Here is a 114,052-nt window from a genome sequence, read left to right on the forward strand (position 1 = left end):
CTTCAAAGAAGACACCTCAACTGGTGATGGCTACGCAAAAGAAATGTCAGATGAGTTCAACAAAGCGGCTGAGCGTTTATACGCAGAGCAAGCGAAAGATGTTGATATCATCATCACGACAGCATTGATCCCGGGTCGTCCTGCACCGAAATTGATCACCAAAGAAATGGTTGATTCAATGAAAGCGGGTAGTGTGATTGTTGACTTGGCTGCGGCCAATGGCGGTAACTGTGCATACACAGAAGCTGACAAAGTGATCACCACTGAAAACGGCGTTAAGATCATCGGTTACACCGATATGGTGGGTCGTCTTCCGACGCAATCATCTCAGCTTTACGGTACCAACCTAGTTAACCTTCTTAAACTGCTTTGCAAAGAGAAAGACGGTAACATCGACATCGATTTTGAAGATGAAGTGTTGCGCGGCCTGACTGTTATCAAAGAAGGTGAAGTAACATGGCCTGCGCCACCTATTAAGGTGTCTGCTGCACCACAGCAACAACCAGAGCCTGAAGTTGCGCCTCAACCTAAAGTTGAAGAACCAACTTCTCCTGTTAAGAAATACGGTCTGATGGCGGCTGGTCTTGCGGCATTTGGTTGGGTTGCGAATTACGCACCAGCTGAATTCCTTTCTCACTTTACGGTATTTGTATTGGCATGTGTGGTGGGTTACTACGTTGTTTGGAACGTAACTCATGCACTACACACACCGCTAATGTCGGTAACCAATGCTATTTCTGGCATCATCATTGTTGGTGCGCTGCTGCAGATTGGTCAAGGTATTGGTATTGTTACCATTTTAGCCTTTATCGCTGTATTAATTGCGAGCATCAACATCTTCGGTGGCTTTACTGTCACCAAGCGTATGCTCGAAATGTTCCGTAAAGATAAGTAAGGAGTAACAAATGTCTGCAGGAATTGTACAAGCAGCTTACATTGTTGCTGCATTGCTATTTATCATGTCTCTTGCTGGTCTTTCTAAACAAGAAACAGCACGAGCGGGTAACTATTACGGTATCGCGGGTATGGCAATCGCGCTTATTGCGACGATTTTTGGCCCTGAATCTCAAGGTACTGTGTGGATCATTATCGCGATGGTGATCGGTGGTGGTATTGGTATCCACTACGCGAAAAAAGTTGAAATGACTGAAATGCCAGAGCTAGTTGCGATTCTTCATAGTTTCGTAGGTCTAGCGGCAGTATTGGTTGGTTTCAATACTTATATCGACCACGGTGAACTGACGGGGGCGCTTCTTAACATCCACTTAGTGGAAGTATTCCTTGGCGTATTCATTGGTGCGGTAACTTTCACGGGTTCTATCGTTGCGTTCGGTAAGCTACGTGGTTTGATTGACTCTAAAGCACTTATGCTTCCTCATCGTCATAAGATGAACCTAGCAGCTTTGGTTGTTTCTTTCCTTCTGATGGTTCAGTTTGTTAATGCTGAAGGCTCAACTTTTGCATTGGTAGCGGTAACTATCATCGCATTAGTATTTGGTTACCACTTGGTTGCTTCAATCGGTGGTGCAGATATGCCTGTTGTTGTTTCAATGCTTAACTCATACTCTGGTTGGGCAGCGGCAGCAGCTGGTTTCATGCTAGCTAATGACCTTCTAATCGTAACAGGTGCTTTGGTTGGTTCTTCTGGTGCAATCCTTTCTTACATCATGTGTAAAGCAATGAACCGTTCGTTCATCAGCGTAATTGCAGGTGGTTTCGGTACTGAAGTTCAAGTATCTGCTGATGGTGAAGAGCAAGGTGAACACCGTGAAGCTTCAGCTGAAGAAGTTGCTGAAATGCTAAAAGATGCGAAGTCAGTGATCATCACTCCGGGATACGGTATGGCGGTTGCTCAAGCTCAGTACCCAGTACATGAGATCACTGAGAAACTTCGTGCGAAAGGCGTTGATGTTCGCTTTGGTATTCACCCTGTAGCGGGTCGTCTGCCTGGTCACATGAACGTACTACTAGCAGAAGCGAAAGTACCATACGATATCGTATTGGAAATGGACGAAATCAACGATGATTTCGAAGAAACTGACGTAGTATTGGTTATCGGTGCGAACGATACGGTTAACCCTGCGGCACTTGAAGATCCAAACAGCCCAATCGCGGGCATGCCTGTACTAGAAGTATGGAATGCAAAACACGTTATCGTGTTCAAGCGTTCAATGAATACAGGTTATGCGGGTGTACAAAACCCACTGTTCTTCAAAGAAAATACGCAAATGCTATTTGGCGATGCGAAAGCAAGTGTGGACGATATTTCTAAACACCTGTAAGCATTAGCTAGACAGTAAAACAAAAGGGAGCTTCGGCTCCCTTTTTGCTTTTCGAGATACTGTCGATATTGAAGAAATACCGCCTTTAGGCAGGAGGTATTAACCCTGCTAGTTTGGCTTTCATGTATGCAGCGATAGTTTTGCCATCTTGTAATTGGTTGGATGCAACCAACTTCTCAAATTCACTGACGGTAAATTCTTTCACTTCAATGATTTCATCATCGTCCAACTCACCATCGCATGGTGATAGCTCCTTTGCGACAAACAGGTGCTGAACTTCATCACAGAACCCTGGAACGGGTAATAGTTGCCCAAGGTTATGCCAAGTTGTTGCCGCTAATTGCACTTCTTCTGCCAGTTCTCGTTGCGCACAAAGCTCAACTTGCTCGCTGTCTTCTAATGTTCCTGCTGGGAACTCTAAAATCCATTGCTTAATGGCTGGACGATATTGATTGACCAGTACTAACTTTCCTTCAGCAGTGATTGGAATAATGATGACAGCCCCAGGATGCTTGAGCCAAGTAAAGCTGATATTGCGTCCATCGGGTAGTTGTTGGTTTTCTTCTTCAACAGAGAAGCATTTCCACTGGTATTGAGTTGTCATAATGATGTTTGAAATCTTATTGGCGGTGACTAATGTCTTGGAATTATATAAAAAAGCGACTCAATTGAGTCGCTTTTGTTTTTAATGCAGTGCCAAAGTTAAAATTTACGCTTCAACTGTGATTTCGTAACTGGTGAATTTACGGATATTAATTACGCCAGTATCAAAGATAAGGTACTGACCTTTAATACCGACAAGGGTACCTTCGACAACAGGTTCTTTATCAAAGTTATGTGAGCTTATTTTGGTTGGATATTCAGTGACAGGGTAACTAATATCAACGACTTCTTCGTTTAGACGTTCAATCGCATCTGAGCCGAAAGAGCCTGTTAGTTCTTCAAGTTTGGCTTGGATTTCAGGGATCAAACGTTGCGCTTCTGTCACTAAGTCGATTTCTTTGTTGTCGCCTTTAAGCATTGCGCGCCAGTTGGTTTTATCGGCAACAAGTTCAGCCAATGCAATTTCAACTAAACCCGATAGCTGACGTGTTTTTACTTTGAAAATCGGTAGGGCTTGAGTAGCCCCTTGATCAATCCAGCGTGTTGGCAGTTGGGTATGGCGTGTAATACCGACTTTTAAACCCGATGTATTCGATAGGTATACAAAATGCGGCACCATACAGAAGTTGTCGCCCCATTCTGGTTCACGACAAGTCCCTGCATCATAATGGCAAGTTTCAGGCTTCATGATACACATGTCGCAACGCGCTAGCTTTTTCATACAAGGGAAACAGTGCCCTTGCGAGTAGCTTTTCTTGGTTTTTTTACCACAGGCATCACAGAAGATGTTACCAGTGAATGTCATCTTGAGTGGCTTACCAATTAGCGGGTTTAAAGCGAGTAGGGATTCGCCAACAGGTAATTGGTAGTTAACGGTATTGGTCTCAGGACACAATGCCGACTTCATTTTACTTAAAGTTCCGTGCATGACTTTGCTCTAGTTTTTATATAGTTATTAAGTCATCAAGTGTAGCTTGGCGATGACTTTTGTTGGGTATTTATTTGATAAAAATAGCTTAATGCTAGCTCGGCTCAATCTGTGGTGCTAATAGGGCAGATCAAAAGCTCACTGTGCGATAAGCGTTAATGATATGGCTAACGTCAGTGGCGTTACCTTGCTGTATTCTTTGGTAGTGACTTAGCGTTTTCGTTAGGTATTGTTGCGCGACCTGTTTTTGATTTTCTGTTGTTGCTTGCCAAATCATGTCACCAACAGGGCTTACAGGCGTATCTTCTTGCGAAAGCCTAGAGTGTGAAGATACTAGGATGATTTCGTAGAAACGTTGGTTGTCTTCCACCAACACTTCCTGTTTAAGACGGTAGTTAAGTTCAATTAGTTTTTGGCGCAAAACGTATTGATGATGGACAGGGCACAGTAGGAAATCGATATCAAGATCTGGGTTTGCTTGTTCAATCGCATCTATAAATTCAATCATTAAATCACCACCAACACCAGCGATGATGATCAAGTGTTTGTCATCTTTGCTAAATTGTGAAAGCGGTAATTCGGCAACATTCATACAGTGTGTATGCCATGCTTTTGAATCAGGAAAGTAACGTACTAGTTTGTTTTCTAACGCTGACATGAGCTCAGGCACAATATCGACAAAATGAATATGGTCGGCAGCTTGTCGATTTAATAGCGCAGCACCAAGAAACCCGTGATCGCAGCAACAGTCCCAAATATGTTTGTACTCTGATGTTACCAGTTGTTCGATCTGTTTAAGTCTTTTGCTGAGTTTCAAGGTAAATACCTGTGTATTGGGTAAAACGGTGGGCATTGTATCGTTTTCTGCACGCCAGCGAAATTTGTTTCCGTAACTGATGATTTTCATGAGCTTAGTGAGCGATGAAGAACGTTAAGCGGCAAAGTGGAAGTGTGGATGTGAACGTTTGGGTGTTAAGTTGTAAATCAATGTAAGTTGTATGTGATAGCTGTTTACTAAATAAAGAAGCTTGGTAAGATCGGTTCATCGAGGCGCATATGCGCTTGGAGTATACTTATCAAAAAGTAAGTGTTCAGATAACTACACATGGAAGAAAGCGATGAAAACAAAAATGATGATGGCAGGCTTTGCGCTGGTTGCCACAACCGTTTCTGCCTCTCCGTTCGAAAAGCCTGAAGACGCGATTCACTACCGCCAGTCTGCATTTTCTATGATTGCTACAAACTTTGGTGATATGGCGGATATGGTCAAAGGTCGTAAAGACTGGGATCAAGCACTCTTTAGTAAACGCGCTCAATATATTTCTACATTGGCTTTGATGCCAGCTGAGGCATTTAGTGTTGATGGCTCAGACAAAGGTGATACCAAAGCTAAACCTGAGATTTGGACGGACTGGGACGGTTTTACCGTTAAGCTTAATAAGTTTCAAACTGACTTAGTGAATCTTGCTGAAGTGGCCTCACAAGGTGACGAGCGAGCAACCAAACGAGCCTTTGGTGTTGCAGCAAAGAACTGTAAATCTTGTCATAGTGACTATAAATTCAAATAAGCCTAGCTCAAGCTTATTTAAAGAGATAAAGAAAACCCGAAGCAATAGGCTTCGGGTTTTTATTTAGCTTGCTAGGACTATTCGAGCCCAAATTCCAGGTGGCGTTGTTACACCTGTAGTGGCTGAAACAACTTTGCCATCGCGTAAAATTACGATGCTGGGCGTAGCCAAAATACCAAAGGTTCGACCAAGTTGACCTGAAGGATCGTTGATCACTGGATAGTGGTAGTCATGATGCTTCATGTAGGCATTAACTCGCGCATTCTCACCAGACGTCATCGCGACAGAATAGAGTGCGTATTGACTTTCATTATCTGGTGTAAGCCAGTTAATGCTAGGGCTCACAAAACGGCAAGCACCACACCAAGTCGCCCAAAAATACAGAACCACTGGCTTATCAAAGCTTTCTGTAATCGGGTTTATGGTTTGACCTTGGGTTGTTTGCAGCGCCATAGGTGAAAACTCGTTCTCGGGTATGGACTGGTTTCGCCACCAATCCATACCGATACTGATCACCAGTATAATCGCACCCATAACAGCAATTTCTTTTAACCCGCGTTTTAGCTTGGCTTGAAAAGTCTTTGCTTTCTGATGTTTGGAAGCAGTGTTCATGTTTTTTACCACCTTCGATGTCTGCTTAGACTCAGGGTGATTAGCCATTATTGCTTCCTTGTGCCTGCTTGATCGCAGTCATGACTTCTTCTGCACTCAAGATCACGGGTAGCTCAATACCTTGTGGGGCGTTAGGGCCATACACGATATTAAATGGAACACCAAAGCGCCCGTGAGACTGCAAGAAACCAGTGACATAATCTGATGGTGTCGTCCAGTCTCCACGCATTAACACTATGTTGTTATCGCTTAGCTGGTCGTAAACTGGGTTTTGCAGTAAAACACCAATTTTGTTTGCTTTACAGGTGATACACCAATCAGCGGTAACATCAACAAATACCGTTTTGCCTTGCGCTACTGCTTGGTCAATTTGCTCTGTTTTGAGTGTTTGCCATGCGTGATCGGCAGGCAGTGGCGTTGACCATTTATCAGCAGTTACGCTACCAACAATTAAGCTTCCCGCACCGCCAAGTAAAATGACCGCTAGTGTCAGGATAACGCTTTTACGACCCTTAACCTGACCTAAACGCCATAGCAGTAGGATACACGCAGTAACAGCAATACCTGCCAATGTACCTGTGCTAACAAAGCTCTGCATTAAGCTGAGTAACCATAGACTGGTGGCAAGCATCATCAAGCCGAACAATGTCTTCACATGGTTCATCCAGTTACCCGGTTTCGGCAGTTTGTTTGCCAGTTGCGGGAATAGGGCGATCAGTAACCATGGTGCAGCCATACCAATTGCTAAGGCTGTGAAGATAGCAAACAAAGTCACTACATCGGCACCAAGCGCATAAGCTACCGCAGTTCCTAAGAACGGAGCACTACAAGGTGTTGCCAATAGCGTTGCAAACATACCTTGTACAAAGTGACCAAGGTACGAATTGTCACCACGAGTTGCTAACCAAGTATTAGCACCGCTTGATAGGCGAATTTCAAACAGCCCCAGCATGTTAGCGGCAAATAGACCTGTGATGATGATCATGGCGCCAATAAAGTACGGGCTTTGGAATTGGATACCCCAACCAAGTGCCTGACCAGATACTTTTAGTAGGGCTAAGAAGCCAGCTAATAGCCAGAATGATGCCAAAATACCAGATGCAGATGCGATGAATTGTGCGCGGATCTGGCGGCGTTCTAGGCCTTGAGTTGAAATGATACTGCTAAGTTTCATACCAAGTACAGGAAGTACACATGGCATGATATTTAGGATTAATCCGCCAATTAAGGCGAACACAATGGTTTGCCAAATACTGGTTTGATCAATATTTGCAGCTAATGGCAGGGTTGATGCGGTAATAGGCTCTTCAACTGCCATGTCTTTATCTGTCACGGTGACATTCAGCGCTTGTTGATCAAGCTCAGGCTTACCAAACCAACTGCTGACTTTGAAGGTCGCGATTAGCTGGTTTGCCGATTGTTTGATTTCCGGAGTGCTGAATGACACGTTTTCAAGTTTGCTGCTAAAGCTATCAACAAACACATCGGGTTTTTGCCAAGCGTGCGTGTTGCTGATCAATACAGATAGCTCTTGCTTGTCACCATTCCAGCTTGCTTGGTCGATAGTGACGTTGTCACTGGTTAGCGGTACCTTGCTCATCCCTTGGTTATAAAGGTGCATAGCATCAGCAAAAGGCGTCAGCTGAGTGGGATTGAAATCCATCACCACTTCATAATCTGTCAATACACAAATACTGGTACAAGACGACATGGTTAGCTTGCCAGAGAAAAAGACAGGTTTGTTAAAGTCTTCTACTGTCAGCGTCATAGGGAAGATGACTTTATGCTTATAGCCTAACGTCTCAACGCCCAAGAACTCGTAGCGTTTGGGCATTGGCCAATGCCACTCAAGATCCTTGAGATTATTGGAAAGCTGCCAGTCAATTTTCGGAGCAACACCACCTTCGCCTGGCGAGCGCCAATATGTTTTCCAGTCACCTTCAAGGTCGACTTCAAGTAAGCCTTCAACGGTATTTTTCGCGGGATCTGATTGACCCGTTAGCATGAATCGCACCTGTACAGGTGGATGCATCGGGTTATGTAGCCAGCCCGTGTTGTATTCTTTTGCCTGTGCCGTAAATGAGAGCAAGCCAAATAGCAAAGTTGCCATTAGTGCAAGCATGGTATTTCGGTAATAAATCATTTTTTTCAACGGTAAAACTCCAATAAACACAAAATTAAAAAACATGTTTTGGTGTTGTGTTTATTCTCTAAATACACACAGGGTTAAATGCCGACGTCGAGTTTCGGGTATGGGCTCTGTTAGCGTAGGGACAAAGGTATGCCCTATATATAACAAGCTTAACAGAATGAAGATGAAAGGAAGGTAGAGTAAGCCTAATTCCAGAGATTGTAGGTGAAGTTGTAACAGGTGATCAGTCATCTCACACTGTTCACTCAAATTGGCAGCTTCATCTTGTGTTAATTCGGTTTTCGCCGCGTTAGATGAATCCACAATGTTAGCGTCGTGTGTGCGAGCACTAGAAATCACTTCTGAGCTGGAACTTGAGGTTACATCAGAGCTGGAAAAGTGACTATTAGGGCAGGTGGTTGACCATCCAGCGCGTTGACTAAGGCATACCAGGATCACCAAGCACACCATCGCTAAGATGAACTTAGCAATGCGAGGTGATGATGATGGATAGCGAATGAATGTCATTGGTGTCCTAATGGAATTACTTACAATTTGGTCAATTTTGAATCTGTATTACGACTCTACGTAGTTTGCAGAGAATAAGGCGAACCGTCAATCTGGCTTTCCTTATCGTTATAAGCCTTGTTTCACTTGGTACGAGTGGCTTATATGACCGACAATGTAGAGAAAAAGTTTCGCATATTTTGATGTATTTATTAAAAAGCGCAAGTTCGTACAATTTTGCATGAAAAACAGGGCAATAAATGTGCATTATGCAGAGTGAAAGCTGTTGTGGCTGTTGGGTGGGCGCTCTTTCTAACTTACGCAGATAGCGAGCTTATTCTTCTCTATCAAAACGAACATCAAAATGAACACCAAAAAGAGCGGCAATCGAAAAGTCGACTGCCGCTGTCAGCAATGCCTAAGCTTGCTTGTTTCGCAAGCACATAGCGTTAAATAAATCCGTTATTCTCTAAAATTTCACATCGCCCCTGAGCTGACAGCGTACCGTCATTATTAGGTATCGCGTTGATGGCGCGATCCCAGTCTTGTACCGGTTTAATACCTGTGCGATCGATCATCCAAACCGTATCTTGCTGATCAGACGTTTGAGTCGGAGTAAACATTTCCGGCTTAAACCATTCACCTGATACAAGGCTCATCATTTGCTTGTCTTTTGGCGATGGTTTTACTGGCGTCGATTGAATGTTCAATGCTTTGTTAAACACAAACGGCAATTCGTCAGCATGACAAACACTGCCAAAACAAGAGAAGAAGGACGGTAAGAAGGTCTTGAGTGACCAAACAGGAAAGTCCGACTTGTAGTTGTAATGGTATAAGCGTGCTTGGTTATTTTTCGCTACCTTGCGGCTTGGGCAAGTAAAGACCATGTCATCTATTAGCATTCTCAGCCGTTTAATGTTTTCAGTCGACTTAAGACTCTCACTTTTTGATGACGGTTTGTAGTGAGGAAGATTCAACAAGGTATCAACTTTCTTAGGGAACAGTAGCGCTGATACCAGAGCAGGATAAGTTGCGTACTTTGGATTAAAAGTAATTTCTTGTTCACTGCCTAGTGCTGGAATGGTGAGAGTAATATCACGATCGATCAGCATCAGCGCTTCAAAGATTGAAGTGAAGGCATTGGCTTCACTATCGTTGAAACTAATCACTGTCGGTGTTGAACTAAAATCAGCAGTATGTGGTTGGCTGAGTAAAACACTATGCTCAGGGTTTTTATAAGGCCAATTTCTCTTTTCACTGTACGGTGCGAAAGCCAACACTCTTGATAGAGCGGGCTTCATGTCACTTAAGTAATCAAATAGGGTACTTGCAAGGAAGTTTGGATTTTTACTGTAGGCGCCAATTTTCATTACTTGTTGTGTTGAGAGACTGTCCCATGAAACGTCATTGTTAGCGTCAGTACCAAATGTTTCGTTTTTATAAGTATTGAGCTTTGTCGCTATATTCTTCGCAGCTCTGAAATTTTTATATTCAATACCATACGGGTTACTTTGCATGATCGCATGATGGAATAGCGGTTCGCCTGTTTCTTCATCATTTGGGTTAAGCTGGTGGATTCCGACTGACATAGCCCCGGCACTTTCGCCGAATAGAGTCACGTTATCTGGGTTACCACCAAAATCGGCAATATGTTCTTTCACCCATTTTAGCGCCATACGTTGATCATGGATGCCGAAATTACCACTAGTGCCGTTATCAAGATTCAAGGCACCAAAAATACCTAATCGATAGTTAAGAGTCACAGCAAGAATGGGCTGATCGTTATGGTTAGCATTGGCAACAATCGCATCACCATGGTTGAGCGGTTTAGAGCCAGAACCTGCCTCAAATGCGCCACCATGAATAAATACATACACAGGAAGAGGGGCATCATAATGCTTGGTTGGTCGCCAAACATTGAGGTAAAGGCAGTCTTCTGACATTTGCTTGCTATCAAACTCGCTAGCTTTACCTTGAGGGCACATTTTGCCAAACGTTAAGGCTTGGGTAAGAAGTGGGTTACTTGGTTGATATGTGTGCGGTAATTCAAAACGGTTAGCTTCAGCATATTTAATGCCTTTGAATACCTCAACTTGATCATCAACATTAGGGCTATTTTTAACCTGCTCGACAAGCCCTTGATATTGCGTGCCGTTTGATTGAGCGTAAGTAAAGACGAGTTGCTCTTGGTCTTGATTGTCATTGCCATTACATCCTGCGAGCAACAGGGCGAATAGGCTTGATGAGATAATTTGAGCTCTGTGCTTAAAGTTAGGCGATTTTAGTAAAATATTATTCAACATGACGAAAGTGTAAATATAAAATTGATTTTGGTTTTATTTTAAATAAAGCGTAATTTGGCTATGCGTCACAATTATAGTTACGCACAGCAACAGCACTTATTTGATTTTAATAGCAAAGAAGTGCGAATTGTTTTAAAACTATTTTGAAAGCTAATTTGAAAATCAGATAAACCACTTGGTAATAATTGAAGGTGGTTGAGCAAGATGATGACAGAGAAAAGGATAAATATAAAGATCTTGTGCGGAGAAGTAGTAAGTAAAGGCGAAATATCGCCTTTACTTACCTGAGTTAATTTGCATTAACTTGAATAAGTGCTGAACAATAACTATTTAATTGAATTCAGCAAAAATTCCATTACTGGATCTGGCTCAATATCCAGACTCAGTGCTTTTGGCATATAAGTTGGTTTTTGAAGAATGTCACGTGCGATTAACTCTTCTAATAATGGCTTAAATTCAAAGCCAGTTTTACCAACAAATAGTGCGGTTAAGTCTTGCTCGTGATAACAGTGTAGGGCGTCTTTTAGACCTCTTAAGTATAAGAAGTCTTTAGTGAAACCGCCGCCACGATAAACGCGTGCGGTAATGGTAAAGGCTTCATCGTCCGACAGTTTGTAATCCTGCTTAAGCGCATGGAAGGTGTCGTTAAAGCTTTCACCGTTTACCATTTTATCGACCGCAATCACACGCAAGGCCAAGGTTTTCAAGCGATGCAGAGGGAAGCTACCAGCAAGGTGCTCACACAGAATCGCTAAGCCTTCTTGTGTATGGGTGTTACCCGGTAATCCAAGTTTGAGTACTTTCAGAGGCTGTGCATCCGCATTGGCTGTGGTTACAAGGTGTACCCCAAGCTCATGGTGGATCAGCGCATCTAAATCACCTTGGGTGAAAGTGCTATTGGCGTTCACTTTAATGCTGCGCCCACTTACCATAGCGCGAGCAATTAATGTTTTTGAGCTAACAACACTACATTTAACACCGTATTCTTCAGCCGCCGCTTTAAATGCGGTAATGGCTTCTTTTGCACTAATGGTTGCTTCGACTTTTTCCTGATATTCGCAAGCGTGCAAAATAAATTTTGCATTTGCAATATCACGATCATCTGGCTGACCATAATAACGTAATGAGTTATATAAAAACTCATCAGTGCCAATACTGGTTAATAGATCAATCCTTACCGCAAGTTGGTCGATAGTTTTGCGATACATTTTTTGAATATCTGCATCGCGAATATCTTCCACAGGTAAACGGTATAACTTTTCACGGAATTTATAAGGATCTAGATCCAGTTGTCGATACGTAAAGGCCGGTTGATAAGTAAACGGCTTATTTAAGAAACGACGTTTTTCCTGTTTTAAGTTAGTCGGGTTGATATAACTTAATGTATTTACACCACGTGCAATACTAAATAACTGACGGTCAAGTTTAATGACTTCACGCGGTAATTTAGATGCCAAAATATGATTGCTGGTTAAGCGTTTTGCTTTTGTTCTTCGGCGAAGTGTGAAAGCAGCATGTTCTGTTACGACAGTTTTCATCGCTTCTTTCATTTTTTCAATCACTAGTGGGAAGCTTTCACCACCCACTTCGTTCATGAAGATCTTTTTCACTTCGATCGGAAGAAGTAAAGTTTTCTTAAAATGTTGCTTTACAAAGCTAGCTTGGTAGCCCATGCCCTTGAAAACATCATTTTCGCTTGCTGTCACATCAATATTTGGCAACTCGATGTCATTCAGTTTTGCTAAGCACTCATCAATTTCTTTGCGCCACTGCTTTTTATTAACTTGGGCAGTGCCTAAGTTAAAGGTCGGCGTTGGGCGGTCTATGCGTTGATAATTGTATGAGTGGATATCATAAATTAAGCAAAGTCCGAACTCTTTTTCTAACGTTTCAACTAAGCACTTTAGAATACGATAGTAACGTTGGTGCTTTTGCTGAGACGTTGCGCGCTCTGTCTCTGTTAGCGGGGTAGACCATACAGATTTACCCCAAGCTTCTTCATAAATACAAGCGTCATTGGCACGGTTTAAATCGTACTCGTAACGTGAATCTTCACCTTGAAGAATAATCGGCAGCGAAGAGATAAAATCACCAGTGAAGGGATCTTCCTCAAAGTATCTTTCTTCTTCGTTCAACTCACACTTCGTGATGAGTTCGGTACGTAAGCGATGTCCATGGTGAATCGCAGTTGCAATGTATGGCTGATATTCGCTGATGCGAATGGTTAAACTGCCGTCGTTAAGCTGCGCTTCAAATGGAGTGAGGTGCTGGATCTTATCCAGCACTTCTTGTTCAGTAAGCTGTAGCATCAGCGATAACCTTACTGAATTCATTTTTACGCGCGATGCTTAGCTTTTTCGCCATCACAACGCTTTCGACAAAGTCGATCACTTCACATTGTAACTTGGTACGGTTTAGGCGGTTGATACGAGTAATGCCACCAGGGCTTAGCACGTTTACTTCAACCAATTTACCGTTGATTACATCAAGGCCCACAAAGTACAAGCCATCACGAACCAGTTTCGGGCCAATGTGCTTACATAGACGCAGCTCTTGTTTCGTTAGCGTATGCTTAACTTCTTTACCACCCGCGTGGATGTTAGAGCGTACATCGCCATTAGCAGGCACGCGGCGCATAGCACCAATTGGCTCGCCGTTCAGCATCATGATGCGAACATCGCCTTGCTCTGCACCTTCGATGTAATCTTGCAAAATCACATAGTTTTTGTCGTCGCCGATGTAGAAATCAAGCAGTGACTTCATGCTAGATTTTGCACTTTTCTCAACCAGAATAACGCCTTTGCCGCCGTAGCCGTTTAATGGCTTCAGGATCATGCGATCATTCGGGCTTTCTTCTAATACTCGCTCTAGGTATTCACGGTTTTTCGATACGTGAGTAACCGGAATAAATTCATTGTTTGGATCTGGTAGCGACGCCGTGTAAAGCTTGTTGTTTGCTACACGTAGACCATCAATATCATTCATGATGAAAGTGTGGTCGCGTACTGAGTCCAAAAAGTTCAACGCCATGGTATCTAGCGGTGGGTTTGCACGCATGAAAATAGCGTCGAAACCAGCAAGCGGCAATTGCGCTTTTTTAAATTCAGCTTTTCGGTAAAAGCTGGGAATATTACTAGATACTTCTTTATTTTTTAGTACGTGACAAAAGCCAATCGCCATACTGTCACGCATTGTTAGGTTATTTGGTGTTGTAATTGCAACGGTGTGACCGCGCAAAGCAGCTTCGTGAATAAGACGTAGCGTTGAATCCGTTTCAGGCTCAACTTTGTCCCACGGGTACATAACAAAACAAATTTTCATAGCAATTTACCGAAATATTAAAGGCTTGTGGAAAGCCCAAAAGCAACCAGCCACCCAAGGAAGTGATTATGGGTGGCTGGCATTAGAACAATTAAAATGACACTGGTTGAAATTAGGGGAGGTCGCTTTTGTGGCTTAGTAGGTACCTAATTCAACCGCTAATTATCAATATTCGAGATCGGAATCCCCGCCCATGTCGTCATCGAAAGACTGACTTTGTCGGCGAACCGAATCACACAGGGTGTACGTTTTTCTTTTCTGGCTAGTACGGGTAACGTATTTCATCCAGCATTTTGCGAAATCTGAACGTAATTCCAGTTGACCATTCATTTCGGCAACAAACTGGCGCTCAACCTCGCTTTCTGGTTCTAGCTCGCCAGAACAGAGTCGAGACATGGTTCGGCCGTAATTCTCTAATAATGAGGATTCACCAATAGTGAATACACCAGAGCGATTAAAGCCACGTGGGAAATTTTTATCGTCGTAAAATTTACCTTCACTTCTCATTTAACAGTTTCCTGATGCGATTTTTCGCAGATATTCGGGCACAGTGACAAACTTGTAAATCAAATAATATTCGTGATGACGATTAAATTTTTTAATCGTCTTTTGACTAGAATTAGGTGTAGTATCTGAGTTTTGTTGATGGCGGTTTGCTATGAGTAAACCTGTTGAAATATCAGCATAATTTTGTCATGTACTAATTTGACTAAGTCACTGGTTGGCTTGGTATTATCCCCCTTGTATGAGAGCAGCTCTGTGGATACCGAATTACTGAAAACCTTTCTTGAAGTCGCAAAAACTCGTCATTTTGGTCGTGCAGCGGACAATTTATATCTGACTCAGTCGGCTGTAAGTTTCCGTATTCGCCAGCTTGAAGGGCAGCTTGGTAACGCACTTTTTTCGCGTCAGCGCGGTAATGTACACCTAACGCCAGCCGGTGAACGCATGCAGCCATATGCCGAAGCCATTTTGCAAACATGGGGACGGGCAAAGCAGGATGTTGCATTATCAGATAGCTTAAATGCGCAGATTTCGATTGGTGCATCGGCTATGTTTTGGGAATTTGATGGTATTTCAGACTGGATTAATCGTTTATATAGCGCGATCCCTGGTTTGGCTTTACGTGTTGAATCGGTTCCTCGGCAGTCAATGGCGAAGCGTTTGTTCGATAAAAGTATCGATGTGTCGTTAACGTGTGAACCACCACGCATTGAAAGTATGCAAGTAAAGAAGGTTCGCGAGTTTCAGCTTCAGCTTGTATGTAATAAGCCGAATTGCACGTTAGCCAATGCGAAAGAAATGCCGCTGGTCTACCTTGATTGGGGTACACGTTTTTCAGTTGAACATGGTCGTATTTCTGAACTGGATAAAACGCCAATTCTTCATGCGCATTCAAGTAAAATGGCACTGGAATACATACTGAATAGTCCAAGTATGGGTTACTTACCGTCACCTGTCGTCGCGCAGAGTGTGGAAGAAGGTAATCTGTTTGTTGTTGAAGGTGCTCCTGTGATGGAGCAGCAGTTATTCCTAGTATGGAGTGAAGATAACGAGAAGGCTGAACTGATCGCAAGTATGGTTGATGTGCCATTTAGCCACTTAATTGAAAGCGTTTAAGCACATTGTTTTCCGATCTGAGTTGATAAATTTTGTTCATCATAACGGCGTAAATTACTTGTTGTACATGATGGCAATAAAGGGATTACTCTCAGGGTGTTGAAGAGGGTTTGAAATGGATTTGAGCCTAAATCAGTAAAGGCGTTGCGAATTGTGAGTAAGGTCAACCCGCAGCGCCAAAAATCGAGGGCAATTTAGTAATTCTGTCATATTCGACTACTAATATGCCCTTGAGTTAGCCATTAACAGCAAAGAATCAAAGCGTTAATGGCATAACTTCAACATTTATCAATTTATTACTCTGGATGTTTTCAGGAAACGAAAATGGCTAAGCTAGATCAAAAATTTTCCAAAGGCTCACGATCTAAGTTCAAGTTTGACGGTGAGAATGATTTTTACGATATGAATTCTCAATCGAAAAAGAAGAGACGTCGTCAGACACGTACGCGTTATGAGAGTCCAGAGTATAGTGACTTCGATTTCTAATCGCGTTGCTGTTTGAACCCCATACCATTGCTTTAACTCGTCGCTCAGGCTCTTGTTTTCTATCCGGCTAGTGTCACGGATTGATGAGCAAAGTATAATCAAAGGCATCCTACGGGTGCCTTTTCTGTATCTATGGCCTGTCTTTTTACTTATATACTTATCAATAACATTCAAGCTCGATGGTTATTGAGAGGCCGCAATGAATCCGTTATCAATGAAAAATGTGGAAAAGCTTATTGGTGAGTCTGTTGATTTGTTTGATGCAAGCGGAACAACAGGGCGGTTTATTGTGCAGGGAGTACAACAACTTGAACGACATGGGATGGATGACTATGGCCGTTTCGTTGAGCACTTTAAAATCCTGTTTGCAGGAGATGGTAGCTCTCACTTTCCTGATGGTCATTACCACTTTAAACACCCTAAGTTAGGGGAGATCGAATTGTTCCTCACTCACACTCATGGTCACGAGTATGAAATCATGGTGGATAGTCAGGTTATTTGTTGAGCGGTAGTTAATTTTTCCTTATTACTAAGGTGAGGGATCAATTCCTATTCGCTTAGATTCAGTTATACTCAAGGCAGAATTTACTTTAGTGAGAAAAATCATGCTTGATATCGATAACCTATCTATCAATCCTGAAGACCTTAAAAAAGAGCCAGAATTGCCAATTCCTTCTGTTGAAGAGCAGAAAGCAATCGTTGCTGAGCTGAAGCGTCTGGAAGAAGCGGGTGAATTAACCCCTGAAATTTTATCCGAATTTATGACAGGAAAACGTAAGCCAGAACAGGCTTAATATCCTTGTAAAGCATAGGTTTATTAACGGTCGCGCTGCGGCCGTTTTTTTTACTTTAGCTGAGTAATGTGTCAAGAGTCATTCCTGTGCTCAAGATCAAAAATTAAAATCATTATCTAGATCCCAATTTTATGTAGCATTAATCATTACGCAATCGGTTTTATAGTAATTTATGCAACGTTTAGAGCAAACGGAAGAGATTATTATGAAATTGCTATTTGACTTTAAGGGGATGAAGACGCGCTATAAAATTATTAAAAAGCGTCAGCGTTATTTTCTCTATGAGCGTAAATTTTTGTGTTTCTGGCTTAGTGATGGTTCTGTGTATCAATCGAAGCAGGAAGCAAGCAGCGCGATTCCATATTAAGTGATGCGGATGAGGCGGCTAATAGAACAACTCAGCAATGGTATCCGGCAAAAAGACGATACATACTTTCATAAACCACAATGCCCTGTATAAACAGGGCATTGTTATTTTATCTACGGCCTAAGTTTAGTGATACGTAAGTAATTAGGCTTCAACTGGTTCGCAGTTTTTACGTTGGCTGATGACAGAACGTAAACTATTAAAAGTAAGTACAAGTAGACAAGGCACTAACCAGCTCGCATGAGCTGAGTAAAGCGGCAAGCTTTCTTGCAATTGGGTATTGAAGTTGCCTGGCATCATATCAAGGATGGCAAGGGCATCTAGAGAACCAAAAGCAAGTGTTACTACTAATACTGAAACATGGCTTGGCTTAAAGCGTTTGTTCAGAGTGCCCACAAACGATGCCATAACCAAGGCGATAGCAACAGGACATAGTAACAAGATAGCAGGCAAGCTTACTTTGATGATTTGTGCTAAACCAAAGTTTGCGATCACACAGGTTAGGCTGACAACAACAACCGAGGTGAGTGCAAAGGGGGCTTTGAAAGACGCACGGTAGTATTCAGCACTTGCGTTGGTCAACCCAACAGTTGTCGTTAAACAAGCCATGATGATGATTGCCGCTAGTAACAGTTGACCGTATTCCCCAAAAATACCGTGAACGTACAGGGTTAAGATTTCGCCACCGTTGGCTGCGCTAGCAGCAACAGTGCTAGAAGTCGCTCCAACATATCCCATCGCTAAATAACATGCGCCCATTAACACCGCGTAGATTGCTGCAACATAGATTGAAACACGCGCAACTTCTTTAGGTTCGGTAACCCCTTTGGCATTGATTGCTTGGATGATCACCCAGCCAAAGCCAACTGCAGCGATGCCATCCATCGTCATATAGCCTTGAATCAAACCGTGTGTTACCGCACTGTTTTGGTAATCAGCGCTTGGTAGTTGTGGCACACCTAATGGCGACATGATTGCTGCAACCGATAACGCGACTAGCATTAGGATGAGCGCAGGCGTCATTACCTTGCCGATGTAATCAACTAATTTACCCGGTGTGAATGCCAGCAGTAGAGTGACACCACAGAAAATGATGGTGAAAAGGAGCAGGTGATCGCCCTCTACAAAAGGTTTAATCCCCATTTCGTACGCAACAGTCACAGCTCGTGGCATACCAAAAGCAGGGCCAATTGAGGTGAAAAGTAGCACCCAAAACACTTTGCCTAACCAGCTTGGTAGCGCTTTGGTAAGGTTGTTGGTCGTGGTAATGCGGCCAAGAACAATAAGTGTGAAAGCGGGTAAACCGACAGCGGTTACCAAAAAGCCCATCATTGCAGGTAGAAGGTTTGTGCCTGCTTCTAGCCCCATTGAAGGTGGAAAGATCAGGTTACCTGCGCCTAGGAAAAGGGCGAATGTCATTAGGCCTATAGCCAGTAGATCTTGTGTTCGTAAACTTGTGTTCATTGACTGTCCTACAATCTGTTTGAGAACCGTCTGCGAACTAATGAAAGGTAGGTATTATGGTAGGTAATCTTACTCTCCATCAGCTCGGCTGACGGAAAGCTATCACCGTCAGCCTATCGAATAATAATAATCGCTAGAATGATAGTGATAATTGATTGAGTTGCACGAACAGCTAACTCTGATTTTTTAGAGTATTGGGCAGTTTGTTTAGCTGTATGTGAAAACATGATGAACCTATATTCAATCTCGGCAACGCATTAACCATAATCTCATTAATAGCGGTTGTAAAGTTGAATTTTAAACGAAGTGAAAAATCATTCAGCGCTCAGTTTTCAATGCGTCATTTTTACAGTGCTACAGCGTGGTATGTAGGGTTATACAAGCTTGTTAGACATCAACCTATTTTAGGTGCCTGAGGTTAATTTTGTTTGTCGATAGGGTTGAACAAAAAAACGCCACTCAAGGTGGCGTTAGATTTTGATGTTGTGTTGTGATGGCTTTTAAGCGTTAGTTGGCTGTCGCTGTTGTCATACGTTTTGGTGTGAAGTGAACTAAACCAAACACAATGCCTACTGGTAATAGCCAGCTTAGGTGGAAATTGAATAGAGGTAGCCATTGGTTGAAAGTTGTTGTCATCGCGCTTGGTAACATATCAAGGACAGCGAAGGCATCGATAGTGCCGAAGCAAGCCGCTACGATCACCACTAGGTATTGATAACCTGCATCAATGATGCGCTTTGGCATAAAGATAATGCTCAGGATCAGCGCAACTGCGATAGGGCATAGAATTAAAATAGCAGGCAGGCTTACAGTGATAATTTGCTCAAGACCTGCATTAGAAATAACGGCGGTTAGAGCAGTAACAACAATGGCGCTGCGCTTAAACGGGATCTGATACGTGTTTTTGTAGTATTCGCCGTTTGCGTTAGTTAAGCCAACAGTGGTGGTTAAACATGCCATTAAAGTAATGCAGGCAAGCAGAACTTGACCTAATTGCCCAAATTCTCCCGCCGCATAGCGAGTTAAGATTTCACCACCGTTTGCTGCATTTGCAGCGATGGTTGAAGAAGTTGCACCTAGGTAACCCATCGCCAAGTAGCACAGTGACATTAATACGATATAAATGAAGGCAATCCACTTAGTGTAGTGGGCAAGTGCTGCTTTACAGGTTACACCTTTGCTACGAATGGTCGTGATGATCACCCAACCAAATGCCACTGCTGCTATAGCATCAAGCGTCATGTAGCCTTGGATAACACCATTCACTGCTGGCGCATCAAGATAATCTTGTGTTGCAGGTAAACTCGTACCCAATGGATTCACTAAGGCTGCGATCACTAAAAGCGATAACATAGCAATAAGTGCTGGGGTCATGATTTTGCCAATGTAATCAAGCAATTTACCCGGCTTGAGTGCTAGTAGTAGCGTGATAGCACAGAAAATCACAGAAAAAGGTAGTAGTAGATTGCTATCTGTGAAAGGTTTGATACCCATTTCGTAAGCGACAGTGACTGCGCGAGGAAGAACGAAAGCGGGACCTAAAGTGGTTAACACTAAGAACCAAAAAGTACGGTCCATCCACTTAGGTAGTGCGTCGGTGAGTTTATCTGCTGAAGATAAACGTCCAAGCACGATAATAGTTAGTGCTGGCAAGCCCACAGCGGTTAACAAGAAACCGCCCATCGCGATTAACCAGTTTTCACCAGCTTGTTGTGCCATCAAAGGTGGAAAAATGAGGTTTCCTGCGCCTAAGAAGAGTGCAAAGGTCATAAAACCTATTGCGGCTAAATCTCTCTTTTTCATGTAATGCCCTATATGTCTGTCTTTATTGTTTTAAGTCAGCAGGGCTTGAGAATATGCGCGTATTGTGTCGTTATTTCATCAGCCATGCTGACGAAATAAGAAATCTGTCAGCGTTAGTGAGTGACTACGACGACGACAGAGACCACGATGTGAGAAGCACTGGCATGGGTGCAACAACAGAGTTTCATATTGTTTGCGCTTTGCTTTAGCATATTTCACACTCGTGATTGAAAGAATGACCACAACATAAAGGGATATGTTGTGGTTGTAAAGAAAATAATTACAGAATGGTATATTGCACCTAAGCCGTATTTACTTGATATGTGGTGCTAATAAGGAATGTAGCTCAGACAGTGAATTGACTTGGTAGCAGGGCTTTACACCATCAGGCACTGTTTCTTGTTTAGCGTTAAGCCAACAAGTGGAGATCCCAGCATTGTTACCACCCAAAATATCTGAGTGCGGGTTATCACCGACCATGAGAATGTCACTTTTATCTGGGTGACCCATTTGCTCAAAGGCATGGTGGAAGATGGCTGGGTCAGGCTTGGCAACACCGACTTGTTCAGAAATAACCAAAGTTGAAAAGTGATCGGCAAAACCGGTGCGTTCTAGGCGAACTTGTTGTAATTCGGTGAAACCATTGGTGATGATGCCAAGTTGAACTTTATCTTTAAGGAAATCTAAAAGTTCTTTTGCACCGGGTAGAGGTTGGCAAATATCTGCCATCGCATTGAGAAAAGCACTGTTTAACGTTTGTGTTGTGACATCCAGCTTTTCTGCCCAAGATTTAAAGCGGGTATGTTGTAAGGTTTGCGCAGAAATTTTCCCGTCCTGATAGTCCACCCATAATGGTTTATTGACCAATTGATACTCGGCAAAATCGTCCTGAGTAAAGTTGACGTCAAAACGGCTGAACATTAACTCTAAGCCTTTAAATGCATCGAAATGAAATAGAGTTTCGTCTGCGTCAAACAGAATCCATTTGAAGTTCATAATTTTCCTATAGTGCTTGTTCAAGCAAATAATTGTTAGTCCTTTACAGGCGGCAGCGATTATATAACTGCTGGTGGCATTGAGCGAATTTACTTACAGAACATTGACTCATATAAGGATTAAATAAAAAACACCAAATGAAACTTGATGTATATAAATCTAGGCTAAACTAAAAATTGTGTTGATACATTAAGGCACTGATGTGAGCAGTAGAAGACATTAGGCACAGTAAAAGAAATACGGCGGCTAGGGATGTAGTTAACTAATGGAGTAACCTAACATGGCGAATGAAATTTTCTTTTATGAACCACAAGAAACATATGGTTTTTTATCTAATTTCGCACTAAGTCCAATTCAGTTAAGTGATGTAGTTTGGCCAACCAGTGAACATTATTATCAGGCGCAGAAATTTACAGATCCTGCGATCCAGCAACAAATATTAGCGGCTGACTCTCCTGAGCAAGCGTTTCAGCTAAGTCGTCAATATGAAGCTCAGGTGAAGACGGATTGGGATAATGTGAAAGATGCAGTGATGCGTTTCATCGTGTTTGAGAAATTTCGTCAAAATAAACACCTTGCTCATTTACTTGTTTCGACAGGAGAGCAAGTTATCAAAGAACATTCCCATAAAGACGCTTACTGGGGAGATGGTGGTGACGGTACAGGGCGTAATGAACTCGGTAAAATTTTAATGGAAGTGCGTGCTCATTTTGCACAAATAGAGCCATTTAACTTGGTACATTTTGTCGATAGTGCCAAATTACCCACTCAGTGGGGTACTTTTCAAATGTATGGTTTTACAGAAACGGCAACAGGCAAAGAGCATTTAGCATTAGTTTATGGTGAACTAGACCCTGAAACCCCGCCGCTTATTCGCTTACATTCGGAATGCTTAACCGGGGATGCATTATTTAGCGCTCGTTGTGATTGTGGTTTTCAACTTTCCCGTGCTATGCAAAATATCGTTGATGCAGGAAGTGGCGTGTTATTTTACTTACGTCAAGAAGGACGTGGAATTGGCTTAATTAATAAAATTAGAGCCTATCATTTACAAGATGATGGTGCTGATACGGTTGAAGCTAATGAGCGTTTGGGTTTTGCTGCAGATATGCGAGATTATAATTTTTGCCGTGGGATGTTGAGTTTTTTAAATATTAAGTCAGTAAGGTTAATGACGAACAACCCACGAAAAGTAAATGCACTAGAAAAAGCAGGAATTAAAATTACAGAAAGAGTCGCGTTACAAGAAGGGAATAACCCTCATAATGAAAATTATTTGAAAACGAAAGCTAACAAGTTAGGGCACATGTTTGATAAGTCATTTGTAGGCTAGTTATCACAACCGAAGCATAATTCACCTTACTTTCCAATTGGTGAATATAATCTAAAAATAAAGCCGAAGTGATTATTGAAATCAGAGCTTCGGCTTTTTTGTGTTTATATATTTTATAAAATAAGGGCGTGCATTTATTAATTCTTGAGGCTTGTCTTGTGTTAAATACACACGCTAAATTAGATAGCTAATATCTATATGTAAGTTTTATGGTAATTGGCTAAATGTATTTATTGATGATTGAATCTAAATCACCCGACGCTCTCAATTTTTCTAAGCGTTGATTGATGAATGTCTGCAATGTTTTATCCATTTTTGGGTCAAAAGCTAAGTAAATTGGATAGTCAGGTATCACCTTGCTAAACGATTGTGTTTTATAGCTTTTGGAGTCAAGTCCTTGTTTATCAAGGTTATATTTAATCCGAGAAGCCATCTCTACAAAACCTGCGTCACCCTGTAACTTTTTAATGATACGAAATGCCGCTTGGTAGTCTTTTACTCGTAACTCTTCAACTTCCCCTTTGCTGATGTAAGGCACTAATTGGGGATAATCAAAGCCGTGCAGCAAGACGACAACTTTATCTTTCATATCATCCATATTCTTAAACTCGATAGCATTTTTATTACTGCTTAATAAAACATGCTTGACGGTATAAATAGGTTCCGCAGAAAGATTTTCGGCTTGTACGCCTCCCCATGAAGGGCTGCCATAAGTGATCCAGTTATGTTCTCCACCAGCCTCTAAAAGGGTTATCATTCGGTTAAATGGGTAAGAGTGATAATTAATGTGATATTCACTATTTTCGAAAACTTTCTTTACTATATCGGTGACAATACCGCTGTGTTGAGTGTTATTTTCTTCGATCTGAAAAGGCGCAGCCTGCTTAGCAATAACATAATAATTGACGTCGGTGGCGAATGCATTAGTAGCGCTGAAAGCTAACATCATTGGTATTGATAAAGTGATTGTTTTATTCATGGCAAATCCTTTGTCATCAACTTCATATAAAAGTCTATTATTACATTAGTAGAATAATATTAAGTTGTGAGTTCAAGGATGAATAAAGCACATCAAGATCACGAAAAGAAACGCTATTTGGGCTTGGCAAAGCAATTATTGATTTATATTTTGCTGGTTACCACAGTGCTTACGCTGATGATGACAGGTGGAAACCTGTATCTGGATTATAAAAGTGATTTAGCAAACATTGAGAGTCGTCTTGAGCAAATCAATCAATCATCGCTGGAAAGCTTGACCTCAAGTTTATGGGTAGAGGATCGTGAACAGCTTCAATTACAAGCTGAAGGTATTTTTCGCTTACCTGAAATTCATTATTTAGTTATCCGCGATCCCGATGGGGTTATCTTGCAACTTGGCGAAGAGTTGCAAAAATACCAGTATGAGCAGTCATGGTCGATGGAGTTCACATCAAATAATCGCTCATATGAACTTGCCACGCTGACGGTGCAATCAGACCTTTACCAAGTCTATCAAGGCTTGATTGATAAGTTTATTGTGTTGTTACTGTACCAAGCAGTACAAACGTTTCTGATTGCGGCTTTTATTCTTTTCATTGTTTATCGCTTGATCGTGCGTCATTTGGTGCAGATGGCGACTGTTGTTAGTGAATTTGATGATAACCAGTTACCTAGCCAAGTCGATATTGAATCCCGTCATTTTGATGATGAGATAACACGCCTCCAAAACAGTTATAACTTTGCAGTAGACCGTATTAAGCATCATTACGAAGAGCTCGAACACGCTCGTGAGCAGGCTGTTGATGCGAATAATAAGAAAAGTGAGTTTCTCGCGAATATGAGCCATGAGATCCGCACTCCGATGAATGGCATTATCGGGTTGTCTTCTTTGCTGCAAGGTATGCCGTTAAAAGAAGATCAAAAAGAGTACGTTGATATGCTGCATTCATCGTCGTTGTCTTTGCTGGACCTGATTAATGACATCCTCGATTTCTCTAAGATTGAATCTGGTCAAATGGAGCTAGAGCATACTCGCCTTAATCTGTTTGAGCTCAATAAAGACGTCGAAACTATTTTCCTAGTTAAAGCGGCCGAGAAAGGCCTGTTGTTCCAATGCGCAATAGATAAGCAAATCCCTCCATTACTATTAGGCGATCCAACGCAACTTCGCCAAGTGTTAGTGAACTTAGTTAGTAACGCGATTAAGTTTACCCACAAAGGGCATGTTCAGTTAAACATGCATTTTGAATCATCAACTGATGACAAAGTGAAGGTGAAGTTTGAAGTCGTTGACAGTGGCATCGGGATCGCAGCGGATAAGCACGCAACTATCTTTGAAAAATTCCAGCAGGCGGATGGCAGTACCACACGTCAGTATGGCGGTACGGGGTTAGGGTTAGCGATTTGCCAACGTGTGGTTGATTTAATGGGCAGTAAACTTGAAGTACAAAGTGAAGAGGGCAAAGGTAGCACTTTTTACTTCTCCGTGAATTTCGAACAATGCCAAGCTCAACCTAGATCAGCATCTAACGGTAAGTCGATGGAAGATATCCGTGTGTTGTTGGTCGATGATCGCATGATGAATATGCGAATTACCTCTGCTCAATTGTGTGGTTTTGGTGCTTATTCGATGTGTTGTGAAGATGCGACCTTGGCTGCGCAATTTATCGATGAATCTATCAAACAAAACACGCCGTTTGATTTGATTTTGCTTGATAAGATCATGCCTGAAATCGATGGTTTTGTGTTAGCGACGCAGTTGCGTCAGCGCTATGGTGACCAGTGTCCTGCGATGGTGATGATTACTGCTGGTCCTGATGCGAGTGATTTGAAAAAGATGAAATCATCGGGGATTAAAGCCATTCTCAGCCGCCCATACCAAGAAGCACAATTGAAGTGGCAAGTTGAGCATGCGTTAGGGCTAGTCTCTGAACAGCAGTCTCAACAAAATGTGTTGGAAGAAAATATTGACGAAACCGATGCGCTTGATGATGCGGTATTAGAGCAACACAACACCAATAACACGATTGATGGTGAGATGAGTGCGAAAGCAAGTACCACTGTACCTATCGTCAATAAAGAGCATAACTCTGATAATCGTCACCTTCAGCAAGAGTCTATTAAAGCACAGCCAGCAAAAGTGCAGAAAACTGAAGCTGTAATGCTGGCTAAAGAAGGCAGTACAAGCGCTATTCCTGCGGGCTCACATGCAGTTAGTAACTTACCGAAGTCGAATTTTGCTGGTGGAACTACTATTGAATCAGCCGAAAGCAAAGCACCTTTTGCTCGTGTTCTTGTGGTTGAAGATACAGTGGTTAATCAGAAAGTTGCCAAAATGATGCTTGAGAAAATGGGGGTAGAAGTAACCATAGCCGCAAATGGTTTGATTGGTGTAGAGATGTTTGATCAGCAGACGTTTGATCTGATTCTAATGGATTGTCAGATGCCTGTGATGGACGGTTTTGAAGCAACACGAAATATTCGCCAACATGAAGAGGCGGGTAAACACATCCCGATCATTGCGCTAACGGCAAATGTCGTAAAAGAAGAAAAAGAAAAATGCTTTGAAGCTGGAATGGATGATTTTCTGGCGAAACCAGTGAATCAAAAACTGTTGAAAGAGACCTTATTCAAACACTTGAACATTTCAGGTTAAGAGACAATTACCTGCTGAGCCTATATGAGAGCCAAAATGTAAAGCAGCCCAGAGTTGATCTTCGGGCTGCTTTATTAATTCAGTGCTTAGGATTAGCGACGGGCTTTGCTTATTAGTTATGTTTATTGGACTGAAGCAAGGCTGCTAGCTTCTTCGTTAGAGTCATATAAATCAACTGAGATCGTCATCGTATTCTGATCTGTGTTTTCAGAAATATCACCGATCACGTAATAATCCGAGTCATTACTTTTTAGCGAATCATCGACTAGGCGCAACAAACTTGCATTGATGTTGCCAGTAATTTCGATGGTATCCACATGAATAAAGTGTCCAAATTTGATCTCAACAGGTGAGATGAGTTCAGGTGCAGCAGAAACGAATGAAGAGGTCAGCGTTAACAGCAAAGGAATGAGGCACTTTTTGATCATAATGGTTCTTTGTATTTCGTAAATATGAGCTGATTCTCCATAATCTATGGTTATGACTTGTCAGAGCTAAGTTAATTTCTCGATTTTTGCACAGCCCACTTGTTAGCTCTAGCTATAGTAATACCCAAGCTTATTGTTTATGAAGATGTCATTGGAGGCACTATGGGTATATTTTCTTGGATTATTTTGGGGCTAATTGCTGGTGCACTGGCAAAATGGCTGATGCCGGGTAAAGACGGTGGCGGTATTGTGATGACCATGATTCTTGGTGTCGCGGGTGCTTTCGTTGGCGGTTGGCTTGGTTCATTTATTGGTATGGGTGGGGCTGATGGCGTCAATATTGGCAGTATAGTGACAGCGACGATTGGTGCCTTTGTGATCTTGTTTGTTTATAACCGATTTATTCGCTGACAAGCCGTAACTTTAATATGCTGAATTGGTTGGATTATACTTACAAGGAATGCGGTAAACTTGCATTCTAACTGCTCTCATTTTTATTGCTAACTGTTTATTTTTAAATGAATTATTTTCCGCTTCGAAATATTTATTTGTTCAAAATAACTGCGTTTTTTAGAGCTGTGATTTTGGAATGCACTCATAAAATCAATGTTGTATTTTACATTTGATTCACAATTGTTCTGATCCAACATCTAACTCCGGTAAGATTTTTTAGATAAAGAAAAAAGTTTGGCTAACACTATCACTGTACTCGCTACGAAGACAGTCAGACGTTGGTTAGCTAGGTTGCGCCATTGTGTTCTTAAGTTTCAGCTTCGAGCGAGTCCATATATTAATAATTTTGGATATGGCTAACACGGAGTTAGAAATGTACAAGGGATTAAACAAAAGTAAAATTGCCTGCACGATTGCAGCGATGCTTATGGTTGGAGCTGTAGGCTCTGTTAACGCAGCACCAACTCATGATAAAAACGTCATTGGCTACATTACACAATGGGAAGCATGGAAAGGGCCAAACGAAGGCTTTAGCGTAAAGGGTGAAGCCACACACCTGAACGTAGATATGGATGTTTACTCTATCTTGAACTTCTCGTTCTTCGGGGTAGCGAAAGATGGTTCTCTTCACAGTGGTGACTTACGTAACAAGAGCATTTATCAACCTAATGCTGTTCAAGAACCTGGTCCACTATTGCACCCAGATGTTTACTCAAGCTGGGATTTCCACATTCTTTGGGGTGAGCTTGAGTACATTCATCAGTACCCAACCGATGAGCCTTGGAATGCTGATCAACTTAAGAAAGTCCAAGACCAAGGCTTTGTGAAACATGGTAACGGTTGGCTACATCAGCCAACAGGCATTACAGGCCAATTCCCAATTCCGCTTAAGAAAGCAGGTGGCGCACCTGGCTTGATCGATCTTGCGCATCAGAAAGGGGTGAAAGTCATGGCATCCATCGGGGGATGGAGTATGTCGAAACACTTCCCTGAAATGGCGGCAGATCCTGTTAAAAAAGAACGCTTCATGAAAGATATTGATAAGATCATGGCACTTGGCTTTGATGGTATCGATATTGACTGGGAATACCCAGGCACAGGTGGTATGAACTTCGAAGGTAACCCTGAAGATTACGCCAACTTCGAGTTACTAATGGAAGACATTCGTACCCGTATTGGACCTAATAAGCTATTGACTGCAGCTTTTGCGGCGTCAACCGCGAAACTAGAAGGTTATGATTGGGCGCGCTTAGCGAAATCAATGGATTACTTCAACATGATGACTTACGACCTTAACGGTGGTTGGTCGAATGTCGCGGGTCATAACGCACCGTTATACCCATATCCTGAAGAAGAATATCCTAACCTTGACCTCGATTACCTACGTACTTGGATGGCAGCGAAAGGTATTCCATCGAAGAAAATCAACTTTGGTGCGGCATTCTACGGTCGTGGTGTCCAAACTACAGAAGCAACTGCTTATGTAGGTGCACCAACAGACAAACGTAAAGTGAACTTCAGCGTCGACGGTCCAACCATGTCATCTGTGGATTTGGATAACTGGAAACAGTTTGAGGGTCAGCCAAACTATAACTTCATTAAGAAACAACCAGGCTGGGAGCACAAGTGGGATGCTTCAGCAGAAGTACCTTATGCCGTCAAAGGTAAGTATTTCTTAAGTTACGATGATGAAGCATCTATTGCTAAGAAAGCGCAATACATTGTCGATCATAACCTTGGCGGTGTGATTGTATGGCAAGTTCACGGTGACGTTGAGTGTGCGGGTAGTTTCGTTAGTTACGGTAGCAAACTGAAACAATGTACTGACTTACGCTCACCACTCGCCGCAGAAATTGACCGTGTATTCAGCGCAGGTGCAGTACCAAACAACGCTCCTGTATTAACTGTTCCAGCGGCACAAAATGCGAACGCGAGTCAGGTTATTAGCTTCGATGTTTCTGCAACCGATGCAGATGGCGATAAGTTAAGCTTTAGTGTTGCCAAAGGTAGCGTAGTTGATAACGGTAATGGAACTGCAACTGTGACTTACCAAGCGCCAAATACAGCAACAGATCTTACTGATGTTGTGACTGTAACTGTGACTGATGGTCGTAAGAAAGTTAGCAAAGATGTCACTGTTAATGTGAAAGGCTCTGGTGCAATTGAAAATACAGCACCTGTATTAACAGCTCCTGCAACTGTTGACGCAACCAGTGGTCAGCCTGTGGTGATTAGCGTTTCTGCAACAGATGCTGATGGTGATGCGCTTATTTATACAGCGTCGAAAGGTGTGGTAACTGAAACCTCAAAAGGGGCTGAAATTACTTTCACAGCGCCAACAGTTACGGCTGATACCGCTGTAAATGTGGTTGTGACTGTTTCTGATGGTAAAGCCGAAGCAAGCAAAACTGTTGTTGTTAATGTTAAAGCAGATGGCAACAACGGTGGTACCACTTGGGATCCAAATAAAGTTTACCTAGCGGGTGACACCGTCACTTATAACGGTGTGAAATATACTGCGAAATGGTGGACTAAAGGTGAACAACCAGGAACTAGCGCGGTATGGGCTAAGTTTGATAATGGCTCATTACAAGAGTGGACAGCTGACAAAGTCTACAACGGTGGCGATAAAGCGACGCTTTCTGGCGTGACTTATGAAGCTCAATGGTGGACTAAAGGTGATAAACCGGGCGCAACATCTGGTCCTTGGAAAACACTTTAACAAGTGAAAGTTCATAATAGCTAAAGCAATTTGATTCTTTGACTTAGCTAAAGTAACTATAAGCCTCATACCTAATTGAGTGGGTATGGGGCTTTTTTACGTCTAGTCAAAGAAGTAAAACAACAGTAATCGTGTTGTGCCTGCCGCTGACATAAAGTGTTCAGGCGTCGGGAGCCGTAGCCAATAGCCTTGGCTAAAGTGCTCTTGTTCATTATTGAGCGCCCCTTCAAGTACAAAGACTTCCGTTCTCTGAATGTGGTGTGCTGCGGTATCTGTATCGGGTGTCGGTTGAAGCAAACAGTCAAAAGGCTGTGTGTTGAATGCTTGAGCTCCTTGTAGTTGGATCAAGTAACAGGCTTGGTTGCTGTGGCGGTGTAGTTCAAATAATGAATTTGGTTCATCAGAGGTAAAAGCTTGAGTGTTTATCCTCACTGGATGGCTGTCATCTGGCGCAAATTGATTGAGTTTGACGAAAATATCGCAGCCTTCTTTACTAAAAGGGCGATGATGAGACGATGGTGGGTTTCTTAGATAAGAGCCTGCTGGGTAATGGCCTGATTCGTCTGAAAAAGTGCCCGTTAAGACGTATATCTCTTCACCCTTTGGATGGTGATGTTCAGGAAATGCTGAATTTGCAGCATAGCGGACGATGCTAGTGGTGTGTCCAGACTCTGCGGCTTCTCTTTCAAGCGGTTTTCTTGTTACGCCCGCGGTCGGGCTTTGTTGCCATTTCATCTCAGTAGTATTGATGCATAATCGCGTAGAAAAATTCATGTTGAGCATGAGCACGTCCTTAGGAAAAAAACACCCAACTTGGCTGTGTGATTGATAGTATAGAAGAGACAAAAATCAGCACTGGGAGGTACGATGTTTATTCGACTGAATGTGTACGGCAAGGCGATGTCGGTTGAGCGAAAGCAAGGTGAGTGGCTGCTGTATTCGGAATCGCCCACTTCAATGCGAGTCAGAGTCTATGACATCGTGATCCCTTCTGATTTACACGAATTTGAATTAGGGCAGTACTTAGCTGATATTTATCACGAACAAGCGAGCGATCAGCACCCAACAGTGGAATATCAGAAATAATTTCACTGGAAATGGAGAAGAAATCGACTGTTCATTCTTAAGGTGCTTGCCTAAAATAGAGTTCGTGGTTATTTTTAAGCACCTTATTTTTTAGGACTATTGACGATGCCAAAGGCAAGTGAAATCAAAAAATTTGCAGCTATTGAACACAATGGCAAAGTGTTTCTTGTAAAAGAGATTAGTAAGCTAACTCCAAGCGGTCGTGCTGGTGCAAGCCTTTACCGTATGCGCCTATACGATGTAGCAACAGGCTTAAAAGCGGATGAGAGCTTCAAAGCGGATGAAATGATCAACCTTGCGGATTTTCGTCGCCATAAAGCGTCATTCTCTTACATCGATGGTGAAGAATATGTGTTTATGGATGATGAAGATTACACACCATACACATTCAACAAAGCACAGATCGAAGAAGAGCTGCTATTCATCACTGAAGACATTCAAGGCCTTCAAGTTCTTACTGTAGACGGTGCTCCAGTTGCTATCGAGCTTCCAGCGACTGTTGATCTAGTGATTGTTGAAACTGATCCATCAATCAAAGGTGCATCTGCAAGTGCACGTACAAAACCAGCGGTAATGACTACAGGTCTAACGGTTCAAGTTCCTGAGTACATTGCGACTGGCGAAAAAGTGAAAATCAACACGACTGAACACAAGTTCATGAGCCGTGCATAATTTAAGATTTTTATCTTAGTAAAGAAGCCAATGATTTCGGTCATTGGCTTTTTTTATGTCTGCATTCAGACCATTAATGACGATTACCAACCATAGATTAAAAACGACTTAGTTAGAGATAAACGGTATTTTTTAATTGCATCAACCTCCTTAGATAATAAGTAAAAGCCTAATAATAAGGGAGCGGGTGATGTATTTATGGGTGAGTGTAAGCGTTGTGATTGCTTTGGTGATTGGTTCTATTTTTACCACTGGGATCGTAAGTGCTGTATTGGATGTTATCGCATTTATGATTTTGGCGTATGTGGCGGTGACGAAAGTGAAACAGAACAAACAACAGGGTGAGCAGGGCGCAGAGAATAAAGTGACGCCATCGAGTTTTGGTGTGAACCCTAATAAGGATAAATTTGATATTACGCCATAGCTCAATGATGAAAGAAAGCGCCCTGAATATCATCAGAGCACTTTACGGAAAGTAGCATTTGAAAAAGAATTGGTGGCTGGATTAGATCTTCACGCAAGCGAAAAGAGCGTTACCGGATCTTCTGTTCCACGGCATGATGGCATCATAATCATGCTCAAAGAGATGCACTTCAAAATACGGCGATAACAAAGCGGTTAATTGCTTAAAGTTTACAGCGACCATTGCATGCTCATCTTGCCAGCATTGAGTCTGCTCTTGTGTGCTTTTTTCAATACTGAGTTTAAGCGCTTGTTTATCACCGTCACCGCTATAGAACCAACCTGATTGGAATGTAAACTCACTATTCTCATATTCAGTGCTGTGACGAACAAAAGAGTTGTTATTGATTAGAGTCTTATCTACGGCGTTAAAACAGAAAATACCACCTTTATTTAAGGCTACATGCACGCTTTTAATGCAGTTTTCCAGCTCTGCTAAGTCATTACTATAGTGTATCGAGTAAAGAAAGCAGGTGATTAAATCTAGCTTACTATCGACACTAAATTGGCACATATTACCCAGCGAAAAATGTGCTTCGGGGCAACGTGTTAGTGCGATATCTAGCATCGGCTGATTAATGTCTAGTCCACTGCTCTGATACCCCAAGTCAATGAAGTGGCGAACGTGTGGACCCGTTCCACAAGCCAGATCTAAATGTTTCTTTCCGCTGTTTCCAAACAGTTGATGTAGGCGATGTATCTGACGACTTTGTGCTTCATAGTTAATATCAGCGCACATCAAATCATAGTAACAAGATAAATCAGTATATAAGGCAGTAGTTGATAACATTAAACTAACTTAGGGCGTGGAATTAATTAGGGCTGCGCATACTAGGTGAAACCCTGCCTGATCCGAAGGAGATTATTTTGATTGTGATAATCAATATTCTTTATGGTCGGAGGTTGGCGTTATATGAGGGAGAAGCAAAGAGCGGTTTAGCGTTTCATTGCCAATAGTCGAGTGTTAGTTCATGCCTATTTTGCTGTGAGATTTTGGGTGTGGTGAATAAAAAACGAGAGCATAGCGCTCTCGTTTCGACGTTTTATGATGGATAAAATTCGATTAACTGAGGATATACAGCAGAGAGCCACCACCAATCGCAAACCACAATAAGCATCCGAGGATCAGTGGTTTTGCACCAGCCGAACGCAGCTTTTGTACCGTAATACCTGAGCCGATTAGGAACAAACATACCACCAGCAAGCGCTTTGAAGCCGTGAACACTAATTGATAGATGCTATCGAACTGAGGTAAGTAGTGGGCAACGGCAATAGCAACACAGTAAAACAAGATGAAATAAGGGATCGTGATCTTCTTGCTGTCACCTTTGAAAAGCAGCGCACTGATAAATGCGATAGGAATGATCCAAAGTGCGCGTGCTAGCTTCAGTGTTGTCGCGGTTTTTAAAGCTTCATCGCCATAAGCACCCGCAGCACCAACGACAGATGATGTATCGTGGATCGCAATTGCAGCCCAGGTACCAAAAGTATGCTGGCTCATGTCTAGCGCATGGCCGATAGCTGGAAAGATAAAGAGGGCGATCGAATTAAGAACAAACACAGTCGCAAGGGCCAGAGAAATTTGTTCGTCTTTAGCATTGATAGCGGGGGAAACGGCAGCAATCGCGCTACCACCACAAATGGCGGTACCAGAAGCAATCAAGTGCCCGGTTTTCGCATCAAGCTTGAATAATCGGGTAAGCAAAGTACCTAGCAGTAAGGTAGCAAAAATAGAGGTAACGATAAGCCCAAGTCCGTGCTGACTTGCTTCAATCGCTTCATTGAGGTTGATGCCAAAGCCTAAGCCGATAATAGAATAGGCCAGTAATTTTTTGGTAAAGCCAGCAAGGTTTAAGTTAGCTGGAATAAGCCCAATACTTGCTAGTGTAAAGCCTAAGATCAGCGCAACAGGAGAGCTGATAAACGGAAATAAGCATAAGATCGCAATAGCGTAGAAAGGGAGATCAGAGCGTTGAAAAGAAAACTGTGGTTTAGCGATTTGCATGATGTTGATGAATTTAAAAACAGATAGCGGCGAGTATACGCGACACTTTTCGTTTAGTAGATTTAAATATATTGATGGTAGGGTTAAGGAAAAATTAACCTCTGACGTACCAAAATGGTTACGACTCAGGCTTGTTTATCAGTAACTGAAAACGCTGTATCTTTCGCTTACGCTATGCGGAATTGATTTCGTGACTCATGAACACTGAAAAAATAACCTAAATTGACTCAAAAAGCTGGCAATTGACTTATAAATGTTGCATTGTTTTTGTGTTAATGAAAATTAGTTATGTATATCAGTTAGTTATTCTGTTTCAGAATGCAGGTTGTTTCATTGGTATGAAGATGCTAAGCGAGAAGGAATACGAATGAATGAGCGACAATTAGAACGCATAGCGTGTGAGACCTACAAGATACTGTTTGGAGTGAGTGCGTCATTTGTTCAAACTGAATTAACCTTTTACGGCTGTGTGGTTTTTTTAGCGTCTGAGCGGCAAAAAGTGGTGATCAAATTTTCTAAAGAGGTTGGGCGCTTAACTAAAGAAATTAATGGCTTAGAGCGCTTGGCGAAAATTGTTGATTGCCCTGTACCTGCGATTCATTTTTATGGCCAACAAGAAGGGTTCGATTACCTTGTTTTAGAGTGGCTTGATGGACAATCAGCGCATGAATTGCCGTTAGATAAAACAGCGACAACAACTTTCAGCGAACATTACACCGATATATTGTTAGCTTTGCATGAGTGTAGCCACGAGCAGGGTTTCGAAACATCTCCTCAGTGCTTTACTCCTAGCTTAAATGAAGCTTTCGAACACTGGATGGAGCCGGTGTACCGTTACTTGATGAGCGCTGCGTCTCCTTTTTCTGCTCAACTTAAAGATGATTATCAAGCCTTATGGGAGCAGCAGACCGACATTTTAGCGCCGATCAATCACGGCTCATCATTGGTCCATGATGATTGTCATATTGGTAATGTGTTATTTGACCCTAAAACCTACAGAGTATCCGCGCTGATAGATCCATGCGATGTGGGGTTTAAACACCGTGAGTTTGATATCTTCCACCTTTACGATGTAAGACCTGATCTTGGGCTTGCTGATGTTTATTTTAGTAAAACCGAGAAAGCAGATGGCTTCGAACAGCGCCGGTGGTTTTTGAGCTTATGGGATGATGCTAAACACAGTCGGAATATTGGCTGGTACGATGAAGCTTGGTTAAACCATAAATTTGATAATTATCGTCAAGAATGTGCTTGAGACATCACTCTTGTATCGCATTGTTGGTGATTAGGGCTATTCACGTATACGATTGAATTGATAAAGAATAACAATGATAGGTGTAGTGGAATGAAAAAAATTGCTGTTGGTCTTTTGGTTATGTTGCTTGCAGGTTGTGCCCAGCAACAAGCCGTAACACCTGTTGAGCCAGAACCTGAGAAAACGCCTGAGGTAAAACCTGTAGAGCCAACTCAACCTGAAGTGACGCCTGAGGTGAAACCAGAAAAGAAACCTGACGTTAAGCCTGAGGTGAAACCAACACCAGAAAAGCCGAAACCAAAGCCTAAGCCAAAACCTGTTACCACTACCAAAGAAGGCAAACTGATTTTAGGGTCGCAAGAATTAATTTGGTTGAGCGCAGCGAAAACCCACGTTAAAGCAAAAGTCGATGGCAACCTGAAGATGTCGACAATTGGTGTGACCGAAATTCAAGAATTTGAACGAGACGGCAAAGATTGGGTAAAAGTAAAAGCGGGTGATGAGCTAGTTGAGTTGCCTGTTGAACGCTGGGTTAAGCATAACAAAGTTCGCCAACCTGTAGTGAAAGTGCGTACTCAACTTGCCGACTTGAATGAGCAAACTGAGTTTGTTTTAGTGCAAGGTGTAAAAGGGGTGACTTTGGGTGAAAACTTCATTCGTGACGTTGCAGTATTAGACGCTAAACGTAAGTTTGTGCAGCCAAAATCCAAATAGTTGTATTGTCAGTACATCTCAAATTTCTTTTATAAAGCGCTTCTTACACGGAGCGCTTTTTTAATGCTTACAAGCGGTTGCTCATGTGACAAATGCTATTTGTGGCACAGTTGTGGTGAGTTAGATTTGCTAATCTGCCGTCATTGTTAATGACAAGATAATCATCATGAAGCTGTCTCAATTAAATGCCTTTCGCGCTATCGTCGAGTGTCAAACTGTAACTGCTGCGGCCGAACGCCTGAATTTAAGTCAACCTGCTGTGAGCAGAGTGCTATCAGGGTTAGAAGAGAGGTTAGGGTTTAAGCTTTTTGTTCGTCAGCGAAACCGATTGGAATTAAGTGATGAAGGCCAAGCATTCTACCTTGAAGTTGCTAAAGTATTTGATGCTGTTTCAGGGTTGGATAATGCTGCGGAATCGATACGCTCTCGCCATTTTGGTACTTTAAATATCGCGGCTATGCCATTGCTGTCGAATGCTTTTTTACCGCGAATTTTGGCGACTTTTCTTAAACAATCTCAGCAGCTCAAAGTCGGTTTTAAAACGTATCGCTCAGAAGATGTGATGCGTCGAGTGCAGAGTCAAACCACAGATATCGGCTTTGCCTTTATTGATGAACCTCTTGCTGGCGTAAAGGCACAGCGAGTTGAGTGTGAATGTGTTTGTTTGTTGCCGAGTGATTCGCCACTGGCAAAACGTAGCAGCATTGATATATACGATATCGCTGATCAGGTCGTGATCCGCCACGAAAAAGACATTACTCAGCGTCGTGTTGATGCTTTGCTCAGGCGTTACGGACTATCGACGATTGAAAATATCGAAGTGTCACTAGCGAGTACCGCTGCAGCTCTTGTTAGAGAAGGGGTTGGGATTGCAATTACCGATCCGTTTACTGCGCACATGGCCAGTGAGCATCCAGCTGTCGTGATGCGTCCATTAATTTTTAGCTTGCCATTTGAATTCGATATTTTATACCCCGCATTAAAACCTATCCATCGTCATGCTGAACACTTTATTGAACAGTTTTTGTTATTAGCGGATGAGATGAGTATATACCTTAAAATCGGTCCGATGCGCGATATTGATGTAGTTGATAATGTCTAACTTCACAGAAAGGTTTCATCTTGCTGCATAGTGAGGTTTGATGTTTATGTTCTTACTATCAATGGCTTAGGTTTTATTTGTTAGTGCGTTATTACATTTTTGCATACCAGTAGTAAAGCCATGCATTGGCGGTAAATCGCTTGTGTTCCTTAATCTGAGTTCAGGAAAAACAACCAGATTAAGGATACAAAAATGACAACAACGGTCTCAATAATTGGTTCAGGTAATGCGGGGTTAACAGCTGCGTATCACTTCTCATTGCAAGGTGCCAAAGTCTGTTTATTTGGCGCGCAAGGATTTGATCAGCCGCTAACAGATATTGAGCAGCGAGGTGGCATTGAAGCGCTTTCCTCATTCAATGATGTACCACTGACATATGCTGGTTTTCAGCCAATAGATAAAGTGACTCGGGAATTAAAAGACGCTATCGAGTACGCAGATTTATTGATTCTACCTGTCCCTTCTTTCGCTCAAGAACCTCTCTTTATTGAAATGTTACCGCATATGCGTGACGGTCAAATCGTAATGCTGATGCCGGGTAACTATGGTTCATTGGTGCTTAATCGCATTAAGCAAGATCAGGGCTACGGCGATTTGGATATCACCTTTGTTGATGCGATCTCTATTCCGTGGGCGACACGCATTGTTGGTCCTGCAGAAATTGCCATTTTGGGTATGAAAGAGTTTCTGCCAGTGGCGGCTTTCCCTGCAAGCAAAACGCAAGATGCAATTAGCCGATTACAACCTGTGATGCCATTACCACTAACGGCGCTTGATAACGTGATTAGTGCAGGTCTTGAAAACATTAACTTCGGTGGACACCCGTTATTGACCACGCTAAACATGGGTTTGCTTGAAAACTTTGACGGACAATTTAACTACTACAAAGATTGTTGCTCTGTTTCAACGGCAAAAGCTGCAGCAGTGATGGAGCAAGAGCGCCAAGCTGTTGGTAAAGCGCTAGGGATTGCTCTAACACCTGAGTTAGACGCCATGAACGCGCTTTATGCCATGGACTGTGAAACCGTGTATGAAGTTAACCGCACCTCTGAAACCCACGGTAAATTAAACAGCGCACCTAATTCGGCAGGTAATCGCTATATCACTGAAGATGCTGCTTATTTGCTGGTGCCATGTTTTGAGTTTGGACAACTCGCTGGGGTGGAAACCACCATGGTGACAGCATGTCTTCATATCGATAACGCCTACAATGACACCAACTACTTTGAGCAAGGCCGTACGCTAAGCAAGATGGGGCTAGCTGGAATGTCGGTACAAGAAATCATGGACTTCGTCGCATAACAAGAAGGTGGAATACCACCCAAAGTGGGGCATATAGCCCCACACAATGAGGACATCATAATGAAAAAACTAAAGTTTCCCTCTGCCTACACTATTTTAATGATTTTGACGGTATTGATGGCGGTGCTGACTTGGGTGATCCCAGCAGGCCAATATCAAATGGAGAAGAATGAAACCCTGGGTCGTATGGTACCGCTAGTGGGTTCTTACCAAACGGTTGATGCAAATCCGCAAGGTGTGATCGATGTATTAATGGCACCTATTCAAGGCTTTTATGATCCTAGCAACTATGCAGCACGCGCTGTGGATGTGGCTTTGTTTGTGCTTGTGATTGGTGGCTTTTTGGCTGTGGTCACACGAACAGGGGCTATTGACGCAGGTATTGCTGGCACCATGAAACGCCTTAACGGTAAAGAAAAGTGGATGATCCCAATTTTAATGGGCTTGTTTGCGCTGGGCGGTACAGTGTATGGCATGGCTGAAGAGACTATCCCGTTTTACGCTTTGTTAATTCCGGTCATGATCGCGGCAGGTTACGACAGCATAGTTGGAGTTGCGATCATCATGGTTGGTGCTGGGATTGGCTGCTTGGGCTCAACGATTAACCCGTTCGCGACTGTAATTGCATCGAATGCCGCTGAAATTAACTTTATGGAAGGTGTTTGGCTACGCGTTGCCATTCTTGTGATTGGTTGGCTTGCTTGTGTGATTTATGTGATGCGCTACGCCGAGAAAGTGAAACGTGATCCTTCTCAATCGATTGTTGCTCATCAAAAAGATGAAAACGAGCGTCACTTTTTACACAGTAAAGAACAAGATGCCCCAGAACTGACTGGCACCCGTAAAGCCGTATTAGCTATTTTCGGTACAACCTTTGCGGTAATGATGTGGGGTGTTTCCGTGGCAGGCTGGTGGATGGCTGAACTATCGGCACTCTTTATTGGCGCCAGTATTATTGCTGGTCTTGTGGGTAAATTATCAGAAACTGAGTTAACGAACAGCTTTGTTGATGGTGCTCGCGATTTGTTAGGTGTGGCGCTGATCATCGCGATTGCTCGTGGCTTAGTGGTGGTGATGGATAACGGTAACATTACACATACCATTTTGAACTATGCCGAAGGTTTGCTTGGTGGCTTACACCAGGTGGCGTTTGTGAATGCTATTTACTGGGTTGAAGCTGTATTGTGTTTGGTTGTGCCATCATCATCTGGCTTAGCTGTACTATCAATGCCCGTATTGGCACCGCTTGCTGATTTTGCAGGGGTAGGTCGAGAGTTGGTAGTCACCGCATTCCAATCAGCATCGGGTTTACCTAACTTGGTTACACCGACATCGGGCGTTGTTATGGGTGGTTTAGCAATTGGACGCGTGGCTTACTCGTCATGGCTACGTTTCATTGGCCCGCTGTTGGTGTTTTTAACCGTAATGGTAATGGCACTGCTGAGTGTTGGTACGGTATTGAGTTAATCATTTTCTAGAAAGTAATAGCCGCGCAAAGTGGATAACTTGCGCGGCTATTTTTTTGTCTGTCTTTGTTTATGCCTTTTACGAGGTAGGTGACGTTTCACCTATCTAAGCGGAGGTTAACCCGCGAGCACATTACCATCAGGGTATTTGAGTTTTGATGGTTTTGGTCTTGCTAGCATATAAGCAAGGGTTAATGGACCAATACGCCCCGTGATCATCACGACCACCATGATCAATTTACCGCCTTCGGTTAATTCTGCCGTTAATCCGCCAGAAACGCCTACCGTGGCAAAGGCCGAAATAGTTTCAAACATGATGGATACAAAACTTGCTTGCTCGGTGATCATAAGTAGAAACATGGCAAGGGTTAGCATCAGTCCGCTGACCACAATAATGGCTAAACACTTGGTCACGGTTTGAGGTTCGATAGTACGCTGAAAAAGTGCGACATGATTACGTTGGCGTAAGAAAGACCAGGTGGCTGTCATGGCAACAACAAAGGTGGAGACTTTAATTCCGCCACCTGTTGAGGTTGAGCCTGCACCGATCAGCATCAGCAAAATCATGATCAAAATAGTCGGGTGGGTGAGCTGTGATAAGTCGACCGTATTAAAACCAGCGGTACGCATGGTTGCGGATTGAAAGAAAGACGCTAACCATTGTTCGCCTGTTGAAAGTGCGCCTAGTGTGGTGACGTTGTCACTTTCAAGCAGCCAAAACATCACGGTACCAAAGGCGAGTAAGCAGGGTGTGGCGACTAACATGATCTTACTGTGCAGTTGTAAATGCTTAATGCCTTTAAACACGCCCTTGGAAAAATTACGGTGAAGATCTGAAACCACAGTAAAGCCAAGACCACCAATAATGAAAAGTCCGGCAATAGTGAATAGCACCCAAGGCTCACTGTTAAATTGCGTTAAGCTATCGGAGAAAAGTGAGAAGCCTGCGTTGTTAAATGCAGACACCGCATGAAAAAGCGCAGTGAACATGCCTTTTTGCCAGCCAAATTCCGGCACCCAACGGATAGCTAATATGAGAGTGCCAATGCATTCGCTGATCAGCGCAAAAATTACGATATGTTTGATTAAGCGGTGCAGATTAACCACTTTGTTTTGCCCTAGCGCCTCTTGCGTTAAGGACTGCTGCCTAAGGCTCATTCGAAGCCCAAACATGTACAGGAGCACTGCGGATAAGGTCATCTGACCCAGCCCACCGATCTGCATCAATATCAGCAGTAATACTTGCCCTGAAAGGGTGAAGTGAGTACCGGTATCGACAACGCCTAATCCTGTTACGCTAATCGCAGACGTTGCTGTAAATAATGCATCGATGAAGCTCAACCCACTGACAGAGAATACGGGTAACGTCATTAAGATCGCCGCTGGTATTAGAATACACAGAAAGCTAACTAAAATGATTTTAGTTTCAGACCAGCGTTCTCCACGCTGGGGTGTTTTCAGTGGAACATAAAGCCCGTGATTGGGTAGGTGCTTCATAATCGTTTCAACTGTTTGATGAGTTGAACTTCAGGGCCTGCCACAATCAAGATGTCCCCCGTTTCTAATGGGGTATCGACGGGCAAATCTTTGAAAATTTCAGGACCTCGTTTGACTGCCAATAGGGTGAGATCTCTACCTTGGCAGCAAGGGTGCTCGCTAATGGCTTTACCTAGGTGGCTATGGGAGACAATCACTTCGGCAATCGCCATGCCGCTCCCTAGATCTAACACATCGAAAATTCGACTATCCAGCATGTTACAAGCGATACGTATGCCCATTTCTCGCTCAGGCATGATAACTTTATCGGCACCTATCTTATGCAGAATTTTAGCGTGGTGCTTGTCTTTGGCTTTTACCCATACAGCCCTGACGCCAGCTTCTTTTAATACCAAGGTCGTGAGGATACTGGCATTAACGTCATCACCAATAGAAACCATCGCGATATCGTAATCATGAAGCTCAAGTTCAGCGACAGTTTGTTCATCTGAACAGTCGGCAACCACTGCTTGAGTGGTGATATCAGCCGCTTTTTTCACACTGGGTTCATGAATATCAATCGCGAGTACCTGTGCACCGTGGCTTGAAAGCTCCTCGCAAAGTGCCATTCCAAATCGACCAAGGCCGATCACTGCAAATTGTTTTTCTTCTGGATTCATTGTTTATCATCAAATCATTAGCCTTATAAGAAAATAGGGGCTTATACACGTTAATGCAATGCTTTATTTGAGAGTGCAGTGGTAATAACTCGTAGAGCAAAGATTGAGCAAAAGTTTGCTCGTTTGACTAATTAATAGTTGAGTCAATATGGTCGCAAAATGTAGCAAGTGCAATTTAAACTTATTGCGTATTAAGTTGTACAAAAAAAATATTTGTACAACAGTGATCCATTTTCTATTCTTAGTTGTACAAATGATAAATCTTGTATAACTCAAGGATTAGTAGCTATGGGTATTCCAGTTGGTGTTAGTGCTTGCGTAATGGGGCAAAAGGTTCGTTTTGATGGCGGACACAAAAGAAATCTGTTTGTTGAAGAGCAATTGGTCGAGTATTTCGATTTTCAGCCAATTTGTCCTGAAGTTGGGATTGGCTTGCCTGTACCTCGTCCAACAATTCGTCTGTTGCAGCGTAGTGATGGTGAAGAACGTCTTGTTGCAACTAAAGATATCACTAAAGATTACACCGATGAAATGATCATCTTTAGTGATAAGAAAATCTCAGGTTTAGATAACCTATGTGGTTATGTTGTGTGTGCGAAATCACCAACTTGCGGGATGGAGCGTGTAAAGCTGTATATCGAAAACGGTAATACTGTACCGGGTGGTAGCGCTGGTGTGTATACCCGTCGTTTGATGGAAACCATGCCTTGGTTACCTGTTGAAGAAGATGGCCGCCTTCAAGATCCGTTCTTACGCGAAAACTTCGTTTTTCGTGTCTTCACCCTTAATGATTTCTATCAAACCATGGGTGGAGAGCCAACACGCGGCAAACTGATCAATTTCCATTCTCGCTATAAATTGGTGTTGATGGCGCATTGCCCTGAAGCATACAAAGCGCTGGGTCGTATGGTTGCTGATATTTCTAATTGGGATATCGACGAGTTTTATCACGAGTATCGTTTGTTATTTATGGAAGCGATTAAAAACCGCGCTAATCGTCGTAATAACACCAATGTATTGATGCACCTTCAAGGTTATTTCAAACGCTATCTCGATAAAGAGCAAAAAGCAGAGCTGGCGGAAATCATTATGGATTATCGCCACGGCAATATGCCATTACTCGCGGCGTTAACCTTGATTAATCACCATTTGAGAATGCATCCAGACGATTACTTGAAAGACCAAGTGTTCTTAAACCCGTATCCACAAGAGTTGAAATTGCGCTATGCCATGTGATGATTTGATGATGACTGAAAAGCAATACGCGATCAGTGAAGTATCTGAATTAACAGGAGTAAATACCGTGACGCTGCGAGCTTGGCAGCGTCGCTATGGGCTCCTTAATCCTAAGCGTACGCCAAAAGGTCATCGGGTATATAACGATGACGATGTTAATCAGATCAAAACCATACTGACGTGGCTCGATAAAGGCGTCTCGATTGGCAAAGTAAAACCTTTATTGTCGCAACCTGTGGTTGAGCTTGCTGATAATGAAACGCTCGAAGGTTTTGATTCTGTGGTGGCGAACATTGAAGCATTTAATAAAGCCAAGTTAGAGAAGCAACTGATTCAGTTATTAAAAGAATACCCATTAACGCTGTTGCACAAGCAATTGCTCACCCCGTTGGATACGCATTTTGAACAACAAGCGTTACCGCTAACGAGCGTGAACTATGCATTTTGGCTAGCAACCTTAAACGAAGTCTTGATTGGGACAACGCATCAAATCAAAGCTAAATCGAATCAACAGGTGTTAGTGCTGGGGTTAGATGAAAAGCCTAATTATGCCGTAGCGTTGCAAGGGTTGAAACATAAGCAGCAGGGTAAGCGAGTTATCGTGCTTGAGCAGTTTTCATTGGATCGTCATGGAATAAGTGCTGTTGATGCCATGGTAAAACAAGCGGGTGTATCTCAAGTGGTTTTAGTCGCTGATACCGCGTTAAAAGCTAAATCAGTGAGTGATCTACAGCATTGGTTGCCTGAGTTTGAGCAAGTTGGTCGTTATGAATTGGTTGGCGCGATTGCCGAAATCCACCCTATGTTGCTTTCATCATCCAGCGAACAGGTAGCTAGCGAGTCTCAATAAGCGGAAGGCAGGGTATGAACAAGTTAGTTTGGCTGAGAAACGATCTGCGAGTTGTCGATAATACTGCCCTTAATCAGGCTTGCGCCCAGTGTCAGAATAATGAAAGCGTGATTGCTTGCTTTATTGCGACTCCAATGCAATGGCATGAGCATCATGAAGCACCGATTAAAATTGATTTTATTCATCGCCGTTTAAACGAGTTACGCCATCATTTTGCTGAACTTAATATTCCTTTGATTGTGAAAGAAGTGGCTGATTTTTCGCAGGTACCTAACAGCATTAGTGAGATCAGCACCGAGCATCAAGTCGATCACGTATTTTGCAATAAGCAATATTTAGTCAATGAAGAGCAGCGTGACTTTGCTGTTGGCCACTTGCTTGCAGAGAAAAGCATTAAGCTAAGTGTGTTTGATGATGATTGTTTGATCCCGCCAGGTCATGTGCTCACCAAGCAAGGTGACCCGTTTAAGGTTTTCACACCATTTCGTAAAGCATGGCTCAATATTTATCGCGACCAATTGGATGTATTAGGGATCAACTTGGCAGTGCAAGCTAAGCCTACGCCATTACCAAACACGATAAACATGGATTTTAATAAACATGAAATTCCTGTTTTTAATTATCCCGCATTTAACTATCCACCTTGCTCAAGCATTGATTGGGCAGTGGATGATGAAGCGATTCATCAGCGCCTTTTAACTTTCTGTTACGAAAAAGCAGCTAACTATCATGAAGATAGAGATTTTCCTGCGATTGATGGAACCAGTTGCCTATCGCCGTATTTAGCGATTGGCGCGTTATCACTCCGCCAGTGCTTTCACGTTTTGATGACGGAGTTTCCTGAATGTTTAGAGCAACCAGAGTCTGGTGCTTTTAGTTGGTTTAATGAACTGGTATGGCGGGAGTTTTATCGTCACTTAATGGTGGCATTTCCCAAGCTATGTTGTGAGCGTCCTTTTCATGAATGGACGCAATTTGTGCAATGGCGACCTGATGATGCTGGTTTAAAAGCATGGCAGCAAGGTAAAACCGGCTTTCCGATTGTAGATGCCGCGATGCGTCAATTAAAAGCAACAGGTTGGATGCATAACCGCCTACGAATGATAGTGGCGAGTTTTCTAACCAAAGATTTATTAATTCATTGGCAGGCAGGTGAGCAGTGGTTCATGTCTCATCTGATTGATGGTGATTTAGCCTCCAATAATGGAGGGTGGCAATGGGCGGCATCAACTGGAACGGATGCACAGCCATACTTTCGGGTATTTAATCCGACAACACAAGGACAACGTTTTGATCCAAAAGGTGAATTTATTCGTAAATGGGTACAAGAACTGAAAGATGTTCCGGATAAATTTATTCATACACCCCATCTGTGGCTAGGGGCTCATAGCGTTAATTACCCCAAACCCATAGTGGATCATAAACAAGCAAGATTGCTCGCAATTGACGTTTTTAAACAAGCCAATGAGTTAGGTAAACAGTCCAGTTTATAACAAGTTTTGATGTCAATAACTGCTGATAAACCAATCTCAAGGTTTGATATGGAAATGAATGGCTGCGAGTAACATGAGGGAAGCACAATGGCAGAGTCAGCAACGGTTCATTCAGAACCTTCGTCGGAAAGAGTCATAGACAACTTTATAAGTGTGTACAGTCAGCTGGGAAAGGAAAACCTCGCTGATTTAGAAGCCATTTATCACCCTAATGTGGTGTTTGAAGATCCTGCGCACCGTATTGAAGGGTGGTATGCGTTGCAAGATTACTTTGGTCAGCTGTATCGCAATATTTTGCATTGTGAGTTCACCATTCACCACTACTTAACTGACGACAATCAGGCTTTTGTGCAATGGACGATGAGTTTTGCTCACCCCGATATTGAGAAAGGCAAAACACGCACTGTTGAAGGTTGTACACGGTTAGAGTTCGATGGAGAGAAGGTCATTCATCACCGTGACTACTTTGATCTTGGTGAAATGGTTTATGAAGGCGTACCGCTACTTGGCAAAGTCATTCGTTTGATTAAAACGAGGTTAGGACAATGAGCGACATTCAACAGCATCAAGCGACCCATGCAACATCTGGTCAGGCTGCACCTACTCAGGGACAAATGAGTGGTGATGTATTAATTACTGGCGCCAGCTCAGGCATTGGCAAACAGCTGGCGTTAGATTATGCCAATGCGGGTTCGACTGTTATCGCCTGCGGGCAAAGTGAAGAACGCTTGGCTGCGCTGTCTCAGCAAAATGACAACATTCGTACGCTTGCTTTTGATGTGACAGATTTAGCAGCGACTCAGTGCGCGTTTGATGCTTTATCGCCATTACCTAAACTCATCATCCTCAATGCTGGTACTTGCGAGTACATAGAGCACGGTCAGATTGATTCTGCGTTGTTCAAGCGCGTATTCGATGTGAATTTGTTTGGTTTATTGCATTGTTTGGAAGCAATGCAAGACAGGTTTGATGATCAAACGCACCTCACTTTTGTTGGCTCAACAGCAAGCTATGTGCCTTTGCCAAGAGCGGAAGCTTACGGTGCTTCAAAAGCAGCGTTAAGCTATTTGGCTCAAACGCTCTCCATTGATTTAGCGCCCCGCGGCGTGACTGTCACCTTAGTGAGTCCGGGGTTCGTAAAAACACCATTGACCGATAAAAACGACTTTCCTATGCCCATGATAGTCACGCCAGAAGTGGCGTCAGAGGCCATACGCACTGGGATCGCGCGCAAAGAAAAAGAAGTTCATTTTCCTAAAAAATTCAGTTTGATACTAAAAACTATCTCATTACTCCCTTTAAGTATTCAGCAATCAGTCATTCGTAAAATGACAGGGAAGGCAGCATGAAAATAGCAATTATAGGTTCAGGGATCTCGGGTTTAACTGCGGCTTGGTATTTGCACAATCAGCACGACATTACGTTATTTGAAGCCAATGATTATGTTGGCGGGCATACCGCGACAGTGGATGTCACTGTCGAGAGTGGTGACTACGCGATAGATACTGGTTTTATTGTTTTTAACGACCGTACCTATCCGAATTTTGAACGTTTGATGGAAGAGGTTGGTGTTGAAGGTCAGCCAACGCAAATGAGTTTTAGCGTACGAAACGACAACACAGGGCTTGAATATAACGGTCATACAATTTCGACTCTGTTTGCTCAAAAACGTAATTTGTTCAAGCCTAGCTTTTATCGCTTTTTAGGCGAAATTGTTCGTTTTAATAAAATGGCAAAAACAGCTGCAGATGATGTAGAGCTGCGTTGGCAAACCCTTGGTGATTTTCTCACTGAACACCAATTTAGCGATGAGTTTTGCGAAAATTACATTCTGCCTATGGGGGCGGCGATATGGTCGTCAACCTTATCGGATATGCGTCGTTTTCCACTCGATTTTTTCCTTCGTTTCTTCTTAAATCACGGCTTGTTAGATATTACTAACCGTCCACAATGGGCTGTGATCCCGGGCGGTTCTCGTGAGTATGTTCGTAAGATGACCCCAGCATTTTCTGACCGTATTAGGCTCAATACGCCTGTTGAAAAAGTCTATCGTCAGCAAGATAAAGTCTTAATTAATAGCGTGGCTGGACGTGAAGAGTTCGACCACGTGATTTTTGCTTGTCATAGTGACCAAGCTCTGGCCTTGTTGGCGGATGCATCAGGTGATGAACGTGACGTCCTATCACCAATGACGTATCAAGATAACGAAGTGGTTTTGCATACCGATACCAATTTGTTACCGAAAGCCGAAGCGGCATGGGCTTCTTGGAATTATCATTTGCCGGCTTCTGACAGCGATAGCGAGCAAGCTGACACTGGGTTAGAACATCGCCCAGCAGCGCTGACGTATAACATGAATATCCTGCAAGGTATTTCATCGCCAGAAACCTTTTGCGTCACCCTAAATCAAACCGATCGTATTGACCCCGATAAAATCTTACGTCGCTTTGTTTATGCTCACCCTGTGTTTACGACCGAATCTATTGCCGCCCAGAAAGAACGTGGTCGAGTTAATGGCGTTCAAAATACTTGGTTCTGTGGTGCGTATTGGTACAACGGGTTTCATGAAGATGGTGTACGTAGTGCTCTTGATGTGGTTAACGGTATTAATCAACTTGATATAGCGCCAAAGCCTAATCAACCAGAGTCGATGTCAAAGCCACATGCAGCGGCATTTTCTGGTATTGAGCCTCAAGGGTGATGGTATGAATACGCAGACTTTGTCTCCTACATCTAGCTCATCATCGTCACTGTGTTTACCTAAGTCGGGTATTTACGTTGGTACGGTTCGCCATCGCCGTTTTACTCCGGTCACGCATGCGTTTGAGTATCCGATGTTTATGCCGTTTATTGATTTGGATGAGCTCGACCAGCTTTGCGATGAGGTTAAAGGATTTGGTTTTGGTCGTTGGAATCCGGCTCGTTTTAGTTTTGCCGACTACTTATCGGGTAGCACCTTAGTAAAACAAGCAGTACAAGAGAAAGTCACAGAATTAACGGGTGAGGTCATTGAAGGTCGAGTCTTCATGCTGTGTCAGTTACGTTATTTTGGTCTTTATTTCAGCCCTTTAAACCTTTACTACGTGTTCGACGAGCACAACCAGTGGCGCTATATGCTAGCGGAGGTGAGTAATACTCCGTGGAATGAACGCCATTATTATGCGGTGCCAGCCAAGTCTGAATGGCAACAACGTCAATGGCATGCACCTAAAGCCTTTCATGTGTCACCGTTTAACCCTATGTCGCAAGAATATCGCTGGCAGCTCAACCAGCCTGATGAACAACTGAAAGTGCATCTCGAAGTTCATGATGATCATACTCAGATCAGTGCAGATGGGACTGTCATAATGGACTCACCTCAAGGTAGTAAAGTGTTCGATGCCACCATGGTGATGAAACACCATCCGTTTACTGCGGCTGAGTTACGAAAACAAATGATGGTTACACCAATCATGACAGTCAAAGTTGTATTCGGTATTTACTGGCAAGCCTTGAAGTTGTGGATAAAAGGCGTGCCATTTCATGATCATCCTGCCACTAAGCCAGCCTCAGAATTAGAAAAATAAGGAATTACCAATGTATAGAAGTGATGTTAATCAACAGGCTACAAAAGTAACTCCGATGCAGAATGCGGCGAGAAAAGTAATTTTTACAGCCTTAAGTCAGCTCCAAGGTTCAGGTTTGACCGTGATAGAACACCAAGGCGATACCCATTTTTTCGGGGATCGCAGTGCTGAATTACAAGCTCAAATCTGTGTTGATAATCCTGCGTTTTATAAACGCTTATTATCTGGTGGCAGTATCGCTGCAGGCGAAGCTTACATCGATGGCTGGTGGGATTCACCAGACCTGACTAAAGTGGTACAAGTGTTGGCGCGTAACTTACCGTCTCTTGATGCTATCGAGGCAAAGACTGGGTGGTTAACCAAACTGAACGAATTGATCAGCCATAAGTTACGACGTAACAACAAGGGAAATGCCAGAGACAATATTTCTGCCCACTACGATTTGGGTAATGCCTTGTACGAAACGTTTCTAGATAAAGAAATGTTGTATTCCAGTGCGATTTACCACAATGAACAAGATACGTTGGCCGAGGCGCAGTTTAATAAGATGGATCGTTTATGTCAGCAATTGAAGCTGAGCAAAGAGGATCACTTATTGGAAATTGGTACTGGGTGGGGTGCATTAGCGATCCATGCTGCGAAACATTACGGGTGCCGAGTAACCACAACCACCATTTCTAAAGAGCAACATCAGTGGGCGAAAGAACGTATTGAACAAGAAGGGCTGGGTGAGCGTATTACCTTGTTGCTTGATGACTATCGAGATCTTACAGGGCAGTACGATAAAGTGGTTTCGGTTGAAATGGTCGAAGCGGTTGGTAAAGAGTACCTCACGACCTATATCAAAAAGTGTCAATCTTTGCTTAAGCCTGAAGGCTTGTTAGCGCTACAAGCGATCACCATTGTTGATCAGCGTTATGAAAGCTATAGCCGTGGGGTCGACTTTATCCAGAAGCACATTTTCCCGGGCGGTTTCTTGCCATCAGTCACTGTACTTTTAGACCAAATGACTCGCCATACTGATTTTGTTGTGCGTGATTTAAAAGATATTGGGTTGGATTATGCGCGTACGTTATCTGACTGGCATTTAGCCTTTAATCAACAAGCCGAACGCTTACAAGAACTCGGCTATGACGAACGTTTTATTCGTATGTGGCGCTATTATTTCTGCTATTGCGAAGGGGGATTTTTAGAGCGCAGTATCAGTACCGTGCAGCTATTGATGAGTCGTCCACAATGGCGTTAAGTGTTGTTTACTTATTGCTACAGGTGACGGCTTAGCAAGGTAAAGCCGATGTTCACGTAACAGGAGTGCTCCCATGACCAATAATTCAGAACCTGACTCGAAACAAGATGCGATTTCTGGCGCTGACAAAAAATCAGCGAAAGATGAAATAGCAAGTCACCAAAAGTTAGTGCGATATAGCAGTAAAATGCAGTTTTTTATGGTGACTTTCGCTTTTAACGTATTTTGGGTGTTTGCGGTATGGGGGCAATATCGCTTTATTTATTTCCTTGTTGCGATGCTACTGGCAACTTGGTGGTTTTTTTCTGTTAATGGTCGTTTTGTCGTATCAGCGAGCTTAGTGGGTATCGCTATGGACTTTGCCCTCAGCGGCTTAGGATTCTACCACTTTCAAGATACCTTGTTCCCGTTATGGCTGGCTTTGTTATGGCTTGGGTTTACAACTTTTGTTTGGATAATCAGAAAAGTAATCCAATCATACTCATCCAACGTACTACTTATTATAGGAAGTGTTGGTGGTATGTTGAGTTACATCGCAGGTAATAGATTACAAGCGGTTGAGTGGCCGCTGGGCTGGGTAAATACGGCTGTAATGGTTGCTTTGTGTTGGCTGGTTTTTTCATACATCTTACTGACGCTTCTGAGTGTGTTTTCAGCATCTCAGAGGTCATCATGAAGCCTTTATTAATAATTAGCCTGCTACTTTCATCAATAACATTTACCGCGAGTGCAAATCCAATAGGGAGCACGCCCAATTGGCTTTCTTGGCAATCAGTTGGTTATGCACAATTGTCTTGGGGTCCGTGGGATATCTATCAGTCTGAGTTACGAACGCCAAATGGACAGTATCTTGGCGACAATCAACCTTTAGCTTTGGTGATTCGCTACCAACGAGATATTGATAAAGACGACTTGCTTGAAGCTACCGATGACCAATGGAAACACCTTGGTGTGAGTCTTGCGCTACGTCAGCAATGGTTAGCAAAGTTAGATGCGATTTGGCCTGACGTGAAAGAAGGAGATCGATTGATCTTCGAACTAAATGGCAACCAAGGAACTTTCTATTTTGATGGGCAAACCCAAATAGGTATTCAGCAATTAGGGCAATTACCTACAGGCAAGATGGCGGCAGCCTTTATTGATATTTGGTTATCGCCTCAAACCGCCTATCCAAAATTAAGAAAGCAGTTAATTGGTCAGTCGTCATAATTACAATAAGTGAATTGCCAAGTGTCAGTGACGCTGTCACTTGGCTTTAAAAGGGAAAGCCAATGCCAACGTCTTCGTCAACGCAAAAAACACAATCCGGGCTAATTTCAAATTTTCAAAAGTCACTGCTAAGAAGCATTCAATTTTCCTTCGCCTCAGCGACACTCTTTGTGATTACCGCTTGCTCTCATTCGATTGCTGATTATCAAGACACAGATCCTGAATTTGCCCTGTTTGAATTTTTTGAAGGAGAGGTGTTGGCATGGGGGATGTTACAAGATCGAAGCGGTCAGCAGACACGTCGATTTGAAGTACAAATCCAAGGGGAAATTCAAGGACAACTTCTGACGCTTACCGAAGACTTTGTCTTTGATGATGGTGAAAAGCAACAGCGGATCTGGAAAATCACTGCTCGTGCTGATGGAACCTATATCGGTGAAGCTGACGATGTCATTGGTGAGGCAAACGGCGTTGTTTCAGGTAATGCGCTTCATTGGCAATATGTGTTACGCGTGCCTGTGGATGATACAACTTACGACATCAGCTTTGATGACTGGATGTTCCGCCAAGACGACAAACGGATGTTTAATGTCGCCACCATGTCTAAGTTTGGAGTTAATGTGGGCAAAGTGACGCTGTTCTTTGAAAAGCAAGAATAAGTGCGACTTAGCCCAACCCTCGAGACATCGCGACGATACGTTTTAAAATCCAGCGGATTAACAAGGGTATTTTTTCTTGTCCGTGTTCATCTGAATACGCCACCATCGCAAGGGCAACATCTGGTTTTGCGTACCGTTTTAATGCGCGGTGAATAATTTTCTTCGGCGGCATTGGTGCGTCATCCGGTACCTTAGCAAGGTGGCGGAATAGAGGCTCGTAGCCATTGTTAAACAGGAAATGCTCTATATCGCGGTCGGGCAATACGGTCAAGCGGTGGCGCTCTGCATCATTCCCCAACATGCTACGCACGGTATCACCGTAGCGGCGCCCAGCCATATCACCATCAGAGACTAAGTGCCATTCAATCCCCATACAGCGTGCGACTTTGATCAAGGGACGCAATCCACTTTGGGCAAACTCTAAAATATGCACGCCTTCTGCTGCAAAGTGGTAACCACATAACTGTGCTAATTCGTTAAATAACCAGACTTCAGTTTCACCTTCGACTAATAACCAAGCGCGGGCAAACAGGGCACTTGGTCGATGAAGACGAATATGAAAAGACACCCGCCGAGTTTCATCTTTCGATAACGTGGTTGGTGTAAGCGAATGAGGTTGGGTTTTATCAGGCTCACGGATCAATTTCTTGATGCTGTGAATCGGCACAATCGAGATCAGTTCAGAACTATTTGTGGTGAGAATTTTCTGCATCGGCATTTTTTCAATGAATGCCCATGCTTGATGCAAAATAGTTGGGTGTAAACGCCCCTCGGGATCTTCCAATACCATAATGGGACGTGAGATTCGCTTCAGTTCAACAGGGCCGCGAGCACGAATATACGAGTTGAGTAACCCCATCAGTACTAAGCGGCTTTGTTTCGTCATTTGTGGGTGGCTTAGTTGTTCTAGCGGGTTCGTGCTGTACTGGCTAAAGCTTGGGAAATGTGCGCGGTTGAATTTTTCACTTCGATTATGGGGGGTGAATGCAAAGTAGTGATCGACCAGTGAACGAAGGGCATTGATACTACTTTTAATCTCACCCGCATTAACATGACCTGGTTTGGTCATTAAGCGGCGGCAAGTGTTATCAAGCCGTTTTTCAATACGCCCATTCGTTGGGCGTAACTCTTTCGTGCTCTCTTTACCGGTGTTTTTGGCTGTGCTTTTGCTGCCATTGGTTTGATTTTTAGCAGCAGGAAGGTCGAGATTCGTGTCGCGTAAGCGTCGCGCATCTCGAATACGAACAACGGGGTGAAGTACCATCAGTTGCTTGACGAGCTTGTCCGTATTGTCGCATTGGATTCTCTCACCTTTGCGATTTAAAAAGTCTCTACTAGTGATGACTTTATCGTCCTGAATCGAACTGGTGATTTGATAATACAGGTGTCGCATTCCATCTTTTTTTACCCAAAGTGGGGCAAAAGCGCGATATCGACGGGCTTTATATTCCGATGGATAGTCTTCATACCAGTGCAACACAATATGCAACTGGTTCATCTTTTCATGACCGGCCGCATAATCGACGTGAAAGTCGGAAAACTTAAAGGTGTAGAGTGATGCATCGGGTGGTAAAGCAATACTGAGTGCGTCTAATAAGGTTGATTTACCCCATGCATTTTCACCAATCAACACTGTGAGTTCGTCAAAGGTTAACGACATGCGTTTGATGCCACGAAAGCCTGAAATTTCAATGCGTTCAAGATGCATAGGCACTCCAACGTTATAGCGTAATTCATCTATAAATAAAGATTACATGACAAAGCAGGAAAAAATGGGCGCAGTAATCACAAATAGAAAAATTAACTGAATCTCAATGGGTTAGCTTTTTAGTTGGGATTGAGCGTAAGGACCACGATTGCTATTATCTGCCAACAAAAATAAAACAATGCATTTGGAGTGTCAGATGGCGAAAATTATTCATAGCATGGTACGTGTGCGCGATTTAGAAAAATCGTTGAGCTTCTATAAGCAAGCGTTAGATTTAGATATCGCTGAACAGCTTGATTTTGAAGGTTTTTCATTGGTTTACTTACGTAACGATGAAAACGACATGGAGCTTGAGCTAACTTGGAACGAAGGTACTGAAGAGCCATATACTCACGGTACTGGCTATGGTCACATTGCTGTAGCAGTAGATGACTTAGAAGCTGAGCATCAAAAATTGACAGAATTCGGTTACGAGCCTGCGGAAATTAAAGAATTTTTCCGTGAAGGTGAATTGCTAGCCAAGTTCTTCTTTGTTCAAGACCCTGATGGTTACAAAATTGAATTCTTGTGGCGTCATGGTCGTTACCAGTAAGCATAAATGTTAAGTTGCTGACATAGCTAGCTTTATACTGAATAGGCAGTGGTTAAAATCACTGCCTATTTTCGTTATGAGGCATATGCGATGAAATCTTATGCTTTAAGCGACGAAGTCCCATCCCGCAGCTAATCCCTACAATAATCATTGCGATGCTTGCAGCACCTGCAGGTGAGAAAGACGGCAATGCTAGTAATAGCTGCGAATCATTTCCTCCAAGTGCCAGCGAAGCACCGATGCCCATGATGAGACCTGCAATCATGTGTTTAGCCAGTTGGCTGGGGCGCAGTTCAAATTTAGTTAGACTAAGGCGTGATTTTGCACCGAGCGCCATGCCAACAATGAGACAAGCAATAACAAGAAAGCGTTGTAGAGATGGAATAAAAGAATTATCTCTGTGCACTAGCGTAGCGGTAAGGTCTTTTAATAGTTGGCTAGGTGACCATTCGGGTAACAACCACGTTAAGATGCTGGCAAGAATGCCGAAGAGAACGATGCCGAGCAAGATCGCTCGTTTTTCTGGTGGAACAATAAAGAAAATGCCGCAAATTAAAATAAACAACATGACGATTACGGCTGCAGATGGTGTGCTTAGTGACGCCAGCGACGTATAGCTAAGGTTATGAGGTGTGGCGGTCAGAATGCACCAGCCAATGATCCAGCCAGCAACGGTTGCCAGCATATAATAATGGCCCTTTGCGAGTTTACTTATGGTTGAGACACTGCATCCTTTATTGATGGCAGCACCTAAGCCAAATAAGAACCCACCAAGAAGAAAAGCAGGGCTGATGGTGAAACGCTGTTGAGTTAGTCCTTCTGGTATTGCTGCGCCTGTCGGCAATATAAGCCAAAACCAAAAGCCACACAGTAAGATGGTCAGCAAAAAGCCAGGGCGTTTTGCCCATAATTCTTGTGTGCCTCGAACCATACAGAGCCCAGTTCTTTGGGCGAGAAATCCAACCATCAATGCCAATAACAAGGTAGCGATGTAAACCACGAGCAGGCCTTTATTACGGTAAATCTAAATTATAGTTATTGGCTGTAAGGTACAGATTAGAGTGAGGTTACTGTGAAAGTCATAAAGGTTGAAGAAGGCTGCTGAAATATGAGTTCGTAGGAAAATAAAGTGAATACGCCACAGCGCTAAATGAGCCCTGTGGCGTGAAAATAACTCACTATGACCTTAAAGCATCACAGTTGGGTTTAGATGGATCGTAAGCGGGTAATTCGGTAATGCCTTCTTTAAGATCGTCAATACGAGTGTCGTGAGAAGGGTGAGTTGAGAGTAACTCTGGTGGTTGCTGACCGTTGGAGGCTTTAGCCATGTTTTTCCATAACTCAACACTTTGGTACGGATCAAATCCGGCTTCTGCCATGAGTTTTAAACCAATAATATCGGACTCAGATTCTTGTGCGCGTCCGTATGGCATTAAGATCCCATATTGAACACCCAGCCCAAGTCCAGCCATTGCCGCGTCTCCGTATTGCTGTCCGCCAAGGGCAATACTCGAAATTTGTAAGCCAGCATTAGCAAGTTGTGACCGAGATAAACGTTCGTTACTGTGCTGTGCTAATACATGTCCGATTTCATGGCCAATCACAGTGGCAAGTTGATCTTGGTTGGTGGCGACATTAAGTAAGCCGGTATAAACCCCGATTTTGCCACCCGGTAGGGCAAAAGCATTGATTTGTTTGCTTTCAAAAACCACCACTTCCCATTTATCAAAGCCTGGTTGCGGACCAACTTTCGCGGTGATCGCATCGGTGACACATTGAACATAACGCTGTTTCTTGGTGTCGGTACTGATTTTTTCTTGCTGTTTTAGTTGTTCAAAAGATTGTGCGCCGAGTTGAGACATGTCTTGCTCGGAAAATAACAAGACCTGCTGGCGTCCTGTTGGTGAGCTAGAGCAACCACTTAACAAAAACACACTGCTAGCAATAATGCTACTGAGCAGTAATTTAGAACAATGACGCATCGCGATACTCCATTCGCAGGTGTGAGAGGTCAGTTTGACCAGATATTACGTATATAGGGTGTTTTCACTTGCTATAAGTATGAAGCATGACAGCCTGAATTGAAAAGTAGGCAAAAAAGGCTTTTCGTCATCATTCGATAGGGATTAAGATCAGTTTCAAAGTTTAAGGAGAAATCATGGCAATTTGGCATAAAAAGATAGACTTAGATGCACTGAATAAAAGCTCTGAAAACACCTTGGTCGAGCACTTAGGCATTCGCTATACCCAGTTTGATGACAACAGTCTGTCAGCAACCATGCCTGTCGATAAACGTACTCATCAACCTTTTGGTATGTTGCATGGCGGCGCATCGGTTGTGTTGGCTGAAACCTTGGGGTCAGTTGCGGCAAACTTATGTGTAGATGAAGGCCGTTATTGTGTTGGCCTTGATATTAACGCCAATCATATACGCCCAATGCGTACTGGTTTCGTTACAGGAACAACTACACCACTTCATATCGGTATGACGACACAAGTGTGGCAAATAGAACTAAAAGACGAACGCGACCGTTTGGTTTGTACCAGTCGTATTACCATGGCGGTAATGGGAAAGAATAAAGGTTAATCGTTCTTTATATTTGTAAGAAGACAAAGTCAGTATTCATCAGTGATCATGAATACTGACTTTTTGATTGAAGCTGGTTAACGCTTAGCTGCGGTTTTACTGTTACGGCGTCGAAAAACGCTAAGTAATCCTAATGTGATTAAACCGAAAAGGGATGTGCTACCACCGCTGTCTTCGTCACCTGATGATGGGATAGGTACCACAGGATCTTTAGGGGCAGTTGAGTAATCGGCTTTAAAAGGATCGATATTGAAAGTCGAAGCTGATGGTAGCTTTTCGCCAATTTGAGTTTCAACCCAAGTAATGTAGTTGCTGACTTGAGTGTAAACAGCAGCTTCGGTGGTGCCACACTCTCGTTTGCCATAACTTACAATACCAATTAGGCGTAAACCTTTATCTGAATCACTGATATGTTGTGGGTCTTGCCATACCAACGGGCCTCCCGAATCACCAAAACATGAGTCAGTCGCAAGGGCAGGATCTGGTGAGTTAGTGCAGATGACTTTTTCATGAGGAAGTGATGACCAATCGCGATCGCAAATATTATCTGGAACCCCAGTTAATAGTGTTTGTTTAAGAATATTGGTCGAGCTGTTATCTGGATCGCGACCATCCGTAGAGCCCCAACCCGAAGTAAGTAAATAGGCATCACGTTTTTGATTCTCAACCCACTTGCTTGCTATTACGTTATCTAATTCCTTTTGTTTGTTGCCTTGCAGCAATTGTATCGCTGTGTTTTCCGGGAATTTGGTATCGTTATTGCCATCAAACTTATCTTTAATTTTAAGCAAGGCAATATCATCGTGACGGTAGTCGGTTAAATAGCCAGGGTGGACAATTACCTTTGATACCGTGTAATTACTTCCTTTGGTGTTATCCATGATATTTTCAGCATGTGCGAAAATGTTCACTTGATCCGGTGTATTGATAACCTTTGTGTCTTTATTAATGACACAGTGAGCAGCCGTTAGTACCCATTGGTTGTTAATGATGGTACCGCCACAAACAAAGTTAACAGAAACCTGCCAAGGCAAACTGTCGGAAGGTGTAGTAATGCCGTTAATAATTTTGGGCATCATGACAGGAATTGTGTCTGTTACGGTGTTGCTGGCTGCTGCGGTTCCAGTGCAAGCAGAAAGTACGAGTGCAAGCGCAATGTTGTGAGAAGCCACAATCTTATTTTTATTCATGATGGAATGCTTAAATGGTATATAAGCAATCAATTATCCGTATAAATTACATGGTGGTGGTCGGATGAGTTTACTTATTAATCCTATTAGTCATGGGGGATGCTCAAAATTGTGCAGAGCATCAAATTGCGTTGCTGTATCAGTTCCTTTTTGATGGCTTAGATGAACATAAAGAACAATGATATCAAAAACGCCAACTGAGATTGGTTAATGTTAGAATGCACGGCATATGGCGCTTTGCGTAGTGCTTAGCAGCGTATTTCTCGTTAGCGCCAAGCTTTAACAGTAGTAATAAGGAAACCATAGTGATCATTAACTTTTCAACTGGAAAAATCATTGCCAATCAGCATGAGATTGTTGTTCGACTTGATGGCGAGGCGCGAGTCACCATGCAGGCGCAGGTTGATGAAGTCACTTTGATTGGTGGTGCTAATGTGATCACCGCAACGGGGAGTGGGCTGCAATGGTCTATTCGCCTCGATAATGCAGAGCAATTAGAAGCACTCGCCACTGAAATTGGTATAGCGATTAAAGCTTAAACACTTCCAACCTTACTGGATTGGTATTACCACTTTGAACCACGTAGAATACCCCTGCTAAAAGTAAGGAGTGTAATACGTGAGTTCTGTCTCTACTAGAAACCAGTTTGAGTTATTGGCGCCAGGTGGCGATCTTGAGTCGATTAAAGCGGCGATTATCGCAGGTGCTGATGCTATCTATTGTGGTCTTGATAATTTTAACGCCCGTAATAGAGCGACCAATCTAACCTTTGATAACTTGAACGGCATCGTTCGGCTTGCTCACGAACATAATTGTAAGATCTTCCTTACGCTGAATATCATTATTCTGGAAAGCGAAATTCCAGCTTTGGTTCGTTTGCTGAATAAATTAGTTAACACCAAGATCGACGGTGTGATCGTCCAAGATCTTGGTCTGTTTTATATTCTCAAGCACCACTTTCCAACACTGGATGTTCATGCATCTACCCAGAATAATACCCACAACGAAGGTCAGATAGCTTTTCTGAGTAAGCTCACAGCTAGCCGCGTGAACTTATCACGTGAATTGAATATTCACGAAATCAAACACCTCGCCACAGTAGGACGCGATGAACACAATGTATTGATGGAAGTCTTTGTACATGGTTCTTACTGTATTGGTTTTTCTGGCTTGTGTTACATTAGCTCAGTGAAAAACGGCAATTCAGGTAACCGTGGTCGTTGTAGTCAGCCTTGTCGTGATAAATATCAAACTACAAATGTGGGTAAAGATTACCCACTGAACCTGAAAGACAACTCTGCTTTTTCTGATATGGAAGCGCTGGCTGATGCTGGTGTGTACTCGCTGAAAGTTGAAGGCCGTATTAAGAAATCACACTATGTGTACACAGTGGTTGATCAATGGAATCAACAGATCCAACGTTACTGCGATAATCAAGCACAGTTAACCGATACCTCGTCACTTTATACGGTATTTAACCGTGACTTCTCAAATGCTTACTTGCAAGGCAATATCAATAAAAACATGTTTATTGATAACCCGCGAGACAATTCTGTTAAGCACTTTAGTGAGGTATATAGCTGTACTAGCGAAGATAAGCTACAAGAGGTTAAGCAGGAACTGTACGATAAAAAGACGACTATTATCGAAACGGTTGACGACAAAATCCGTGATTTGAGCATTGAAAAGCTTCCACTTCATCTTAGCTTCCGAGGGCAAGTCGGTGAGCCGTTAGTTATTGATATTAAAGCAGGTAGCCGACGTCACACTGTCACTTCTAATGAGGTGTTAGTTTATACAGACACGTCTGCTATTGACCATGATGCGTTATTTACCGTCTTTAAAGCCGTCAGTGATTATGATCATGATGTAGCGACGATTGATGATAGTGACCTCGCTGACAATGTGTTCATGCCATTTAGTGTTTTAAAAGAATTACGTGATCAACTTAATGAATGGTTCCGTGATGGGCGAGAGTGGATTGCGCCTATTGATACCCCTCAGCTTGAAAAAACACCACTGCAACAAGAAGCGGCGAAATTATCGGTATTGATTGCGAACCCGAAAGATATCGAGGTGTGTAAAGCGCAAGGTGTTGAGATCCATTACCAGCTACCTGATTCTCTTCATACTGAACTGAAGAAACTCGACAAACTATTTACGGAGTACCGTGAATCTAGTGAAGAAGAGCTTGTACCTTGGTTCCCGGCTATTTTGATTGGTGAACATTTTGAAGCCGCAAAAGCTTTCTTGGCACAAGTGAAACCTAAGCGCATTGTTACCAACAATACAGGTGTCGCTTATGTAGCGTCGCAAATGGGTATTGAGTGGATCGCGGGTCCCTTGCTCAACATGACTAATTCATTTGGTCTGCACTGTATAAAAGAAGAATTTAACGCGGCAGGTGCCTTTGTTTCGAACGAAATCAACAAGAAACAGATTAAGCATATTGTTCGTCCGCAGTCGTTCGATCTTTATTACAGTATCTATCACCCAATTGTGATGCTAATGAGTCGTCAATGCCTATTCCATCAAACTGTTGGTTGTAAGATCAAAGCATTTGATGCGAAGTGTTTGAAAGGTTGTAAGAAATCGACATCCATTCTAACCATGCGTGATGCGGCGTTCATTATTGATAAGCAAAAGGGCGATCACAACGCGCTGTACAGTCAAAATAACTTCTTAAACACAGCTATTATTGATGACTTAGCAGGTAAATTCAGCCATTACTTCATTGATTTACGAGACATCGAAACGCAAACTCACGTCGCGATTGATAAGGCAGGTTTGCTGGCTATTTTCAGTGATTTAGTTGCAGGCAAGGAAGAGGCGAAGCAACAATTACGTGACGCCGTCACATTAACCAGTGATGCACAATATCACAAGGGTTTGTAATTTGTTTCGGCTTGATTACTTCATAAAATCAGCAAGATAACGATAAACAAAAGGGCATCAGTTGATGCCCTTTTTGCTATTCATTCGTGCATTATGCGATTAAGCGCAACACTTCTTGAATTTTTTACCGCTACCGCAAGAACATGGATCGTTACGGTTTGGTGTTTTTTCAAAAGTCGTGGTTTTTGGCTTGTTGATCAGGCCTTCAAGCTCAGTAATGTTTTCGGCTAGGTCGGCATTAATCGTGATATCAGCAAAGAAGCCATGTTCTGCAACAAGCGCTTTGATTTCTTCTTCACGATCTTGTGACTGTACAGACAATGTTAGAGGCAGTTCTTCTGTACCTAGTTTTTTGCTGCGTTTGGTGTTGTAACCATAGCTTTCGTGTTTAGGCTTTTTCTCGATGCGCCCTTTATAGAAGAATTTAGACATTGCCGTCACCTGTAAATTTAAAACTAAGCTGGGCGTTATACAGCAAAATGCAGGTACAAAAAAGGGTTTTGTTTAATAAGCGTAGGGGATTAGCAAAGAGCAGCGAGCGAATGATGTCAGGAATTTGAGGGAAACAGTATCAGTAGCCGAGATGAAATCAGCCGTGAATTACTTTTTTACCCATTTACCTGATGCGTTTTGGTAGTAATTACCTGAGCGTGTTTTTTGGATCGCTTTTTTATAAGCAAGATGACCAACTTCAGCAACACTCAAGCCATGGGAAACTGAGATGCGTTTGTAGCTGGCTTCACGTTGAGTATTAACGTCAGCAACCAGTTTACGAACTTCACTTGAAGGGGAGGAAGCAAGAGGCGCAATAAATCCGCTATTGGTTTCACCCACCAGCCCTTGGTTTTTAGCATTTTGAAGATCCAGCGCGAATGCTTGTGCGGATATCAGAAATGCGAATATGAGAAATACGTATTTTTTCATGGCAATCTCCCTGCCTGATTAGAATACATCGTCATCGCTGAATAAGTCATCTATTTCCTTATCGACTTTGATCCTAATCTCATGTTCGATTTTGACATTCAGGTTAACTTCTATTGGTTTGTCTGAGGCTGCGACTTGTACCGTAGGGGTACAACCAGTTAAGCCAAGGGTTGATGTCACGAAAACCAACGCGAGGAGAGTGAGAGTTAACGAAAATTTAAGTTGTACTATATCCATTGGAAACGACCTTTAACAACAATTAGCGCATAAAATGTTCTACTCATTCAAACCAAGCTGCTTTAAGAACAGACCTTCCAATTGCGACGAGTTTATCGCGTTTATAGTTTTGATTAACGCTGGAATGTCATCTTGCACGTTTAGATTTAAGTGCACCGGTCTTCCTTTTTGAAAACTCGGATTGAAGCCTTTAAATCGAGAACTTGCATTAAGTTGTCCTTCTTTAGAATAGTCTAGATCAACCGCTAGCGAGTGATAGTTATAATTTTTGAGAATTTTGCCTACGACCAATACGCTATTTTGTCCAGCCGCTTCTACATTCTGATCTATGGTCGATCCTTCTAAATACCGTAAGATCCCGCCTGGATAGCGTGAATGTAAATGACCCGATTTTATAATCGCAGATCCATCTTCGATCCCGAGTGGGATCACGCCATCTAAAATTCCCGTCAATTCGATATCCTCTTGATCCAGCATATTGATCAACAAAGCAAGATTGAGACCATGTACGCGAATATCATGGGGCGGCACGTTGACGAGGTTATTGGTTTTTAGACCGTGAAGGCTGATTTTCCCACCGAGTACATTGGCGCTGGCGCGGTGAAGTTGATAGTGGTTGCGGGCGGTATCAAATTCTAAACTGGCTGCGATGTTTTCAAATAACGCGCCTGCGTGGAATAAGCCTGCTTGAATACTAATGGGATAGCGTGATTTTAACCCTTGAGGCGTCAAAGAGGTGGTTATTGAGGTATTGAGGTTACCAAAGCGAAAGCCATAGGCATCACCGCTAAGCTGGTGGGTAAAAATACCTAGGTTCCCAATAATTTGGTTTGGATTGATAGTGAACTGACCATCATAGCTGATACTGCCATGGGTGAAGTCATAATCTAAAGGCAGCTGTGGAAGGTAATATTTCTTTAGTGTTTTTAGTCGGTTAAACGCAATGGTGTGACGCTGTAACTTAAGTTTGGTGGTTTGTGATGGCTGGTGGTGGTGAATGGCGACCTTAGCCAGAGGTGCTGATTTCCAGTTCTTTAATTCGGACTCAAGCTGCCAGCGAGCTAGGGTACCTTTAAAATGGTTATGGGATGAAAAGCGTGGAAAGCGTTGGTCGTTTTGCTTGAAATGGGTAATAAATTCGAACCTGCTATCAAACGTTGGCAGATGGCTTTTTGTTTCGCTGTCTGTCGGGTTAGGTATTCGCATTTGTAGCGAATTGAGCTTGAGTTCGGTTTTACTCTCATATTGCTGTACAGGCAGTAGATGACGTTTAGTGTTATGACTCTGTACTACCGGTTGCCCAAATTCATCTTTAACCACCTGTTGCGCTTTAATGACGGCACTTAGGGTGTCAGAACTCGATCCCGTTATTAGGCTCACAGCTGCTTGTTCTGAGCGTTTATCAAGCGTGATTGATGCAATTTGCGATTCAATTTGCTCAGCAGAGAGCGAGTTAAATGTTTTGGCATGTAATTGAGGTTCAATCTTAATGTTGTCACTTGTGATAGTGGTGTTCGTTAAAGCAAGCTGATAGCTATCCGTTGTCCAGTCAAAGGCAAGCTGACTTTGTGCCTTTACTCTTGAAGCTATGGCTATGCTTTCGAGTGCCAATTGGTTAATGGACAGGGCATAGTTACCCTTTAAGTGACATTGTAACTTAGGGTGTTTGCAAGATAACTTATTGATATTAAAGTTTAGCTTGTCGTTATGCACACTTCTTAGTTTTAGGGATTCTTGTTTGTCTGTCATTCGAATCGAGACACGCTCATTTTTGTAATGAGCAGCAAGATCTAACTCGCCATCGGATGTAAGGTGAATGACTTCGATTGGCGCATCTTGTGCAAAATGTTTACCCGGCAATGAAAAACGATTAAGCCTAACGGTGAGTTCTGGCGGTAGAGTAATTGCGAGTTTGTAATAGGCGTCGATCAGCTTTCTATCGACGACTTGGTTGTATTTTGTATTCTCGACTCGATTGGCCGTGACTCTAAATGGCGCATTGAGCTCTGCTGTTGGGAGGTGTTCTAGTGCAAATCGCTCCATTAAGTCTTTAGTATTCTTAAAATTAGCTTCGCAGTGCAGTGTTTTAGGTAGAGGGTCATCAAACTCAATATTGGCATCACAGTTGAGGGTGTTGCCTTTGGGGCCTTTTACTTTTCCGCTGAAATCTGCGGTATTAGCAGTTTGGTGAATCAACAGCATATCGAGATCGTAAGGGTTGGGCGCTAAAACCTGCCCATTCAATTTAAACTGTGCGTGTCTTTGTTTGGTTTCACTTCGTTTTAGTGGTGTTTTCAGTACGACTTTGGCATTAATGATCAGGTCACCATAGGTAAGCTTATTCACTTTCAGAGTGTTAAAAGGCAAGGTTGCAAGGTTTGCGATAGTTTCGCCTAAGTGCAGTCCTCGCTGCTCATTAGCAGGACGTTGAATGAAAGTCGGCAGTTCTGCTGGCCGGCCTAATGTCATTGATTTTGCATGCAGCTTGATAGATTTCGTGGGCTGGTAAATATCCATTTCAAACTGGACATCTTCGGCATGCTGTTTTGTTATTGGCGGTAGGCTTTGCCACTCAGGGGTAAGTCTTTCTACGCTAATGTGTAGCGGGTTCGTATCTTGCTGCCAAGCGATAGAGAAGTTACCTTTATTTAGCGTGACAGGGTAACGTGGCGAAGGTAAGCGGTTGTCATTTAGAGCTTTTTGCTGGGGTCTTTGTTTACCATGATTGTCACTTTTAGCATTTGCCGCAGCTGTAATGACTTGATCTTGAACACCAAGCTTAGGAACGAATAGATTGATTCTTCCACGCTCAACGGTACCTGTGATAGTTACGTAGGGCTTTGTGGCAATCACGAGATTTATTTGCTGTAACTCTTGAGTTATTGGCTTATGAGCGATTGGTTTATTCGTTATTGATTTAGGCGTATGTTTCTTTGCCGAAAAACTTTGCTGGATTGGTTCATCGTTAATATCGACTGTATTTGGATCGATTAAATGGGCGCGAATACTCTCGGTATGGGCACTAAATACATACGGGTTACCTAAATCGGCAAAGTTTATGGCTGGCTGGTTTAGCTCAAAATACGGAAAGTCCAAGCCTATATCTTTTAATACCTGCTGCGCTTCAAGTGGCAGGGCGACTTCTGCGTGTTGTGCCTGAATACGCCATGACTCTGAAGAGATAGCACTTTGTTCGTTAAAGTATTTATTAATGCTAAGTTGATGGGTGTTGATCTGGGTACCAGCTATAGACACGGACAGGCGATCTATTTTGATCTGCGGATAGATCTTAATACCCGAAATCGCATTAATGATGATCCCTTTGCTAGCAAGCCAGAGTGGCACAATGATCACCGCAGCAATTAATGTGATCATCAAAAGGTAGAAGCTATACCTGAGCCAAGGTATACGAGAGCGCTTGTTGGCAGTTGCTAATTTTGATGGCGTATCGTATCCCTGATCACTCTGACTGAGATCAGCGGTGTTTTGTGGCGCTCTACTTGATGTAGATGTTGACGAAGGCGGGTGCTTGTCCACTTTACTCTCAGAATTACATGCCTGATATAAGCATATACCTTGAGTTAACCAAAAGGAGTAAAGCTTAAGCTAATGAGTTTGATACTGTTTCTTTTATCTCAGCTTTAAGACAGGCCGAAACTGGCTTGCTAATGAGGCTTGTGTAAATAAATTTAGGTTAGTTGAGGCGTGGGGGCTCTGAAGAGCGTTTGAATGTAAATTTCGCGAGGAGAATTGGTGAGAGAACAAAAAAAGTTCTCACCGCCGGCGGTTAGACAGGAAATGCCATTGGTGAGAGATTCCATGTTGGTTACGTTACAAAGTAACTTATTATTAGAATTCAGTAAGCAGTAGCCAAAAGAGCTACTAAAGTGCGTATAAGGGTTAAAAATGTGATTGAAACTGACTTGTGTTTAGCCAGCGAGCATAGGTTCGCAAAGAACTTTGTTTAAAGCTTCTTTGTTTAAAACTTGTGGCTTCGCCAAATCTATATTCACGTGTTTAAGCGCTTCAGCGATCGCAGCTTCAGCCTCTAAATCATCATGTCTTTCAATAGCGTTTAGTGCATTTGTTAACGATTGCTCGATCATATCGAGATGATGTTGTGCACCCGCTAATTGACGTTGCTGTAACTCAATATTGTTTGAGTCGTGATACTGTGCAGGATTTGCATTTGAATCATCGATAAGCTCTACAGAGTGTTTAGCTTGCTCAATGATTTGAGTGAGATCTTTAGGAAACGACTTCATACAACATCCTTTTGTATCTTCGCGGCTGAAACAACTCTTAAGGTAAAACGTGAGAGTAAAAGCTCAAGTTAAACGTTAGTGTTGTTCTAAATTCTACGCAATTTCTATGCGTTCTGATTTACCTTACCGATTGGCCTAGGTAATTGATGTGATTACTCTATCTGATATTCATCATACAAAATTTAACTTAGATCAAATAATTCCATATTCCCTTTGAATGAATATTTAATCAATATTATGCGCAGTGTTGTACTTAACGTTACAGTTCTAACTTATTCACAATTACACATTAAGCATTTTACTGCTACTGATTAATGAATTATTCATCAATAGTGACTGAAAAAGCAGGAGGGTTAAAAAATTCTCGGGGATATACAAAATAAAATGCGTAAATAGGCACTTAAGAGGATAGCGTTCGCCTGTAATCAGGTTATGATAGGTTTAACAATATGTTAGCTAGGAGCGTGTGTGAACAAGTTATTATCGTTTGAAGCATTAATGGTATTAGATGCCATAGATCGACGCGGAAGTTTTGCTGCTGCTTCTGAAGAACTTGGACGAGCACCGTCTTCGTTGAGTTATCAAGTACAGAAACTTGAGCAAGATCTCGATTTGGTTATTTTCGATCGCTCGGGTCACAGGGCGGCATTTACTAAAGCGGGCAAGTTACTGCTAGAGCGTGGTCGCCAAATTTTATCTGCTGCAGATGAAATGGTCGCTGATGCTAGTGCGTTAGCGCATGGTTGGGAGTTAGACCTTACTATTGCTTATGATGGTTTGATCCCTTTGCTTGATATGTTGCCGCTGGTGGATGGGTTATATGAGAAAAGTAAAACCCGACTGCGTTTTCAAGAAGAAATCTTAGCAGGCTGTTGGGAGGCTTTAGCACAAGATAGAGCTGATTTGGTTGTCGCGCCAGCGCCCGTTGTGGCACCGCCTGAAGTTAAAATTGAACCACTTGGAAAGTTGACGGCGCTTTGGGTCGCGCACCCTGAACACCCGATTTTGAGACATGATAATCCGCTCGATCCGAAAGTGCGCCAGCAGTATCGTGGTATAGCTGTGGCGGATACGGCCAGAAACACGCCACCCATCACTTACAATATTTTAGATGATCAGCCATTGCTTACAGTGAGTTCAATGAACGATAAGCTGGTGGCATTAAAAGCCGGAATAGGGATAGGTACGATTTCACTGCCGTTTGCACAACAAGCATTAGATAAAGGGGAACTGGTTGCGATTAAAGGTGAACCTGCCCATGAACTAGATATCGTCCTAGCTTGGAACCGCAATACAATGGGTAAAGCGAAAACCTGGTGTATTCAGCAACTGAAGAAACAGTGGAATCATACTCGCTAACGCAGTAACTCGTTACATTTCCCCATTATTCGCCATATGCGTTTTTAGTAACAGAATCAGCGAAGGCAAGCATGAGCTTGTCTTCATTGTTTGTGCGTCGAGCGTTAGAGGGTAACGTGTCAGTGATTAATTCTGCTCAGTATCGTTTTGTAGTGGCAGCATCATTTCGACGATCCCATCTTCCATTTGAATATCAACATGAAAGCCGACTTTTTGTGCGAGCATGATCATGCCTCGGTTGGTAGGCATTGTCATTCCACTCATTTGATGAATGCCGCGCTGCTTGCAGTAGCGGATGATTTTTTCCATTAGGATTTTGCCCAGCCCAACACCTTTAAGATCTGAGCGAACTAAAATGGCGAACTCCGCATCGTAATTCTCAGGATCTGACAATGCACGAGTTACCCCAATAATGGATTCGTTATCATCTTCTCCATTCGCGGTTGTTTGTGTTTGAGCACCTGTGGCTTTTTCCTGTTTGATTGTCGCAACAAAGGCCATTTCTCGGTCGTAATCAATCTGCGTGAAATTGGCGAGTGCTTCGTGGTTAAATTCACCCACGTCCGAGAAGAAGCGTTTATACAAATCATCAACAGATACTTTTGCGATAAAGGCGGCATGTTTGGGCTCATCTTCCGGCAGAATAGGACGCAATAAAATTTGCTGTCCATTCTTCAATATTGCTTGTTCTTCGTGTTCTTTGGGATAAGGGCGAATGGCCAATCTTGCTTGTTTATCGCCAGAAAAGGGCTTGATAGTCATAGAGGCATCAATTACGGTCAACTCAGAGCCTGAAACTAATAATGGATGGATATCTAGCTCTGTGATCTCGGGGCAATCAATGATGAGTTGAGAAATTCTCACTAGCAGTTGGCATAGCGCTGGAATATCTAATCGTTCAGGTAGCCGTCGCTGACGAATTTTGCCCGTTTTTAATGCATTGATGACCAAATAACGCGCCAGCGCCATGTTCAATGGCGGGATCGCAACCGCCGCATCTTTTCGGATATCCCATTCTGCAGCATCTTCGCCCAACATGATGACAGGACCAAACACTGCATCGTTGTGAACCGTAATACGTAGCTCTTGGGATCCAGCTCGATTTGCCATTTGTTGAACAAGTAAGCCTTCAATGTGCGCACTTGGATAGTTCAAGGAAACCCGATCTAAAATGGCTTGAGCGCCGTTGGCAACTTCAGTCGCGTTTCTTAGATGAAGCATTACGCCGTGTACTTCTGATTTGTGCTGAATATCTGGCGAGCGTAATTTCACCGCGACTGGGTAGCCAATTTGTTCTGCGATATGTGCAGCTTCTGCCGGATCACTGGCAATCCAAGTTGGTAAAGTATTAAAGCCGTAGCTCTCTAAAATAGGGCGAACGTCATGCGTCTCTAATCTCTGTATATTTTGTGCTAGCAAATCTTTGAGGATGGCAGAAGCGAGTTTAGGCGTTGTGGTGACTTCGCCAAATGAGACAGGGGTTTCGAGTAGATGTTTTTGGTTTCGGCGGTACTCTATCAAGTGCATGAATGCCGACACGGCACTTTCAGGGGTGCGATAAGCAGGATAACCCGCATCTGCGAATATTTGTCGGGCACTAATCGCCTCGTTTTCACCAGCCCAATTTGTAAGAATGTTGAATTTTCGACTTCGGGGATGGGATTGTAGTAAATGAACCAGTCGCTTAGCGGTTTCGTTGCCATCGGCAATTGCAGAAGGAGAATGCATGAGTAACAACGCATCACAGTCATCGGAGTCGAGTAAAATACGAACGGCTTTCTCATAACGGCTAATATCAGCATCACCAATAATATCGATGGGGTTTGCATGCGACCAACATGACGGCAAAATCTCCGACAATTTATTGATGGTATCTTCACTCAGGGTCGCAAGCTTACCACCTCGGTCGGCAAGTGCATCGACAGCCATGATTGCAGGGCCACCACCGTTGGTAATTATCGCTAATCGTTCACCTCGCAGTGGCACTGAATGGGCGAGTGTTTCAACGGCTGCAAATAGTTCGTGCGTATTATGAACACGTAACATACCTGAGCGGCGAATTGCAGCGTCGTACACTACGTCTAATCCGGCATCACCACCGGTATGAAGTTGGGCTGCTTGACCGCCAGCTTGCGTCCGACCGCTTTTTACGACCAATATCCGTCGGTTTCGTGCTGCAGCGCGTGCCGCAGACATAAAGCGACGGGCATCTTTAATTGAATCAACATAAAGCAAAATGGCTTCAGTTTTACTGTCGCGACATAAGGTATCGAGAAGCTCAGCAAAGTTAATATCGCAAGCATCACCCAAAGAAAGAAAAGTTGAGAAACCAATATTCTTGTTTTTTGCCCAGTCTAAAATCGTGGTGCAAACAGCCGCAGACTGAGAAATAAAGGCAATGTTACCTTTGTGGGCCGCGATTGGAGAAAATGAAGCGTTTAAGTTTAGCCAAGGTAAAATAAGTCCCATGCTATTTGGGCCAACAATGCGCATCCCGTATTGTTGCGCTACTGCGAACATGCGTTGTTCTTCATTTTCATAGCTTGAAGATGGGTCTGCCGATAATGTGTTCATTCCCGCAGCCAGTACTATGGCCACTTTGACGCCTTTGTTACCGAGTTGCTCAATGATATCGACGTTACGGTGGGCGTTGGTGCAAACAATGGCAAGATCTGGGACTCGCGGTAAGCTCTCTATACTCGGGTAGGCGAGTACGCCAGCAACGGCGTCATACTTTGGTGTGACAGGCATAATTGGGCCGTGAAAATGCCCAGAAAGTAGGTTTCTGAGAACCACATTACCAGCGCGATTAGGGCTATCCGAAGCGCCTATTACCGCGATGGATTTTGGTTTAAGTAATTGCTCGAGTCCGTTCATCGTTACCTCTCACCGTCTTGATACCCATGCCATTATTTTTGAATGGAATGAGGTTAGAACACAGTTATATCTTGTTGATTCTAGCGGATTGCTTACTTGGGTGGAGATATACCGCTAAGGGCTGTGATCAGACGCAGTTTTACTGATGAAGAGCTAGTTAGGAGTTGTGTTAGTCGTTTGGCGAGTAAGTTGACGTTGCGAAACCAATCAACAACGTCAACGGGATTAAGTTCGAAGTTTTAAACTTGGTAGCGGCTCTTATCACCAATGTCAAAATGCAGTGGCATACGCCATTTTGATGCTGCAGCAACGGCTAGCAAGATAGCGCCCGACATACTAAAGATGATACTGATTTGCTGTTGTTCAAATACCCAGCAGAACCAAAAACCTGCAAGTGCTAACGGTGTTGCAAGTAAGACTTTTAATTGGAAGCAAAAATATTCCTTCACAGCTAGAGCGCTGAAACTAAACAATGCAGCACCAACAGCAAGAGGCAACCATAGCCCAGACATAAACCAAAGGGCGGCAAATAAGCCACTGCCTTGAATTAACCAGCGAAAACGCTTGTCGTAAATATGCACTGTTGATGATGCGATGAGCGCGGCCCCAACTAATACTCCAGCGGCAGTATCGAATTCCCAAGCAAGGATCGATAGGGTAATTGCGCCAACAGTTAATGCAGTGCGATATAAAACAACAGTGATAATGTCGAGGACATCAAGCGGACTTTTGATATGAGGGTCAGCCATTGGGCTCTCCAGATGTGACGAAAAATAGACAATCGTGATAAAAAGCAAATTATTGATTGTCGATGATTAAATGCTTTTTGATTTTACTATCAATTGATGTGACTGGGGGCAGATAGTTATTGATCTGTCATAACGTTTTGCTTGATTGGTATAAGAAGTAACGTCACAATAACAGCAGAAATTTTCAGTGGTAGGAAAACAATGAAAAAAATCGCCGTTTTAGCCGTAGCAACGGTATTAGTTGGCTGTACGTCGAATACTGAAACACTAGAGATCGTGAGTTCAACGTCTCAAGAGGTGTATTCTGCTGAGCAAATTGCTGCAATGAATGAAGCAAACACGCAGAATAGTACGACTATTAACCAACAGCAAACTACAACGGAAGTAGTACAAACTGCACCTAGTAAGCCCAAGGCTGAGCCTAAACCTAAGTATCAGTATGTAGAAACGGCGAAACATGGTTATACCATTCAGGTACTAGCACTAAGTCATAACCAAGGCTTCACCACTTATATGAATAAACTGCCATCGAATGAACCAGTTTGGACAAATAAGAAAACTGTCGATGGTCTACCATGGTATACATTATTGTTTGGTCATTATGAAACTCGTGAGCAAGCAAAACGTGCATTAAATGCACTACCAAAAGATGTGAAAGCTTTCGGTCCATTCATTCGTAAAATCGATGATATTAAAGCGTCGAACAATCCGAAGCTGACTAAGCTGAACTAAGCCAAAGCGCTTAAGTTTTACTAGCTTGAGAAGATGATAAAGAGAGCCCAGTGCTCTCTTTTTTATTGGTTGCGATTTAGCGATCTATTTAGGTAATGATTTTGCCTTATGGGTTACACTAATCGAAATAAATACTTGCTCGTCTTATAAACGCCATTATCAAACCGTCACTTATCCCTACAGCTTATATCGCTTTGCAAACGGCGACTTTTTCATCACTTCATGTCAATAGACAGTCATTTATTGTGGTTTTTTGCTATTACGCGGAGTAGATGCTGCCATAGTGCAGTGTTTTTGATTACTATAGAAATCAATCGGTGTTTGGCGTTTCTCTAGATGGCTTCTTACGTCGAACAAGAAAGTTAATCTTTGGTGGCTATAAGGCGATCAAATAAGTACCACAAGGGATGATAATGAGCTCTATCCAAGTTTTACTATTATGCGGCGGCGGTTCGTCGGAGCATGAAGTATCCATCGTATCAGCAAACTACATTGAACAATCATTACAGCAGATCGATGGTATCAACTATCTACGTGTCGAGATGAAGCAAGATGGTTGGTATTTAGCGGATGGGACACTTTGTCAGCTGCATTTAGACCGCACTCTGCATTGTGGTGATAAACAAGTCGTGGTTGATTACGTGATCCCTTGCGTACATGGTTTCCCGGGGGAAACTGGCGATCTTCAATCAATGCTAGACATGGCAAACCTGCCATATTTAGGGTGTGGTGCAGAAGCAAGCACTAATTGCTTCAACAAAATCACGACTAAACTGTGGTTTGATGCGATTGATATCCCTAATACTCCTTATGTTTTCCTTAGCGAGAACAATGAACAATCTCATCAAAAAGCAGAGCAAGCGCTTGAAAAGTGGGGCAAAGTCTTCGTTAAAGCTGCATGCCAAGGATCTTCAGTTGGCTGTTACAGCGTAACAAGCAAGCAAGAACTAACGGAAGCGGTGAACAATGCGTTTACGTTTTCTGAGCAAGTGTTGATTGAAAAAACCATCAAACCGCGTGAGCTTGAAATCGCGGCTTTTGAATACGAAGGTGAATTGATCATCACTAAACCAGGTGAAGTCGCTGCACCAGAAGATGGTTTTTACAGCTACGATGAAAAATACGGTGCAGACAGCCATTCAACAACCACAGTTGAAGCGGGCGATCTGACTGAGAATCAAATCGAACAAATTCGTGAATTCGCACGTAAAGCTTTCGTGCAAATGAAGCTGAAAGATCTATCGCGAATTGATTTCTTCCTAAGTGAAGATAACGAAATTTTGCTTAACGAGATCAATACCTTCCCAGGTATGACGCCGATTTCTATGTTCCCTAAAATGTTGGAGCATTCAGGAAAAAGCTTCGTAGGCTTCATTGAGCAAGCCATTAAACGCGCCGTTTAATACCATCCCAAACGCCAGTGAATCACTGGCGTTTTTCTTTTTCCCTGCAATACTCGTAACAGGTGCATAGAGGTATCGCTATGCTAGATGAACAGCAAAAAAGGATGCGCTTTAAGGCAATGCAGCGCAGAAACTATCAAGCCAGCTTACAGCTAGAAGGGTTTGAACTTGATTGCCAACCTGAGGTGAAGTCGTTATCTTCATCCAATACTGAGGCTGAAGAAATTCGGCGCTTGAGACAGGCGTATGCGAGATAAATATGGTGTCAGTCATGACCCGGATTGTTATCCAGACTCGACAGTGCTGATTAACAAGTTAAACATCACTGACGAAGAACAACTTGCTCTAGCTGAGCGTGATTTCACGCGGGTTCGAGCTGAACATTTTGAGCCTGATTTCTCTCACCTTACTTTCGACTATCTACTGAATATCCACTTCACACTCTTTCAAGATCTCTACACTTGGGCAGGCAAAATACGCCACGTTGATATCACCAAAGGCGAAACTCGCTTTTGTCATTTCATGAATATCGAGCGCGAAGCAGAACGTCTGTTCAAAGAGTTAGAGCAAGAGGATGGGCTACAAGGCTTAGCATTTGATAACTTCATCGAGCGCATTTCTCATTACTATTGCGAGCTAAATGTCATTCACCCATTCCGTGAAGGGAACGGACGAGTGCAACGTATCTTTTTTGAAATGCTTGCCATTAACGCAGGGTTTGAAATCTGTTGGGAGGGCATTCGCCTCTCTGATTGGGTATATGCCAATCAAGCCGGTTACTTTGGTGATTTAAAACCCATGATTGTCTTGTTTAAACAGATCACAGTGCCTATTAATCACAGCCAAGGCTATGCAGAGCACTGGAGTGATAGCCCACAATAAAACTATCCCCGCAACCGCATTCTCAAGATTCGCCTTCTTTGTTACTGATCCCACGGCGTTTCAGTTTTAAATTTATCCATTTCCTCATCACGTTTCGTCTTTTGTCCAATGTATTGCGCTGGCATTGCAGGGCTTTTCCATCGGCCTTGTGCTTGAATCTCGTTGAGGGATGCACCTTCAAAGGCTAAGTCTTGTGCAGCACCCACTCGTGGTGATTGCCCCGAGAAGATTTTATTGGCTGGTACACCAAGTTCATCACTGGCTCGACGAAAAACGCGATAAATGGATGAGTGATCGAGTGGGTTATCACCAATATTACCGTGGCGATCAATACGTCGGAACAGGTAGCCTTCGTCAATCATGCTGAGTGTCAGCCAGCGGTTAATCGCTGCTGATGTTGCAGGACTCAAGCGAATGGATTTACTTTCAAGTGTTAATGTTATCAATCCATTAGATTCAATAATGATGTTTTCTAGTGTAATGGCACTCAATTCACCTCGTTTAAGCAAGGCATCAAAGGCGAGGCACCAAATCGCTAAATCACGTACATCTTTTGGTGAAGTCGCTGTTTGAAAACGTGAGTAGAGTTGGTCGATATGAAAAGCATGAAGTGGGGCCGCTTGTTTATTATCGTCTTTCTTCTGATCATGAAATTGCTGCATTAGCACTCGGACTTGAGTGTGTGAACATGGGTCAGTCATTGTTAGGGAGCGGTGCGCGAGCCTGATGGTGATTACGTAACGTTTTAGGCTTGCTAGCTTACGTGTTTTGGCTTTCTCATCAAGAAAACGTACGACTGTATCAACTGAAGCTGGTAGAGCCGTTGTATTTATACTTAAGCAGTATTCATTAAACGCATTCCAGTCAGTCGCAAAGGCGACCAATGTTCTATGTGCATACGACTTTAACGTAATCGTTTGCCAATCATCAGCAGTTGTTTGCTTTGAATTGAAGATTTTTACCCAGTTTTGTTTATTCATTTAGTTTGTCTGATAATTAAATCTAATGCACTATAACTTATCTAAGTGTATAGCAAATAAACAAAATTTCCAGCATTCATCTTTGTTCAACGAAAAAACCTTATAAATTACTCAATAATGCTTATCAAGACTGTACACAATTGCAGGATAATGCTTAACTTAGCCAAGTTACAGTTTGGCTGATTACCTAGCACATAATTCAAATACTAAGCGGCTGGGTATGTCATAAATACTGGATCTAAATGATTTTTGTGATTCTTAATATCTTGATAGGTCAAAATTACTGATTTTGTTACTTGTCAGAATTAATCATGTGGAAGAGTCTTTATGAAAAAACGGCTTTTATACCGTGGTTATCACCTAGAAAATGCCTCTGGCGATCTAGATGATTGGAAAGTAAACATCAACGGCAAAATTCTTGCTGGTAAAGTCACTTTGGTTAAGAAAAGCATCGATTGGTGGTGCGATATGAAAACCATTATGTCGCCAGCAAGTTTTGCAAAAGCTGATTCTGCTCAACAGACAACAGCACAACGTAAAACAGAAGATTACCGAGGTTTTAAACTGATCAACGACAGTGGTAAACCAAACGAATGGTATGTTTTATTACGCGGACAACTTTTGAAAGGCTCGCCAGTGGCGATTAAAAAACACCTCGATAAAGTTATTGAAAAGATTGCTGCCCAACAAAAAAAATAAACGCCCAGTAGGGCGTTTATTTTATCTTTCGGATGGCTAGGGCAACCTAGTCATCTTCATCTGATTTTTCTACATCAACCAGGTAGTTACCTTCTAGCCAGTTACGGCCGATAAGTAGCTTGTATTCCAGCTTACTTCGATCACGTAAGTTAACGGCAACTGTTTTGTGTTCGCCGTTCCAGCCTAAATCCATTTTTACTGCGTAGCGTCGTTCAACACCTTGCGCATTTCGGATTTTGCTAACTTTAACAATTTTGCCTTTATAGCGCGCTTCTTCACCATCTTCATTAAAGCTTGTGAACTCGACAGTTTCACCTAAGTGATCACGCATATTGTCGCTATCACTGTCTTTGCCCGTTACCTTAATATCAACTGCGTGAATCGAGGTCGTTTTTGCGCCAGTATCGATACGCGCTTTGTAGTCTAAATCAAGTTCGTGAACGCGGATGGTTTCAACTTGACCAACAATTGACTTACCTTCAAACATTTTAGCTGCCGCGAATGTTGGCATTGCAGAGCAGATCGCTGCGATTAACACAGCAGGTAATGCAAATTTCTTCACAAAATCTCCCAATTATTGTTCTCGTTATTCTGAATGTAGTGCAAAACTACAGTATTGAGTGGCTGAATAACTATATTCTCATTCAATTGACCTGAATATGCCATTAACCAGTCAAAGTTTGCTCATTATCTGCTGAATGCATGACTTATCGGCTGTAAATTGTACAGCTTCAATACCCAATTGACGGGCCGATATGACGTTATCAGCATTATCATCAATAAAAAGACATTCTTCTGGTTGTAAGTTATAGCGAGATAGTAACAATTCAAAAATGGCTGGTTCTGGTTTAATCATGAATTCGCTTGCTGACACCACGCCACCTTTAAAGTCGCCAATGAAGGCATGGCGTTCACTTAAAGTATCAAAAAACGCATTACTCATATTTGTAAGATAATAGAGTGGGTAACCAAGCGCTAAGAGGTTTTCTAATAATTGATGGGACAATTCAATGACAGCGAGTTGGTTCTGGACGTGATCAAAGAAATCTTCCATTCGAGACTCAGGAAAATTTATCCTAGCTGCGAATTTGGGTATCACTTCAGCCATTAACATAGTGCCACGATCGAGCGATAACCAGTCATCGTGGCGAAGTACATTCTCAAGCAATTGCTGCTGCTCAAACTCAGAATTGGTGAAAGAAGTGACAATCTTGTTCGGATTCCACTCAAACAACACCGCACCAAAGTCAAAAATGACATTCCGAATCATAAGATGTTCCGCTTAAGGAGTATTTATTGATAATATGACCCATAGACGATTGTGCAAGTAAGATTAGTGAACATCTTACTGAACTCACAAAACCTTAAAAATTCAAGAGATTGTTACATCATGAACGATAACAGCCGCTTAGTATTCTCTACTGAAACGGGTCGCATTAAGGAAGAAAAAGCCCAGCCGGTTCGCCCTAAAGGTGACGGTGTTGTTCGTATTCAACGCCAGACTAAAGGCAGAAAAGGCAAGGGCGTTTGCATTGTTACAGGTCTAGATATGGAAGACCCACAATTAAAACTTCTTGCCGCTGAACTTAAAAAAGTCTGTGGTTGTGGCGGTTCAGTAAAAGATGGCAATATCGAAATTCAAGGCGACAAGCGTGATGTGATCAAAGCAGCGCTTGAGAAAAAAGGCCACACCGTTAAATTAGCGGGCGGTTAATTTCTCGTTTTGAATCAGTGTTAATGCACAAAGCTCACCTTATTGGTGAGCTTTGTTGTAAATGGGCAAAATAAATCAGTTATTCATTAACAGCTTTAGCATCTGCTTTTTTATTGGTGTTTTTTGCCGCCTTTTTTTCCTTAGGTAGCTCAATCACTTGCTCTTGTTCTGCAGGGTGAGTGCTACCTAAGAAGCAACCGCCGCGCTCAATACTTAGATCATCGCAGTAAATAGTGCCTGATACCTTACCTTTATCAAGAATTTCAATGGCGTTGGCGTAGCAAGTACCTTCAATCAGACCGTTTACAATAATTTTGTCGGCAAAAATTTCACCTTTTAAGCGGCCAGAGTTACTAACAATCAAGGTTTTCTCTAAGCGCAACTTACCTTCGATAATGCCATCTACTTGAATATCACATGCTAACTGGAGCTCGCCGGTGATGTTACAGCCTTTTGCGATGACAGTTGTAGTTGCGTGCTGACTCGGTGTTCCACCTTGTTTATTAAAGATACCCATTTAATTTTTCTCTCTTTCTCGAAAATGTGTTCAAAGTTGTCCATGCCCCAATCAACGAATGGGCGAGGGTTGAGCGGTCTGCCAACAAACCGAATCTCATAATGTAAATGAGGCCCGGATGACAACCCTGAGTTACCGGAGTAACCAATTAAATCTCCCTTATCAACAAAGTCGCCACTGCGTACTGCGAACTTTTTAAGGTGAGAATAAGACGAAGTAAAACCGAACGCGTGCTGCAATCGGATAAAATTACCAGAGCCTTTATTGCTCGGACGAACTGTTTCTACCACAGCATCTGCTGGCGCATAGATCGGCGTACCAATGTTCACCGCAAAGTCTAAACCAGCATGTAAACGAATTTTGCCTGTGACAGGGTGTTTACGCTTACCAAATTGTGAAGATTGACGAGCGTTTTTCACAGGCGCACCGTTTGGCAAACTATCTAGCACGGCCACGCGCACAGCAGAGTTGATAGCTGCTACATCTAATCGCGTTTCTAGCGGAGCTTCGCCGTTAACATCCACGCCAAGCAAGTTTTCAAGTTCACCAAGACGGTCAGACACTGTCGATAGACGAGATTCACGCTCACCAAGATCGTGTTCTAATTCGTCTTTTAACTGCTTAAGCACGTCCAGCTCTTCGTTAAGTGAATAGGAGCGCTGCTCAAGCTCTTCTTGTTTTCCTTTGGCAAAATCCACTTCATTCATTAGATAGAAGATAGAGCCCGCTGTTACCAATGAAGTCGTCGCTATAGCAGCCACCGCCCAACGAATCCGCTTTTGTGCTGTCATCCCCAAATGGAAATGTTTGGATCCATTAATAGTGGATACCGATATTGTTATTCTTTCCTTCATGGAAACATGTTTCTTAGTCAATCTCGTTATTACAAAGCGACCGAGACTATATGCGACTTAAGCGAAAAGTTTGCATTCTATTGACATTGATGTGCCTGTTTTACGCTGAAGATCAAGTTTTCAGTATTATGTATTATGTATTATAGAGAGATGAGTAACATTTTCTCGCTCGAAGATGAGACTGCGCTTTATTGCAAAACATTGTCGCTTTGGAGCTAACTGGAAATTATCTGTTTAGCCTTAAAGAGAGTTCTGCGCTGCGATGATAAACAGCTAAGATTACCAATTCAGAACCAGAGCTGATAACAGAGTTCGTCTAAACCTAGGCATTAAAACAGCTCAGACCAAATCAAAATGTTGAGACCATCACAGGTTAAATGTGTGACTCAGCCAAACGAAAGATTGCCAATAACTTCGCGAAGCTAAGTACAGAGCCAGAGAAACTGGCTCTGTAATAAACACAAATATTGAAGCACCAGGCAAACTGAACATTTGCAGCAGCGCTTAAAAATAGGTGTTTATTACCTATTTTATGGTAAATACGCAATACGGTTAAATTGCTGATATTTAGAGGTAATCAGCCACCAATACAAGAGAAGAGGAAAGACACGACAGAATCATGAAGAGCCATATCAAACATCAAAATCTTATTTAACATAACTTACATAATGCGCACTGACGGGTGTTTTTTTAACATACCTGAACCTAAGCTGAGTTAATTGCGAAACCTATGATTTTAAAGCGTAAAAATCCTTTGGAAACATTTAGTTATATTACTTTCGTGTGGTTTTATCACGGCTTTGCTGCAAGTAATTTGTCTGTGGTTCATAAGTCTGTTTCAGCGATAGGATTTTTTTAATGTTAACTGTAATCGAGTTTACCTATCAAAGAGCACGCTTTTAATCGAAAAATCCATTTAATAAAGAATGAATTTTGTGAGGTAAATCATGCTGCATGAGTCGTTTGTTAAGTTGTTTTGGCACTGTTTTGAAGATATCCACCAAGGTGCGGCGTGGTTTCATGTTAATCCCGTGACGGTTAAACGCTGGCTTTCGGGCTGGATGGACGTTAACCCAATGGCTGAGAAATTACTGATTATTCGTGCCCGTGGCTATTTGCCCGATGATACCCGTTGGACTGGCTTTAGGATTGATGAGGAACGCTGCGTCATCATTACGCCCGAAGGACGCCGATTCAGCCCCAAAGAGCTGGATTCGATGGCGTTACGCTTTGATGAGTATCATTGGCTAAAACGCATGTATGAGCTGGATTATGTGCCTGTGCGCTCCAATATTGTCACGCCATTGCCATTTCGTGGTGGTCGTCGTGTTAAACAACCACAAAGTGACACGGTCACAAAAGAGAAAAAGAAGATGTATCGGGAGAAAATAAAGAAACGTGCGAACCGACTTCCCTAACCTTTAGGTATAAAAAAGCCCGCGAGCTGCGGGCTTATTTATTTAAATTTTCGCGAGCTCTCGCATTACTTCATGACGAATAGACATGTATTTGTTAAGTGTTCCAATGCTACCCTTAACACCGTAGAACGCAAAACTATCAATACCATAGTCAGGTGTAAGTTTTAATTTCTTACGCAAAATTTTAATGTATTTTACGTCATACTCTTCAGAACCTTTGACACCTTTTTGACGAATAGATGTAACGTGTTTATCACCTTTGAAGATATCTAAAAGGTTATTCTTACAACGGTCTTCAACATGAAACCCGAACTCACTTAAACGCTCTTGAAGTTCGTGAAGTTTCATTCGTTGATCTTTCACTTCTCGTCTTCTTGAATGTCGCTTAAACCATTCAGCAATAATCTTAATCTCATTGTCGCGATTATCTGAGATTTCATGAGCTGCGACTTCACGAGTGAATTCGAACATCTCTTCATCCGTGCATTTTGTAACCCAGTACGAGTTATCACCTAAATATGCTAGAGCTGATAAAAGTGCTGTTCGCTTATTCCCATTGAAGAATGAATGATTTGAAATAATGCCGTGAAACAAAGCTGCAGCTTTCATAAATACACCTTGAAAAAGGTCGGCACCACCTCCCGTCATATCTTTCCGAATGACGGCACTATCTAACAACCCAATATCTTTTACTCCAGGAGGAGAGATTGGGTCGGGACTATTAAGGTAATATTCTGTTAAAAACTCATGTATACGCACAACAGTATCAGTATTCATAGCACTCATTCTTTCTAATCCCTAATCTAGATAGACATACAGAATACCTATATAGGGGTAGTTCCTTGAAATTCAACCTTAAAAAAAGCCGATTGCTCAACGTTTAACCATTTCTCACAAATAAAGTAGCTGTCAACTACTAACAACCTTATAGTTGCCTACAATGCAAACAATTAATAGGTATATATCAGAAAAATATGATATATCATCAAGAATAAGGCAAAAAATAATTTTATTTTATATGGTTATTCCAGTTTAGAAATTCTTTTCTCATGCGCTTCTAACATCTTCTTTATCCAAGCAATATCCGTTTTCATGGCAATGCCAGTGCCAAACGCTGAGCAAAAACCCGTGGCGGCTGCCACGAGTATGGTTTGATATAATTCCATACCCGTGACTCTCCTATTTTTTCTCTTTACGGAACGTATCCCACAAGCCAATCGCCAGTGACGCAACCATAGGCACAACGCCGCCCATTTGAGTGCTACCTTCGCTGATTGCGATGCTTGCCAGTTCGGTGTTGCCAGTGACTAAACCTGCAACGCCTGCGCCCAACAATAGCAGCCCTGACTTGGTGCTCGACTCTTTGAAGTTAATCATAACCATCCTTTTTTCTTTAGAAATTTCAATGTGTATGCGCCAATCACGACGCCTGTAACGCTAATTGCAATCGAAGTGGCAGCCTTGCTCATGCCAGTTTTACCCCTTCCATGACTTCGTGCATCGGGTACAAGTGCCCGACTTCCATTTTCGCCATTGCCTGAATGACTTTGGCGGCGATGTTATCGTTGCGAACATCAATCACCGTGTACTTGCCAAACCCTGAGATTTGGCTCACCACGTTGGCATAGTGGTCGCTGTTGTTTTCGTGTGGTGGTGCGAACGTTTTGATGATCGCACTGATATTGTTAATGCCGCGCTTGCGGTAAGAACGCAGCACACGGGCGGCAGCTCGGAAACCCCATTTGTCATTTTCAAAGATGACAAAACGCCCATCGGAACCCACTTGCCCACGCCAGTTGTTACGGCGGTTGTATTCGATGTTTAGCGGGTTGTTGTTACGAATCCCACGCGGTGTATTGAAATCAGGTTTCGGACGCGGCGCGGTATTGATGCATTGCTGTTTCATGATCACTTTTCCTGTTACAAAAACGACCGCCGCCGTGGCAACGGTCATTAAGAGTGGTTTCATTGGTAGAACCCTAAACGGAGCGGCATGGCTGACCAGTTGAGGTACACATTTAAAAAACGCGCCTCTCCAAATTCCGCGATGATGTTGTCAGGAATGAACAACTTGATGGTGTCACCATCCACTGACAGAAGTTTGATGCCTTCGGTATCGAAGGTCGTTTTTGGACCGATACGGAATGAAGTCATGCTGTAGTGTTTGTCAAAGCTGCGCACACACGGCAACACAAGCCCTTTAATTCTGTTTGTGAAGGTGAAAACGTTAGGCTCTGCTGGGTTTAACTCACGGCAAAGATAATCCAAGCCATCAACAAAACGCTGATAACCGCGCATATCGTGTTGGTGCTTCACGCTTTCGGGTTCCCACGTTGGATGCTTATCTGAACGAATTAGCTCGATACCATGAACGTTTACGTGCTTCATATCGGCTTTCGGGTCAATTTCGACAAACACCACCACGTTATCGCCTGATGGTGTGATACTCACCGCCTCGGATTCAAGCGTCTGAACATCAAACGCAGAAAAATGAGGGCTATCCGAGTCATTGTCATAAATGGATTTGGTCGTCGTCACCGTGTTAACGCAAGTAGCGCTTTGCAATGAGCCGTAGTTTTCAAAACGAAAACCGATAGATAAGGTTGTGCCTTCATCTGCCGAGAAATAAACCCGCGCTTTGTATTCAGATTTAACCCGTGGCAATGGGATCACTTGATAGAGCGAACCTTTCACGTTATGCGCAGTACACCACAAGCTTTGACACTCAAAGGGAATGGATTTACTGAAACCGTGGTAGTACAAATGACGCCTTACGCTAAACGCGCCACTAAGCCCATTCGGGTCATTTTTGGGTGATTGCTCAAACGCCCAGCCATCACCAATGGCACATCCATTTTGAGTGCTAGAACCCACAATCGTGTTGTCGAGTTGATTGCCTTCGTATTCACTCTGTACGCCTTTATCACTGACGTAATCTAAGAACGCGCCATTGTTTACCCAACTACGCACACCACCTAAACGCGCAAGCAGTTTGCGAAATTCATCCGTGTTCTTTTCTAGTTCATCAGCTAGAAATTCCACTTTGTTGCGCGGGTCGCCAATCGGCAGCCTTTCGCGCAAAGTTTTTGCTGTCATCGTTCTACCTCGTAGATTTCGATTTTGTCATCCACTGCGCCCGTAAACGTCAGCTCGCAAGTGGCTTCAATTTTCTGTTTTTCGCCTGCGGATAAGGTAAAGCCCCCTGCCAATACCACTTCGGCGGTGTTAGTTGATTTGGCTTTTACGACCACGTGGCAGCGGCGGTTATTGGCGGCAAACGTTGCGCCTTCGTCGGTCAGGGTTAACACTGACGCAGATAAACCGCCGCCACCTGTCGGCTTGGTTAACAGTGGATTGGTGGCAGAAACGCGAACCGATTGCCCGGTCTCAAATTGCACCCGTGGCATGGAGGCGATCACCAATTGCTGATTGGCGGCTAATTCCATCGGTGGCAAATGCTTAATGCTCACTACTTGGTTATCAGCCAAGGTCACATCAGGTAAGGTTTTCACCTTGATGCTTTGATTTTCAGCCAGTGCCATTGGCGGCATCGTCTCAACTGTGACGTTAGGCTGACTCACCACATCCACCGCCATGCGTTGCCCTTGGGCAATCTGCATTGCGGGCATGCTGCCAACGTGAACTTGTTGCCCGTCGGCTGGCGGGACATAACGCCCAAAACCGTACAAGATGGAGATTTCACCCGCTTCACCGAGGTTTTCCACGGTAATGCGCCCTGCCATTTTCGGGTCGATAACCTGAGCGCCCTTTTTCAAGCGGTATTCACCACGCTCGGTCTGTACTAACACTTCACCAGTACAACGCTCGATATAGAGAAACTCACCGACCAAATGAAAATCGGTGCGCTGGTATGGCTGCATGAATTGGTTAAACATGGTTATTTACCTCGCTGCATGAAAATCACCGCAAGGAACAACATCACCAACCCCACAGTAATGGTCATTTGCTTGCTGGTTGCGACTTGCCCGCCATCCACTTTCATGGTGGCAAGGTCTTTCAGTGCTTTGATGTTTTGGGTGTTCTGCGCGGCTTGGTTGCCAGCCAAGCCCGCAAGGTGTTGCAAGTTTTCACTGTGCGCCGTGGTCACATGCTTCATGGCGGTTTTTGACACATCAGCATTGGTTGCTAGTGCCTTTTCACCAAAGTTCATGGCGTTTTTCACCACGTCTTTGCCCATGTTCAAGGCATCACTGGTCACTTTGGCGTTGGTTTCCATCGCCTTGGTACTGACTTCGGTATTACTGTTTAACGCCAGTTCGCCCAATTCAGCGGCGCGTTCCATTGCGCCGTGGTCAGTCATGTTGACGTTGACCGTGGAATCGTTCACACCTGAAATGGCAACGCCTAAGTTGTCGCCTTGAATGGCGTTCTGACCACTGGTGTTGGTATTGGTTGTTGTATTGGAGCTAGAACTACTTCCGCCGCCGCCCATCTATGCCCCTCCAAACTGAGTGACATCACCGTGTCGTGTTCGGTGGTTGCCAAGATTGAAAATCCGAAACGCTGCAAAATGCGTTTCATGCCGTTGCGTACCGTGTGGTATTTGATGGAGCGATAGCCTTGCGACTTCACCGCGTCGATAATCACGGGTGCGGCAGCTACCAATCCCTTGCCTGTCATGGCTAAAATCAAATAGTCATTGTCGGCAGTGACTTTGCCCACGAATCGCACCGAGACACCTTTGCCTTGAAGGTGGTACATACTGGCATGCTTATCGGTGACGGCATTGCAGCAATAATCAAATTCAAACTTGGCTTCATGGACACGGTTAAACGCGGGGCGCAATAACTGGTATTGCGCGTTCATATCAGCACGGTTAGGACGAATAAGTTGAATGCGCATTAGCCCACCTTCTTAATCAAAAACCACACTACGGCGATAGCCAGTAACACGGGCAGCCAGCTATTGAGCGAACCGCCCCCCATGTTGATGCCGCCAATGTTGAACCCTGATTTGTTGTTCGCCTCGGCATTAGATGGTCCAGCGTGACCACCGCCTGCATTGATAGGCATGGAGCCGCTATTGGCAATCGGTGGGATCATTTAATCACCCCCGTAATATCGACCAACCACAACGCCATTAAGACACCAATCAAGATTTTCAGGGTGTTGCCAAGTGCCTCACCCGGATGGCACCATCGCGATTCAATATGGCCACCGAAAACTCACTTTCAAAGTGTTCGATAAACTGGCTAACGTTGACCAAGGTCAAGTTGTTGATAACAAACGATTGGGTGCGGTATTAAAATTTGCTCAGGCCAAACAACAAGAATACGACCAGCAACAAAAACGTAGCCGTAGCAAGAAAGCTCCGAAGCGCACCGCCCAACAACGGGCACTCAAACAGCTGGAAGCCATTAACCCTGTACTGGTACATCCTGAGCAATTCAAAGCTAGCAGTAAAAAGCCCTGACTTCCCTACTCTATAACCACCATTACAACAGGCTAAACTAACTTACAGAGAGACATTTTAATCTGGGAAAGAAACAGGACATTTTAAATTGGGATAAACAAAAGGTGTAAGATCTAATTAGAAATGTCCGGTTTGAACCAGTTAGAAATGTCATGGTGAACTAACTTTAGAGCTTGTGATTTTAAAGCTCTGGAGCCTAATCTGATGTTACTGACTATGACTGATAATGAATTACAGCGAATCAAAGTTATTCAAGACATTTGTGATAAACGAATTACTGGTGTTGAAGCTGCCCGGCTCCTGCGATTAAGCACGCGTCAGATCCATCGTTTAATAAAGCGCTTTACCAAATTCGGCTCTAGTGGACTAATTTCGCTTAAGCGTGGTCAGCCTGGTAACCGACGTCATTCTGATTCTTTAAAATTACGAGTTTTATCTCTACTTCATGAACATTACGCAGACTTTGGTCCAACACTCGCGCATGAAAAATTAACTGAGCGTCATGATATTCATGTTTCTGTTGAAACGCTCCGTCATCATTACACCCGAAGGACGCCGATTCAGCCCCATAGAGCTGGATTCGATGGCGTTACGCTTTGATGAGTATCATTGGCTAAAACGTATGTATGAGCTGGATTATGTGCCCGTGCGCTCCAATATTGTCACGCCAGTGCCATTTAGTGGCGGTCGTCGTGTTAAATAACCACAAAGTGACGCGGTCACAAAAGAGAAAAAGAAGATGTATCGCGAGAAAATAAACCGACGTCCCTCGCCTTTTGGTATAACGTCGACTTGAGCTATTTATTAAGCGTCGGGGTCCAACCAAATAGTAGTCATATCAATAACTTTCCATAGAGACTGTGGGCAACATTCCAACATATCCAAGCTTTCAAGATTGTTGTAGGCTCGTCTGAGCATATTCTCAGCCTCATTTTTAATATCCAATTGGACAATTGCATCGCCACATTTTTTGTTGTCAAAGTGCTTTATAGCATTTTTAGAATAGTTATATTCAGCAAGAACTTTTTTGACTTTTAGCGAAGTATCAAATTTACTTTGCCAGTTTATAGCGAATTTTTTGTACTTAGCCACTTCAGAATCTATTTCAACTGATTCACAGTATTTTCCTAAAATCTCTTCGCCTGCTCCTGCAAGATGAATAATCGAAAAATAATTTCCACCTTCTATAAACAATCTTGCAGCAACATCTAAATACTCCAATGCAATATCGAATTTATTGTATTTTTCCATCAACTTCAACTTTCAGCGACTCACCAAACAAAACTGCACAACCAAAATCGTAGTTTATCATCAAAACAAAATAATCACAGTAGGCCACATCAACTGCTCTAGACGTAAATTCGTGTATCATTTCTTTTTAACTTATTCTTTATCCAAACAATATCCGTTTTCATGGCAATGCCAGCGCCAAACGCTGAGCAAAAAACCGTGGCGGCTGCCACGAGTATGGTTTGATATAACTCCATACCCGTGACTCTCCTATTTATTTTTTTACAGAACATATCCCACAAGCCAAAAATTGAAATTTATCAGTATTCAAAAACAACAAAGCCCGCATTTGCGGGCTTAAAACATATAGTGATTATTGAGCTAAATTACGCTTTCTTCACAAAATGTGCGGTTACCATCATTTCGCCAGCGCCATCAACTTTACAGTCTAGTTGGTGGTCTTTACCTTCGACGATGCGGCGGATTACAGCTTTGGTGCCAATTTTCAGCACTAATGAACTCCCTTTCACTTTTAGGTCTTTCGCTAGTGTGACTTTGTCACCTTCAGCTAGCAGTGTACCGTTGGCATCTTTGATGTTTAGCGCGGCATCTCCTGCAACCTCGTCTGGGTTCCATTCGTAAGCACACTCAGGACAGATCAGGTTATTTTGATCTTGGTAAACGTATTCAGATTCACAGTTTGGACATGGAGGTAAAGACATAAGCTACACTATTTATTTCAAAATTCTGCTGCATATACTACTAACTCACCTGAAGTTTACCAACATAATTTGAAGATGAATCTTTCAGCTTTTTAGTTACCATTCAGGAAGCAATAACTTTTACGCCAAGTATGGTGAATATCCCACCGGTAACGTAATCAACCACTTTAGATACTCTTTGGTATACCGCTTTTGCTGATGAGCGTGAAAACGTAAATGCTAATACCAAATGCCAACAAAGCGTAATGGTACTCATGGTTGCGATAACCGCGACAATCATGGCTAAATTCAAACCTTGCGGTTGATCGGCAGCTAATGAAACACTAAACAAGCTCACAACAAAGAAGCCTGTTTTAGGATTTAAGATGCTAGTAATAAATGCAGTTAAAAATATTTTTATTTTAGATGGTACAGCCGTTTGAGTTGTCTGTTTTAAGTTCGACAAATTCAGGTGCGACTTTGCTTTATAAAGCTGCTTTAACCCTAGATAGATAAGGTAACTGCCCCCTAGTACTTTCATTACTACATACAGCTGCGGAAAGAGCGTAAAAGCAATTACAAGGCTTGAGCTGCCAAACAGTGCCCATAGCGAGGTTGCGGCACAAACACCGAGTGCTGAATATGAAGCTAGCAGGCGATCATGATTCAAGGCGGTACTAATTGTTAACAGTACATTTGCACCTGGTGTCACAACAGCTAACATCCAGATGGTTGCGACATGCACTAGAACCCAAATAAACTCCACTACTCTCATTCCTACTTTGCTTAATGAGGTCTCAGGTTATATGAGCTCACAGATAAATAATGCGATCCAATCCGTATTGCACTTATGGTGTGGCATTAATTTGGGCTTTTAACTTTTGGACCGTCGACTTAAAACCTAACTCTTTAAAAGCGTTATTCGCTGCCGTGTTTTCTGTCCAAACTGTCATTTCTATATCATTGATGCCTTTTTGCTTTGAGTACTCAATTGCTGTCATCATCAATTGACGACAGATGCCTTGCTTTCTTACTGTTTCAGCAACGCAAACATGATCTATGTATGCATACACTCTTGGTTGAAGGAAAATGTTCTCTTGCTGTTCCTCTATCTTCAATGTCAGATAGCCAATAACCGTATTGTTACTCACTGCGATATAAAACTTGGTGTCTTTAGCTTCAATCTCTTCACTAATCCAACCTGCTAGCTCTATTTCACTCGGCAACCGAAACCTAGCTGGTGCCAGCTTTTGGTGAGAAGTTTGAATAAGAGTGACTAAGGGGACAATTGAAGCTGTATCTTCAACAATGGCTTCACGAATTTCCATTTTTCCACCTAAATATTTTCATGAGTCTACTAATAGAAACAATCACGCTTCTATTAGTAAACCTAGGGGCATAATGTGGAGGCTATTGAAACGGTGTGAGATCTATCTTTTCAATGTCATTCACCGCTAGAACGGTTGGATGTTGAGATAGACGTTTCAAGTAAGCCGCTAAGTGCTCAAAATGTAAGGGAGACTTTTCAATGGGCAGTGACCATTCAGCTAGCATAAAGAGGAAGAAGTCGCAGGCTGTTAGCTCGTCTCCGATCAGATATTTATTGTGAGCGAGTTGGTCATTGATGATAGCAAGTGCATCTGCGATTCGTTCATCTTGCGCGGCAATTACATTGGGAATGGTGCTTTCATCGTTCGTATGGCGATGTGGGTAGTAGCGTACCATCAACTCAGCTTGTAAGGTGTTATTTAAGTACGTTAGCCATTGGAAAAATAATGGGCGTAACTTGTCACCAATTGGTGGGATCAAACTATGTTCTGGATGTTGTTCACAAAGGTGAATACAAATTGCAGGGCTTTCAAAAATAACCGTTTCACCATCAACCAATGTCGGAATGCGGCCAGCAGGATTGAGCTTTAAATATTCAGGAGATTTTTGTGAGTTTGATTTTTTGTCGACGAGTAACAGTTCATAATCCAATCCCATGTGCTTTAGCAATAAATGCGGGGCTAAGCTAGCGTTATTGGGATAGTAATAAAGCTTGTACACATTACCTCCTTTTCAATTGTGATAAGCAATATTCCGCCATTATATCGTTTGCATAACAAGACGTTAATAGCGGAAGATAACCACTTATCTACTGGGCGTAAATTTAATTAACCAATCACACACTCCATAATGCGTTGTGGCCCCACAGGTCCGCCAAGGTAAAGTCTGCCTGTATCGTTAAAGCCTGATTTTAAGTAGCAGTCATAAGCAATGCTATTGCGACAATTTACAGTTAACTGAATAGATAAAAATTGCGGGTAATGCATTTTGATATAGTCAGGTAAAGCGTTAATCGCTCGTTTGGCGATGCCATGACCTTGATAATGCTCGTCAATAAGTAAGGCTCGAACACCAATAGCTGAGGTGTCGCTGAAAGGATATCTAGCGCTATAATCGACGTCTAATAAGAAGAAACCTACTACTTGATTGTTTATAAGAATGAGCTGCGGATGCTCAGTTTCAGAGAGAGTGGCAATAAACTCTTCGACGTTGCCAATGGTGAACTCTTCTTGATCAGTTTTTACCGCTAATGCGTGCGCCTGTTTTGCTCTTTGGGATGTATAAGGAACTAACGAAATCAAAATATCTTCCCTCGCGTTGTTATTTCAATGCACCATTTTCTATCGCTTGATGAAGTTTAACCTCAAGAACTTGCCATAGTTGCGAGCTGGCTTTTGCTATTCGATCACCATTGAGAGATAACACGGATTCTTTTGAAATATTATGTTTTTTCCAGCTATACTCGGCTGAGTTTTCATACCGCTCAAGCCCTACAGGCCGTGTGTTGCGAATTACGGCTTTTAGCTTTTCCACTTCAACAATAAAAGCCAATATTTTTCTATTTCTTTCATATTACTGCCTTCCCTAGCTTTTGCTGTTTACTCTTTAGCCATTAATGTAATGAATAAGACCTTTAGTGAAAATTTCGATTGTAAGTCCTTTAGCATTACGTCATATTGTAATGCTGCGCTAATTTTACCGCACTAACTGCTACTTAGCAGTTCTCATATCGAACACGATTTAAAGGTAAAATATGATCTCTCCAACAACACTTCCTCACACTCATCAGCAGCTACTTGAGCAGATCTTATCTGTATTCACTCAAGACTCTCGTATCGTTGGCATTGGTGCTAGCGGGTCTTTTGCATCAAATACTATGGATAAATATAGTGATCTCGATTTGGTCATCGCTGTTGAACCCGCACATTTTCAAGAAGTGATGAACCAACGCTTTGACCTAATTGATAAAGTTGAAGGCAAAGTTGCTGCTTTTACAGGTGAGCATGTTGGTGAACCTCGTCTTGTTATTGCTATGTTTGCTCCAGATGCAATTCATGTCGATTTCAAATTTGTCGCTTTACCCGATGCAGCGGTACGAGTGGACGATACTCAAGTACTTTGGGAACGCGAGAACCGACTTACACAAGTATTTGCCGGTGCTACACCACAATACCCTCAACCAGAGCCGCAATGGATTGAAGATAGGTTTTGGATTTGGACACATTACGCTGCCACCAAAATTGCCCGCGGAGAATATTTTGAAGCCCTTGAATTCATCTCGTTCTTACGTTTTATCGTACTTTCGCCATTGGCACTGAAGCAGCAAGGAATGACACCTTCCGGTGTGAGAAAAGTTGAATCGCGTTTACCCGAATTTACCAAAGCACTGAAAAAGACAGTCGCCCAACCTGAGCGAGACTCTCTTATCGCTGCGTTCGAGCAATGTATTTCGCTGTACCTTGAACTACGAGAGAACGAAATCGTCGAGATAAACCACCAAGCGCAACAACTTTGCGTTGATTATTTTAACGCGGAACTGAAGTAACCATTGTTGTGGGAGTCGCTCGTTCGCGGCTCCTCTTCTTCTAGCTCTTGAACTTGAATCGAGATTCCTGATTCCGCTCTACTCACTTAACTGAGTTATTTACGAAGAAGCAAACCAAGTCGCCCTTTATCTCGCTTCCCATCCGGTTGATTGACCATCACTCTTTGCTCCAGAGTAAAGCCTATGGTTCGACAAAGTGAAATAAGCTCCTCCATTGGTAGCGCATCGTAATAAAACTGCTGTTCGAACATATAATCTGTGAACGCGGGAATGTTTTTGTCTGATCCGCCACTTGAAAGCATTAATACTCCCTTGGGTTTAAGAGCTGAAAACGCCATCTTTAGTAAAGATGTATGCTCCGTTCTGGGGATGTGGAAAATCGAGTCCCAAAACATGATTCCGTCGAAAGAATCTGCTGGACAGTAATCTTCAAGTTCGGAATGAACCCAAGTTTGCTCTGGCATAAGGTGCTGGGCATGTTCTAGTAAACACTTTGAACGATCGACACCCGTAATCGCACAACCTTGGTTGACCAAACTTTTCGCAATAGGTACACCACTCCCACAGCCGAGATCAAGCACTCGTGGATTTGGTGGTAACAACTGGATAAACCGATCAAGCAATTGCTGATCTTTTTCTGGTAATTCAACTCGTGCTGCTAACCATTGCTCAGCAATTAAATCGTATTCGGCTTTCATTTCTCTATTCATTCATAAACGCATCTTGTATTCGATCTTAACTTATCACTAAGCTCCAAAACAAAAGAACGTACTTTAGACACGCCCATTTATCAGCCTTCATTACTTATTAGATTCACACAATATTAATATGGTTATTTGGGGCGCTTTATAATGTAAGGCAATAATAAAAACACTTAGGTTAGGCAACGTACTTAACAGTTTTATGCTTCATTCTCCATTATCAACAAAGCATAAATACGCCAACAATCAACATAAAGTCCGATTAATTAGCAAACGTTATGGTTATGATAAAATTGTTAACATCTCACGTTTGAGACAAAAGATAATATTATTCTAGTTAACGATGATAGATAAACATCACCACAACAAACTAAATCCTTATATATCAAATAGATGAACCGAAACACCACACCATCCGTATACGATGAGGGCATAAGTAAATTTAGCATAAACATAATACTCATTCGGTGGTATATGCGATTTATGTATGATAGTGTGTATAAATGTTGTTAATAAGTATGCGCGAAGTTACTTTTTCTGTGTGCTGTTAGGGGAATTGATATGGATATCAAAAACGACGATGTACAAGCATTTGACGCAGATGTGATTCACCTGTATCTAAAAGAAATTTCACACAAACCATTATTAACCAAGGAAGAGGAAATACTTTATAGCCGTAAGTGTCTAACTGGTGACGCAGGCTCTAAAAAAGTGATGATCGAAAGCAATCTACGTTTGGTTGTGAGTATTGCTAAAAAATACCGTGGTAGCGGTATGTTACTTAGTGATTTGATCGATGAAGGGAATATTGGCTTGATTACAGCAGTAGACAAGTTTGACCCTGAGCGTGGTTTTCGCTTTTCGACCTACGCAACTTGGTGGATTAAGCAAACAATAGAACGTGCGATCCATAACCAAGCTCGTACTATTCGCTTACCGGTTCATGTATCGAAAGAGATCAATACTATTCTACGTACCCACAAGCAATTGATGCGTAACACTAACCATGAGCCAACTCAGGAAGAGGTGGCAGAAAAGTTAGAACGTACCGTTGAAGATATTTCGGGTGTGTTAGCGTACGATGCCCCTGTGGTATCTATTGATCAGGCGATCAGCGACGATTCAAACTCGCAAAGCATGTCTGCATTTATTTCTGATAATGGTTCAATGAACCCAGACACTGCAGTGAATGAGCAAGACATTAATAAGCTTGCCCTAGCGATGCTAGAGACGTTGAACATGCGTGATCGCGAAATACTGTGCCGTCGCTTTGGCCTATTAGGCTATGAAGCGCAAACGCTTCAACAAGTTGCTGACGAAGTTGGCTTAACACGCGAACGTATTCGCCAACTTCAAGTTAGCTCTTTAAACAAGCTGAAAAATGCACTTCAACGCGATAACTATAATTTAGAGCTACTGTTTGCTGAAAGCGCTTAGGCAAACGTATAAATATTATACCTAAATCACAAACACCTCTTGCGGATATTCCCAAGAGGTGTTTTTTTGTTCGTTTGTATATATAGCCTTTGATAATCTCAATATTGAGATAGGCATTACAGCAAAAAAACACAATAATTAAGTTTTAATTTTATCAGCAGATGCCATGCCTAAAATCACTCATTTGTTAGCACTTGGTGCCCTATTTCTTTCAGGTTGCGCAAGTTACACGGTAACAGAAAACGAAGTGCAATCTTACTTAGATGATAACGTTCAGTTTGAACGAACAGTTGGAATCAAAGGAATCGCGCACGCGAATGTTGCCTTTGATGATGTGAAAGTTGGCATCGGACGCGTTGCAAGTGATCGTGTTAACCTTGATGCCAATGCGAAAGCGAAGGTTCAAATTTCAGGTCAGCCATCTCGAGAGATCGATATGAAGATGAGCTTTAGTGCAATCCCTTATTACGATAAGGAAGAAGGTGCCATTTTCATTAAGCAATTAGAAATGGAAAACTTAGACGTATCGCCACCTGAGATTGGCATGTTCCTTACCAAGCCAATTGTGTCACCGGTTGTAAGTTTAATTGGTGAGCTAATTTCAACTCGCCCTATTTATCGTCTTGATGACGATGATTTCAAGCAATCATTGTTAAAGTCAGCTAAACCTGAATTGCTGATTAAAGGCAATAAAATCGTCATTGATCTGTAAGTCTTCTCGCATTTGCTCTTTGTTATTTAACAAAGTAGTGAATGCGAGTAATCCCCAGCCTATTTCTCGTCTCGAGATTGTTCTAGAAAGTTTGTTCCTGCAGCTTCATCAATAATATGAACCGCCCGCTCGGCTTCAAATGCTTTTCGCATTGCTTCAGAAGCATAATCACGAACGTGACCACCTTGATTTACAAAAAATACGGTAATAAAACAGATCAAGAGAACCACGTTAAGTGCATGAGCAAAAAACAATTTTCTTGTCATACGTTTTTCTGACTCTTTCAACTCATCACGTACATACTCAAGTACATCGTAATTAGTTAAGTTTTGTCTGATTCGATTTTTGACGGTCATTTAATTATCTTTTTTGGGAACGACTTCAGAGTTTTCAACATACCAAGCAATTACTTACTAAATGCTTAACAATGGTGTTATGCACAATGATTTATTACAATCAGCACTAAGCATAAAAGTTATAGTGCATTAGAATGGCAGTAGTTAGAAATAACAAACAAAAAAGCTTTCACCATTTGTGGTGAAAGCTCCTTGATATCATACGACTCGTTTTCGTTTGGGAAACTCAGCAATGATAGGCAGTATTAATGGGCAATCATGCTATAGCCACCTAACAAGATAGCGAGAACCCATACAGGTGTATTTTTGTATTTAAGTAACAGATAACCCACAATAACCACCACTACATCAGTAATACTGGTGACTGCACTTGAAATTACAGGGCTAACAAATGCACTGGCTAGCAGCCCTACTACACTGGCATTTACATAGCTGATGGATGCTTTTAATTTGGCGTGAGAGAAAATAGCTTGCCACGCAGGTAAGAAAGCAAATAGCAATAAAGCTCCCGGTAAAAACACCGCAATTGTCGCAATCGCACTGCCTAAGATAGGTGATGAAGGCATCACCACCGTCCCCAAGTAACTTGCCATTGTGAACATTGGACCAGGGACAAGCTGGGCTGACGCATACGCAGCAAGAAAGTCATCACTTGCCACCATACCTTCTAACATTGGCTGCAACAGCGGCAGAACGACATGCCCTCCACCAAAAACGAAACTACCAGCTTGATAGAAAATATTGAACAGTGATGCGCCGGCATTTAACTCAGCAACCAAAGGTAAACCGATTAACAACACAGCAAAGGTCGCTAGTAACCCTTTATGAGGTGAAATCTTCAAAGGCGAAGATGACGATGCTAATGATGTAGACGACTTGCCTAAGTGTGTAACGGCAAAACCAACGACAGCTGCGAATAGAATCGGAACAATTTGCCCAAGTAGACCCGTTGAGAAGAATACCCAAACCGCAGTGACAGCCGCAATTGCAATCATAGGCGGTGTATTTACATTTTTCTTCGCCATCCCCCATAGGGCATCAGCAACAACGATTACAGCCAACAGCTTTGCGGCTTGAATGAAGATCGCCATCATTTCTTGGTTGATACTCTGCGCGCTCATGACAGCAATGAAAGTCAATAAGGCAAAAGATGGCAGTGTAAAACCAACAAAAGCACCAAGCGCACCTAAGTACCCCGCTTGTTTATAACCAATATACATACCTAACTGGCTACTCGCAGGCCCTGGTAAAAACTGGCATAAAGCAACGGCTTGCGTGAAATCATCGCTCGTTAGCCACTTGCGCTTTTCGACAAATTCTCGTTGGAAGAAACCAATATGTGCAGCAGGTCCACCAAAACTGAACAGACCCAATACAAAGAAACGGACAAAAACAGTGATCATACATCCTCCTAATCTGTAGCGAATTTTACTTTTCTTAGGAAAATTAATGAAAACGTTTAAATTGATGATTCGTATTGATTTGATTCATGGTTGTGAATTTTAACCAAACACCTGTGACCGTGTAACTACTGAGGGAGCTAGACATTGTGCTTTGCCACAAAGCAATGTCTTGATAAATAACCAGCTTTCCATGCATATTGGCGCAGATTAAGTATATAATGCCCTATCTCTGAGTTCGGTATCTTTCATATGCTAGAAAATCTTCATCAAATGGTTATCTTGGCGACTGTTGGCCATGAGCAAAACTTTACCCGCGCGGCTGAACGCTTGGGGATTTCAAAATCTCAGGTGAGTAAGCAAATTCGCTTTCTTGAAGAACGACTGGGTTGTCAGCTCGTACAGCGCAGCACTCGTGCCGTCGCTCTTACCGATATCGGTTTGCAATATGCCGAATACGGACAACAGTTACTTGATACCGTCAATGAAGCTGAAGCTATGGTTGCGGGTTACCGCAATGAAATCAAAGGTGTACTGCGTATTGGTATTGCTCAATCCTTTGGTAATCAGCATATAACAACTGCTCTAGCTGAGTTTCAAAAGCATCACCCCGACTTGGAATTAGAAATAAGCTTGTTCGATCATCGTCCAAACTTACTCGAAGAAGGTTTTGACTGCTGGGTTGCAATTCATGAACACCCACCAGAAGGCATGGTAGCTCGCAAATTGGCAGAGTGTGAATTTGCAGTCGTTGCCTCACCTAACTACATTGCAGAGCACGGCACACCCAAAACGCCCGGTGATTTACGTCATCACAACTGCATTACCTACCAAAGTCGTGAACGTCAGTACATTAACTGGGAATTTAGCCGCGATGGCATCAATCAAGCCATTCGTGCTCGCGGTACCTATCGCATTGATAACGCACCAGCTGTATTAGATGCAGCAACAGCGGGCTTAGGTATCGCCTATCTGGCGACTTACCTTATTACGGATGAGTTTGAGACAAACAAACTCGTTCAGTTACTTCCAGAATGGAAAGCAAATGTCGATCTGCCAATTTACGCTGTGTACCCTCGCCGTAAATACTTGGCCCCTAAAGTACGTAGCTTTATCGATTTTATGGCTGATCGCATGTCGAAGTACCCTTACCGCAAGCCCAACCCTATTTTAGATGCTTAGCTAATATTGCGAGGCTAAGTCTTTGATCGCCCATACGGCAAAGTAAACCTTACAGCGAGTACATGGCAGGCTCTCAATAATGAAGTTGTGATCCTGTCACTTTCCACTAAACCTAAAGTGTAACCCTTAGTGCTTTAGGTGTGAAACATGCGACTCGCGACTGCTCTGTACCACTTTCTTTTAATCAATTTAACTAGCTTGCTATTACTGGGCTGTAGTGCTGCTCAGCAAGGCAGCGTTGAAACCGTTACCAATCGTAGCGAAGTCCCTTCCCCTGAAGCCAAAGTCCTGTTAACAACAATTGCCGAACATCGCGACGTTATTTACTTTGAAAAAAACAGCTACGAACTATCAACACAAGCCCAGCTCTTAATTGACCCTATTGCTGTACGTTTACTCCGTTATCCTGATACGCATGTGATTATCATCGGGCACAGTGATAACGAAGGAAGCGCTGAAGATAACGTCGTGCTGTCTTACGAACGCGCTTTTAGCGTCGCAATTTACATTACCTCGGTTTTTGGTATTGAAGAAGAAAGGTTGCAACTCATCGCAGCTGGTGAAGATGAACCCGTAATCCATGGCAGTGCGACACTTGAACAACAGCAAAATCGACGGGTAGAAATTATTTCACCTAAAGCTGTCGTCAGAACATTGAACACCATCGACGGACAACAGTTTTAATCTATCCCTATCAAGCAATAAAAAACGGGCAGTATTTCCACTGCCCGTTCTACATTACCTTCAACCTGTATTACAAACGATTAAGCCTGTTTTTTCTCAGCTGGGTAGGCATACATCTGTTTAAGAATCGAAGCAACGCCTGTTGGCTGGGAAGCAAGCTTAGCTTCAAATTTCGCACGCTCGTCAGCCGTCACAGATTCATGGTTAATACCCGCTGCAATATAGTTGGCAGGGAAAAGCTTATAGTTTTCGGTAATTTGACGATCAACTTCTTGCGCAAAAGCTTCTGGCGTTTCAAAGCTGTTATCAACCACATCACCAAAACTCACATGAATACGGCGCTTCTGACCCACAATACCTTTGATGATGCTGTCGATATCTTCCAGCTCACCTTTTTCGTAACTACCTTGGGTGCGGATTTGATCTAACTCTTGCGCTTTTAATAGGTCACATGGGTCATTTTCATAAGAGATCGCCACAGGCACAATTTTCAAACTCGCCATATAATCAGCAAAGCTTTCTTTACGTTTGCGCCCTTCCATATGGAACATTTTTAGCAATGCAGGCTCTGTTTTATCATTGCCGTCTTTCGCGCGACCTTCTCTCTGGGCAATCCAAATTGAATTACCGCTTTCAAGCGAGTGCTTAATGTAGCTAGATAGTTGACCAAGTGCTTTCATCATTTCACGCGGGCCTTTCGCCGAACGCTTCACAATAAAGCTTTTATTAAGGCGCATTAGCTCTGTCGCACAAGGTTTTTTCAATAAGTTATCACCAATGGCAATGTGTGATGTTCCGTGATTACGCTGGAACAAACACCAGTTCACAATGGCTGGATCCATTGCAATATCGCGGTGATTAGAAACAAAAAGGTAAGACTGAGTTGGATCTAATTTATCCAAACCACTGTGCGTCACACTATCGCAAGAGTGATCCAACGTTGATGCCATGTACTTAGCTACATGATTCTGAACATCTTCAACTGTGTGAATATTTGACCACTTGCTTACAAGAAAACGACGGATGATTGGACGAAGTAACCAACCAAACACACCAGAAAGCTGAGGAAAGCGGTAATTTAGAATAGCAGTAATGAACTCGTCGTCATTCACAAGGCGCTCAATTGCACCATTCACTTCGCTATCAATATAAGGGCGAATTTCTTTATAAATATCGTTATCTTCTTGCACAATGAGACTTCATTAATAATAAAAACTGGCTTATTTTACGCAGAAATATCAGCATTAATAGTGATGCTCGATAATTACTCGCATGGTTGGAGGTCTTACCAGATCAATAAGTTTCAATATCGACCAGATAATCACCAGATTAGCGCACTTTTTTAAAAGATGTCAGCAAAGCATTGTGCTTTCGCAACAAATGTCACTATTTAATTGGCTTCTAAGCCGCTGATGTATTGACCCTAAAGCGAAAAGCTATCAGTATGTGCGGGCTTTTTTGCAAGAGAGTAAATATGAAACAGGCAATCGAATTTTCTCATCAACAGCACCCTTTCCTTACTGTTGGTCCACGTCGTAAGAGCATGACCTCTTACATGATGTTTGTAACTCAAGGTACGGCATTGATCCGTTTGGGTAAAAACGAGCATCTTATCCCTGAAGGTCACGGCTTTTGGGTTCCATTTGATTGCCTCCACGCACTGACAGTTTTACCCGGTAGTAAAATTGCGCGTATTGATATTTCTGCACGCGTAACAACCCCGCTATGTACTGAAGCCGGCTTTTTCACCACATCTGAATTACTGAAAGCTGTGATTGGTGTGCTAGATGGCACACCAGAATCAGAACAAGAATGGGATGGTGCTTTTGGCAGACTACTTGCGGTAGCAAAAGATCAACTTGCTAAAATTAAAGTCGATAGTAAATCTATCTGCCCTAACCTATCTAAGCATTATCAGTCTTCGTTACAGTTAGCGTTACAAGGTAAAAAGGTAACCGACAATGCAGCAGCAAAAGCCATTAATGCGAATTTGCACACCAACCTAGCTGAGTTAGAAATGACATTACTGATGCGAGAAGCGGTGAAATTGGCGCGCTCTGGTCGTAAGCCAGAAATGATTGCGAATGAGCTAAAGCTGAATATCAATGTTTTGGAAGCAATGGCGCAGCCTATCTTGGGTAAACCACTCTCGCAGCTGAATGGATAACATCTAAATTCATTCAGGTTTTCAGAATACAACCAAAAAGCGATGCCCTTGAGCATCGCTTTTTAGTATCTAATCTGTTGACCAATCTAAATGATCTTATTGGAACGGGATTTCTAGCTGTAGCAATACATCGCTTGAGTTGTCTTCATGCCAGCCATGCCAGCGATAATCAAAACGAAGCCGCATCGAGTCAGGGTCTTCGCTTCCTACTCCAAACGACATCAACAAGCCATACTGACGAATTAACTCTTCAATATCTTTGATTTGCTTAATATCAACTTGCTCATTTTTGTATTTCTCAGGCATCCAAAAACCCAAGCCATAAAAAGTAGAAGCCGCTCGCGTACTCATCACAGGTGAATCTTCTTCCACCAGCCCAGACCAGTCTTGCCAAAAGGCACTGTTATACTCGCGATCTTCTCGCCAAAGGTCGTTACTTTCTATAGCCGTGATCGCTTCGTCACGCTGAAGATCAGCAGCTTCGTAAGGACGGCAGTTAAATGTGCTTAACACATCGTTATTGGGCTTGCCTGTCTCATCGGTATACGCTTTACACGACAACGCACGAGCATCTGCACAAAGCAGTATCACCCCACCTAGTCCGAGACAACAAAGTTTTAATCCACAAATACCCAATGTTACGCCTTTACTATCACTTTGGAGTTTTGCACTACCAAATACTACGATTACACTTCAAATGCGTTGTCTATTTTTAACGCAAAAAGAAAAATTATTCAAAGCAAAATCGCGTATCTTCTACTAGAAGTTTAGCGACTTTCTCTGTAGTTAAATGTGAAATACTGCACTTTGCGGCAAGTTTTTCACGAATTAATGTGCTTCTAACTTTTACGGTTTCAGGGCAAGCTAGTACTTGCCACTTCTCAAGTATCTCATCTGACCTGTGGAACTTGTGGAAGTTCAAAAAGTTATCAGGACCAACAACAAAAGTTAAGTTTGCTTCAGGATATTGTGCTTGTAATTCATTCAAAACTGCATGGGTTGTAATGGCTTCATCACCTTGTGCCATATCCGCCTCAACGGAACAAAGCTCTAAGTTTGATAACCCACTATCTTCAATAAATGCCAAAACTAACTCACAACGCGCATCATAATCGAGCATCACCTTTCCCCAAGCGTGCGCATAGCTGGGTAGTAGCAAAACACGATCAAACTGGCTAAGGCGTTTTAATACCGATAAATGCCCTAAGCTAGGAGGGTTAAATGCACTACCAAAAATGGCAATAGATTGAGACATGATAAAGACAGCCCTTACAATAAACGTGTATAACAGTATCCGTAACTAAACAAACTCACTTGTTATTGTTCATTTTACAGAATGATTGATCTTTATGGCGCTGAAATTGATATAAATACCAAAATAAGATTGATCATTATTTAGAGTTATCGCATGATTTTGCGAAAGATTTAATGTAATTATTCACTTTTTTCGTCTATACGGTTTAAGTGAACAATATTTGGGCAAAGCCCGAGGATAATGGAACGATGGAACAGCAAATCCGCGCAGAAATGCGTGTTCTCCCTGAAATTGATGTCGATTTTGAAATTCAACGCCGTATCGCTTTCATCAAGAATACGATGCAAAAATCAGGCTGTAAGTCGATTGTGCTTGGGATCAGCGGTGGTGTCGATTCAACAACTTGTGGTCGCTTAGCACAGCTTGCCGTAAATGAACTAAACGCTGAAACAAATTCAAGCGATTACCAGTTCATTGCCGTTCGCTTACCATACGGCGAACAGAAAGATGAAGACGAAGCTCAAGTTGCTCTCTCCTTTATCCAACCTTCTCAGTCTGTTAGCGTTAATATTAAAGACGGTGTTGATGGCATGCACGCCAGCACATTGTCTGCGCTAGAAGGCACGGGGTTAATCCCGCAAGATTCAGCAAAAGTTGATTTCGTAAAAGGTAACGTCAAAGCTCGCATGCGTATGATTGCGCAATATGAAATCGCTGGGCTTGTCGGTGGTTTAGTTTTAGGTACTGACCACTCTGCAGAGAACATTACAGGCTTTTATACTAAGTTCGGTGATGGTGCATGTGATTTAGCACCGCTATTTGGTTTAAACAAACGCCAAGTACGCTCACTAGCCGCTAAGCTAGGTGCGCCAAATCAACTTGTTATCAAAGTACCAACCGCAGATCTTGAAGAGCTTGCACCACAAAAAGCAGATGAAGATGCACTGCAAGTTACTTATGACCAAATTGATGACTTCTTGGAAGGTAAACCCGTTGAGGCGCACGTTACAGAGCGTCTTGTTAGCATTTACCGCGCAACGCAGCACAAACGTAAACCTATCCCGACGATTTACGATTAATTTCCAGTAACTGGTTTCAATTAATCAAAATGAAAAAGCTCAGGGAACAACCTGAGCTTTTTATTATTTGACGCTCTATTTGAAATAAGTATGCACTGAACAAATAAACCAACCAAGCCTATTCTTTTCAGCGCTATTTATAACGCTATTGTTCCTTTAGAGGCTCAATAAGATTATCAAGTTCCCACCAAATCGCCTCACATAAGCCTTCTCGGTAAACTGCGGCTTTAAAAGACTCATGCTCAAGCTTATACATTTCATAGTGGCGTTGTGAACCATGCTTACTGGCACGCACGTTAGCTAGCCGATCACAGGCTTTCACGATTAAGGCGAGTCGTGCTGACTCTTCATCTGCTTCTAATGAAGCGAGGCGCTGGTTAATCATTGCCTTACGTTTTACCCTGTCTTCTAACTTACCATCTGACATATAGCTCACTGCATCTGCGACAACAAATCCAAAGTCAGCGGCAAGTTCATCAACAGTTGTTTCAGTATCTTCAATTACATCATGAAGCTGGGCAATGATCATGGCATCAGTGCCAAAGGGAGTTGCTAACCGTGAAACCGCCTCTAAATGCACATAATATGGCAAATCACCGTAGAATTGCCCTGTGTGCTTGCTCCTTGCCAAGGTACGCGCTTTTAGATAACGATTATTCATTACACTTTACCTTCATACAAAATAAGTCGTTTATTTGTTAGTGGCTAACTGCAATAGCAGAATAAGCGGCTTTGCTTATTTCTCTCGATCCTACATTGAGTATATTGCAACTTGTCAGGGTTACTGATTTGAAAGCTTTTGTATGAGATTTACCGCACAAAGTGGATAAAAAAACGGCACCTATTAAGGTGCCGTTTCATAGTTTGTTTCATTATTACAACATGTTAAGACGATTATTCTTCGTCTTCGTGCTCATCTTCTTCAACTGATGGGTTCGCACGTGCTGCTGATTCGCGGATTTCATTAGCGACTTTTTGGATCGCTTCACCACTACTCATGCCATTCGCCATCAACTCATGAATGCGCTCTGCGGCAAGTTGTTGTTGTTCGTGGTTTAAAGTCGTGGAATTAAACATGCTAATGATTCGCCTAATGTTTGAATGAGGAGCGACATTCTATAGCCAAAACGAAAGACTGTCACTCCTATCACGTTGTAATACGTATTTGCTGTGTTTACTCTTCTTTGATTTTCTTATCCTGGGCGACCATCAACGCGTGGCTTCGATAAGATTGGAAAATAAACAATCGCGAATACACCAAATGCCAATGCCCACAATAGCGCAGAATATACATAACCATTAAGCGTCAATGCAGGTAATAACTGCACCATCAATGTACGTACAAGCACAGATGCAATCATGACAAGAAAAGCAAACACCATAATGCGACCAACTTGCAGATTACGACCGGTATGACCCAGTGACACACGCGCCATCATAGCTAGAATCATGCTGCCCATACCGCCGACAGTGATAAAGTGCAAACCAACACTATAACTGATCGCCATACCAGCAAAGTGCGCTCCCAGCATCAGCATACCAATAACCATACAGCCATAGGCAAAATGCAGCGACCACAATAGCGGTACTTTTGCTGTGCTAAAACTGCGCCAACGTGCAAAACGAATAAGGTTAGTAACACCTGTAATAATAAACAATGCTGGTAGTGTAATTTGGTTAATCGCTTCAGGAATAGGAAGCAATACATTCAGCATTAGCAACCAAGAAGGGACTAGCGCCAACCATTCAATCGGCTCTGGACGCGTAATTTGGGCGGTATTTGTGCCACGCCATGTAAAGAATGGGATCACTCGACCACCAACCACCAGCACAATCACAGAGATAACGGTGACTAGCGCCAGAGTTAACTTATGTAAATCAAACTGAGTGATCGATAAAGCATTTAAGTGCATTAGGGCGTTAATCACAGTAAGTAAGATCAGCAAAGGTGAGAAGAACAAGTTATTCCACTGTCGACGAACTATGATTGGCTGAGCAAGGAAGAAAGCTGCCAGCGGGATCCAACTCAGATCGATTACCATCCAAACCCAGTGTGGATTTGCAAATAACAGCCCTATTCGCGCAACTAGCCATAATGCAAATAGCACCATCAGCTTCGGTCCACGAACACCTGGGTTCCCTGTCCAGTTTTGTACTGCTGTTAGTAGAAAACCAATAATAATGGCGCCAGTGAAGCCAATAAGCATTTCATGTGCATGCCACCATACTGGGTTGCCATACATGAGTTGGACGTTTGTGAGCTGCCCTGACCAAAACATCGCCCAAATGATCATCGCGATCACAGAGAAAATACTCGCGCCAAGAAAGAAAGGTCGGAATGCTAAACGAAAAAGCGGTGTAATACGTTGCTCTTTTTCGTTATCTAAAATCTGCATCATAGTGAATTACTCAACTTTAAAGATGCATCAATAATACACCTTTAAAGTTGCAAATAAAACACATCTTTTGGGTTGATAAGCCCAATCAAAAAAGCCATAGCACCGCAAAAGTACTATGGCTATATATAACGATCTGAAAATTAACTATTTTTGCTCTTCAGGTTGCTGTTGCTTCTGATCTAGACTCAATTGAAAATCGATTGGACGCGTAATGCGCTGGATATCTAATATCGAAATATCCCCTTGCCAACGGCTTTCAATTAAACCGACACTCAACCAATATCGACCATCAGGTACATCAATCTGAGGTAAGGTCGTTGGCAATTTACCGTCAATTTCCTCAGTCCAGATCGGCGTCCAGCTAAGATCATTTAGATCGTAGAGGTTAATCGACAGCACAGGTGATGGACAAGTCGGATTCGGCAATTGAGAATGTTCAATTCGCCAATTTTTACTGTCTTTCCAACCAATACGTTGCTTGATGGAAGGTGCACCTAAAATCACCCAAGAACTCCAAGCTTCCTTTTCGTTATTAGTTAACGTGATTTTATACAAACCTTCAGCTATTGGTTTTTCTAAACGGCTCGACTCAGCCGTAAAATCACCATTTTTCTCAAGCACAGGTGACGTCGAGATGTATTTTTGATCTGGCCAACGAGTAAAAGTCACTTCATCGATTTTCTTTTGACTCGCACCGGAAACAGACAGCTTTAGCATAACCTGATTCAGGTTTTGCACCACTTCGCGACGAATAGATAATGTAGAAAGCCAGCTTGGCAGCACAGCCTGCGTTAGACTTCGACCACAATCTTCGGTTAATGCCAATTTCAACAAACCATCCAGATTCGTGTTTTGTTGCTCATCTGGTGCCTGTTGCCACGCTTGGATCATAGTGTCGAAGCCTTCAGAGGTTTTGCCTTCCAACACGCGTTGATGCGACAAAGTATAAAGATCTTGTCCTAAGAACCACTCAGCAGAAGCACTCGGTACCATAAATACCGAGCACAACATTAACCAATAGGAGGTGAAGCCAACACGCATGTTAATCAGCAGCCTTCATGCGATAACCCACACCACGCAAGGTTTCAATTTCAATCCCCGCCAGTTTTTGACGTAATTGAAGAATATGGGTATCAACAGTACGTGTAGTTGGGTAATGGTTATAACCCCAGACTTGATCAAGTAACTCATCACGGGTAAATACACGACCTGCGTGTTTTGCCAAGAACACCAACAATTCAAACTCAGTACGCGTTAGCGTAACGTGCTCACCGTTTTGGCTCACATCACGACTTTCAAGATCAATGGTGATCTCACCGACTTTGATCACATTTGCCGCTGATACGGTTTTATCGCCATTACGTAGGTGTACACGAATGCGCGCAAGCAATTCTTCTTCTGCAAAAGGCTTCGTCAGGTAATCTTTAGCACCAGAATCGAGACCCATGACCTTATCGGTCACGGACACCATTGCTGTTAGCAAAATCACAGGAACATGCTTGATCGATAACCAACCGTCTAAATAGGTTAGCGAGTCACCTTCTGGTAACTGACGGTCTAGCACAACAAGATCGGCTTGATCCCATAAATCCGCCACTTTTGTAGCACAGTCTGCATACAGGCAGTGGTAGCCTGCTTCTTTTAACCCTTCGAGTAAACCATCAGCAAGGTTGTGGTCATCTTCAACCAGTAGCAGAGTTTGATTCACACGGTATCTCCAAAATAAAAGTGGTAGGAGGGCCAGTCAGTTTCATCCGCCCCCCCATTCTACGTATCATCGATTCAACAATTGTAAGACCAAGCCCCAAACCTTTTTCACTGACAAAGGGCTTGCGTAATCGAGACCAATCTTTGGCCCCCAACTGACCTTTATCTTCAACCGTAATGATCAGTTTTCCATCCTTGAACGATGACGTTAATGTGATTGGCGTTACGCCATATTTATGTGCATTGGACAACAAGTTGTCGATACACGTTCCAAGCCAGTACACATTTAGCTCTACACTTTTGTCTTCTTCAGGTAGCACCAAATTGACTTCGTACGGCTCAGCAATAAATTCAATCCATTCGTTATATGATTCTACAGGCGCAACACTCAATTGTTGTTGGTTTGCTTGTAAGTAATCTTTACTCGCCTCTGCCAGTTGGCGAAGACGGCGTGAGTCTTCAGTTAAACGCCTAAATTCATCATAGAGGGATTCAGGTAAGGCATCAAAATGTCGACGGAAACCTTCTACTGTCATCGCTAAACTTGCGATTGGCGTTCTCAGTTCGTGGGTCAAGATTTGTAGTACCAGCATACGCTCTTCCATCGCACGACGACGGATACGTAAGCGATACACCCCCCAACCGATTAACAACGCCACGTTGGCAATACCCAGCCCCACCAACAAATAAAACGTCAGTTGTGATTGGTCTTCTTCTTGCCAACAAATATTACCCGTCTTTGCCAAACAAAAATCGGTATTGTTTAAGCGTTTGAACAAGAGTTGATAACGCTCTAATACGACCGACCACGATGGCTGACCATAAATATGGTATTCGTTGCCATTACGTACCCAAAGCTCGCCATTTGAAACAAAAGCTTCAGCTCCCGCAATAAAAACATCAATCTCTTCACTGCTCATACGCTGTAAACGTCCCAACTCTGTGTTGGTTGGAGCTAATGGTTTCTCCTGAATATGAAGAAAGCGCGATAAACGCTCTTCAGAATCTGGGTGCTTTTTAATATAGCGAAACGCATAACTACCACCGCCGGGATGAATATAGCCTGAACGAATAAACCAACCCGTCGGTAACTTAGTGTTATTACAAACCGCACGCGTAAAAACAACAGGCTGTGTCACCAGAGGGCTGACAGGCCAAGGACCTTTACAGGTTTGAGAACCCGCATAAAGGCGACGCATGGATTTCAATGGATACTTAGCAGTTTGTGGAAGCAATGAAGACGGCTTTAGCAGCGCATGAGGATATAAGCTTTGCAGTTGGCGAAAGTCGTAACTCGCCAAAGGCTCACTCTGTAATAAATCAGAGCGTACCGCATCTAAGCGCTCAGGAAGGCTTTGTACTGAGGCCGTACATGCCGCTGAAAAACAGAGTGATAAAAGCAAAGCAATTTTTTTCATCTGCTTAGTTTATCACTCAAACCCCTACCAATGTCAGAAAAATGTCATTGATAACAAGTGGAAAAACGTTAAGCCTAGTAATAATCAGCCCTTCCGCAGCTCCGCGAGTTCTTATTGGATGAGAATTTGCCACTTGCTATAGACACGACTACGCCACTGAAAGCTCACCAGGGGTGATCCCAAATTTACGTTTAAAGGCGGTAATAAAGTTTGATGGGTGATTGTAGCCCGCCATATACGCTGCTTCACCAATGCTGATCTGCTCTTTGCTCATGGCTTCTTTTACTTTTTCTAACCGTCGGCTTCGAACATACTCAAACACGGTACAACCAAATGTTTGTTTGAATTTACGCTGAAGCGCACTCACACTCATTGCCGATTGCTTAGCGACATCTTCAAGTTTCAATTCGGTATGAAGATAAGACTCTAAGTATTCAATTGCGCCACACAAGACATCATATTGCGAACTGGTTTCACTTTTCCCATGAAATGTCGGAGCCTCACTCTCTCTTACATCCCGTTGCTCCTCCACTTGATACGCTCCTACCACAGAGGCACTTTCTCTCTCTTGCTCCCCTTTCCTTTGGCTACAAATGTCCATCACCATTTCGCTAATAATGGCAATGATATGTGACTCAACAAGCAAGTTACGCTGCCAAGCATCTTCTCGTTGTGATAACTGAAATATTTGTTGGCAGTGATTGAGCACTGTTTTTGATACTCGCCAATCAATACAGGCAAGGTGTTCACGAAAGACTTGGTGAAATTGTGATTCTGTCTCACTTTCATGCGCTAACTGACGATCAAACCATTGATGTGGGATCACCACATTTAACTTACGAACATGACCTTTGGTTAAATAGCGACGAAACGATGATCGGCGCTTAAGATCAACAATAATCGCAACGGGCTCATGGCTCTCAGCTTCTTCTTCCATTTCTCGCTTTTCAGGAACTTGCAGATGGTAATCTTGATCGTCATAGCCAAATTTCAGTTGCCCTTCAAACAGAATGATAAGGTGCAATGCTCTACCTGCTGTCGCGACTACCGTTGTTTCTGTCAGTTCGTGGATATCCCCTCCCATCACAGCAACACCTGAAGGAAACTTTTCTGATATGAACTGACCTTCAACCAACACTTGTTTGTTCTGTTGGTTAGCGACAATCGTCTGTGTGTTTTGCGTCTCCACTTTCTCGGTAAAAACAACACGCTGTGATAGCACCGAGGTTGCTCGATCCGGTGCTTGGTGCCCATTAATCACAATCTTTCCTTCTTACACTCATTCTTAACGTTATGCTGAATGGTAAATGTATACCTACGCGCATTTCTCATAACGAGGAGACGATTACGCATTATGGTAATCGCTTCAATCCGCTTCGATTGCACAATATCATCAATCGCGAATAAATATCATTTAGATTGATAATTTTTTTAGCCATCGTTAGGGATTAACATGCAAGACCATAACTACAACAACCAACACACTGCCATTACATGCAGTACCAAAAGCAAAACAGTTCGCCTTTCTGCGCTAAGCCTCTCCGTTGCTTCTGCTTTGTTCTGCCAACAAGCTTTCGCCAGTGGCGACACCTCTGATCAATACCGCGAAGAAATGGAAGTTTGGGGAGCCAAAGTATCAAGCAGCTCAGAATTTCTTGGTGATGACGATATTTCAGTAAAACAAGCCGATCACTTATCTGACTTGCTGCGCGATATTCCTGGTGTCGATGTTGGTGGCACACACTCGGTAAACCAGCGTATTAATATTCGTGGATTAAACGAAACCGATTTAGATATTCGCCTTGATGGTGCTTCCCAATACGCCAACATGTTCCACCATATCGGTAATCTGACTCTAAACCCAGATATCATCAAAGCGGTAGACATTCAGGTTGGTGCCAACTCTGTTGTCAACGGTGGGATTGGTGGTGCTATTCATTTCGAGACTAAAAACGCCAAAGACTTATTGCGTGGCGATGAACAATATGGCGCCCGCTTGTACGGTGGCTATGCAACCAATAATTCTCGCCAAGGCTCGACCACGGTTTACGGACAACTGACCGATACGCTTGATGCCATGCTCTATGGCTACATGATCAAACGAAACAATTTCAAAGATGGTGCTGGTGTAGAAACCATTGGCGCTGAAGGTAAAGTTACCAATATTCTCGCTAAATTAGGTTGGGAACCGACCACAAATCAACGTTTTGAAATCACCTATGATAATTACCGCGATAAAGGTAACTACAGCCCTCGCCCTGATATGTCTGGTGATGCTAATGAAGCATTATCTAAAACAACTTTGATCCCAACCAAATATCATCGTGACACTGTCACCTTGAATCATCAATTCACTCACAGTGAACTACTCCAAGTTAAATCAAGCCTTTACTACAACAAGATTGATTTAGAGCGCGACGAATCGAATATTCCAGGACGTTGGCCGGGGGACCGTCGTTCAGTCAATAATGCGATCAACAATAATACTGGTGCCCGTATTACTGCCACGTCAGATATTGATATCGCAAGTATTGGCAACACCTTTACTTACGGGGTTGATTACAACCAACAACAAAGTAAAAGTCAGTACGGCTCACAGCCAGAAACAACAGAAAAAGCAACAAACAGTGCTGTCTTCTTACAGCACAAAATTCAATTTAGCGATGCATTCTCGCTAACACCGGGTGTACGCTACGATCACTTTAAACGTGACGCCGTCACGAGCAATAAGTCATTTAGCGATGTAACCTGGGGACTGGCTGCAGATTACCAGCTCAATAAACACTTTAGCTTCTTTGCTAGCACCCGAAGTTTATTCAAAGCCCCGCAATTGCTTGAAAGTTTTATCAAGTACCAGCAAGTGACTTACTTAGATCCAAACATTAAAGCGGAAACCGGTTTAAATACCCAAGGTGGATTCCGCTTCAATATGGATAAAGGCATGCACAGCTTTGCGTCTAACCTCACCTTGTTCAAGACTGACTTTAAAAATCACTTAAAAGCCAGCTACAACCGCGCCAAAAAGCAATACGACATTTACAACGATGGTGATACCGAAATCAAAGGCTTTGAAGCCAGTGTGTTCTATGGCTACGACGCATTTGGAGCGAAACTGTCTTACGCTAAAGCTGACAACAAGAACAAAACGAATGACACACCCATTCTTGATAGCAATAAACGCAGTACCGATATTGGTGACAGCATTAACCTAAGCTTGGATTACAACTTCTACGATTTAGATCTGTACTTAGGCTGGCGCTCTCAATTCGTATTAGAAGAAGATAATGTGTTAGAAGGTACACCCGTCAAGGATGCTTACAATGTCCACAACCTATTTGCACAATGGGCACCACATCAAGTTGATGGTTTAGTGCTAACCTTTGGCGTTGATAACCTATTCGATGAGCAATATGCATCACACGCTTCTCGCACAGGGTTAGCTCGTAATATTGATACCACAGACTTTGAGCCGGGTCGTAGCATCAAAGTTTCGGCTGCGTATCAGTTCTAACTAATAAACGACAAACAAGCATAAAAAAACCAGCCATTCGGCTGGTTTTCTTATATTGCACATCAATAGCTTAACGATTAATCGTCGCTAGGTACTGCTGGCTTTTTCTTCTTAGGCATAAATACGTTATCGCCCACCGCCATATTGTCGTAGAAGCGTTTATCCATCTTCTTCTTAGGCTTGTTCGGTGCTGCTTTCTTCGCTGCCGTTGGTTTCTTATTCGTAGGTTTCTTCTTAACGAACTTTTTCTTAGGTGCTGGTTTCAGACCTTTGAACTTACCTTCTAAACCTTCAATCGTTGTAAAGGTAATATCTTGTTGTAAGAAGGCTTCGATGTTTTTAAAGCTACGCCAGTCTTTTGGGCCAACCAAAGAGATTGCATCACCTTTGTTACCAGCACGACCAGTACGACCGATACGGTGAACATATTCTTCTGCATGCTTTGGCATATCGAAGTTAATTACGTGCGATACGCTATCAATATCTAGACCACGTGAAGCCACATCAGTTGTCACCAAAATTTTATGACATACACGCTCAAACTGACTCATGATGCTATTACGTTGCGTTTGCGTCATGCTGCCACTTAGCGCGACTGCTTTTAGCTTACGCTCATTAAGCATTTCAGTTAGACGATCAGTATCGTTACGGGTTGCCGTAAAGATGATCATTTGCTTGTAATCTTCGGTTTCCAGAACTTTATCAAGCAATGCTTGTTTATGATCTAGGTGATCACACAAGATAAAACGTTGAGTAATGTCTTTGTGCTCTTCAGTAGAGCTACCTACCGCAATGTTCTTAGGAGCGTTTAGCATATCTTTTGCGATATCAACCACATCGTTGTGATCGAGTGTCGCTGAGAACATTAGCGTTTGACGACGACGGTGATTAGCTGCGTTATGAATGCTACGTAGGTGCGATTCAAAGCCAAGATCAAGCATACGATCAGCTTCATCTAGGATCAGCATTTCCAAACCATCTAGGTAAGTACTCTTATGCTCAAGGTGGTCAGCTAGACGACCTGGCGTTGCAACAACGAACATTGGGTCTTTACGTAGCTCTTTAACTTGATCGTTAAAGTTCTCACCACCAACAATCAAAGCGCCGTCGTACGGTGTACCTGCATTTAACGTACGTAGCTCAGCAAAAACTTGTTTTGCCAATTCACGAGTTGGTGTAAGTACAACCACACGAGGGTCACGACGAGTAAACGGCTTACTACGATACATACGTTGCATCGCAGGCAACAAGAATGCCAACGTTTTACCAGAGCCAGTTTTAGACGATGCCAACAAGTCCTTACCTAAAATGGCAACAGGAATGGCTTTCTGCTGAATTTCAGTTGCTTGATCAAACCCTAGGTTTTTGATTTTTTTTAGTAGTCGTTGGT

At 42.8% G+C, this 114,052-nt stretch carries 117 protein-coding genes and 2 pseudogenes (2 of these 119 running past the window's edge); 53 read left to right on the plus strand and 66 right to left on the minus strand.

Annotated elements, in window-relative coordinates; translation table 11 throughout:
- Together pntA and pntB are read left to right on the plus strand one after the other, a co-directional pair.
- Positions 1-895 carry the 3' portion of a Re/Si-specific NAD(P)(+) transhydrogenase subunit alpha gene (gene pntA, locus A3K86_RS21515; RefSeq protein ID WP_068336454.1) on the plus strand. It extends 662 nt beyond the left edge of the window, so 895 of the gene's 1,557 nt are visible here — the last part of the coding sequence; its start codon lies beyond the left edge, outside the window; the stop codon is at positions 893-895.
- Positions 896-905: 10 nt separating this feature from the next.
- A complete protein-coding gene (gene pntB, locus A3K86_RS21520) occupies positions 906-2,282 on the plus strand; it encodes a Re/Si-specific NAD(P)(+) transhydrogenase subunit beta (RefSeq protein WP_068336455.1) in 1,377 nt (458 codons plus the stop codon).
- Between the two features lie 85 nt (positions 2,283-2,367).
- Here pntB and A3K86_RS21525 read toward each other — a convergent pair whose 3' ends face one another.
- The 3 genes from A3K86_RS21525 to A3K86_RS21535 form a co-directional block, all read right to left on the minus strand.
- Positions 2,368-2,886: an NUDIX hydrolase gene (locus tag A3K86_RS21525; RefSeq protein ID WP_068336457.1), complete on the minus strand. Its 519-nt coding sequence runs from the start codon at positions 2,884-2,886 to the stop codon at positions 2,368-2,370.
- Between the two features lie 105 nt (positions 2,887-2,991).
- Complete coding sequence (locus A3K86_RS21530; protein WP_068336464.1) at positions 2,992-3,813, minus strand: DUF2797 domain-containing protein; 822 nt, start codon at positions 3,811-3,813, stop codon at positions 2,992-2,994.
- 130 nt (positions 3,814-3,943) lie between these two features.
- Complete coding sequence (locus A3K86_RS21535) at positions 3,944-4,630, minus strand: tRNA (adenine(22)-N(1))-methyltransferase (protein WP_068337178.1); 687 nt, start codon at positions 4,628-4,630, stop codon at positions 3,944-3,946.
- Positions 4,631-4,931: 301 nt separating this feature from the next.
- On the opposite strand from A3K86_RS21535, the gene A3K86_RS21540 reads away from it, so the two are divergent.
- Entirely contained in the window at positions 4,932-5,381 is a 450-nt protein-coding gene (locus A3K86_RS21540; RefSeq protein WP_068336466.1) for a c-type cytochrome, read from the plus strand.
- A gap of 63 nt (positions 5,382-5,444) precedes the next feature.
- Here A3K86_RS21540 and A3K86_RS21545 read toward each other — a convergent pair whose 3' ends face one another.
- From A3K86_RS21545 to A3K86_RS21575, 7 genes are all read right to left on the minus strand, one after another.
- Positions 5,445-6,041, minus strand: coding sequence for a protein disulfide oxidoreductase (locus A3K86_RS21545; RefSeq protein ID WP_232322039.1), 597 nt, complete (start codon positions 6,039-6,041; stop codon positions 5,445-5,447).
- The gene (locus tag A3K86_RS21550) at positions 6,034-8,145 is read right to left on the minus strand and encodes a protein-disulfide reductase DsbD family protein (RefSeq protein WP_084406752.1); all 2,112 of its coding nucleotides are present in this window, start codon (positions 8,143-8,145) and stop codon (positions 6,034-6,036) included. The genes A3K86_RS21545 and A3K86_RS21550 overlap by 8 nt, the downstream gene beginning before the upstream one ends.
- A gap of 51 nt (positions 8,146-8,196) precedes the next feature.
- Positions 8,197-8,652: a hypothetical protein gene (locus A3K86_RS21555; RefSeq protein ID WP_084406720.1), complete on the minus strand. Its 456-nt coding sequence runs from the start codon at positions 8,650-8,652 to the stop codon at positions 8,197-8,199.
- A 428-nt stretch (positions 8,653-9,080) separates the two neighbouring features.
- On the minus strand, positions 9,081-10,934 hold the full coding sequence (locus A3K86_RS21560; protein WP_068336468.1) for a carboxylesterase family protein: 1,854 nt from the start codon (positions 10,932-10,934) through the stop codon (positions 9,081-9,083).
- 326 nt (positions 10,935-11,260) lie between these two features.
- Positions 11,261-13,243 carry a flavohemoglobin expression-modulating QEGLA motif protein gene (locus A3K86_RS21565; protein ID WP_068336470.1) on the minus strand — a complete coding sequence of 661 codons (1,983 nt, stop codon included), beginning with the start codon at positions 13,241-13,243 and terminating at the stop codon, positions 11,261-11,263.
- Positions 13,227-14,255, minus strand: coding sequence for a glutathione synthase (gene gshB, locus A3K86_RS21570; protein ID WP_068336473.1), 1,029 nt, complete (start codon positions 14,253-14,255; stop codon positions 13,227-13,229). The genes A3K86_RS21565 and gshB overlap by 17 nt, the downstream gene beginning before the upstream one ends.
- 165 nt (positions 14,256-14,420) lie before the next feature.
- Complete coding sequence (locus tag A3K86_RS21575; RefSeq protein WP_068336475.1) at positions 14,421-14,762, minus strand: MaoP family protein; 342 nt, start codon at positions 14,760-14,762, stop codon at positions 14,421-14,423.
- A gap of 252 nt (positions 14,763-15,014) precedes the next feature.
- Between A3K86_RS21575 and hdfR the strand changes: the two genes are divergently transcribed.
- The 4 genes from hdfR (at position 15,015) to A3K86_RS21595 (ending at position 17,522) form a co-directional block, all read left to right on the plus strand.
- On the plus strand, positions 15,015-15,875 hold the full coding sequence (gene hdfR / locus A3K86_RS21580; protein WP_068336476.1) for an HTH-type transcriptional regulator HdfR: 861 nt from the start codon (positions 15,015-15,017) through the stop codon (positions 15,873-15,875).
- A gap of 685 nt (positions 15,876-16,560) precedes the next feature.
- Positions 16,561-16,866 (plus strand): DUF6916 family protein, encoded by a 306-nt coding sequence (locus A3K86_RS21585; protein ID WP_068336477.1) that lies wholly within the window; start codon positions 16,561-16,563, stop codon positions 16,864-16,866.
- A 100-nt stretch (positions 16,867-16,966) separates the two neighbouring features.
- On the plus strand, positions 16,967-17,155 hold the full coding sequence (locus A3K86_RS21590) for a restriction endonuclease subunit S domain-containing protein (protein WP_068336478.1): 189 nt from the start codon (positions 16,967-16,969) through the stop codon (positions 17,153-17,155).
- A gap of 172 nt (positions 17,156-17,327) precedes the next feature.
- Positions 17,328-17,522 (plus strand): hypothetical protein, encoded by a 195-nt coding sequence (locus A3K86_RS21595; RefSeq protein WP_068336480.1) that lies wholly within the window; start codon positions 17,328-17,330, stop codon positions 17,520-17,522.
- A gap of 144 nt (positions 17,523-17,666) precedes the next feature.
- Here the strand turns inward: A3K86_RS21595 and brnQ (A3K86_RS21600) are convergent, their stop codons facing one another.
- From brnQ (A3K86_RS21600) to yjjG, 3 genes are all read right to left on the minus strand, one after another.
- Positions 17,667-18,986 (minus strand): branched-chain amino acid transport system II carrier protein, encoded by a 1,320-nt coding sequence (gene brnQ / locus A3K86_RS21600; protein ID WP_068336483.1) that lies wholly within the window; start codon positions 18,984-18,986, stop codon positions 17,667-17,669.
- 507 nt (positions 18,987-19,493) lie between these two features.
- Positions 19,494-20,789 carry a branched-chain amino acid transport system II carrier protein gene (gene brnQ / locus A3K86_RS21605; protein ID WP_068336487.1) on the minus strand — a complete coding sequence of 432 codons (1,296 nt, stop codon included), beginning with the start codon at positions 20,787-20,789 and terminating at the stop codon, positions 19,494-19,496.
- 312 nt (positions 20,790-21,101) lie between these two features.
- Positions 21,102-21,785 carry a pyrimidine 5'-nucleotidase gene (yjjG, locus tag A3K86_RS21610; RefSeq protein ID WP_068336488.1) on the minus strand — a complete coding sequence of 228 codons (684 nt, stop codon included), beginning with the start codon at positions 21,783-21,785 and terminating at the stop codon, positions 21,102-21,104.
- A 280-nt stretch (positions 21,786-22,065) separates the two neighbouring features.
- Here yjjG and ribA point away from each other — a divergent pair, with 280 nt between their 5' ends.
- Positions 22,066-23,118, plus strand: coding sequence for a GTP cyclohydrolase II (gene ribA / locus A3K86_RS22555; protein ID WP_084406721.1), 1,053 nt, complete (start codon positions 22,066-22,068; stop codon positions 23,116-23,118).
- 220 nt (positions 23,119-23,338) lie between these two features.
- On the opposite strand, the gene A3K86_RS21620 is transcribed toward ribA, so the two are convergent.
- Positions 23,339-24,097 carry a substrate-binding periplasmic protein gene (locus tag A3K86_RS21620; protein ID WP_068336491.1) on the minus strand — a complete coding sequence of 253 codons (759 nt, stop codon included), beginning with the start codon at positions 24,095-24,097 and terminating at the stop codon, positions 23,339-23,341.
- A gap of 78 nt (positions 24,098-24,175) precedes the next feature.
- Between A3K86_RS21620 and A3K86_RS21625 the strand changes: the two genes are divergently transcribed.
- On the plus strand, positions 24,176-26,752 hold the full coding sequence (locus tag A3K86_RS21625; protein ID WP_068336494.1) for a response regulator: 2,577 nt from the start codon (positions 24,176-24,178) through the stop codon (positions 26,750-26,752).
- A 122-nt stretch (positions 26,753-26,874) separates the two neighbouring features.
- Here the strand turns inward: A3K86_RS21625 and A3K86_RS21630 are convergent, their stop codons facing one another.
- Positions 26,875-27,180: a hypothetical protein gene (locus tag A3K86_RS21630; protein ID WP_068336497.1), complete on the minus strand. Its 306-nt coding sequence runs from the start codon at positions 27,178-27,180 to the stop codon at positions 26,875-26,877.
- A 162-nt stretch (positions 27,181-27,342) separates the two neighbouring features.
- On the opposite strand from A3K86_RS21630, the gene A3K86_RS21635 reads away from it, so the two are divergent.
- Together A3K86_RS21635 and A3K86_RS21640 are read left to right on the plus strand one after the other, a co-directional pair.
- Positions 27,343-27,591: a GlsB/YeaQ/YmgE family stress response membrane protein gene (locus A3K86_RS21635; RefSeq protein WP_068336500.1), complete on the plus strand. Its 249-nt coding sequence runs from the start codon at positions 27,343-27,345 to the stop codon at positions 27,589-27,591.
- 415 nt (positions 27,592-28,006) lie between these two features.
- On the plus strand, positions 28,007-30,355 hold the full coding sequence (locus A3K86_RS21640) for a glycosyl hydrolase family 18 protein (RefSeq protein ID WP_068336504.1): 2,349 nt from the start codon (positions 28,007-28,009) through the stop codon (positions 30,353-30,355).
- A 102-nt stretch (positions 30,356-30,457) separates the two neighbouring features.
- Here A3K86_RS21640 and A3K86_RS21645 read toward each other — a convergent pair whose 3' ends face one another.
- A complete protein-coding gene (locus A3K86_RS21645) occupies positions 30,458-31,138 on the minus strand; it encodes a cupin domain-containing protein (protein WP_068336507.1) in 681 nt (226 codons plus the stop codon).
- Positions 31,139-31,222: 84 nt separating this feature from the next.
- On the opposite strand from A3K86_RS21645, the gene A3K86_RS21650 reads away from it, so the two are divergent.
- The 3 genes from A3K86_RS21650 to A3K86_RS21660 all read left to right on the plus strand — a co-directional run bounded on the left by A3K86_RS21650 (position 31,223) and on the right by A3K86_RS21660 (position 32,537).
- Positions 31,223-31,441: a DUF7661 family protein gene (locus A3K86_RS21650; protein WP_068336514.1), complete on the plus strand. Its 219-nt coding sequence runs from the start codon at positions 31,223-31,225 to the stop codon at positions 31,439-31,441.
- Between the two features lie 105 nt (positions 31,442-31,546).
- Positions 31,547-32,113: an elongation factor P-like protein EfpL gene (gene efpL / locus A3K86_RS21655; RefSeq protein ID WP_068336524.1), complete on the plus strand. Its 567-nt coding sequence runs from the start codon at positions 31,547-31,549 to the stop codon at positions 32,111-32,113.
- Between the two features lie 190 nt (positions 32,114-32,303).
- Positions 32,304-32,537: a hypothetical protein gene (locus tag A3K86_RS21660; protein WP_068336534.1), complete on the plus strand. Its 234-nt coding sequence runs from the start codon at positions 32,304-32,306 to the stop codon at positions 32,535-32,537.
- Between the two features lie 81 nt (positions 32,538-32,618).
- On the opposite strand, the gene A3K86_RS21665 is transcribed toward A3K86_RS21660, so the two are convergent.
- Both A3K86_RS21665 and A3K86_RS21670 read right to left on the minus strand, forming a co-directional pair.
- Entirely contained in the window at positions 32,619-33,365 is a 747-nt protein-coding gene (locus tag A3K86_RS21665) for a class I SAM-dependent DNA methyltransferase (RefSeq protein ID WP_068336540.1), read from the minus strand.
- Between the two features lie 273 nt (positions 33,366-33,638).
- On the minus strand, positions 33,639-34,580 hold the full coding sequence (locus A3K86_RS21670) for a YeiH family protein (RefSeq protein ID WP_068336547.1): 942 nt from the start codon (positions 34,578-34,580) through the stop codon (positions 33,639-33,641).
- Between the two features lie 367 nt (positions 34,581-34,947).
- Between A3K86_RS21670 and A3K86_RS21675 the strand changes: the two genes are divergently transcribed.
- The 5 genes from A3K86_RS21675 to A3K86_RS21695 all read left to right on the plus strand — a co-directional run bounded on the left by A3K86_RS21675 (position 34,948) and on the right by A3K86_RS21695 (position 40,420).
- A complete protein-coding gene (locus A3K86_RS21675; protein ID WP_068336549.1) occupies positions 34,948-35,835 on the plus strand; it encodes a phosphotransferase in 888 nt (295 codons plus the stop codon).
- 90 nt (positions 35,836-35,925) lie between these two features.
- Entirely contained in the window at positions 35,926-36,549 is a 624-nt protein-coding gene (locus A3K86_RS21680; protein WP_068336551.1) for a putative ATP-dependent zinc protease, read from the plus strand.
- A gap of 166 nt (positions 36,550-36,715) precedes the next feature.
- The gene (locus A3K86_RS21685; protein WP_068336554.1) at positions 36,716-37,651 is read left to right on the plus strand and encodes a LysR family transcriptional regulator; all 936 of its coding nucleotides are present in this window, start codon (positions 36,716-36,718) and stop codon (positions 37,649-37,651) included.
- Positions 37,652-37,843: 192 nt separating this feature from the next.
- Positions 37,844-38,953, plus strand: coding sequence for an NAD/NADP octopine/nopaline dehydrogenase family protein (locus A3K86_RS21690; RefSeq protein WP_068336556.1), 1,110 nt, complete (start codon positions 37,844-37,846; stop codon positions 38,951-38,953).
- Positions 38,954-39,013: 60 nt separating this feature from the next.
- Positions 39,014-40,420, plus strand: a complete 1,407-nt coding sequence (locus A3K86_RS21695) for a YfcC family protein (protein ID WP_068336558.1) — start codon at positions 39,014-39,016, stop codon at positions 40,418-40,420.
- Between the two features lie 116 nt (positions 40,421-40,536).
- Here the strand turns inward: A3K86_RS21695 and A3K86_RS21700 are convergent, their stop codons facing one another.
- Together A3K86_RS21700 and A3K86_RS21705 are read right to left on the minus strand one after the other, a co-directional pair.
- Positions 40,537-41,916: a TrkH family potassium uptake protein gene (locus A3K86_RS21700; protein WP_068336562.1), complete on the minus strand. Its 1,380-nt coding sequence runs from the start codon at positions 41,914-41,916 to the stop codon at positions 40,537-40,539.
- On the minus strand, positions 41,913-42,575 hold the full coding sequence (locus A3K86_RS21705; protein ID WP_068336564.1) for a potassium channel family protein: 663 nt from the start codon (positions 42,573-42,575) through the stop codon (positions 41,913-41,915). Before A3K86_RS21705 ends, A3K86_RS21700 begins: the two co-directional genes overlap by 4 nt.
- A 288-nt stretch (positions 42,576-42,863) precedes the next feature.
- Between A3K86_RS21705 and A3K86_RS21710 the strand changes: the two genes are divergently transcribed.
- From A3K86_RS21710 to A3K86_RS21760, 11 genes are all read left to right on the plus strand, one after another.
- A complete protein-coding gene (locus A3K86_RS21710) occupies positions 42,864-43,811 on the plus strand; it encodes a YbgA family protein (RefSeq protein WP_068336566.1) in 948 nt (315 codons plus the stop codon).
- A gap of 7 nt (positions 43,812-43,818) precedes the next feature.
- On the plus strand, positions 43,819-44,661 hold the full coding sequence (locus tag A3K86_RS21715) for a MerR family transcriptional regulator (RefSeq protein ID WP_162844313.1): 843 nt from the start codon (positions 43,819-43,821) through the stop codon (positions 44,659-44,661).
- Between the two features lie 14 nt (positions 44,662-44,675).
- Complete coding sequence (phrB, locus tag A3K86_RS21720; RefSeq protein WP_068336574.1) at positions 44,676-46,154, plus strand: deoxyribodipyrimidine photo-lyase; 1,479 nt, start codon at positions 44,676-44,678, stop codon at positions 46,152-46,154.
- Positions 46,155-46,241: 87 nt separating this feature from the next.
- Positions 46,242-46,703, plus strand: coding sequence for a nuclear transport factor 2 family protein (locus A3K86_RS21725; RefSeq protein ID WP_084406722.1), 462 nt, complete (start codon positions 46,242-46,244; stop codon positions 46,701-46,703).
- A gap of 65 nt (positions 46,704-46,768) precedes the next feature.
- A complete protein-coding gene (locus A3K86_RS21730) occupies positions 46,769-47,503 on the plus strand; it encodes an SDR family NAD(P)-dependent oxidoreductase (protein WP_068337194.1) in 735 nt (244 codons plus the stop codon).
- Complete coding sequence (locus A3K86_RS21735; protein ID WP_084406723.1) at positions 47,500-48,855, plus strand: NAD(P)/FAD-dependent oxidoreductase; 1,356 nt, start codon at positions 47,500-47,502, stop codon at positions 48,853-48,855. Before A3K86_RS21730 ends, A3K86_RS21735 begins: the two co-directional genes overlap by 4 nt.
- A 4-nt stretch (positions 48,856-48,859) precedes the next feature.
- Positions 48,860-49,720, plus strand: a complete 861-nt coding sequence (locus tag A3K86_RS21740; RefSeq protein WP_068336577.1) for a DUF1365 domain-containing protein — start codon at positions 48,860-48,862, stop codon at positions 49,718-49,720.
- 10 nt (positions 49,721-49,730) lie between these two features.
- Complete coding sequence (locus A3K86_RS21745) at positions 49,731-50,966, plus strand: SAM-dependent methyltransferase (RefSeq protein WP_068336578.1); 1,236 nt, start codon at positions 49,731-49,733, stop codon at positions 50,964-50,966.
- 73 nt (positions 50,967-51,039) lie between these two features.
- Positions 51,040-51,642, plus strand: coding sequence for a DUF2878 domain-containing protein (locus A3K86_RS21750; RefSeq protein WP_068336579.1), 603 nt, complete (start codon positions 51,040-51,042; stop codon positions 51,640-51,642).
- A complete protein-coding gene (locus A3K86_RS21755; protein ID WP_068336581.1) occupies positions 51,639-52,175 on the plus strand; it encodes a chalcone isomerase family protein in 537 nt (178 codons plus the stop codon). The genes A3K86_RS21750 and A3K86_RS21755 overlap by 4 nt, the downstream gene beginning before the upstream one ends.
- Before the next feature lie 62 nt (positions 52,176-52,237).
- On the plus strand, positions 52,238-52,834 hold the full coding sequence (locus A3K86_RS21760; protein WP_084406724.1) for a DUF3833 domain-containing protein: 597 nt from the start codon (positions 52,238-52,240) through the stop codon (positions 52,832-52,834).
- A gap of 7 nt (positions 52,835-52,841) precedes the next feature.
- Here the strand turns inward: A3K86_RS21760 and A3K86_RS21765 are convergent, their stop codons facing one another.
- Positions 52,842-54,542, minus strand: a complete 1,701-nt coding sequence (locus tag A3K86_RS21765; protein ID WP_068336583.1) for an ATP-dependent endonuclease — start codon at positions 54,540-54,542, stop codon at positions 52,842-52,844.
- Between the two features lie 196 nt (positions 54,543-54,738).
- Here A3K86_RS21765 and A3K86_RS21770 point away from each other — a divergent pair, with 196 nt between their 5' ends.
- Complete coding sequence (locus A3K86_RS21770) at positions 54,739-55,134, plus strand: VOC family protein (RefSeq protein ID WP_068336586.1); 396 nt, start codon at positions 54,739-54,741, stop codon at positions 55,132-55,134.
- Positions 55,135-55,192: 58 nt separating this feature from the next.
- On the opposite strand, the gene A3K86_RS21775 is transcribed toward A3K86_RS21770, so the two are convergent.
- Together A3K86_RS21775 and A3K86_RS21780 are read right to left on the minus strand one after the other, a co-directional pair.
- A complete protein-coding gene (locus A3K86_RS21775; RefSeq protein ID WP_232322040.1) occupies positions 55,193-56,134 on the minus strand; it encodes a YeeE/YedE thiosulfate transporter family protein in 942 nt (313 codons plus the stop codon).
- Positions 56,135-56,312: 178 nt separating this feature from the next.
- A complete protein-coding gene (locus tag A3K86_RS21780) occupies positions 56,313-57,116 on the minus strand; it encodes a M48 family metallopeptidase (RefSeq protein ID WP_068336590.1) in 804 nt (267 codons plus the stop codon).
- 176 nt (positions 57,117-57,292) lie between these two features.
- On the opposite strand from A3K86_RS21780, the gene A3K86_RS21785 reads away from it, so the two are divergent.
- Positions 57,293-57,721: a hotdog fold thioesterase gene (locus tag A3K86_RS21785; protein WP_068336592.1), complete on the plus strand. Its 429-nt coding sequence runs from the start codon at positions 57,293-57,295 to the stop codon at positions 57,719-57,721.
- Between the two features lie 77 nt (positions 57,722-57,798).
- Here A3K86_RS21785 and A3K86_RS21790 read toward each other — a convergent pair whose 3' ends face one another.
- On the minus strand, positions 57,799-58,911 hold the full coding sequence (locus A3K86_RS21790; RefSeq protein ID WP_068336594.1) for a trypsin-like serine protease: 1,113 nt from the start codon (positions 58,909-58,911) through the stop codon (positions 57,799-57,801).
- 305 nt (positions 58,912-59,216) lie between these two features.
- Between A3K86_RS21790 and A3K86_RS21795 the strand changes: the two genes are divergently transcribed.
- Both A3K86_RS21795 and A3K86_RS21800 read left to right on the plus strand, forming a co-directional pair.
- The gene (locus tag A3K86_RS21795; RefSeq protein WP_068336601.1) at positions 59,217-59,450 is read left to right on the plus strand and encodes a DUF3389 domain-containing protein; all 234 of its coding nucleotides are present in this window, start codon (positions 59,217-59,219) and stop codon (positions 59,448-59,450) included.
- A gap of 79 nt (positions 59,451-59,529) precedes the next feature.
- The gene (locus tag A3K86_RS21800) at positions 59,530-61,806 is read left to right on the plus strand and encodes a peptidase U32 family protein (protein ID WP_068336604.1); all 2,277 of its coding nucleotides are present in this window, start codon (positions 59,530-59,532) and stop codon (positions 61,804-61,806) included.
- Between the two features lie 99 nt (positions 61,807-61,905).
- On the opposite strand, the gene A3K86_RS21805 is transcribed toward A3K86_RS21800, so the two are convergent.
- The 5 genes from A3K86_RS21805 to A3K86_RS21825 form a co-directional block, all read right to left on the minus strand.
- Positions 61,906-62,238 carry a PBPRA1643 family SWIM/SEC-C metal-binding motif protein gene (locus A3K86_RS21805; RefSeq protein WP_068336606.1) on the minus strand — a complete coding sequence of 111 codons (333 nt, stop codon included), beginning with the start codon at positions 62,236-62,238 and terminating at the stop codon, positions 61,906-61,908.
- A 168-nt stretch (positions 62,239-62,406) separates the two neighbouring features.
- Positions 62,407-62,730, minus strand: coding sequence for a YdbL family probable chaperone protein (locus tag A3K86_RS21810; protein WP_068336610.1), 324 nt, complete (start codon positions 62,728-62,730; stop codon positions 62,407-62,409).
- 18 nt (positions 62,731-62,748) lie between these two features.
- Complete coding sequence (locus A3K86_RS21815) at positions 62,749-62,967, minus strand: YnbE family lipoprotein (protein WP_068336612.1); 219 nt, start codon at positions 62,965-62,967, stop codon at positions 62,749-62,751.
- A gap of 39 nt (positions 62,968-63,006) precedes the next feature.
- The gene (locus A3K86_RS21820) at positions 63,007-66,504 is read right to left on the minus strand and encodes an intermembrane phospholipid transport YdbH family protein (RefSeq protein WP_232322041.1); all 3,498 of its coding nucleotides are present in this window, start codon (positions 66,502-66,504) and stop codon (positions 63,007-63,009) included.
- Between the two features lie 392 nt (positions 66,505-66,896).
- The gene (locus tag A3K86_RS21825) at positions 66,897-67,232 is read right to left on the minus strand and encodes a hypothetical protein (protein WP_068336616.1); all 336 of its coding nucleotides are present in this window, start codon (positions 67,230-67,232) and stop codon (positions 66,897-66,899) included.
- A 498-nt stretch (positions 67,233-67,730) separates the two neighbouring features.
- Here A3K86_RS21825 and A3K86_RS21830 point away from each other — a divergent pair, with 498 nt between their 5' ends.
- On the plus strand, positions 67,731-68,591 hold the full coding sequence (locus tag A3K86_RS21830; RefSeq protein ID WP_068337202.1) for a LysR family transcriptional regulator: 861 nt from the start codon (positions 67,731-67,733) through the stop codon (positions 68,589-68,591).
- Between the two features lie 126 nt (positions 68,592-68,717).
- On the opposite strand, the gene A3K86_RS21835 is transcribed toward A3K86_RS21830, so the two are convergent.
- Together A3K86_RS21835 and A3K86_RS21840 are read right to left on the minus strand one after the other, a co-directional pair.
- Positions 68,718-71,468 (minus strand): bifunctional acetate--CoA ligase family protein/GNAT family N-acetyltransferase, encoded by a 2,751-nt coding sequence (locus tag A3K86_RS21835; protein ID WP_068336618.1) that lies wholly within the window; start codon positions 71,466-71,468, stop codon positions 68,718-68,720.
- Between the two features lie 239 nt (positions 71,469-71,707).
- Complete coding sequence (locus A3K86_RS21840; protein ID WP_068336620.1) at positions 71,708-72,217, minus strand: DUF2301 domain-containing membrane protein; 510 nt, start codon at positions 72,215-72,217, stop codon at positions 71,708-71,710.
- Positions 72,218-72,418: 201 nt separating this feature from the next.
- Here A3K86_RS21840 and A3K86_RS21845 point away from each other — a divergent pair, with 201 nt between their 5' ends.
- From A3K86_RS21845 to A3K86_RS21855, 4 genes are all read left to right on the plus strand, one after another.
- Positions 72,419-72,949, plus strand: a complete 531-nt coding sequence (locus A3K86_RS21845; protein ID WP_068336623.1) for an SPOR domain-containing protein — start codon at positions 72,419-72,421, stop codon at positions 72,947-72,949.
- A 413-nt stretch (positions 72,950-73,362) separates the two neighbouring features.
- A complete protein-coding gene (locus A3K86_RS21850) occupies positions 73,363-74,352 on the plus strand; it encodes a D-alanine--D-alanine ligase (RefSeq protein ID WP_068336626.1) in 990 nt (329 codons plus the stop codon).
- An 80-nt stretch (positions 74,353-74,432) separates the two neighbouring features.
- The gene (locus A3K86_RS22780; RefSeq protein ID WP_107270268.1) at positions 74,433-74,609 is read left to right on the plus strand and encodes a YhfG family protein; all 177 of its coding nucleotides are present in this window, start codon (positions 74,433-74,435) and stop codon (positions 74,607-74,609) included.
- The gene (locus tag A3K86_RS21855) at positions 74,599-75,234 is read left to right on the plus strand and encodes a putative adenosine monophosphate-protein transferase Fic (RefSeq protein WP_068336629.1); all 636 of its coding nucleotides are present in this window, start codon (positions 74,599-74,601) and stop codon (positions 75,232-75,234) included. Before A3K86_RS22780 ends, A3K86_RS21855 begins: the two co-directional genes overlap by 11 nt.
- 41 nt (positions 75,235-75,275) lie before the next feature.
- On the opposite strand, the gene A3K86_RS21860 is transcribed toward A3K86_RS21855, so the two are convergent.
- A complete protein-coding gene (locus A3K86_RS21860) occupies positions 75,276-76,214 on the minus strand; it encodes a tyrosine-type recombinase/integrase (RefSeq protein WP_068336632.1) in 939 nt (312 codons plus the stop codon).
- 327 nt (positions 76,215-76,541) lie between these two features.
- Here A3K86_RS21860 and A3K86_RS21865 point away from each other — a divergent pair, with 327 nt between their 5' ends.
- On the plus strand, positions 76,542-76,913 hold the full coding sequence (locus tag A3K86_RS21865; protein ID WP_068336637.1) for a DUF3319 domain-containing protein: 372 nt from the start codon (positions 76,542-76,544) through the stop codon (positions 76,911-76,913).
- A gap of 46 nt (positions 76,914-76,959) precedes the next feature.
- Here the strand turns inward: A3K86_RS21865 and A3K86_RS21870 are convergent, their stop codons facing one another.
- Both A3K86_RS21870 and A3K86_RS21875 read right to left on the minus strand, forming a co-directional pair.
- Entirely contained in the window at positions 76,960-77,424 is a 465-nt protein-coding gene (locus A3K86_RS21870; RefSeq protein WP_084406754.1) for an ATP-dependent zinc protease family protein, read from the minus strand.
- A 162-nt stretch (positions 77,425-77,586) separates the two neighbouring features.
- Entirely contained in the window at positions 77,587-78,183 is a 597-nt protein-coding gene (locus A3K86_RS21875; protein WP_068336646.1) for an HAD family hydrolase, read from the minus strand.
- Positions 78,184-78,303: 120 nt separating this feature from the next.
- Here A3K86_RS21875 and yciH point away from each other — a divergent pair, with 120 nt between their 5' ends.
- Entirely contained in the window at positions 78,304-78,627 is a 324-nt protein-coding gene (gene yciH, locus A3K86_RS21880) for a stress response translation initiation inhibitor YciH (protein WP_068336653.1), read from the plus strand.
- A 79-nt stretch (positions 78,628-78,706) separates the two neighbouring features.
- Here the strand turns inward: yciH and A3K86_RS21885 are convergent, their stop codons facing one another.
- Together A3K86_RS21885 and A3K86_RS21890 are read right to left on the minus strand one after the other, a co-directional pair.
- The gene (locus A3K86_RS21885; protein WP_084406727.1) at positions 78,707-79,144 is read right to left on the minus strand and encodes a bactofilin family protein; all 438 of its coding nucleotides are present in this window, start codon (positions 79,142-79,144) and stop codon (positions 78,707-78,709) included.
- A complete protein-coding gene (locus tag A3K86_RS21890) occupies positions 79,048-79,998 on the minus strand; it encodes a M23 family metallopeptidase (protein WP_068336656.1) in 951 nt (316 codons plus the stop codon). Before A3K86_RS21890 ends, A3K86_RS21885 begins: the two co-directional genes overlap by 97 nt.
- Before the next feature lie 947 nt (positions 79,999-80,945).
- Here A3K86_RS21890 and A3K86_RS21895 point away from each other — a divergent pair.
- Positions 80,946-81,416: a phage protein gene (locus A3K86_RS21895; protein WP_068336659.1), complete on the plus strand. Its 471-nt coding sequence runs from the start codon at positions 80,946-80,948 to the stop codon at positions 81,414-81,416.
- Positions 81,417-81,458: 42 nt separating this feature from the next.
- Here the strand turns inward: A3K86_RS21895 and A3K86_RS21900 are convergent, their stop codons facing one another.
- The 9 genes and pseudogenes from A3K86_RS21900 to A3K86_RS21935 form a co-directional block, all read right to left on the minus strand.
- Positions 81,459-82,193, minus strand: a complete 735-nt coding sequence (locus A3K86_RS21900; RefSeq protein ID WP_068337208.1) for a type II toxin-antitoxin system death-on-curing family toxin — start codon at positions 82,191-82,193, stop codon at positions 81,459-81,461.
- 245 nt (positions 82,194-82,438) lie between these two features.
- Complete coding sequence (locus A3K86_RS22785; RefSeq protein ID WP_157599478.1) at positions 82,439-82,582, minus strand: hypothetical protein; 144 nt, start codon at positions 82,580-82,582, stop codon at positions 82,439-82,441.
- A 13-nt stretch (positions 82,583-82,595) separates the two neighbouring features.
- Positions 82,596-82,793, minus strand: a complete 198-nt coding sequence (locus A3K86_RS21905) for a hypothetical protein (protein WP_084406728.1) — start codon at positions 82,791-82,793, stop codon at positions 82,596-82,598.
- A gap of 88 nt (positions 82,794-82,881) precedes the next feature.
- The gene (locus A3K86_RS21910; RefSeq protein ID WP_232322042.1) at positions 82,882-83,385 is read right to left on the minus strand and encodes a virion protein; all 504 of its coding nucleotides are present in this window, start codon (positions 83,383-83,385) and stop codon (positions 82,882-82,884) included.
- Positions 83,382-84,512 carry a hypothetical protein gene (locus A3K86_RS21915; RefSeq protein WP_068336662.1) on the minus strand — a complete coding sequence of 377 codons (1,131 nt, stop codon included), beginning with the start codon at positions 84,510-84,512 and terminating at the stop codon, positions 83,382-83,384. The genes A3K86_RS21910 and A3K86_RS21915 overlap by 4 nt, the downstream gene beginning before the upstream one ends.
- Positions 84,509-85,312 (minus strand): hypothetical protein, encoded by an 804-nt coding sequence (locus tag A3K86_RS21920; RefSeq protein WP_107270271.1) that lies wholly within the window; start codon positions 85,310-85,312, stop codon positions 84,509-84,511. The genes A3K86_RS21915 and A3K86_RS21920 overlap by 4 nt, the downstream gene beginning before the upstream one ends.
- 2 nt (positions 85,313-85,314) lie before the next feature.
- On the minus strand, positions 85,315-85,869 hold the full coding sequence (locus tag A3K86_RS21925; RefSeq protein ID WP_068336663.1) for a chemotaxis protein: 555 nt from the start codon (positions 85,867-85,869) through the stop codon (positions 85,315-85,317).
- Between the two features lie 8 nt (positions 85,870-85,877).
- Positions 85,878-86,279 (minus strand): annotated as a pseudogene (locus A3K86_RS21930) (hypothetical protein); the annotation flags it as partial.
- Positions 86,279-86,479: a hypothetical protein gene (locus tag A3K86_RS21935; RefSeq protein ID WP_068336664.1), complete on the minus strand. Its 201-nt coding sequence runs from the start codon at positions 86,477-86,479 to the stop codon at positions 86,279-86,281. The gene A3K86_RS21935 and the pseudogene A3K86_RS21930, both read right to left, overlap by 1 nt.
- Positions 86,480-86,558: 79 nt before the next feature.
- Between A3K86_RS21935 and A3K86_RS21940 the strand changes: the two are divergent.
- The 3 genes and pseudogenes from A3K86_RS21940 to A3K86_RS21945 all read left to right on the plus strand — a co-directional run.
- Positions 86,559-86,849, plus strand: a pseudogene (locus tag A3K86_RS21940) (ISNCY family transposase); the annotation flags it as partial.
- A 216-nt stretch (positions 86,850-87,065) separates the two neighbouring features.
- Positions 87,066-87,449 (plus strand): helix-turn-helix domain-containing protein, encoded by a 384-nt coding sequence (locus tag A3K86_RS22560; RefSeq protein WP_232322056.1) that lies wholly within the window; start codon positions 87,066-87,068, stop codon positions 87,447-87,449.
- Positions 87,361-87,552 (plus strand): DUF3653 domain-containing protein, encoded by a 192-nt coding sequence (locus A3K86_RS21945; protein WP_232322043.1) that lies wholly within the window; start codon positions 87,361-87,363, stop codon positions 87,550-87,552. Before A3K86_RS22560 ends, A3K86_RS21945 begins: the two co-directional genes overlap by 89 nt.
- Before the next feature lie 101 nt (positions 87,553-87,653).
- Here the strand turns inward: A3K86_RS21945 and A3K86_RS21950 are convergent, their stop codons facing one another.
- From A3K86_RS21950 to A3K86_RS21980, 7 genes are all read right to left on the minus strand, one after another.
- Positions 87,654-88,100, minus strand: a complete 447-nt coding sequence (locus A3K86_RS21950) for a hypothetical protein (RefSeq protein WP_068336676.1) — start codon at positions 88,098-88,100, stop codon at positions 87,654-87,656.
- Positions 88,101-88,465: 365 nt separating this feature from the next.
- On the minus strand, positions 88,466-88,801 hold the full coding sequence (locus tag A3K86_RS21955) for a zinc ribbon domain-containing protein YjdM (protein WP_068336679.1): 336 nt from the start codon (positions 88,799-88,801) through the stop codon (positions 88,466-88,468).
- Between the two features lie 103 nt (positions 88,802-88,904).
- Positions 88,905-89,555 carry a LysE family translocator gene (locus A3K86_RS21960; RefSeq protein WP_332310143.1) on the minus strand — a complete coding sequence of 217 codons (651 nt, stop codon included), beginning with the start codon at positions 89,553-89,555 and terminating at the stop codon, positions 88,905-88,907.
- 73 nt (positions 89,556-89,628) lie between these two features.
- Positions 89,629-90,108 (minus strand): GNAT family N-acetyltransferase, encoded by a 480-nt coding sequence (locus A3K86_RS21965; RefSeq protein ID WP_068336692.1) that lies wholly within the window; start codon positions 90,106-90,108, stop codon positions 89,629-89,631.
- A gap of 82 nt (positions 90,109-90,190) precedes the next feature.
- Positions 90,191-90,829 carry a glutathione S-transferase family protein gene (locus A3K86_RS21970; protein WP_068336693.1) on the minus strand — a complete coding sequence of 213 codons (639 nt, stop codon included), beginning with the start codon at positions 90,827-90,829 and terminating at the stop codon, positions 90,191-90,193.
- A 107-nt stretch (positions 90,830-90,936) separates the two neighbouring features.
- Positions 90,937-91,410: a GNAT family N-acetyltransferase gene (locus A3K86_RS21975; RefSeq protein WP_068336694.1), complete on the minus strand. Its 474-nt coding sequence runs from the start codon at positions 91,408-91,410 to the stop codon at positions 90,937-90,939.
- Between the two features lie 19 nt (positions 91,411-91,429).
- The gene (locus tag A3K86_RS21980) at positions 91,430-91,651 is read right to left on the minus strand and encodes a hypothetical protein (protein WP_084406755.1); all 222 of its coding nucleotides are present in this window, start codon (positions 91,649-91,651) and stop codon (positions 91,430-91,432) included.
- Between the two features lie 211 nt (positions 91,652-91,862).
- On the opposite strand from A3K86_RS21980, the gene A3K86_RS21985 reads away from it, so the two are divergent.
- On the plus strand, positions 91,863-92,654 hold the full coding sequence (locus A3K86_RS21985; protein WP_068336698.1) for a nucleotidyltransferase domain-containing protein: 792 nt from the start codon (positions 91,863-91,865) through the stop codon (positions 92,652-92,654).
- 95 nt (positions 92,655-92,749) lie between these two features.
- Here the strand turns inward: A3K86_RS21985 and A3K86_RS21990 are convergent, their stop codons facing one another.
- Positions 92,750-93,364 carry a class I SAM-dependent methyltransferase gene (locus tag A3K86_RS21990; protein ID WP_232322044.1) on the minus strand — a complete coding sequence of 205 codons (615 nt, stop codon included), beginning with the start codon at positions 93,362-93,364 and terminating at the stop codon, positions 92,750-92,752.
- Positions 93,365-93,916: 552 nt separating this feature from the next.
- Here A3K86_RS21990 and rpoS point away from each other — a divergent pair.
- Together rpoS and A3K86_RS22000 are read left to right on the plus strand one after the other, a co-directional pair.
- Positions 93,917-94,792, plus strand: a complete 876-nt coding sequence (gene rpoS / locus A3K86_RS21995) for an RNA polymerase sigma factor RpoS (protein ID WP_068336703.1) — start codon at positions 93,917-93,919, stop codon at positions 94,790-94,792.
- Positions 94,793-94,958: 166 nt separating this feature from the next.
- Entirely contained in the window at positions 94,959-95,504 is a 546-nt protein-coding gene (locus A3K86_RS22000) for a DUF1439 domain-containing protein (RefSeq protein ID WP_068336706.1), read from the plus strand.
- Positions 95,505-95,563: 59 nt separating this feature from the next.
- Here A3K86_RS22000 and A3K86_RS22005 read toward each other — a convergent pair whose 3' ends face one another.
- Together A3K86_RS22005 and chrA are read right to left on the minus strand one after the other, a co-directional pair.
- On the minus strand, positions 95,564-95,860 hold the full coding sequence (locus A3K86_RS22005; protein WP_068336711.1) for a hypothetical protein: 297 nt from the start codon (positions 95,858-95,860) through the stop codon (positions 95,564-95,566).
- Between the two features lie 245 nt (positions 95,861-96,105).
- Entirely contained in the window at positions 96,106-97,263 is a 1,158-nt protein-coding gene (chrA, locus tag A3K86_RS22010) for a chromate efflux transporter (protein WP_068336714.1), read from the minus strand.
- Positions 97,264-97,512: 249 nt separating this feature from the next.
- Here chrA and A3K86_RS22015 point away from each other — a divergent pair, with 249 nt between their 5' ends.
- On the plus strand, positions 97,513-98,442 hold the full coding sequence (locus A3K86_RS22015; protein ID WP_068336716.1) for a LysR family transcriptional regulator: 930 nt from the start codon (positions 97,513-97,515) through the stop codon (positions 98,440-98,442).
- A 147-nt stretch (positions 98,443-98,589) separates the two neighbouring features.
- Positions 98,590-99,126, plus strand: a complete 537-nt coding sequence (locus A3K86_RS22020; protein WP_068336719.1) for an OmpA family protein — start codon at positions 98,590-98,592, stop codon at positions 99,124-99,126.
- A gap of 80 nt (positions 99,127-99,206) precedes the next feature.
- Here A3K86_RS22020 and A3K86_RS22025 read toward each other — a convergent pair whose 3' ends face one another.
- Positions 99,207-100,316 carry a 1-acyl-sn-glycerol-3-phosphate acyltransferase gene (locus A3K86_RS22025; protein WP_068336722.1) on the minus strand — a complete coding sequence of 370 codons (1,110 nt, stop codon included), beginning with the start codon at positions 100,314-100,316 and terminating at the stop codon, positions 99,207-99,209.
- A gap of 284 nt (positions 100,317-100,600) precedes the next feature.
- Between A3K86_RS22025 and A3K86_RS22030 the strand changes: the two genes are divergently transcribed.
- The gene (locus tag A3K86_RS22030) at positions 100,601-101,293 is read left to right on the plus strand and encodes a hypothetical protein (protein WP_068336728.1); all 693 of its coding nucleotides are present in this window, start codon (positions 100,601-100,603) and stop codon (positions 101,291-101,293) included.
- Between the two features lie 96 nt (positions 101,294-101,389).
- On the opposite strand, the gene A3K86_RS22035 is transcribed toward A3K86_RS22030, so the two are convergent.
- Complete coding sequence (locus A3K86_RS22035; RefSeq protein ID WP_146145599.1) at positions 101,390-101,884, minus strand: hypothetical protein; 495 nt, start codon at positions 101,882-101,884, stop codon at positions 101,390-101,392.
- 139 nt (positions 101,885-102,023) lie between these two features.
- The gene (locus tag A3K86_RS22040; protein ID WP_068336738.1) at positions 102,024-102,548 is read right to left on the minus strand and encodes a nicotinate-nicotinamide nucleotide adenylyltransferase; all 525 of its coding nucleotides are present in this window, start codon (positions 102,546-102,548) and stop codon (positions 102,024-102,026) included.
- A gap of 248 nt (positions 102,549-102,796) precedes the next feature.
- Between A3K86_RS22040 and nadE the strand changes: the two genes are divergently transcribed.
- Positions 102,797-103,627 carry an ammonia-dependent NAD(+) synthetase gene (nadE, locus tag A3K86_RS22045; RefSeq protein ID WP_068336741.1) on the plus strand — a complete coding sequence of 277 codons (831 nt, stop codon included), beginning with the start codon at positions 102,797-102,799 and terminating at the stop codon, positions 103,625-103,627.
- A gap of 145 nt (positions 103,628-103,772) precedes the next feature.
- On the opposite strand, the gene A3K86_RS22050 is transcribed toward nadE, so the two are convergent.
- The 7 genes from A3K86_RS22050 to A3K86_RS22080 form a co-directional block, all read right to left on the minus strand.
- The gene (locus A3K86_RS22050) at positions 103,773-104,288 is read right to left on the minus strand and encodes an HD domain-containing protein (protein ID WP_068336744.1); all 516 of its coding nucleotides are present in this window, start codon (positions 104,286-104,288) and stop codon (positions 103,773-103,775) included.
- 233 nt (positions 104,289-104,521) lie between these two features.
- On the minus strand, positions 104,522-104,704 hold the full coding sequence (locus A3K86_RS22055) for a YoaH family protein (RefSeq protein WP_068336746.1): 183 nt from the start codon (positions 104,702-104,704) through the stop codon (positions 104,522-104,524).
- Positions 104,705-104,820: 116 nt separating this feature from the next.
- On the minus strand, positions 104,821-106,026 hold the full coding sequence (locus A3K86_RS22060; RefSeq protein WP_232322045.1) for an NnrS family protein: 1,206 nt from the start codon (positions 106,024-106,026) through the stop codon (positions 104,821-104,823).
- Between the two features lie 144 nt (positions 106,027-106,170).
- A complete protein-coding gene (locus tag A3K86_RS22065) occupies positions 106,171-107,067 on the minus strand; it encodes a DUF2861 family protein (protein ID WP_232322046.1) in 897 nt (298 codons plus the stop codon).
- A gap of 1 nt (position 107,068) precedes the next feature.
- Positions 107,069-107,734: a response regulator transcription factor gene (locus tag A3K86_RS22070; protein WP_068336748.1), complete on the minus strand. Its 666-nt coding sequence runs from the start codon at positions 107,732-107,734 to the stop codon at positions 107,069-107,071.
- Positions 107,709-109,151, minus strand: a complete 1,443-nt coding sequence (vxrA, locus tag A3K86_RS22075; protein WP_068336750.1) for a sensor histidine kinase VxrA — start codon at positions 109,149-109,151, stop codon at positions 107,709-107,711. The genes A3K86_RS22070 and vxrA overlap by 26 nt, the downstream gene beginning before the upstream one ends.
- 148 nt (positions 109,152-109,299) lie before the next feature.
- Positions 109,300-110,412, minus strand: a complete 1,113-nt coding sequence (locus A3K86_RS22080; protein WP_068336752.1) for a helix-turn-helix transcriptional regulator — start codon at positions 110,410-110,412, stop codon at positions 109,300-109,302.
- Between the two features lie 192 nt (positions 110,413-110,604).
- Here A3K86_RS22080 and A3K86_RS22085 point away from each other — a divergent pair, with 192 nt between their 5' ends.
- Complete coding sequence (locus tag A3K86_RS22085) at positions 110,605-112,662, plus strand: TonB-dependent siderophore receptor (RefSeq protein ID WP_084406730.1); 2,058 nt, start codon at positions 110,605-110,607, stop codon at positions 112,660-112,662.
- Positions 112,663-112,739: 77 nt separating this feature from the next.
- On the opposite strand, the gene A3K86_RS22090 is transcribed toward A3K86_RS22085, so the two are convergent.
- Positions 112,740-114,052, minus strand: the 3' portion of a protein-coding gene (locus A3K86_RS22090; RefSeq protein WP_068336760.1) for a DEAD/DEAH box helicase. Its footprint extends 25 nt past the window's final position; the window shows 1,313 of its 1,338 coding nt (coding positions 26-1,338); the start codon falls outside the window, past its right edge — the gene reads right to left on this strand; its stop codon occupies positions 112,740-112,742.

This window comes from Photobacterium jeanii (assembly GCF_001650345.1).
GTDB classification, from domain to species: domain Bacteria; phylum Pseudomonadota; class Gammaproteobacteria; order Enterobacterales; family Vibrionaceae; genus Photobacterium; species Photobacterium jeanii.

What these genes read in the sequence shown, in the direction of transcription:
- A3K86_RS21780 (WP_068336590.1), bottom strand. Translation starts at nt 57,116, where the DNA reads ATGCGTCATTGTTCTAAATTACTGCTCAGTAGCATTATTGCTAGCAGT.
- A3K86_RS21715 (WP_162844313.1), top strand. Translation starts at nt 43,819, where the DNA reads ATGATGACTGAAAAGCAATACGCGATCAGTGAAGTATCTGAATTAACA.
- A3K86_RS21985 (WP_068336698.1), top strand. Translation starts at nt 91,863, where the DNA reads ATGATCTCTCCAACAACACTTCCTCACACTCATCAGCAGCTACTTGAG.
- A3K86_RS21815 (WP_068336612.1), bottom strand. Translation starts at nt 62,967, where the DNA reads ATGGATATAGTACAACTTAAATTTTCGTTAACTCTCACTCTCCTCGCG.
- A3K86_RS22030 (WP_068336728.1), top strand. Translation starts at nt 100,601, where the DNA reads ATGAAACAGGCAATCGAATTTTCTCATCAACAGCACCCTTTCCTTACT.
- A3K86_RS22055 (WP_068336746.1), bottom strand. Translation starts at nt 104,704, where the DNA reads ATGTTTAATTCCACGACTTTAAACCACGAACAACAACAACTTGCCGCA.
- A3K86_RS22040 (WP_068336738.1), bottom strand. Translation starts at nt 102,548, where the DNA reads ATGTCTCAATCTATTGCCATTTTTGGTAGTGCATTTAACCCTCCTAGC.
- A3K86_RS21965 (WP_068336692.1), bottom strand. Translation starts at nt 90,108, where the DNA reads ATGGAAATTCGTGAAGCCATTGTTGAAGATACAGCTTCAATTGTCCCC.
- A3K86_RS21885 (WP_084406727.1), bottom strand. Translation starts at nt 79,144, where the DNA reads ATGGGTATCTTTAATAAACAAGGTGGAACACCGAGTCAGCACGCAACT.
- A3K86_RS21620 (WP_068336491.1), bottom strand. Translation starts at nt 24,097, where the DNA reads ATGAATAAAACAATCACTTTATCAATACCAATGATGTTAGCTTTCAGC.
- A3K86_RS21740 (WP_068336577.1), top strand. Translation starts at nt 48,860, where the DNA reads ATGAATACGCAGACTTTGTCTCCTACATCTAGCTCATCATCGTCACTG.
- A3K86_RS21650 (WP_068336514.1), top strand. Translation starts at nt 31,223, where the DNA reads ATGTTTATTCGACTGAATGTGTACGGCAAGGCGATGTCGGTTGAGCGA.
- A3K86_RS21955 (WP_068336679.1), bottom strand. Translation starts at nt 88,801, where the DNA reads ATGTCTTTACCTCCATGTCCAAACTGTGAATCTGAATACGTTTACCAA.
- A3K86_RS21760 (WP_084406724.1), top strand. Translation starts at nt 52,238, where the DNA reads ATGCCAACGTCTTCGTCAACGCAAAAAACACAATCCGGGCTAATTTCA.
- efpL (WP_068336524.1), top strand. Translation starts at nt 31,547, where the DNA reads ATGCCAAAGGCAAGTGAAATCAAAAAATTTGCAGCTATTGAACACAAT.
- A3K86_RS21530 (WP_068336464.1), bottom strand. Translation starts at nt 3,813, where the DNA reads ATGCACGGAACTTTAAGTAAAATGAAGTCGGCATTGTGTCCTGAGACC.
- A3K86_RS21915 (WP_068336662.1), bottom strand. Translation starts at nt 84,512, where the DNA reads ATGACAGCAAAAACTTTGCGCGAAAGGCTGCCGATTGGCGACCCGCGC.
- A3K86_RS21755 (WP_068336581.1), top strand. Translation starts at nt 51,639, where the DNA reads ATGAAGCCTTTATTAATAATTAGCCTGCTACTTTCATCAATAACATTT.
- A3K86_RS21695 (WP_068336558.1), top strand. Translation starts at nt 39,014, where the DNA reads ATGAAAAAACTAAAGTTTCCCTCTGCCTACACTATTTTAATGATTTTG.
- A3K86_RS21750 (WP_068336579.1), top strand. Translation starts at nt 51,040, where the DNA reads ATGACCAATAATTCAGAACCTGACTCGAAACAAGATGCGATTTCTGGC.
- yciH (WP_068336653.1), top strand. Translation starts at nt 78,304, where the DNA reads ATGAACGATAACAGCCGCTTAGTATTCTCTACTGAAACGGGTCGCATT.
- A3K86_RS22005 (WP_068336711.1), bottom strand. Translation starts at nt 95,860, where the DNA reads ATGACCGTCAAAAATCGAATCAGACAAAACTTAACTAATTACGATGTA.
- A3K86_RS21675 (WP_068336549.1), top strand. Translation starts at nt 34,948, where the DNA reads ATGAATGAGCGACAATTAGAACGCATAGCGTGTGAGACCTACAAGATA.
- rpoS (WP_068336703.1), top strand. Translation starts at nt 93,917, where the DNA reads ATGGATATCAAAAACGACGATGTACAAGCATTTGACGCAGATGTGATT.
- A3K86_RS21945 (WP_232322043.1), top strand. Translation starts at nt 87,361, where the DNA reads ATGTTTCTGTTGAAACGCTCCGTCATCATTACACCCGAAGGACGCCGA.
- A3K86_RS22785 (WP_157599478.1), bottom strand. Translation starts at nt 82,582, where the DNA reads ATGGAATTATATCAAACCATACTCGTGGCAGCCGCCACGGGTTTTTGC.
- phrB (WP_068336574.1), top strand. Translation starts at nt 44,676, where the DNA reads ATGAACAAGTTAGTTTGGCTGAGAAACGATCTGCGAGTTGTCGATAAT.
- A3K86_RS21730 (WP_068337194.1), top strand. Translation starts at nt 46,769, where the DNA reads ATGAGTGGTGATGTATTAATTACTGGCGCCAGCTCAGGCATTGGCAAA.
- A3K86_RS21805 (WP_068336606.1), bottom strand. Translation starts at nt 62,238, where the DNA reads ATGTCTAAATTCTTCTATAAAGGGCGCATCGAGAAAAAGCCTAAACAC.
- A3K86_RS21960 (WP_332310143.1), bottom strand. Translation starts at nt 89,555, where the DNA reads ATGAGAGTAGTGGAGTTTATTTGGGTTCTAGTGCATGTCGCAACCATC.
- A3K86_RS22020 (WP_068336719.1), top strand. Translation starts at nt 98,590, where the DNA reads ATGCGACTCGCGACTGCTCTGTACCACTTTCTTTTAATCAATTTAACT.
- A3K86_RS21545 (WP_232322039.1), bottom strand. Translation starts at nt 6,041, where the DNA reads ATGGCTAATCACCCTGAGTCTAAGCAGACATCGAAGGTGGTAAAAAAC.
- A3K86_RS21575 (WP_068336475.1), bottom strand. Translation starts at nt 14,762, where the DNA reads ATGAGAAGTGAAGGTAAATTTTACGACGATAAAAATTTCCCACGTGGC.
- A3K86_RS22060 (WP_232322045.1), bottom strand. Translation starts at nt 106,026, where the DNA reads ATGATGCAGATTTTAGATAACGAAAAAGAGCAACGTATTACACCGCTT.
- A3K86_RS21925 (WP_068336663.1), bottom strand. Translation starts at nt 85,869, where the DNA reads ATGGGCGGCGGCGGAAGTAGTTCTAGCTCCAATACAACAACCAATACC.
- pntB (WP_068336455.1), top strand. Translation starts at nt 906, where the DNA reads ATGTCTGCAGGAATTGTACAAGCAGCTTACATTGTTGCTGCATTGCTA.
- gshB (WP_068336473.1), bottom strand. Translation starts at nt 14,255, where the DNA reads ATGAAAATTTGTTTTGTTATGTACCCGTGGGACAAAGTTGAGCCTGAA.
- A3K86_RS21895 (WP_068336659.1), top strand. Translation starts at nt 80,946, where the DNA reads ATGCTGCATGAGTCGTTTGTTAAGTTGTTTTGGCACTGTTTTGAAGAT.
- A3K86_RS21705 (WP_068336564.1), bottom strand. Translation starts at nt 42,575, where the DNA reads ATGAATCCAGAAGAAAAACAATTTGCAGTGATCGGCCTTGGTCGATTT.
- A3K86_RS21700 (WP_068336562.1), bottom strand. Translation starts at nt 41,916, where the DNA reads ATGAAGCACCTACCCAATCACGGGCTTTATGTTCCACTGAAAACACCC.
- A3K86_RS21590 (WP_068336478.1), top strand. Translation starts at nt 16,967, where the DNA reads ATGCTTGATATCGATAACCTATCTATCAATCCTGAAGACCTTAAAAAA.
- A3K86_RS21690 (WP_068336556.1), top strand. Translation starts at nt 37,844, where the DNA reads ATGACAACAACGGTCTCAATAATTGGTTCAGGTAATGCGGGGTTAACA.
- A3K86_RS22780 (WP_107270268.1), top strand. Translation starts at nt 74,433, where the DNA reads ATGCTAGATGAACAGCAAAAAAGGATGCGCTTTAAGGCAATGCAGCGC.
- A3K86_RS21540 (WP_068336466.1), top strand. Translation starts at nt 4,932, where the DNA reads ATGAAAACAAAAATGATGATGGCAGGCTTTGCGCTGGTTGCCACAACC.
- A3K86_RS21640 (WP_068336504.1), top strand. Translation starts at nt 28,007, where the DNA reads ATGTACAAGGGATTAAACAAAAGTAAAATTGCCTGCACGATTGCAGCG.
- A3K86_RS21685 (WP_068336554.1), top strand. Translation starts at nt 36,716, where the DNA reads ATGAAGCTGTCTCAATTAAATGCCTTTCGCGCTATCGTCGAGTGTCAA.
- A3K86_RS21735 (WP_084406723.1), top strand. Translation starts at nt 47,500, where the DNA reads ATGAAAATAGCAATTATAGGTTCAGGGATCTCGGGTTTAACTGCGGCT.
- A3K86_RS21645 (WP_068336507.1), bottom strand. Translation starts at nt 31,138, where the DNA reads ATGCTCAACATGAATTTTTCTACGCGATTATGCATCAATACTACTGAG.
- A3K86_RS21630 (WP_068336497.1), bottom strand. Translation starts at nt 27,180, where the DNA reads ATGATCAAAAAGTGCCTCATTCCTTTGCTGTTAACGCTGACCTCTTCA.
- A3K86_RS21680 (WP_068336551.1), top strand. Translation starts at nt 35,926, where the DNA reads ATGAAAAAAATTGCTGTTGGTCTTTTGGTTATGTTGCTTGCAGGTTGT.
- A3K86_RS21905 (WP_084406728.1), bottom strand. Translation starts at nt 82,793, where the DNA reads ATGATTAACTTCAAAGAGTCGAGCACCAAGTCAGGGCTGCTATTGTTG.
- A3K86_RS21845 (WP_068336623.1), top strand. Translation starts at nt 72,419, where the DNA reads ATGAAAAAAATCGCCGTTTTAGCCGTAGCAACGGTATTAGTTGGCTGT.
- A3K86_RS21900 (WP_068337208.1), bottom strand. Translation starts at nt 82,193, where the DNA reads ATGAATACTGATACTGTTGTGCGTATACATGAGTTTTTAACAGAATAT.
- A3K86_RS21910 (WP_232322042.1), bottom strand. Translation starts at nt 83,385, where the DNA reads ATGAAACCACTCTTAATGACCGTTGCCACGGCGGCGGTCGTTTTTGTA.
- A3K86_RS21745 (WP_068336578.1), top strand. Translation starts at nt 49,731, where the DNA reads ATGTATAGAAGTGATGTTAATCAACAGGCTACAAAAGTAACTCCGATG.
- chrA (WP_068336714.1), bottom strand. Translation starts at nt 97,263, where the DNA reads ATGATCACTGTTTTTGTCCGTTTCTTTGTATTGGGTCTGTTCAGTTTT.
- A3K86_RS22050 (WP_068336744.1), bottom strand. Translation starts at nt 104,288, where the DNA reads ATGAATAATCGTTATCTAAAAGCGCGTACCTTGGCAAGGAGCAAGCAC.
- A3K86_RS21825 (WP_068336616.1), bottom strand. Translation starts at nt 67,232, where the DNA reads ATGAAGTCGTTTCCTAAAGATCTCACTCAAATCATTGAGCAAGCTAAA.
- brnQ (WP_068336483.1), bottom strand. Translation starts at nt 18,986, where the DNA reads ATGAACACAAGTTTACGAACACAAGATCTACTGGCTATAGGCCTAATG.
- A3K86_RS22560 (WP_232322056.1), top strand. Translation starts at nt 87,066, where the DNA reads ATGACTGATAATGAATTACAGCGAATCAAAGTTATTCAAGACATTTGT.
- A3K86_RS22000 (WP_068336706.1), top strand. Translation starts at nt 94,959, where the DNA reads ATGCCTAAAATCACTCATTTGTTAGCACTTGGTGCCCTATTTCTTTCA.
- vxrA (WP_068336750.1), bottom strand. Translation starts at nt 109,151, where the DNA reads ATGAAAAAAATTGCTTTGCTTTTATCACTCTGTTTTTCAGCGGCATGT.
- A3K86_RS22015 (WP_068336716.1), top strand. Translation starts at nt 97,513, where the DNA reads ATGCTAGAAAATCTTCATCAAATGGTTATCTTGGCGACTGTTGGCCAT.
- A3K86_RS21990 (WP_232322044.1), bottom strand. Translation starts at nt 93,364, where the DNA reads ATGAATAGAGAAATGAAAGCCGAATACGATTTAATTGCTGAGCAATGG.
- A3K86_RS21790 (WP_068336594.1), bottom strand. Translation starts at nt 58,911, where the DNA reads ATGAATAAAAATAAGATTGTGGCTTCTCACAACATTGCGCTTGCACTC.
- yjjG (WP_068336488.1), bottom strand. Translation starts at nt 21,785, where the DNA reads ATGAACTTCAAATGGATTCTGTTTGACGCAGACGAAACTCTATTTCAT.
- A3K86_RS21670 (WP_068336547.1), bottom strand. Translation starts at nt 34,580, where the DNA reads ATGCAAATCGCTAAACCACAGTTTTCTTTTCAACGCTCTGATCTCCCT.
- ribA (WP_084406721.1), top strand. Translation starts at nt 22,066, where the DNA reads ATGGCGAATGAAATTTTCTTTTATGAACCACAAGAAACATATGGTTTT.
- A3K86_RS21765 (WP_068336583.1), bottom strand. Translation starts at nt 54,542, where the DNA reads ATGCATCTTGAACGCATTGAAATTTCAGGCTTTCGTGGCATCAAACGC.
- brnQ (WP_068336487.1), bottom strand. Translation starts at nt 20,789, where the DNA reads ATGAAAAAGAGAGATTTAGCCGCAATAGGTTTTATGACCTTTGCACTC.
- A3K86_RS21865 (WP_068336637.1), top strand. Translation starts at nt 76,542, where the DNA reads ATGAAAAAACGGCTTTTATACCGTGGTTATCACCTAGAAAATGCCTCT.
- A3K86_RS21890 (WP_068336656.1), bottom strand. Translation starts at nt 79,998, where the DNA reads ATGAAGGAAAGAATAACAATATCGGTATCCACTATTAATGGATCCAAA.
- A3K86_RS21555 (WP_084406720.1), bottom strand. Translation starts at nt 8,652, where the DNA reads ATGACATTCATTCGCTATCCATCATCATCACCTCGCATTGCTAAGTTC.
- A3K86_RS21830 (WP_068337202.1), top strand. Translation starts at nt 67,731, where the DNA reads ATGGTATTAGATGCCATAGATCGACGCGGAAGTTTTGCTGCTGCTTCT.
- A3K86_RS21875 (WP_068336646.1), bottom strand. Translation starts at nt 78,183, where the DNA reads ATGATTCGGAATGTCATTTTTGACTTTGGTGCGGTGTTGTTTGAGTGG.
- A3K86_RS21595 (WP_068336480.1), top strand. Translation starts at nt 17,328, where the DNA reads ATGCAACGTTTAGAGCAAACGGAAGAGATTATTATGAAATTGCTATTT.
- A3K86_RS21770 (WP_068336586.1), top strand. Translation starts at nt 54,739, where the DNA reads ATGGCGAAAATTATTCATAGCATGGTACGTGTGCGCGATTTAGAAAAA.
- A3K86_RS21920 (WP_107270271.1), bottom strand. Translation starts at nt 85,312, where the DNA reads ATGTTTAACCAATTCATGCAGCCATACCAGCGCACCGATTTTCATTTG.
- A3K86_RS22085 (WP_084406730.1), top strand. Translation starts at nt 110,605, where the DNA reads ATGCAAGACCATAACTACAACAACCAACACACTGCCATTACATGCAGT.
- A3K86_RS21725 (WP_084406722.1), top strand. Translation starts at nt 46,242, where the DNA reads ATGGCAGAGTCAGCAACGGTTCATTCAGAACCTTCGTCGGAAAGAGTC.
- A3K86_RS21785 (WP_068336592.1), top strand. Translation starts at nt 57,293, where the DNA reads ATGGCAATTTGGCATAAAAAGATAGACTTAGATGCACTGAATAAAAGC.
- A3K86_RS21950 (WP_068336676.1), bottom strand. Translation starts at nt 88,100, where the DNA reads ATGGAAAAATACAATAAATTCGATATTGCATTGGAGTATTTAGATGTT.
- A3K86_RS21625 (WP_068336494.1), top strand. Translation starts at nt 24,176, where the DNA reads ATGAATAAAGCACATCAAGATCACGAAAAGAAACGCTATTTGGGCTTG.
- A3K86_RS21585 (WP_068336477.1), top strand. Translation starts at nt 16,561, where the DNA reads ATGAATCCGTTATCAATGAAAAATGTGGAAAAGCTTATTGGTGAGTCT.
- A3K86_RS21810 (WP_068336610.1), bottom strand. Translation starts at nt 62,730, where the DNA reads ATGAAAAAATACGTATTTCTCATATTCGCATTTCTGATATCCGCACAA.
- nadE (WP_068336741.1), top strand. Translation starts at nt 102,797, where the DNA reads ATGGAACAGCAAATCCGCGCAGAAATGCGTGTTCTCCCTGAAATTGAT.
- A3K86_RS21660 (WP_068336534.1), top strand. Translation starts at nt 32,304, where the DNA reads ATGTATTTATGGGTGAGTGTAAGCGTTGTGATTGCTTTGGTGATTGGT.
- A3K86_RS21710 (WP_068336566.1), top strand. Translation starts at nt 42,864, where the DNA reads ATGGGTATTCCAGTTGGTGTTAGTGCTTGCGTAATGGGGCAAAAGGTT.
- A3K86_RS21860 (WP_068336632.1), bottom strand. Translation starts at nt 76,214, where the DNA reads ATGAATAAACAAAACTGGGTAAAAATCTTCAATTCAAAGCAAACAACT.
- A3K86_RS21635 (WP_068336500.1), top strand. Translation starts at nt 27,343, where the DNA reads ATGGGTATATTTTCTTGGATTATTTTGGGGCTAATTGCTGGTGCACTG.
- A3K86_RS21870 (WP_084406754.1), bottom strand. Translation starts at nt 77,424, where the DNA reads ATGCCAACATTCGCGGCAGCTAAAATGTTTGAAGGTAAGTCAATTGTT.
- A3K86_RS21665 (WP_068336540.1), bottom strand. Translation starts at nt 33,365, where the DNA reads ATGTTATCAACTACTGCCTTATATACTGATTTATCTTGTTACTATGAT.
- A3K86_RS21840 (WP_068336620.1), bottom strand. Translation starts at nt 72,217, where the DNA reads ATGGCTGACCCTCATATCAAAAGTCCGCTTGATGTCCTCGACATTATC.
- A3K86_RS21935 (WP_068336664.1), bottom strand. Translation starts at nt 86,479, where the DNA reads ATGATCCCACCGATTGCCAATAGCGGCTCCATGCCTATCAATGCAGGC.
- A3K86_RS21850 (WP_068336626.1), top strand. Translation starts at nt 73,363, where the DNA reads ATGAGCTCTATCCAAGTTTTACTATTATGCGGCGGCGGTTCGTCGGAG.
- A3K86_RS21565 (WP_068336470.1), bottom strand. Translation starts at nt 13,243, where the DNA reads ATGCTACAGCTTACTGAACAAGAAGTGCTGGATAAGATCCAGCACCTC.
- A3K86_RS21855 (WP_068336629.1), top strand. Translation starts at nt 74,599, where the DNA reads ATGCGAGATAAATATGGTGTCAGTCATGACCCGGATTGTTATCCAGAC.
- A3K86_RS21560 (WP_068336468.1), bottom strand. Translation starts at nt 10,934, where the DNA reads ATGTTGAATAATATTTTACTAAAATCGCCTAACTTTAAGCACAGAGCT.
- A3K86_RS21525 (WP_068336457.1), bottom strand. Translation starts at nt 2,886, where the DNA reads ATGACAACTCAATACCAGTGGAAATGCTTCTCTGTTGAAGAAGAAAAC.
- A3K86_RS22065 (WP_232322046.1), bottom strand. Translation starts at nt 107,067, where the DNA reads ATGCGTGTTGGCTTCACCTCCTATTGGTTAATGTTGTGCTCGGTATTT.
- A3K86_RS21835 (WP_068336618.1), bottom strand. Translation starts at nt 71,468, where the DNA reads ATGAACGGACTCGAGCAATTACTTAAACCAAAATCCATCGCGGTAATA.